This window comes from Klebsiella sp. JB_Kp004 (assembly GCF_040065795.1).
GTDB lineage: Bacteria > Pseudomonadota > Gammaproteobacteria > Enterobacterales > Enterobacteriaceae > Klebsiella > Klebsiella quasipneumoniae.
In genome coordinates, this window is the sequence record NZ_JBEAKW010000045.1 from 1 (window position 1) to 113,774 (window position 113,774).

The following is a 113,774-nucleotide window of genomic DNA, read 5'->3' on the forward strand; positions in this document are numbered from 1 at the left end:
TCTGATAAATTGTTAAAGAGCAGTTGCGACGCGCTTTAGCGCTCTGTCGCGAGGTCCCGTATAATACGTTTTCCTCATTCAGAGTCAAGCGCTTATTTTGCTTTTCTCTGTCGGTTTTCAACGTTGCTTTCGCTGTTGAATCCTGCTGTCCCGGCGGCTTGCTTGCCGTTGTTCCGTGTCAGTGGAGGCGCATTATAGGGGGTAATTCTGAAGTGACAAGGATAAATTCAAAAAAAGAATTCAACCGCTCACTTTTCAACCAAATCAGGTGTTGAGCTTTAATTCTTGCCTGGTTTTTAAACAAAAACGAGCCCGCTGGGCCCGTTTTTGTCGTTTTGTGACTTACTGCACTGCCACGATACGGTCGTCTTTCACTACCAGCTCGACGGTTTTACCCGGAATCAGCTCACCAGAAAGGATCTGCTGGGCTAACGGGTTCTCAATCTGCTGCTGAATAGCGCGTTTCAGTGGCCGCGCGCCGTATACCGGATCGTACCCGTTGGCGCTTAGCAGCTTCAGCGCCTCATCGGACATCCGCACTTCATATCCGCGCTCTTCCAGACGTTTATACAGACGCTGCAGCTGGATCTGGGCAATAGAAGCAATGTGTTTCTCACCCAGCGGATGGAAGACCACCACTTCATCGATACGGTTGATGAACTCCGGACGGAAGTTCTGGCTGACCACTCCCAGCACCAGGTCTTTCATATGTCCGTAATCCAGCTCGCCGAACCGTTCCTGAATCAGATCGGAACCGAGGTTCGAGGTCATGATGACCACCGTATTACGGAAGTCGACCGTTCTCCCCTGCCCATCGGTGAGGCGCCCGTCGTCGAGTACCTGCAGCAGAATGTTGAACACATCCGGGTGCGCTTTTTCCACTTCATCCAGCAGGATGACGGAATAAGGACGACGGCGCACCGCCTCGGTCAGGTAACCGCCCTCTTCATAACCGACGTATCCCGGAGGCGCACCGACCAGACGCGAGACGGAGTGTTTCTCCATAAACTCGGACATATCGATACGCACCATCGCGTCGTCGCTGTCGAACATAAAGTTAGCCAGCGTTTTACACAGCTCGGTTTTACCGACCCCAGTCGGACCGAGGAACAGGAATGAACCAATCGGTCGGTTCGGATCGGATAGCCCGGCACGGCTGCGGCGAATCGCGTTAGATACCGCTTCAACCGCCTCATCCTGGCCAATTACCCGATGATGCAGTTCCTGCTCCATACGCAGCAGTTTGTCACGCTCGCTTTCCATCATGCGGGAGACAGGGATACCGGTCCAGCGGGCCAGCACTTCGGCGATTTCAGCATCCGTCACTTTATTACGCAGCAGACGCATGGTTTTCCCTTCGGACTGAGTGGCTGCCGCCAGCTGTTTCTCCAGTTCCGGAATTTTGCCGTACTGCAGCTCAGACATCCGCGCCAGGTCACCGACGCGACGCGCCTGTTCGATGGCGATTTTCGCCTGCTCCAGCTCGGCTTTGATGGTCTGAGTGCCGGAGAGGGACGCTTTTTCCGCTTTCCACTCTTCTTCCAGCACCGAGTACTGCCGTTCTTTATCCGCCAGCTCCTCGTTGAGCATATCAAGGCGCTTCAGACTCGCCTCATCAGACTCTTTCTTCAGCGCCTGCTGCTCCAGTTTCAACTGGATGATACGGCGATCGAGACGGTCCAGCTCTTCCGGCTTCGAGTCGATCTGCATACGGATGCTGGACGCCGCCTCATCGATAAGGTCGATGGCTTTATCCGGCAGCTGACGGTCGGCAATGTAACGATGCGACAAGGTCGCCGCCGCCACGATTGCCGGGTCAGTGATCTGCACGTGGTGGTGCAGTTCATAACGTTCTTTCAGGCCGCGCAGAATAGCGATGGTATCTTCTACCGATGGCTCGGCGACGAACACTTTCTGGAAGCGGCGCTCCAGCGCAGCGTCTTTTTCAATGTACTGACGGTATTCGTCAAGCGTCGTCGCCCCGACGCAGTGCAGTTCACCACGCGCCAGCGCCGGCTTCAGCATGTTGCCTGCATCCATCGCGCCATCGGCTTTACCGGCGCCAACCATGGTATGCAGTTCATCGATAAACAGAATGACGTTGCCTTCCTGTTTCGACAGATCGGTCAGCACGCCTTTCAGACGCTCTTCAAACTCACCGCGGTATTTCGCCCCGGCCACCAGCGCGCCCATATCCAGCGCCAGCACCCGGCGGCCTTTCAGCCCTTCCGGCACTTCGCCGTTGACGATACGCTGCGCCAGGCCTTCGACGATAGCGGTTTTTCCCACCCCGGGTTCACCAATCAGCACCGGATTGTTTTTGGTACGGCGCTGCAGTACCTGAATGGTACGGCGGATCTCTTCATCACGGCCGATAACCGGGTCCAGCTTGCCCTGTTCGGCACGCTCGGTGAGATCGACGGTAAATTTCTTCAATGCCTGACGTTGGTCTTCGGCACCCTGATCGTTCACGCTTTCACCTCCGCGCATTTGTTCAATCGCCTGGGTCACGTTGGCGGTTGTTGCTCCGGCGGATTTTAAAAGGTCGGTCAGCGTACCGCGTGATTCAAGCGCCGCCAGAACAAACAGTTCTGACGAAATAAAATTGTCCTTTTTCTTTTGCGCCAGCTTGTCGCAAAGGTTCAGGATCCGCACTAAATCCTGAGAAGGTTGTACATCGCCGCCGGTGCCTTCCACCTGCGGTAAACGGCTCAGAGCCTGTTCGATGTCAGTGCGCAGTTTCCCGGCATTCACGCCCGCCGAGGTTAATAAAGGACGTACCGATCCCCCTTCCTGATTCAGCAAGGCGCTCATTAAATGAAGAGGTTCGATGAATTGGTTGTCGTGCCCGAGTGCGAGCGACTGGGCATCGGCAAGAGCAAGCTGGAATTTATTGGTAAGACGATCCAGACGCATAACTCCTCCCATAACAGGTCAAATTTGCTACTGGAGATTAAATGAGGTCATCCCTCAATTATTCAAGGTTAAAGACCTGAACTATGCGAAAAATAAGTTTGCCTTCTGGATCGTCTTGATTCTCTAGGTTATATCAGCCAAATGAAACTTGCCATACGACCGGTGGTCTTGTCGCGCCGGTAAGAGAAAAAATCATCCTTTTCGCTTAGCGTGCAGCGATCGCCGCCGAAAATCTGCTCAACGCCGACGTTTGCCAGACGCTGCCGAGCCAGTTGGTAGATATCAGCAAAATATTTTTCGCCTGCCGGACGAAAAGCACGGTGCGCATTCTCATCCTTCGCCATAAAAGCGTCGCGAACTTCTGGCCCCACCTCAAACGCCTGCGGACCGATGGCGGGCCCCAGCCACGCCATAATGTTTTCGGCTTTATCGGCGAAACGGGCGACCGTCTCTTCCAGAACCCCTTCGCATAAGCCGCGCCATCCCGCATGCGCCGCGGCGACCTCGGTACCGGCGCGGTTACAGAACAGGACCGGCAGGCAGTCAGCGGTCATCACCGCGCAGACAGTCCCTGGCGTACGGCTGTAAGAGGCATCCGCGCGTTTCGACGGATAGGGTCCGCCGTCCAGCGTGAGCACATCGGTACCATGAACCTGCTCCAGCCAAACCGGGTAAGACGGCAAGCCGCCGGCGGCAAACATCCGCCGCCGGTTTTCTTCGACATGCTGCAGATTGTCGCCGCAATGGGCGCCCAGATTGAGCGAGTCATAGGGCGGCAGACTCACGCCGCCGATGCGGGTAGAACTACAGGCCGCCACGCTGCCGGGCATTGGCCACTGCGGTACAATCAGTTTAGTCATAACCAGTCAATATCGTCCTTATGGGCTTCAAAATCGGCGCGCATCGCCTCGATGAGCTCGACCATATCTTGTGGGATGGGCGCATGCCACTCCATTTCAATACCGGTAACCGGATGGTACAGACGCAGCATGGTGGCGTGCAGCGCCTGGCGGTCGAATTTACGCAGCGCGGTGATGAATTCCTCCGACGCGCCCTTCGGCGGACGCGGGCGGCCGCCATACACCTGGTCGCCTACCAGCGGATGGGTAATATGCGACATATGCACGCGGATCTGATGCGTACGCCCGGTTTCCAGACGCAGGCGCAGACGGGTATGAATGCGGAAATGTTCCATAATGCGGTAGTGGGTCACCGCCGGCTTGCCCATAGGGTGCACCGCCATATGGGTACGCTTGGTCGGGTGACGGCTGATCGGCTCTTCCACCGTACCGCCGGCGGTCATATGACCGATCGCCACCGCTTCGTACTCACGGGTGATCTCGCGCAGCTGCAGCGACTCCACCAGCCGGGTTTGCGCTGGAATGGTTTTCGCCACCACCATCAGACCGGTGGTGTCTTTATCCAGACGGTGGACGATACCCGCACGCGGCACATCGGCAATAGGCGGATAGTAGTGCAGCAGCGCATTCAGCACAGTACCGTCGGGGTTGCCCGCGCCAGGATGTACAACCAGATCGCGCGGTTTGTTGATCACGAGGATGTCGTCATCTTCGTAAACGATATTGAGCGGAATATCCTGCGGCTGGAAGCGCGCCTCTTCTTCGATTTCCACATCGATAGCGATGCGTTCTCCCCCCAGCACTTTTTCTTTCGGTTTATCGCCAATGGCGCCATTGACTAATACGCGTTGGTCGAGGATCCATTCTTTTATCCGCGATCGCGAATAATCAGGGAACAATTCGGCCAAAGCCTGATCTAAGCGTTGACCGAGTTGATTTTCGGTCACCGTTGCGGTGAGTTGTACTCGTTGTGCCATATACAGCTTCTTCGTTTAACGTTGGGTTTTACGGCTTTGCCGTTTAATATAGTGTGCTATTGTAGCTGGTCTTAATCGGGAGCAGGAACAGAGATTCTCCCGCATAAACATTTTGAGGAAGTCAAAACGTCATGACGCGCATGAAATACCTGGTGGCAGCCGCCACACTGAGCCTGGCTTTGGTGGGTTGCTCCGGCTCTAAGGAAGAGGTGCCTGATAATCCGCCGAATGAAATCTACGCGACCGCCCAGCAAAAACTGCAGGACGGTAACTGGAAACAGGCGATAACGCAACTGGAAGCGTTGGATAACCGTTATCCATTCGGCCCTTATTCCCAACAGGTACAGCTGGATCTGATTTATGCGTATTACAAAAACGCCGATCTGCCGCTTGCTCAGGCCGCCATCGATCGCTTCATGCGCTTGAACCCCACCCATCCGAACATCGACTACGTCATCTATATGCGCGGCCTGACCAACATGGCTCTGGATGACAGCGCCCTGCAGGGCTTCTTCGGCGTCGATCGTTCCGACCGCGATCCGCAGCACGCGCGCGATGCCTTCAATGACTTCTCTAAACTGGTACGTGGCTACCCGAACAGCCAGTATGCCACTGACGCCTATAAGCGCATGGTGTTCCTGAAAGATCGCCTGGCGAAGTATGAGCTGTCGGTGGTGGATTACTACACCGACCGCGGCGCATGGGTTGCCGTCGTTAACCGCGTGGAAGGTATGATGCGTAACTATCCGGATACCCAGGCCACCCGCGATGCCCTGCCGAAGATGGAAAACGCCTATCGTCAAATGCAGATGAACGCTCAGGCGGACAAAGTCGCGAAGATTATCGCCGCGAACAGCAAGAACACCTGAGCCTGATTCATAGATCGCAAACGGCAGCCCCTGGCTGCCGTTTTTTTATCCATTATCCTGGCTAGCTGAAGCGGTTTAGCGCCGGGTTAACTCATCAAATATGGCCTGCTTTGTCGGGTTCGACAAGTAAAATCTCATCTCTTCCTGCCCTGTCTCACAAAATGAATTCGTTGACAAAAAGTGACAATAAAATGTGATTTAGATCACACATTTTGACATTGGGAAAGGTATGCTGGATTCACCAAGACGGGAAAGACAAGAGGTAAAATTTATGACAATGAACATTACCAGTAAACAAATGGAAATTACTCCGGCAATCCGCCAGCATGTCGCAGACCGTCTCGCCAAACTGGATAAGTGGCAAACTCATTTAATTAACCCGCACATCATTCTGTCTAAGGAGCCGCAGGGTTTTATCGCTGACGCAACCATCAACACGCCAAACGGCCATCTGGTTGCCAGTGCGCGTCATGAAGATATGTACGCCGCCATTAACGAATTGATCAACAAGCTGGAACGGCAGCTCAATAAAGTGCAACACAAAGGGGAAGCCCGCCGCGCCGCGACGTCGGTGAAAGAGGCAGGCTTTGTGGAAGAAGAAGAGTAATCCTTAACTTAAGTTGTGTCATGCCACGCGCCTTCGGGCGCGTTTTTTATTGACAGAGTGAAAACAGTACAGGTACTGTAATCCCCACTACTTAAAGGAATTCATCATGAAACTCGTCCCGTTCTTCTTCGCATTCTTTTTTACCTTCCCCTGACCGGGAGGCAATTCGTCGTATAAGAAAGAATGCGAAGACGAACAATAAGGCCTCCCACCCGGGGGGCCTTTTTTATTTGATAACAACAAAGGCAACATCTATGACCGAGGAAAACCCATTACTGGCGCTGCGCGACAAGATAAGCGCGCTGGATGAGAAACTGCTTGCTCTGCTGGCGGAGCGTCGCGGGCTGGCTGTTGAGGTTGGTAAAGCCAAACTGGCCTCCCATCGTCCGGTGCGTGATATTGACCGCGAACGCGATCTGCTGGAGCGTCTGATGACCCTCGGCAAGCGTCATAATCTGGATGCACACTACATCACCCGCCTGTTCCAGCTGATTATCGAAGACTCTGTTCTGACCCAGCAAACCCTGCTGCAGCAGCATTTGAATAAAATTAACCCGCATTCGGCTCGCGTGGCGTTCCTCGGTCCCAAAGGCTCTTATTCGCATCTGGCGGCGCGTCAGTACGCCGCTCGCCACTTTGAGCAGTTTATTGAAAGCGGCTGCGCGAAGTTCGCCGATATTTTTAATCAGGTGGAGACCGGTCAGGCCGATTACGCCGTAGTGCCGATTGAAAACACCAGCTCCGGCGGGATCAACGACGTCTACGATCTGCTGCAGCACACCAGCCTGTCGATCGTTGGCGAACTGACGATCCCTATCGATCATTGCGTACTGGTCAGCTCCTCGACGGATGCCGATAAAATCCAGACCGTCTACAGCCATCCACAGCCGTTCCAGCAGTGTAGCCAGTATCTGAGTCGCTACCCGCACTGGAAGATTGAATATACCGAGAGCACCTCAGCGGCGATGGAAAAAGTCGCGCAGGCGAACTCCCCGGCCGTCGCGGCACTGGGCAGCGAAGCGGGCGGCGCCCTGTACGGTCTGCAGGTGCTGGAGCACTGCCAGGCCAACCAGACGCAGAATATTACGCGCTTCCTCGTTCTGGCGCGCAAAGCGGTGAACGTCTCCGATCAGGTTCCGGCGAAGACCACGCTGTTAATGGCGACCGGTCAGCAGGCGGGCGCCCTGGTGGAGGCCTTACTGGTGCTGCGCAATCACAATCTGATCATGACCAAACTGGAGTCTCGCCCAATCCATGGCAATCCATGGGAAGAGATGTTTTATCTCGATATTCAGGCAAACCTGGACTCGCTGCCCATGCGCAAGGCGCTGAAGGAGCTGGCGGAGATCACCCGCTCCATGAAGGTTCTCGGTTGCTACCCCAGCGAAAACGTCGTGCCGGTGGATCCGGTTTAGCGTTCGCGGAACGGCAATTTCTTCATCCCTGCCACCGCCACCGGCAGGGTGAAGATAGCGCCGGACAGCGGATACTGCGCCAGCTCATCGTCCGCCATGTTTTCCCGGGTGGTGGTGATGTAGAGCGTTTTCATATCCGCCCCGCCAAAGCAGACCATCGTCGGGCAACGTACCGGCATCGGGTAGGACTCCAGCTCCTCACCCTGCGGAGAGAAACGAGCGATCCGCCAGCCGTCAAACACTGCGCTCCAGTAACATCCCTCCACGTCAATCGCCGCCCCGTCCGGGATCCCTTCGCCCGGCAGAAAACGGCGAAAGACTTCGCGCCGGCCAGGCTCACCCTGCTCATCCAGCGGCGTACGGTAAATCACGGCGTTAGGCGTATCGGAGGTATACATCCAGCGCCGGTCGGCGCTAAACGCCAGACCGTTGGCGCCATGGATGTCGCACTGGATCACCGTCGGCTTCAGGTCGTTATCGACCCGCATCAGCAGCGCGCCGTTGTAATCCCCCGGGCCCCAGAAGGTGCCGGCATAAAAGCGCCCGTCGCGATCGGTCCCGCCGTCGTTAAACCGCGCCAGTTCCGGGTTGCTCGGGTTATCGCAGACTTTCCGCCGCAGCAGACCGTGGGCGTCGGTCAGCCAGATACCGCTGCGCAATGCAACGATAAAACCGCCCTTCTCGCGCAGGGAAAAACAGCCGACCTCCTCCGGAAACTGCAGCACCTGGTGTTCGCCGCTGCGGGTATCGTAGCGGTGAATTTCACATTCCATGATATCGGCCCAGTAGAGGGCCTGCTCTGCCTCACTCCAGGTCGGGCATTCCGGCAGGTATCCGGTGTAGTCAAACAGCGGTTGTGGTTCAGCCATCGTTGTCATCCCTATAAAAAAAGCCAGCGGTCGCTGGCTTTATTGTATACATCTTTTTCGCTTTACTGCCGATTATCGTTCGCCTGACGCAGCAGCGTGCGGCTCTCGCTCTGGAAACGCTGGGCGTAATCGCCAAACCAGTGTTCGACTTTACGGAAGCTATCGATAAACGCCTGCTTATCGCCCTGCTCCAGCAGACCGATCGCCTCGCCAAACCGCTGGTAGTAGCGCTTAATCAGCGCCAGGTTGTTTTCCGAGGACATAATAATGTCGGCGTAGAGCTGCGGATCCTGGGCAAACAGACGGCCCACCATCGCCAGCTCCAGCCGGTAAATGGGTGACGAGAGCGCCAGCAACTGCTCAAGGCGCACATTCTCTTCCGCCAGATGCAGACCATAGGCGAAGGTGGCAAAGTGGCGCAGCGCCTGAATAAAGGCCATGTTCTGATCGTGCTCCACCGCGCTGATGCGATGCAGGCGCGCGCCCCAGACCTGAATTTGCTCGAGGAACCACTGATAGGCCTCCGGCTGGCGGCCATCGCAATAGACCACCACCTGCTTGGCAAGGCTGCCGCTGTCCGGACCGAACATCGGGTGCAGGCCGAGTACCGGGCCCTGATGCGCCGCCAGCATCGCCTGCAGCGGCTCTGCTTTAACCGAGGCAAGGTCGACCAGAATGCAATCCGCCGGCAGCGGCGGCAGCCTGGCGATCGTCTCCACGGTGGTGTGAATCGGCACGCTGACAATGACCATACCGGCATCGGCGACGATATCCGTCGCCCGCGCCCAGTCCTCTTTTTCCAGAATGCGCACCTGGTAGCCGGACAGCGTTAACATCTTCTCAAACAGACGCCCCATCTGCCCGCCGCCGCCGACGATCACCACCGGCCGCAGATTCGGGTAAAGGGTTTTGAAGCCTTTGTCGTTTTCGCTGGAATAGGATTCCCGCATCACGCGACGCAGAACGTCCTCGATCAGATCCGGCGGAACGCCGAGCGCAGCCGCCTCTTCACGCCGGGAGGCGAGCATCGCCGCCTCGCGTTCCGGGACGTAAATCGGCAGGCCATACTGGCTCTTCACCTCGCCGACTTCGGCCACCAGTTCCAGGCGCTTAGCCAGCAGGCTAAGCAACGCTTTATCCACTTCATCAATTTGATCGCGTAACGCGGTCAGTTCAGCAACCATACTTTCCTCTTACACCAAACGGGCCGCCAGGTGGCCGCGGAGATCCTTATCCAGTTCACGCAGCAGCGCATCGGTGGTTTCCCAGCTGATGCAGGCATCCGTTACCGAAACGCCATATTTCATCGCCTCACGCGGCTGTTCAGAGGACTGATTGCCCTCGTGGATATTACTCTCGATCATCAGGCCGATAATGGAGCGATTGCCATCTTTGATCTGCGCGACAACGGATTCAGCCACGGCCGGCTGGCGGCGGAAATCTTTATTGGAGTTCCCATGACTGCAATCTACCATCAGCGACGGCTTCAGTCCCGCCTGCGCCATCTCTTTTTCACATTTCTCCACATCTTCCGGACCGTAGTTCGGCGCCTTACCGCCGCGGAGGATCACATGGCCGTTCGGGTTACCCTGCGTTTGCAGCAGGCAGACCTGCCCGGCCTGGTTGATACCGACGAAGCGGTGCGGCATCGCCGCGGCGCGCATGGCGTTGATAGCCGTGGCCAGGCTACCGTCGGTGCCATTTTTAAAGCCTACCGGCATGGAAAGACCAGAGGCCATTTCGCGGTGCGTCTGAGATTCCGTGGTTCGCGCGCCGATGGCGGACCAGCTGAACAGATCCCCAAGGTACTGCGGGCTGTTGGGATCCAGCGCTTCCGTCGCCAGCGGCAGTCCCATATTCACAAGCTCGACCAGCAGACGACGCGCAATCTTCAGGCCGCCTTCAACATCAAACGAACCATCCATATGCGGATCGTTAATCAGCCCCTTCCAGCCGACGGTGGTACGGGGTTTTTCAAAATAGACGCGCATCACCAGGTAGAGGCTATCGCTGACCTCTGCGGCAAGGGCTTTAAACCGACGAGCATATTCGATCGCCGCTTCCGGATCGTGAATGGAGCAAGGACCGCAGACCACCAGCAGGCGCGGATCGCGACCGGCGATGATATTGGAGATGGTTTCACGGGCGTGCGCGATCTGCGCTTCCTGTTCAACGCTCAGGGGGAATTCCGCCTTCAGTTGCTCCGGGGTCATTAATACATGTTCGTCGGTAATATGTACGTTGTTCAGCGCGTCTTTTTGCATGATTGCGATCCTGTGTAGCTCGTTTGCGATAAGGGTTGCCTCAGCGGGCATGACGTAACGATACCATACGAAGTAAAGAATTCAATCCATATTCCGTAAATTTTACTTTACAGTGATAAATTAATTGGCCCTTACCACGGCATTAACCGTACAATAATATTTACAGATAATGAAATTGCGCCAAAATTGCTCGCCAGCGCCATCGGCATTACGAAAAATCCTGGTGAGATTTGTCCCAAAGCAAAGGGCGCATCTAATGACGGGTTTTGCTATCAGTGGTATTCTTCGCCGGGCATCGGCAGCGGCTATTCCCGCGCTATGGCGAATTTGACGGAAGCGTTAATGACAGTATTACACCGTCTTTTATTGACTGTATTTTTTCTCATCGCGGTATCTCCTGTTTTTGCTGCCGGACCTTCAGAACATGTTCGCGCTATTGTTTCCGGGATCGTGACCTACACCCGTTGGCCGTCATTAACAGGGGCGCCAAAGCTATGCATTTTTGCCTCATCACGCTTCACCCATAGCCTGGCTCATGAAGCGCCGGATGCATTGCCTTATCAACCGGTGATAGTACGTAATAGTGAAGAAGCGTTAAAAACGACCTGCGATGGTTTTTATTTTGGCAGCGAAACGCCGACCCAACAGTCGGAATTAACTCGCCGCTATGGCTCGAGGCCGCTGTTACTCATCGCAGAACAAAATACGGATTGCTCAATTGGTAGCGCGTTTTGCCTGATCATCAACGACGACAGGGTCCGCTTCTCCGTTAATCTGGACGTTCTGACGCACAGCGGGGTTCGGGTTAACCCGGACGTCCTGATGCTTGCCCGGAAGAAACCACATGAATAAGGACTTTTCACAGACATCGCGCCCGACGTTCAAACGCGCGCTGCGTCGCATTAGCGTGATAAGCGTGGTGATCTCCATGACGCTGGTCTGGCTGCTGCTGAGCACGGCCTCTATTTTCACGCTCAAGCAGTACGCGCAGAAAAATCTTGAGCTCACTGCCGCGACCATGGGCCGCAGCCTCGAAGCCGCCCTGGTGTTTGGCGACAGCGCGGCAGCAGAGGAGACCCTCGCTTCGCTGGGGAAGCAAGGGCAGATTTCCTAGGCGATCGTGCTCAACGGCCAGAAGCAGCACTTCGCCGCCTGGCGCCACGAACCGCTGGCCAACAAAGAACAAGTGAGCGGCCTTATCAGTAAATGGCTGTTTCCGGAGCCCACGGTGCAGCCCATCTGGCACCAGGGGAAACAAATCGGCGAGCTGCGACTGACCGCGCTTGACGAACTGATTAGCCACTTTCTCGGCATCTCGATTCTGGTACTGACCGGCAGCATTCTGCTCGCCTCCTTCATCGGCCTGCTGCTGACCCACTCCCTGCACCGGGGGATCGTCGCCGCCCTGCAGAGCATCACCGAGGTCGTGCATGATATTCGCGAAAACCGCCACTTCTCCCGGCGGGTGCCGGAGGAGCGTATCGAGGAGTTCCATCTGTTTGCCCAGGACTTTAACAGTCTGCTGGGGGAGATGGAGGACTGGCAGCGCCAGTTGCAGGCCAAAAATGCTCAGCTGTTGCGCAGCTCGTTACACGATCCGTTGACCGGCCTGGCTAACCGCGCCGCCTTTCGCAACGCGCTCGCCGAGCTGATGAAAAATGAAGTGGATCACCAGACCTCAGCGTTACTGTTTCTCGATGGCGATAACTTCAAATTGATCAATGACAACTGGGGACATGCGGCGGGCGATAAAGTGCTGATGGAAGTCGCCAGCCGCCTGATGACTTTCGCCGGTAAACGCCATCTGGCGTGGCGTCTTGGCGGCGACGAGTTTGCCGTTCTGCTGCGCGAGGTGCGCTCGGAAGCAGAAGTCCAGGCCCTGTGCCAGGCGCTGTCAGAACAATTTCTTCCGCCATTCAACCTGCACAATGGCCATAGCGCCACACTCTCGCTGAGCGTCGGTTATGCCCTGGCGTGGGAACACGCCACGGCGGAATCACTGCAAGAACTTGCCGATCAGAATATGTATCGGATGAAAAACCAACGTATCCAGCAGATGCTGAAATAATAAAGGACGCATTATGATCAGGAAATATTTCGCCCCCGCCCTGATGGCGGCGGCGCTTTTGACAGGTTGCCAGGCTCCTCAGGGAAAATTTACCCCCGAGCAGGTGGCGGCGATGAAATCTTATGGCTTCACTGAAAGCAATGGTGATTGGTCCCTGGGCTTATCCGATAGCATCCTGTTTGACAAGAATGACTACCGACTACGTCCCGACAGCCGCCAGCAGATCACCCAAATGGCCTCGCGGCTGGCGACAACCGGGATTACACATAGCCGCCTTGAAGGCCACACCGATAATTATGGTGAGGATAGTTATAACGAAGCCCTGTCGCTTAAGCGGGCCAACAGCGTAGCCGATGCCTGGGCGGAAGGCGCCCATATCCCGCGCAGTAATTTAGTCACCCGCGGCCTTGGCAAAAAATACCCGATCGCCAGCAACGATACCGCGGCCGGGCGCGCTGAAAACCGCCGGGTCACGGTAGTCATCAGCACGCCGTAGACGTCCGCTTAATCGCTGGACTTCGCTATCCTCATTGCCGTTGCCGCGCGCCAGCGCAGGTAGTCAACGGCAATGAACAGCACCAGGCTGATCCCCATCAACGGCATGGCCAGCCCCAGGGCTAACGCTATCCCCAGCACCAGCCCACGGGCAGGCCAGGCGAGCGACAGCCATGCCTGCAGCAGGGAATGCGCCGGATCCCAGACGGCCTGTGGCGGACGGCGTATCCACCACAGCCGGTACCCCACGCCGATGGTTACGCACAGCGCGCAGCCAAACCCCACCAGCAGCAGCTGATTCGCCAGACCAAAGAGGATCCCCATATGGAAATCGACGCCCCAGCGGGTAAGCTTCGCCATCAGCGGAAAGTCGGCAAAATGGGTGCGATCCACCACCTGCATCGTGGCGCCATCGATCGCCACCGCGTCCACCTGCGTCGGCCAGCGGCGGTCAATCTCATTCACCGTCCAGGCGCGTTCGTCTGACACCGGCGGACGGATCTCCAGCCGGCTGGCGTTCAGCCCCGCCTGACGGGCCACCGCCAGCGCCTGGTCAAACTGCGCTGGCTGATGCTGGGTCATGGCCATCGCCTCCCTATGATGCCCGGCATGGGGATCGTGCGCCATCGGCGCCTCACCGTGCAGCAGGGTATTGACCTGCGGCGTCCACCAGCCGAAAGCCGCCCGCATTTTATCCACGTTGCCGCCGGCCCATTGCGACCAGGTCAGGCCGGTGGCGGAGAAGAGCAGCATGCCCAGCAGTAAGCACCAGCCCAACGTCACGTGCAGCCGACGATGATTCTGCAGGGCGTTATTGAGCCGCCGTTTTGGACGCGTCATCGCCCACAGGGCAATGCCCCCCAGGGCGGCCACCCACATCCATGAGGCAGCCAGTTCGCTGTAGAGCCGCCCGCTGTCGCCCAGCAGCAGCGAACGATGCGCATAGTCAATCCACTGCCGCAGCGGCAGGATGCCGCTGGTGCCGTAGACCGTCATATCGCCCTTCACCCGCAGCGCGATCGGATCGACAAAAATGGCCCGGGATTCCGACTCCCCGAGACTCGGATCGGCAAACATAATGCGGGTGGTCTCGCCCACCGCGGGGGCCGGACGTACCGCCAGCAGCCGCAGATTACCCTGGGTCGCTTCTTCTGCCACCGCAATCTGGGCGCTGAGCGGCTGCGGGGTGCCTTCGGGAAGGCCATACAGCGCATCGTGATAGAGCCAGTTTTCCAGCTGCGGCGTCGCCACGTACAGCGTGCCGGTCAGGGCAGCGACAAAGATAAACGGTCCGATAAACAGCCCGATATAGAAATGGAGGCGACGCAGCAGGTTCAGCCATGCCGCGCGCGAGGTGCAGGTTGTCATACTTTTCCTTTTTCAAAGCAAAAAGAGGTCGTTGCGCAGTGCGCAGATTCATTTTTATTAAAGGGAAAAAGCAGACAGCCGCGGCGGGGCGCGGGTTTCGGGGTAAAGCCAGGGAAAGTAGCGCCAGTGTTTTAATACCGGCCGAGAAGCCGGCAGGCGAATGCGCCGCAGGAGCATGGCGACGAACAGCGCCAGCGCGAAAAGCAGACCCGGGACATGGGCTAACAGCACGCAATAGCCACATGCTTCAGCATGATCCAGCGGCAGTTCGTGTCCGGTATGCGTAGCGCCGTCTGCGCTATGCGTCATCGCCATCTCGTGGCCAGGCATCTGCGCCATACTCGCTGGCGAGCTGTCCATCATCATGGCGTGGTGCATGCCGGGCATGGCGCTCATGGGGTCTTTTTGCAGGGAGACGGAGATTAGGGGAGCCACGACGATCAGCAGGATCGCCAACAGCGCCAGCCAGGCGGCTCGCCGTTTAGGTGTCGTTTGCTGAAAACTGTTGCTGACCACCGCCCCTCCGAATAGAGGGCGTATTGTAAATGATTTACATCACGATGGTTACAACAAAGATAAAAAAAGGGCCGGCCCTGAGGCCAGCCCTTTTTGTCAGGATGTCGCGAAAGCGAATCTTAGTTAAGACGCTCTTTGATACGAGCAGACTTACCAGTGCGCTCACGCAGGTAGTACAGTTTAGCTTTACGTACAGCACCACGACGTTTAACAGCAATGCTGTCAACTACCGGAGAGTGAGTCTGGAAGACACGCTCAACGCCTTCGCCGTTGGAAATTTTGCGAACAGTGAATGCAGAGTGCAGACCGCGGTTACGAATAGCGATAACCACGCCCTCGAATGCCTGCAGACGTTTTTTGGAACCTTCAACAACCCATACTTTCACTTCCACGGTATCACCCGGACGGAAGGAAGGTACGTCCTGCTTCATCTGTTCTTGTTCAAGTTGCTTAATAATGTTGCTCATAATTTAATCTCTTATCCTGGGTAAACTGATATTGGGGGCTCACGCCTGCCCATCATGTTTATGCTGCTGTTGCGCGTGTTCAGTTTTGAACTCCGCCAGCAGCTTTGCTTGCTCTTCAGTCAGAGCCAGGTTTTCCAGAAGTTCAGGTCTTCTAAGCCAGGTTCGGCCCAGCGACTGCTTCAGACGCCAGCGACGTATCTCAGCATGGTTTCCCGACAGCAATACTGGCGGTACTTCCATCTCTTCTAACACTTCAGGACGGGTATAGTGGGGACAATCCAGCAACCCATCAGCAAAGGAATCTTCCGTTGCTGATGCTTCATGGCCCAGTACCCCCGGAATGAACCGGGAAACGGAGTCAATCAGCGTCATTGCCGGTAACTCACCACCGCTGAGAACGTAATCGCCGATTGACCATTCTTCGTCAATTTCGGTTTGGATTACGCGCTCGTCTATCCCTTCGTAGCGACCGCACACCAGAATCAGTTTCTGATTCGTTGCCAGTTCGCTGACGCCCGCTTGATCAAGCTTGCGTCCCTGAGGTGACAGATAAATCACCTTCGCGCCTTCACCTGCCGCGGCTTTTGCTGCATGAATGGCATCCCGTAAGGGTTGCACCATCATTAGCATCCCCGGTCCGCCGCCGTAAGGACGATCGTCCACGGTACGGTGCCGGTCATGCGTGAAGTCGCGAGGACTCCAGCTTTCGATGCTCAGCAGGCCATTTTTTACTGCCCGGCCAGTTACCCCGTAATCGGTAATTGCGCGGAACATTTCAGGAAACAGGCTAATTATGCCAATCCACATAGCGCCGTCTTTTACCGTTTATCCGGAGAATTTAAAAACCAGGATCCCAATCTACTTCGATAGTACGCGTAGTGAGATCGACTTTCTTGATAACCTGCCCATCGAGGAACGGAACCAACCGCTCCTTGATACCAAATGCATCTTTCAGGTTTGCCTTGATGACGAGCACGTCATTAGACCCGGTTTCCATCATATCGATGACTTTACCGAGGCTATAGCCTTCCGTTGTCACTACCTGGCAGCCCATCAGGTCTTTCCAGTAGTAGTCACCCTCTTCCAGCTCCGGCAACTGCGATGAATCCACGATAATTTCGCAATTAGTCAGTAGATTCGCGGCATCACGATCGTCAACGCCTTTCAGCTTGATGATGATGTCCTGATTGTGGTGGCGCCAGCTTTCCAGCTCAACGACCTGCCACTGACCCGCCTTCTGGATTAACCAGGGCTGATAGTCAAAAATGCTTTCGGCGTCTTCGGTGGAGGAAAACACTCTGAGCCAACCACGGATACCGTAGGAAGAACCCATTTTCCCCAATACGATCGGATCAACAGGTGCTTGTGCGGTGTGTTGCTTGCTCATCATGACCACCGTGACAGATTAAGCTGCTTTGTTAGCGGCTTTGATCAGCGCGGCAACGCGATCGGAAACAGTAGCGCCCTGGCCAACCCAGTGAGCGATACGATCCAGATCCAGGCGAGTCTCTTCTTCCGCACCGTTAGCGATCGGGTTGAAGAAACCAACGCGCTCGATGAAGCGACCGTTGCGTGCATTACGGCTGTCGGTGACAACAACCTGGTAGAACGGACGCTTTTTAGCGCCGTGACGTGCTAAACGAATAGTTACCATAACATCCTCTTGTGTGAATAAAACAACCGGGCCCCATCGAGGAACGGAGCCCGGTGTCATATTAAAAGCCCGAAAATTTTACTGATTTCTGGGGAAAATGCAATCAGCAGTTGATAAGTCTGCTGTAAAAGGCCGTCGGCGGTGCAGTCAGTTCGCTGCCGGCGTGCGCGCAGCCACCGGAACGTACACGTAGTACGCGAGGATGGCGAGCACACCCCGGTGGCGAAATGGCAAACAAGCCAGGCCGATTAGCGGCCCGGGAAGCCTGGCGGCATCATCCCTTTCATGCCACGCATCATCTTCATCATGCCGCCTTTCGACTTCATCTTCTTCATCATGCGCTGCATGTCGTCGAACTGCTTGAGCAGACGGTTCACATCCTGCACCTGCATCCCGCAGCCGGCGGCGATACGGCGCTTACGCGAACCTTTGATGATTTCCGGCTTAGCGCGCTCTTTCAGGGTCATCGAGTTGATGATCGCCTCCATACGCACCAGCACTTTGTCATCCATCTGCGCTTTCACGTTGTCCGGGATCTGGCCCATACCCGGCAGCTTGCCCATCAGGCTGGCCATGCCGCCCATGTTTTTCATCTGGCGCAGCTGCTCAAGGAAGTCGGTGAGATCGAAACCGTCGCCTTTCTTCAGCTTGGAAGCCAGCTTCTCGGCCTGCGCGCGGTCGACTTTGCTCTCGATATCTTCGATCAGCGACAGCACGTCGCCCATGCCGAGGATGCGGGAGGCGACGCGGTCCGGATGGAACGGTTCCAGCGCTTCGGTTTTCTCGCCGACGCCGAGGAATTTAATCGGCTTGCCGGTAATATGGCGAATCGACAGCGCCGCGCCGCCGCGGGCGTCGCCGTCCACTTTGGTCAGCACCACGCCGGTCAGCGGCAGCGCTTCGTTAAAGGCTTTGGCGGTATTCGCCGCATCCTGGCCGGTCATCGCATCGACGACGAACAGGGTTTCAACCGGATTAATGGCGGCGTGGACGTGCTTAATTTCGTCCATCATCGCTTCGTCAACGTGCAGACGACCGGCGGTATCCACCAGCAGCACGTCGTAGAATTTGAGCTTCGCTTCTTTCAGCGCCGCGTTGACGATATCAACCGGCTTCTGCCCGACGTCGGACGGGAAGAAGTCGACGCCGACCTGCTCGGCCAGGGTCTCCAGCTGTTTGATCGCCGCCGGGCGGTAAACGTCAGCGGAGACCACCAGCACTTTCTTCTTGTGCTTCTCGCGCAGGAATTTCCCCAGCTTACCGACGCTGGTGGTTTTACCGGCACCCTGCAGGCCCGCCATCAGCACCACCGCCGGCGGCTGCGCCGCCAGGTCGAGGGTCTGGTTCTCTTCGCCCATCGCCGCCACCAGCTCGTTGCGGACGATTTTGACGAACTCCTGACCCGGGGTCAGGCTTTTATTGACTTCATGGCCGACCGCGCTCTCTTTGACGCGGCTGATGAAATCACGTACCACCGGAAGCGCAACGTCCGCTTCCAGCAGCGCCATGCGCACTTCGCGCAGGGTGTCTTTAATATTGTCTTCTGTAAGGCGTCCGCGGCCGCTAATGTTGCGCAGCGTACGCGACAAACGATCGGTTAAATTATCAAACATTGTCTCTCGCCTGAGGTGGAAACGGTCGGTCGCCGCAGCGACACACAAAACGAATGTGGCGGAGTATAACACGACATCAATCTGAATGTGCTGCAACGGTTGGAGCAGAGGCCTGCTGACGTTATACTGCTTCTCTTTCTTATTTATCCAACAGCCGACACCTATGCCTGTTTTTGCTCTACTCGCCCTTGTCGCCTACTCTGTCAGCCTCGCGCTGATTATCCCCGGCTTGCTGCAAAAAAACAGCAGCTGGCGGCGAATGGCGATTTTATCAGCGACTATCGCGTTGATCTGCCATGCTTTTGCGCTGGAAGCACGGATATTTCCCGGCGGCGAGAGCGGGCAAAACCTCAGCTTACTGAACGTCGGGTCGCTGGTGAGCCTGATGATCTGTACGGTAATGACTATCGTGGCCTCGCGCAATCGCGGCTGGCTGCTGCTGCCTATCGTCTATGCCTTCGCGCTGATCAATCTGGCCTTCGCCACCTTCGTGCCTAACGAATATATCACCCACCTGGAAACCACCCCGGGGATGCTGGTGCATATCGGCCTGTCGCTCTTCTCCTACGCCACGCTGATCATTGCCGCGCTGTATGCGCTACAGCTGGCGTGGATCGACTACCAGTTAAAGAACAAAAAGCTGGCCTTCAGTAGCGAAATGCCGCCGCTGATGAGCATTGAGCGCAAAATGTTCCACATCACCCAGGTCGGCGTGGTGCTGCTGACCCTGACGCTGTGTAGCGGTCTGTTCTATATGCACAATCTGTTCAGCAGCGAAAACATTGATAAAGCGGTGCTGTCGATTATTGCGTGGTTCGTCTATATCGTCCTGCTGTGGGGCCACTATCATGAAGGGTGGCGCGGACGTCGTGTGGTCTGGTTCAGCGTCGCTGGCGCCGGTCTGCTGACGCTGGCCTATTTTGGTAGCCGCGTGCTGCAACAGTTCGTGAGCTAAGTCTTTTAAGGAATCCTACGTGGAACATATCTCCACCACCACGCTGATCATAACGCTGATCGTCATGGTGATTATCTCTGCCTATTTCTCCGGCTCCGAAACCGGCATGATGACGCTGAACCGCTACCGGCTGCGTCATATGGCGAAACAAGGCAACCGCCCCGCCAAGCGCGTGGAGAAGCTGCTGCGCAAGCCGGACCGCCTGATTAGCCTTGTGCTCATCGGCAATAACCTCGTCAACATTCTCGCCTCGGCGCTGGGCACCATCGTCGGCATGCGCCTCTATGGCGATGCCGGCGTCGCGATCGCCACCGGCGTGCTCACCTTTGTGGTGCTGGTGTTTGCCGAAGTCCTGCCGAAAACCATCGCCGCCCTTTATCCGGAAAAGGTCGCCTACCCCAGCAGCTTCCTGTTGGCGCCCCTGCAGGTGCTGATGATGCCCCTGGTGTGGCTGCTGAATACCATCACCCGCATGCTGATGCGCATGATGGGCATCCGCACCGATACCGTCATCAGCAGCGCCCTGAGTAAAGATGAACTGCGCACGATTGTGAATGAATCCCGTTCACAAATCTCACGACGCAATCAGGATATGCTGCTGTCGGTGCTGGACCTGGAGAAAGTCAGCGTTAACGACATCATGGTGCCGCGCAATGAGATTGTCGGCATCGACATCAATGACGACTGGAAATCTATCGTCCGCCAGCTGACCCACTCCCCACACGGCCGCATTGTGCTCTACCGCGATTCGCTGGACGATGCCATCAGCATGCTGCGCGTCCGCGAAGCCTACCGCCTGATGACGGAGAAGAAAGAGTTCACAAAAGAGATCATGCTGCGGGCGGCAGATGAGATCTACTTTGTTCCGGAAGGGACGCCGCTCAGCACCCAGCTGGTGAAATTTCAGCGCAATAAAAAGAAAGTCGGCCTGGTGGTTAATGAATACGGCGATATTCAGGGGCTGGTTACTGTAGAAGATATTCTTGAAGAGATTGTCGGCGACTTCACCACCTCCATGTCACCCACCCTGGCGGAGGAAGTGACCCCGCTCAACGACGGTACGGTGATAATCGACGGCAGCGCCAACGTTCGCGAGATCAACAAAGCGTTCAACTGGAACCTGCCGGAAGATGAAGCGCGCACCATCAACGGTATCATCCTTGAAGCGCTGGAAGAGATCCCGGTCCCGGGCACCCGCGTGCGCATTGAGCAGTATGATATTGATATCCTCGACGTGCAGGACAACATGATCAAACAGGTGAAAGTGATGCCGGTGAAATCATTACGCGAGAGCGTCGCGGAGTAGCGCGAGCGAAGGAATTAACATCACGGTGGGCTGCGGCCCGCCGTTTTTTTTCTCGCGCCGGGAGCGATGGCATAAAAAACGGCCGCCCGCGGGCAGCCGTTGAGCAAGGCAGCAAACGTTATTTCGCTTTTGCTACCGTCACCATCGCGGCGCGAATGGTGCGGCCGTTCAGGGTGTAACCTTTCTGCATCACGGCCAGCACGTTGCCCGCCGCCACGTCTTCAGACTCGACCATCGCAATGGCCTGGTGGACGTTCGGATCCAGCGGAACGTTGGTGTCGGCGATCACTTCCACGCCAAACTTACGCACTACGTCCAGCATAGATTTGAGGGTCAGTTCGATCCCTTCCACCATCGGCGCCAGCTCCGGGTTAGCCTTGTCGGCCACTTCCAGCGCGCGGTCCAGGCTGTCGATCACCGGCAGCAGTTCATTGACGAATTTTTCCAGCGCGAATTTGTGCGCTTTCTCGATATCCTGCTCGGTACGACGACGCAGGTTATCTTCGTCGGCTTTGGCACGCAGCATCACTTCACGTTCACGTTTCTGCGCTTCAGCCAGCTGGGCTTCCAGATTCGCAATTTTTTCATCGCGCGGATCCACCTGCTCAGCCGAAACTTCAGGCTCTACCGCCTCAACGTCGTCGTGCTGCTCCGTGATAATTTCTTCCGGGGCTTGCCCCTCAGGCGTTTTCTGTTCTTTACTACTCATGAATTTCTCCGCGTTTTTTTCGCATTCATCTCGCTAACTTCGCTTATTATGGGGATCAGTTTCCGGGTTTCAAGGGAAGCGGACAGATTGTCACTATTTCATTTAACGCAAGGACATCCAGATCATGAAGAACCATTTCAAGTGTATCGGCATTGTGGGACATCCTCGTCACCCCACCGCCCTGACCACACATGAAATGCTCTGGCGCTGGCTGTGCAGCAAAGGGTATGAAGTGCTGGTTGAACAGCAGATCGCCCATGAACTCCAGCTCAGCAACGTGAAAACCGGCACGCTGGCGGAGATTGGCCAACAGGCCGACCTCGCGGTGGTGGTAGGCGGTGACGGCAATATGCTCGGCGCGGCGCGAACTCTGGCCCGTTATGACATTAACGTCATCGGCATTAACCGCGGCAACCTCGGCTTTCTCACCGACCTGGACCCGGACAACGCCCTGCAGCAGCTCGCCGACGTGCTGGAAGGCCACTACATCGCGGAGAAGCGCTTTCTGCTGGAGGCCCAGGTGTGCCAGCAGGATTGCCAGAAACGCATCAGCACCGCCATCAACGAAGTGGTGCTGCACCCCGGCAAAGTGGCGCATATGATTGAGTTCGAAGTCTATATCGATGAAGTCTTTGCCTTCTCCCAGCGCTCCGACGGCCTGATTATCTCCACTCCGACCGGCTCCACGGCCTATTCGCTGTCGGCCGGCGGCCCGATCCTCACCCCGTCGCTGGACGCCATCACCCTGGTGCCGATGTTCCCGCACACCCTCTCGGCGCGACCGCTGGTGATCAACGGCGACAGCACCATCCGCCTGCGCTTCTCTCACCGCTGCAGCGATCTGGAGATCAGCTGCGACAGCCAGATTGCTCTGCCGATTCAGGATGGCGAAGACGTTCTCATTCGCCGCTGTGATTACCACCTCAATCTGATTCATCCTAAAGATTACAGCTATTTCAATACATTAAGCACCAAGCTCGGCTGGTCGAAAAAATTGTTCTGATTTACATCGCTGCCTCTTTACTGGATAAAAAACCAGTCTATACTGTACGAAAACACAGTATTGGTTTTTCATACAGGAAGGCAGCTATGTTGGCGCAACTCACCATCAGTAATTTTGCTATCGTTCGTGAACTGGAAATTGATTTCCACAGCGGTATGACCGCCATCACCGGGGAAACCGGCGCCGGGAAATCCATTGCCATCGACGCGCTGGGGCTGTGCCTCGGCGGCAGAGCGGAAGCCGACATGGTGCGTCGCGGCGCCACCCGTGCCGACCTGTGCGCGCGCTTCGCGCTGAAAGATACCCCGGCCGCCCAGCGCTGGCTGGAAGAGAACCAGCTGGAGAGCGGGCGTGAGTGTTTACTTCGCCGGGTGATCAGCGCCGACGGCCGCTCGCGCGGCTTCATCAACGGCACCGCCGTCCCGCTCTCGCAGCTGCGCGAGCTGGGCCAGCTGCTGATCCAGATCCACGGCCAGCATGCGCACCAGCTGTTGACCAAACCCGAACACCAGAAAACGCTGCTCGACGGCTATACCGGTGAGTATGCGCTCACTCAGCGCATGGCAGAGCACTATCGCCAGTGGCACCAGAGCTGCCGCGAGCTGGCTCAGCATCAGCAGCAGAGCCAGGAGCGCGCCGCCCGCGCCGATCTGCTGCAGTACCAGCTTAAAGAGCTGAACGAATTTAACCCGCTGGCGGGAGAGTTTGAGCAGATTGACGAAGAGTACAAACGCCTGGCCAACAGCGGTCAGCTGCTCAGCACCTGTCAGCACGCCCTGACGGTACTGGCAGACGGCGAAGAAGCCAACCTGCAGAGCCAGCTTTATACCGCGAAGCAGCTGGTCAGCGAGCTGGTGGGTATGGACAGCAAGCTTTCCGGCGTGCTGGATATGCTGGAAGAGGCGGCCATTCAGCTCAGCGAGGCCAGCGATGAGCTGCGCCACTATCACGACCGTCTGGACCTCGATCCTAATCGACTGTTCGAACTTGAGCAGCGGATTTCCCGGCAAATCGCGCTGGCGCGTAAACACCAGGTGATGCCGGAAGAGCTGCCGGCGGTTTATCAGGCGATGCTCGAAGAGCAGCGCCTGCTGGACGACAGCGCCGGCTCGCTGGAATCCCTCAGCCAGCAGGTGGTCGAACATCATCAGCTGGCGCTGGAGACCGCGCGCCAGCTGCACGCCCTGCGCCAGGCCAGCGCCGACGAGCTGACCCAGCTTATCACCGAGAGTATGCACTCACTTTCGATGCCACACGGGGTCTTCGCGATTGAGGTCGCTTTTGATGAACGCCATCTCACCGCCGACGGCGCCGATCATATTGAGTTCCGCGTCACCACTAACCCGGGGCAGCCGCTGCAGCCGATCGCGAAAGTGGCCTCTGGCGGTGAATTGTCGCGTATTGCGCTGGCGATTCAGGTGATCACCGCGCGTAAAATGGAAACCCCGGCGCTGATCTTCGACGAAGTGGACGTCGGCATCAGCGGCCCTACCGCGGCGGTGGTCGGCAAGCTGCTGCGCCAACTGGGCGAGTCCACGCAGGTGATGTGCGTTACCCACCTGCCGCAGGTCGCAGGCTGCGGCCACCATCATTTCTTTGTCTGCAAAGAGACCGATGGCGAGATGACCGAAACCCATATGCAGCCGCTGGATAAGCGTGCTCGTCTGCAGGAGCTGGCTCGCCTGCTGGGCGGCAGCGAGGTCACGCGCAACACCCTGGCGAACGCGAAAGAGTTGCTTGCGGCGTAAACTTTTTGATTTTCACAGGGTCATAGTGAACAGCAAATTGCCTGCTGACCGCAGCCGGAGGTTTCCATCGGCGCGAAGGTCTATTATTATCGGCATATTACAGATGAGCCACGTACTGCTCGGGCCCAAAAAGGAATCAAATCACTATGCGCTGTAAAACGCTGACTGCTGCCGCAGCGGTTCTTCTTATGTTGACCGCAGGCTGTTCCACTCTGGAACGAGTGGTTTACCGTCCTGACATCAACCAGGGTAACTATCTGGCACCTAACGATGTAGCAAAAATTCGTGTCGGTATGACGCAACAGCAGGTTGCTTATGCTCTCGGAACGCCAATGATGTCGGATCCGTTCGGCACCAACACCTGGTTCTATGTATTCCGTCAGGAGCCGGGCCACGAGAAAGTGACTCAGCAGACCCTGACCCTGACCTTCAACAATGGCGGCGTGTTAACCAACATTGATAACAAGCCCGCGCTGACCAGTCAGTAAGGCCCGGAAAAGCAAAAAGCGCTCAATGAGCGCTTTTTTTATGGCCGATAGCGGGTCTGCTGCTGCCGGTTACTTCGCGGCGTTTTTCTCCGCCCGCTGGCGACGCAGCTCTTTCGGATCTGCGATCAGCGGGCGATAGATTTCCACCCGGTCGCCGTCATGGACTTCGTCGTGCAGCTTAACCGGACGACTGTAAATACCCAGCTTGTTTTTCGCCAGATCGATGTCATCACGCAGCGCCAGCAGGCCGCTGGCGATAATCGCCTGCTCGACCGTCGCCCCCTCGTCCAGAGTGACCCGCTGCAGGTACTGCTTTTCAGGCAGTGCGTAAGCGACCTCAACACGAATATTAGCTGGCACTGTAGACCTCTTTGGCGCGCGAAGTGAACGCCTGCACCATGTTGGCGGCCAGTTCCTTAAAGACCCGGCCAAAGGCCATCTCAATCAGCTTATTGGTAAACTCAAAATCGAGATGGAACTCGATTTTGCACGCCTCCGGGCTCAGCGGAATAAACTTCCAGCCGCCAATCAGCTTCTTGAACGGGCCATCCACCAGGCTCATCAAAATACTCTGGTTGCTGGTCAGTGTATTCCGGGTCGTGAAGGTCTTACTGATGCCGGCTTTGGACACATCAACCGCCGCCGTCATTTGCGTCGGCCCGAATTCCAGCACGCGGCTACCGGTGCAGCCTGGCAGAAAATCAGGATAGGACTTCACATCGTTTACCAGTTGATACATCTGTTCCGCGCTGAAAGGCACCAGCGCAGTACGGCTAATCTGAGGCATAGCAGGTTCCACATTTAAACACAGTGCAAATAATATCATTTATCTGCTGCTAAAAAAAACGCTGTGCCGCAACTCGTGCTAAGATGCGCAGTACACCTCGCAGGATGCGATCGAGGTAACTGTGTATAAGACGATGACTTCAGGACATTATGACTAAGAAAAAAGCCCACAAACCTGGATCAGCCACCATTGCGCTGAATAAACGCGCCCGTCACGAATACTTTATCGAAGATGAATACGAGGCTGGTCTCGCCCTGCAGGGCTGGGAAGTCAAATCCCTGCGTGCAGGCAAAGCCAACATCGGCGATAGCTATGTCATCCTGAAGGATGGCGAAGCCTTCCTGTTCGGCGCCAACTTTACGCCCATGGCCGTGGCTTCCACCCACTATGTCTGCGACCCGACGCGTACCCGTAAGCTGCTGCTCAACCAGCGCGAACTCGACACGCTGTACGGCCGCATTAACCGCGAAGGTTACACCGTTGTCGCCCTGTCGCTGTACTGGAAGAATGCCTGGTGCAAAGTGAAAATCGGCGTCGCCAAAGGTAAGAAACAGCATGACAAGCGTACCGATCTGAAAGATCGTGAATGGGCGCTGGATAAGGCGCGTATTATGAAGCACGCCGGACGCTAACCCCCTCCCCTGAGGGCCAGCTCTCGCTGGCCCTTACGTTATATCCTTGTTGATGCTGCTTTTTCGTCCACCCCTGCTGAAAGAATCCTGCGTTATGGGGCTGGTAACGACATTCACAAATCTGTTATACTTGACCTACACATTGGGGCTGATTCTGGATTCGACGGGATTTGCGAAACCCAAGGTGCATGCCGAGGGGCGGTTGGCCTCGTAAAAAGCCGCAAAAAATAGTCGCAAACGACGAAAACTACGCTTTAGCAGCTTAATAACCTGCTCTGAGCCCTCTCTCCCTAGCTTCCGCTCTTAAGACGGGGATCAAAGAGAGGTCAAACCCAAAAGAGATCGCGTGGATGCCCTGCCTGGGGTTGAAGCGTTAAATCTAATCAGGCTAGTTTGTTAGTGGCGTGTCTGTCCGCAGCTGGCAAGCGAATGTAAAGACTGACTAAGCATGTAGTGCCGAGGATGTAGGAATTTCGGACGCGGGTTCAACTCCCGCCAGCTCCACCAAAATTCTCCATCGGTGATTACCAGAGTCATCCGATGAAGTCCTAAGAGCCCGCACGGTGCAAGCCCTGCGGGCTTTTTTGTGCCTGTTGTTGTTCGAGAACATCCGGCTAAATCCTGTGATTATTGGTATACGATTTCACAAAGGAGTGTCTGTCGATCACGGCTGCTTTCGGTATTTCAGGTGTTCAGGTCACGCATATTCTGGACAGCATCGCACTATTTCGGGGCTACCCGGCGACAATAAGAACCGATCAGGGCCCGGAATTTACCTGCAGCGAACTGGAACAATGGGACTTTGAACATAGTGTTGAGTTACGCTTAATCCAGCCGGGCAAGCCAACTCAGAACGGATTTATTAAGAGTTTCAACGGTCGCTTTCGGGATGAATACCTGAATGAGAGCTGGTTCAGCGAAGTTCTTCATGCCCGGAAAATTATTCATGGCTGGCGGCATGACTATAACGAGTCCAGTCCTCATTCATCGCTGAATTACCAGACGCCAGCTGAATTTGCAGCAGGCTGGCGAAACAGGAAACATGAAGAAAAATCAACCTGAAGGTTATATCTAATACTGGAGGCAGATCAATAAAACGAAACACCAGCAGGCAGATGATTTCCCAGATAAAAGCAACAGCCATTCAGGTTACAGCCTGGAATTGCGATTATTTATCCCCAGAGATATCTATAGATTTAATTTTTTCAATAGCAACAACATTTCCAGACATCGCTTCATTGAGAACTTGTACAGCAGAACTAGCATCGCGGTTCTTAATGGACATGTAGACCTTAATATGAGCCTCCACGCTCTCAAGAGTAATACCCAGTGCACGGTTGAGCTCTTCAAGATAATAGTAATAGATATCTTTAATTGAACTCATAACATTGTAAAAGACACTATTATGAGAGGCCTTGACAATTGCCAGATGGAACTCGTAATCCGCTTCTGAATACTTTTTATAGTCACCCTTGTTGATCAGCATATTGTTCAATGCTTCTTCGAGCTGACGAATATCGTCTTCGGTAGCGTTCAAGACCGCGAGTTCCACACATTTAAATTCCACGGTTTGGCGGAAAATCATCATATCGTGAAATTCTTCGCGACTCAGGTGCATGATTGGGCGGGGCTCGTTACTCAACATGTGTGGAGTGAAGTTTTCGCTCACGTAGCTGCCGCTACCCTGCCGTGTCACCACTATCCCAAGATCACGAAAACGCTGTACCGCACTACGTACACTGACACGGCTAACGTTAAATGAGGCAGTTAGCTCCGCTTCCGAAGGTAAACGACTACCTGGCGCCCAGCTGCCGTCCAGCAGCTTGCTGCAGATCTGATCATAAATTTCATTTACAACATTTTGTTTTTGAATGGATTTTATGCTCAAGATGGGTATCCGTTAAGATGTCGCTGAAGTAATTTATTGTATAACACTTCACTTTTAAGAACAAAGCGCCCGGCTGGGCGCTTTTCACCGTTAATCGAAACGAATGAGCACCTTAGCAGAGACATTTTTGTCTGTGGCGGTAATCAATGCGTCTTCAATTTGCTGGGGCGGGAACTCGGCGCTGATAAGCGGGCGAGGATCGACGCGACCATCCTCCAGCCAGCGTACCGCGGTGATGAACTCACCGATAAAACGGAATGACCCGACCCAATTGAGTTCTTTAACCAGCATCGGAGACACTGGCCAGCTTACCGGGCTGGCGCCCATCCCCACCTGAACGATGGTGCCTGCAGGGCGGGTGAAATCGACGGTGGATGTCACGGCAATCGGCGCGCCAGAGGCCTCAAACACGACATCAAAATAGCCTTTATGCTGCTGATAATAGACAACCTGTTCTTCAACCCGCGGATCCATCACCGCAGTGGCCCCCATCTGGCGAGCCAGTTCCAGGCAGCGTGGGCTGAGATCGGAAGCCACCACTTCAGATGCTCCTGCACTGCGCGCCGCCGCGACGATCAGACAACCAATGGGGCCTGCGCCAATCACCAGTACGCGTTTGCCGGTCAACTGGCCCGCCTTTTTTACTGCATGAATAGCGACCGCCAGCGGTTCCGAAAAGGCCATCACGTTTGCAGGCACGCGCCTATCGTAAGGAATACATTGCTCCGGTTTTACCACCACGTATTCAGAAAAACCGCCATTCACATGTGGATTGAACTGCGCGCTGCCCATAAAGCACATGGAGCCGCACAGATTTTGATGGCCGGAAAGGCACATCTCGCACTGATTGCAGGGGCTGGACGGGTTCACAGCAACCGTCTGGCCAACTTTCAGCTCGCTGCCTGCTGGCACTTTGCTGATCACGCCAACAAACTCATGGCCAATCACCATCGGATGCTTGAGGACAGACATCCCCGCGCGGCCATGCTGATAGTAGTGGATATCAGAGCCACAGATGCCGCCGCAAGCGACCTTCACGACGACATCATGTTCATCATGCTCGATTTCACGTGATTCAAAGCGTACGTCTTTTTCCGCATGGGCCAGACAAGCGTTACAGGTTATTTTTCCCATTTTGATGATGACCTCATTATTTGTTGGCAGTTGCCGGATTAATGGTATTCTTATCCACGGTGTCGGCATTCTTTTTTTCAGGCAGGATCACTTCAATCTTTCCCACCAAAAATATGTAGGCTAATAAGCCCAGTCCGGCGACGCCTGCGATATACCACATAGCGTACTGGAAGTTTTGCGTGCGCTGGAGAATAACCCCAATAACAATTGGACTAACGATCCCAGAAAGGTTCCCGCAAATATTTAAAAAGCCGCCCATCGTGCCGAGGAAATTACGAGGAATCACATCACTCCAGACCACCCAACCCAGGTTTGAAAAGGCGTTAGCAAAGAACGCAACAGACAGAATGATAATCGCAATAACCGGCTGGTTTTCAAAGAAATTGACCAGACCGATAATCATGGTGACGCATAGGCCAGCCATAACGGGTAATTTTCGTGCCAACGTTCGGGATTTTCCTTTTTTCAGCAGCATGTCGCTTAGCGTACCGCCACAAAGCACCCCCAGCATCGCCATAATATAGGGCAGCATAGCACCCACCCCGGCTTTTGAAATAGAGAGATGCAGCCCTTTTTCCAGGTAAACAATAAACCAGGTCAGGAAAAAATAGAGTGTAGACGAGCAGGCAAACTGGGTGATGAACAGGCCCCAAATCGTTTTTTTGCTGAGGAAGAACTTAATATCTTGCCAGCTAATTTTTGCACTCACGGAGGACTGGTTCGCCGAACCATAGCCGCCGCCTGCTTTAATATAATCCAGTTCTGCCTGGTTCACAGCGGTGCTGTGCTGTGGATCGCGGTAATACATAAGCCAGTAGATGCCAAACAGAATCCCGGCGCCCCCGGACAGATAAAACGACATTTCCCAACCGTAATTAGCCACAATAAAGGCGAGGGCAGGTGTCAGCAGCGCGAGACCAAGGTATTGTGCACTGGAATAAATCGCGGTCGCACGGGCTCGCTCATGGTCTGGGAACCAGGTTGCGATTATTTTCGTGTTAGACGGGAAGGACGGTGCTTCGGCAACACCAATTAATGCGCGGCAGGCCAGAAGCATGGCAAATGAAGCGGTTGCCGTCGCGAATAAATGGTGTGAGGCGAACCCCATCATAAAGGTAAAAATACTCCACAGAATAATTGCACCACCGTAAAGAATACGTGAGCCAATGCGATCAAGGACATAGCCGACAGGAATTTGACTGGCGGCGTAGGCCCAGGTAAACATGGAGAAAAGCAAACCCAGTTGTGTTGGCGTCAGACTGAAATCATTCTGGATATTCGAACCAGCAACGGCAAGATTGGCGCGATCCATATAATTAATTGCAGTCACAATAAACAGCAATGTGAGAATAAAGAGTCGTTGTCTTGAAGCCTTCATAATGATACCTGTGTTATATCGGCATGCATTGGGGTGAACACATGCCATCAGTTTTAAAGGCGAGTAGGTAGAGTACGGGCTGCTTATAACACGGCGAGCCAGCCACCATCGACGTAAATAATCTGCCCGTTGATATAATCGGATGCTCTGGATGATAAGAAGACGGCCGTGCCGATAAGCTCATCCGGACGACCCCAGCGCTGAGAGGGGTTGCTGCTTTTCACCCAGGCGTCGAACTGTTTGTCTTCGATAAGTGCAGTGTTCATATCCGTCAGAATGTAGCCCGGCCCAATGGCGTTGGTCTGGATATTAAACTGTGCCCATTCTGCGGCCATCGAGCAGGTGAGCATTTTGATACCGCCTTTTGCCGCCGTGTACGGGGCAACGGTCGGTCGTGCAGCCTGGCTGGTAAGCGAGCCAATATTAATGATTTTGCCGCCACTGTTACGGGCCATCATCCGTTTTGCCGCCGCGCGGGACACCAGAAATGCGCTGGTCAGGTTAGTGTCGATCACCTTCTGCCAGTTTTCCAGCTCCAGTTCGACCATCGGTTTACGGTACTGAATACCGGCGTTATTGATCAGGATATCCACACTGATCCCTTCTGCATCGAGTTTGCTAAAAGCCGCCTCAATCGCCTGTTCATCGGTGACGTCAAAAGCCACGCCTTGTGCGTCGTAACCCTTGCTTGTCAGTGTATCCACGGATTCGGCCAGCAGTGTGTCGCGAATATCATTCAGGATGACCCGTGCGCCTGCAGCGGCAAGGCCCTCTGCGTAGGCAAAGCCCAGTCCGCGTGCAGAACCCGTCACCAGCGCCGTTTTCCCGGTTAAATCAAATAAAGCGTTCATGTTGATTCCTCATTCGTTTAATTTGTATGACGACTGTCTTTTTTAAGGTTGAATTTTCGTCCTGACAAAATCAACAGTTCACCTATGAATTTGCAACAAGGATCACAAACAGCTCCACTTCGCGATCATGTTATTAACATTAAGTGATTGAATTATAAGTATTTGCTTAATTTTAATTGAACGCAATTTGATCGCTATCACAGAATGGCACTCTAAGCGATCCTTTGTAAAAGAAGCGTGATATAACAGCACTAAGTTGTAGGACAACTTACAAATATGCACCATGTCATCCACAACGGTATGACATGCGGTAAATTCGCTGAGTTGAGGAGAGAAAGTGAGTAACCTGAAAATCACTAACGTGAAAACGATTCTGACGGCGCCGGGCGGCATTGATTTGGCGGTCGTTAAGATAGAAACCAATGAGCCGGGGCTGTATGGGCTGGGATGCGCGACCTTTACGCAGCGTATCTTCGCGGTAAAAAACGCGATCGATGAGTACATGGCGCCTTTTCTGATTGGCAAAGATCCGACCCGTATTGAGGACATCTGGCAGTCAGGCGCGGTGAGCGGTTACTGGCGCAATGGCCCGATCATGAACAATGCATTGTCCGGCGTGGACATGGCGCTGTGGGATATCAAAGGTAAGCTGGCGGGGATGCCGGTTTATGATCTGCTGGGCGGCAAATGCCGTGATGGGATCCCATTGTACTGTCACACTGACGGTGGCGATGAAGTTGAAGTGGAAGATAACATCCGCGCCAGAATGGAAGAAGGCTACCAGTACGTTCGCTGCCAGATGGGAATGTATGGTGGTGCGGGGACCGATGACCTCAAACTGATCGCCACGCAGCTGGCACGTGCGAAGAACATTCAGCCGAAACGTTCACCGCGCAGCAAAACGCCTGGCATCTACTTTGACCCGGATGCCTACGCCAAAAGCGTTCCGCGTCTGTTCGACCACCTGCGTAACAAGCTCGGTTTTGGCATCGAATTTATTCATGATGTCCATGAGCGCGTCACCCCGGTGGCCGCCATTAACCTTGCAAAGACAGTGGAACAATATCAATTGTTTTATCTCGAAGACCCAGTCGCACCGGAAAATATCGACTGGTTGAAAATGCTGCGCCAGCAGTCTTCCACGCCAATATCCATGGGCGAACTGTTTGTCAATGTTAATGAGTGGAAGCCGCTCATCGACAACAAACTGATCGACTACATTCGTTGTCATGTGAGCACCATCGGCGGTATCACGCCGGCGAAGAAACTCGCTGTCTATAGCGAACTGAACGGCGTGCGTACCGCGTGGCACGGTCCTGGTGATATTTCACCAGTCGGGGTCTGCGCCAATATGCATCTGGATCTGAGTTCACCGAACTTCGGCATTCAGGAATACACGCCCATGAACGACGCGCTGCGTGATGTCTTCCCGGGTTGCCCGGAGATTGACCTCGGCTATGCCTACCTGAACGATAAGCCTGGCTTGGGTATCGACATTGATGAAGCCGAGGCGGCGAAATACCCGTGCGAGGGGGGGATCCCTTCCTGGACAATGGCGCGCACACCTGACGGCACGGCTTCAAGACCGTAAATAATAAAGACCCGGCTTAAATCTGCCGGGTCTTTATTAGAGCTAGCCACTCACAATAATGAGTCCGACGAATCACCATAAAAATCCAACGCATAAATACGCCTTTCCCTATCAATACCGTCACCACTCTTTTTGCGCCTTCCCTTCTAAGCAACCTATAAACATCCCCAACAGAATTGATCTACTCCTGCACTAATTACGCCGCTACCAGCCCATCGGTGATTACCAGAGTCATCCGATGAAGTCCTAAGAGCCCGCACGGCGCAAGCCCTGCGGGCTTTTTTGTTACCTGTGAGGTCATATTCTCGGTATAAATCTCGAGCATCATCTATGCTTGTTTTGCACTACGATGCCATAACGTAAAAAATCATGGTGCAAAAACATGTCTACCCCATTGAAATCACAAGCCAATGCCGAGTATCGACTACGCAATGGCGACGGTCTGGCGTTGTTGATTAAGCCATTCGGCAGATAGATCTGGTATTTCAGATACACTCCCCCGACGCTGAAAAAAGGGCCACCATCAGCATTGGCCCCTACCCCGCTTCGTGCCAAATGCCAACGCTGCAGCCATAATGTCACCATTGGGTGATGAAACAGATGACGACTGATGGTTATCTTCGTCAGGTACGTGATGGTTCTAAAGACAAAGAAAGGCGAATTATGGGCAGATTTCAAGGTAAACGCATCCTTATCACTGGCGGTACCAGCGGTATGGGATTTGCAGGCGCACTGCGCATTGTTAGTGAGGGCGGCAATGTTGCCATTACGGGCCTCAATGATGAAAGGCTGAAGCGCGCCCGTAGTCTACTGCCTGAATCATCTCTCATTCTGAAGAACGATGCAGCCAGCGAAGCCGATATAAGCGTTCTTCAGGCAGCGATAAGCGACTGGGGTTCACTCGACGGACTATGGCTTAATGCTGGCTTCGCAGAAGTAGGTGCTCCGGAATCGGTGACAGCGGATGCTTTTAACCGCATGATGAATGCTAACGTCCGCGGCCCGATGCTGCAGCTTGCCGCTCTTTCTGGATCCCTCAATTCAGGCGCATCTGTTCTTGTCACCTCATCTTCATCTGTATATGAAGGTGCGGCAATGACCAGCCTCTATGCAGCAACGAAAGGCGCAGTTGTCGCAATGGTTAAAAGCTGGGCCTCTGCCCTGGCTGTGCGGGGTATTCGCGCCAATACGCTGGTACCGGGTCCGATCGAAACGAACTTTAGACATTTCATGCCGGAAGAGTCGCGTCAGCAGTTTGAAGATTTTGTTGTCAGCCAGGTCCCCCTCGGCCGGGCAGGAACCGCGGAAGAAGCATCTGCTGTCGCACTTTTCCTGCTTTCTGATGATGCATCCTATGTCACCGGCAGTCAGTACGCGGTAGATGGCGGGCTGGTGCATTACTAGATATGGCAACACCGGCATCATTTCCTGATACAGATCCTCAAACCCCCACTGTAGAAGTGGGGAAAATAACGGCCCCTGCATACATCAATAAACAATCCGTTACTCCAGAATCGTCCATTTTTCGCTTAAAACAGCCCGGCAACATCCGAACGCAACGAACAGATTCAATGTGCAATATCTCCCGTTACCCAGACAGCCCATCAAACCGGGAAACACCAAAATGATTCATTTGAAAGGATAAACGTGGTATTCAGGCATGGCGGGCGCGTGAAGAATCACTGACTGTTGATGCAGCGATGACATATCAGGCCAGCGACAGCAGTGTTATGTCCCTACCGCAATCTCAACTGGGCGGGGCGTTTATTCGGATGAGAAGGACTCACTCGGGGAGGGAGGCAATAATGGCAGATTCAGAACGCGATAAACCAGCTGCGTTGTCATTAAACATCGGCAGTAAAATAAGACGACTACGGCAGTCCCGGGGGATTTCGTTAAACGATCTGTCTAAATTGTCAGGGGTTTCAAAGGGAGCGTTATCCAAACTGGAATCAGGATCTTCCAGTCCCCGAGTTGATACGCTGGACGCTATCGCCACCGCGTTACGTTTACCGGTCGGTGATTTGCTAAGCGGCAGCAGGATGTATCCCCGCTTTGAAAAATATCGCCCTGTGCCGGGCGAGTATTCGCAAATGATGAAATTCCGCATCGGCCCCGGCAATACCTCCGAGATATGGTTGCTGCAAATGGAACCGCTGGTCACCATACACAGCCCCGGACATTCAGAGGGGGCGCATGAACATATTCTGGTCCACAGCGGAACTCTGCGCCTGCGCTTGAGCCAGTATGAAGTCGTCACCCTGGAGCCCGGGGATTTTTATGCCTTCTCTGCGGAGATTGCGCATACGTACAGCGCAACGGAAACGGCGGTTAGTGCGACGGTGGTGATGACTCACCTCGAGCCCGGTTAACTCCGCCGCACCATTATCGGACCTGGAGACCTGAGATATGGCGCCGGCGTTTCGGGCATCTGTTCACTTAAAGAAACAAAAACGGTCCGCTGAATGCCTGAGGGAAAATTATTTTAAAAATAAAATTAATTAAATTCAGTCGATTGATTGCGAACTGATAAATATCTTCCCCCGTCATCGGGAAACCCGTTGTTCAGTTTGCCGGTTAACTGTATTGTTATTTCGAACAGCAGAACCGGCCTGCTTGCGCTGTATTTTCCCACAAAGCAAAGCAGGCGTAATAGCCGGAAAGCTGGCCATAATACGGTCACTTTCCTGATGATCCTGGCGTCTTTTTATTAGCGATCAATATCGCCTAACCCGGCTGTGCGCCGTGCGGCCCAATGCCTGCTCTTTTTTTATGGCGAAATCAACCCACCCGCATTAAATATGTGTGACGGAGAAGATGAATGCGTAAAGTTAATTTAAAAGACAGTTTTGCTCTGTTCAGCGATTACTGGAGCCCGAAAATTGTCGGCGAAATGAATAACGAATATGTCAAACTGGCTAAATTATCCGGAAAATTTGACTGGCATCATCATGAACAGGAGGACGAGCTTTTTCTTGTGGTCAGCGGCCGCTTGCGAATGGGCTTAAGAACAGGCGATATCAGTCTTGATGCCGGTGAGTTTATTATTGTGCCGAAAGGAACTGAGCATTGTCCTGAAGCGTTAACCGAAGAGTGCTGCGTCGTTTTACTGGAGCCAAAATCGACCCTGAATACGGGTAATATCGTCAATGAACGTACGGTGCGTGAACTGGATAAACTCTAATCGTCTGGCGGTGCGGAGCAAACCGGGCCAGGGGAAGTTTTAGCGTTACCGGTTACCCGCCCCCCCTCTCAGGATAAGCCCCCCACGACATCTCGCGCCCCCCTTACACACTCCGGCCGCGTCAGCGGCCGGAGGGATAGATTTACTCCTTGTCAGAATAGGCGTCCAGCATGGCAAGGAGCGCCCACCGCGCCGCATCGTCTGCAATATTCTCAGGCAGCGCATCAGCCCGCAGATTGACATAAGCGTCGGCAGCCCTTCGGATGGCAATCCCGACAGAGTGACGATCGTGCGTTGCCAGAGTGGAAGTCAGCAGGCCATCGGGATCAATGCCGAGGGCTTCTATTCGGCGAACCCCGCGTTGCGGTAGATTGGCGCGACGGAACAGCATCGGTCCCAGCACTTGTTCGCGGAAGAAGGACAGCATCCCCAGCGCTTCGAAGAGTTCGCCCCTGCCCAGTTTAACCCCGGCATAATGCAGCCAGATCCAGGCTCGGGACTCAAACCACTCCGGCGTCATGTTCGGCCAGTGCGCGCTAAATTTTGCCAGCTGGCGCTGGAGAGCATCGCTATCACGGGTAAATAGCACGGCAGGCTCCTCAACGCGCTGAGTGAGCATGTCCAGGGTGATAAATTTGAGATCGACATGCAGAAGTTGCGGGCCAAACAGACAGATCAGCAGCCGAGGCTCGCCGACGTGTTCCCCGGTGAAAGCATGTAGCAGATGGCCGAGGGTTCCGGCGAACGCCATACGCTGAGCCATGATTTCGTCATAATAGAGAGGGTCGACCACCACCACGAAATCGAGATCGGAGTATTGATCAAACCCGCCATGGATAAACGAGCCGCCGGCGAGAAGGGCGAGGATCCGCGGGTCAGACTGTAATTTAAGCTTCAGTTGCTCTGCAAAACTTCTGTGTAAATCGGGGAGCGTATTAAACATCCTTTTTCCTGTTCACAAAAAAGACAAAGCATTACAGAGTATCGAGTGATTGATCGGCAGACCAGATATTTCTGCAGGAGCCCTGCGCTCCCATGCGGGGCTCCCGAAACGATACTCCCCTCAAACCACCTCGCTCATCCACTCAGCAAACGCCCGCACGGCGGGAGAGAGAAAGCGCTGGTGCGGATAGAGCAACGTGACAGGTACCGGGGGCGGCTGCCAGTCCGCCAGCACTTCCACCAGCCTCCCCTCCCGCAGGTGGTCAGCCACGATATTCTCCGCCAGCTGCGCCAGCCCAAATCCTGCCAGGCACATTTTTATATAAAGCCCCGTTTCATTCACCGCGGCGGTGCCGCTGACGGGTACAGAAAAAGTCTCGCCGTGGCGAAGGAAGCGGAACTCATCGGCCCGCCTCGCCTGGCCGGAGAAATAATGCACGGCCCGATGCTGAGAGAGCGCCTCCGGTGATGGCGGCACGCCATATTCCCTGAGATAGTCCGGTGACCCGCAGGTGACCCAGCGAAAGCGGCCCAGAGGCCGGGCCACCAGGCTGGAGTTGTTCAGCTCTCCCGTGCGTATCACGCAGTCGACGCCTTCCTGAATGAGATCGACCTGCCGATCGCTGACCCCGATCATCAGGTAGATATCAGGGTAACGTCGGTAAAAGTCTTGCAGATGGGGCATGACGATGAAATGCGCGATGCCCGCGGGCATATCAACCCGCAGGCGCCCCTGAGGCCGCGCGACAGACTCGCTCAGGCTGGATTCGCTATGTTCGATGAGGGCGAGAATTTCCCGGCACTGCGCCAGATACTGCATCCCTTCCGGAGTCAGGCTCACCCGCCTTGTGGTCCGGTTCAGCAGTCGCACCTTCAGGTATTTCTCAAGGTTTTTAATGGTACTGGTGACAGTGGAGGCCGGCAGGGAAAGGGTTTCCGCGGCACGCACGAAGCTCCCTGCCTCCGCGACGCGCATAAACATCTGCATAGCCTGGATACGATCCACCTTCTTTCTCCCCTGTAGCGAGCAGCCTACCGACAGGCGGCATGATTATTCGTTGATTATGAATAATGAAAACAATTTACGCATCTTTTTGCGCTTAATCGCCTGGCGTATCGTTGCGCTGTGGATATCGCGTGAGGGGCCAAAAATGACCATGCCCTCAATAAATATCCATAGAATCAACACGTTAAATAACACGCATAAAGGAAAAATAATGTCCGTTCAGCCTGTCGAATTACGTAAGGCGTATCGTTTATTGCAGGTCGGGTCCACCACCATGATTTCCGCAAAATATGATGGCGTCGAAAATGTCATGTCAGCCGCCTGGGTTGGGCTGGCAGGCGAGCGAAAAGTGGTGGCCTATATCGGCCCCCAGGCTTTCACTCGTCAGCTGGTGGAAAAGAGCGGCTATTTCGTCGTGCAGATCCCCGTAGTCAGCCAGATGGCAACCGTCCTCTACGCTGGCGGGCGCAGCTATGCCGACGCGCCGGATAAAAATGACACTATCCCCTTCTTTTATCAGCCGGGGTTCGATCTCCCCCTTGTCGCCGGCTGCGCGGGCTGGCTGGTGTGCAAAGTGATGCCTTACCCGGACATCCAGCAACAGCACAATCTGTTTATGGGCGACATCGTCGCCGCCTGGAGCGATGACCGGGTATTCCGCAACGGACACTGGATCTTTGATGATGCGCCGGACGAGCTGCGGACCGTTCACTATGTCGCAGGCGGGCAGTTCTATGCCATCGGCAAAGGCAGCAAATTCGATCATGGACCGGGTAAGGACTGACCCTCCCCGGTCATGAGCATCACTGACGAGATGTCTGCGCGGCAGAGCGGCTGATACTCCGGCGCCAGACGCCGGGTGCCTGGCCATATTGGCGCTTGAAGCTGCGGTTGAAGGACTGCTGCGAGTCAAATCCGAGGGCGATCGCCACGTTGAGGATCGGCTCGTTGCTGTGGGCTAAGCGTTCGACCGATTTTTGCAGCTTTTGCGCCCGGATATACTCCCCGAGGGGGTGCCCGGTATGTTCTTTGAAGATCCGCTGCAGGTGCCACTTCGAATAGCCGGCTCGCCGGGCAACGGTATCAATATCCAGACGGCTATCAAGATGGTTGTCGATCCAGTCGATCAGATCCTGAATGATGGCGCCAGTGTTCATCATATTTCCCCCTCGCGGCCGGTTAAAAGCATCTTTAGCAGTTGCATTAAAAGGTGGCCTGGTTTTACACAAAATGCAAGTTTTATTGTTGCATTTAAAACCCTGCCAGGATCGCGCCTTTTTTCTCCGGTGAGGATCGCACATAAAGTGCAACAATTATTCTTGCACTTAGTTAAGCGCCTTCCTACAATCGCCGCGATAGTGTATTCGAAATTGTTACAATTTTGTGGCGATGATCGACACAAATGGCCTTAAGCCAGCCCGGACAAAGGAAGTGGCGCAGCCTCTCAGGCTGCGTCTTGCCCGGCGGCTACAATGACTGGAATAAAAATAATGAGCCTGCAAAAAACCTGGGGAAACATTCACCGGACCGCGCTCGGCGCGATGATGCTCTCCTTTCTGCTCGTCGGCTGCGACGACAGCGTCGCGCAAAACGCCGCGCCGCCCGCGCCTGCCGTCAGCGCCGCTAAGGTGTTGGTGAAGTCGATCAGTCAGTGGGATAGTTTCAACGGTCGCATAGAAGCGGTGGAGAGCGTTCAGCTCCGCCCCCGCGTCTCGGGATATATTGATAAAGTGAATTACACCGACGGCCAGGAGGTGAAAAAGGGCCAGGTGCTGTTCACGATAGACGACAGAACCTATCGCGCCGCGCTGGAGCAGGCGCAGGCGACGCTGGCGAGAGCCAAAACGCAGGCCAGCCTGGCGCAAAGCGAGGCGAACCGCACCGATAAATTAGTTCATACCAACCTCGTCTCCCGTGAAGAGTGGGAGCAGCGCCGGTCAGCCGCGGTACAGGCGCAGGCCGATATTCGCGCCGCGCAGGCGGCGGTGGATGCCGCGCAGCTTAACCTCGACTTCACCAAAGTGACCGCCCCTATCGACGGCCGCGCCAGCCGCGCGCTGATCACCAGCGGCAACCTGGTCACGGCGGGCGACACCGCCAGCGTGCTCACCACCCTGGTCTCGCAGAAGACGGTGTACGTCTACTTTGACGTCGACGAGTCAACCTACCTCCACTATCAAAATCTCGCCCGCCGCGGGCAAGGCGCGTCCAGCGATAATCAGGCGCTCCCGGTGGAGATTGGCCTGGTTGGCGAAGAGGGCTACCCCCATCAGGGCAAAGTGGATTTTCTCGATAATCAGTTAACACCGAGCACCGGCACCATCCGCATGCGCGCCCTGCTGGATAACTCGCAGCGGCTGTTCACGCCGGGTCTGTTTGCCCGCGTGCGTCTGCCGGGCAGCGCGGCGTTCCAGGCTACGCTTATCGACGACAAAGCGGTGCTCACCGATCAGGATCGTAAATATGTCTATATCGTTGATAAAGATGGCAAAGCGCAGCGACGTGATATCACGCCGGGGCGGCTGGCCGACGGTTTACGCGTCGTGAAGCAGGGTCTGAAGCCTGGGGATAGCGTCATCGTCGACGGCTTACAAAAAGTGTTTATGCCGGGTATGCCGGTTAACGCCAAAACCGTTGCCATGACCCCCAGCGCCGCCCTCAACTGATCCCTAATCAGAGAATCCAAGACATGGACTTTTCCCGCTTTTTTATCGACAGGCCAATTTTCGCCGCGGTGCTGTCGATTTTAATTTTTATCACCGGGTTAATCGCCATCCCGCTGCTGCCGGTGAGCGAATATCCTGACGTCGTGCCCCCCAGCGTGCAGGTGCGCGCGGAGTATCCCGGCGCCAACCCGAAAGTGATTGCCGAGACCGTGGCGACGCCGCTGGAGGAAGCGATCAACGGCGTTGAAAACATGATGTACATGAAATCGGTCGCCGGCTCCGACGGCGTGCTGGTGACCACCGTGACCTTCCGCCCGGGTACCGACCCGGATCAGGCGCAGGTTCAGGTGCAGAACCGGGTCGCGCAGGCGGAGGCGCGTCTGCCGGAGGATGTGCGCCGTCTGGGGATCACCACCCAGAAACAGTCCCCGACGCTGACCCTGGTGGTGCATCTGTTTTCGCCAAACGGTAAGTACGACTCGCTGTATATGCGCAACTACGCCACGCTGAAGGTGAAGGATGAGCTGGCGCGCCTGCCCGGCGTCGGCCAGATCCAGATATTTGGTTCCGGCGAATATGCGATGCGCGTCTGGTTGGATCCCAATAAGGTGGCGGCGCGCGGGCTGACCGCCTCGGACGTGGTCACGGCGATGCAGGAGCAAAACGTCCAGGTCTCCGCCGGGCAGCTTGGCGCCGAGCCGCTGCCGCAGGAGAGCGACTTCCTGATCTCGATTAACGCCCAGGGCCGTCTGCATACCGAAGAAGAGTTTGGCAATATCATTCTGAAAACAGCGCAGGACGGCTCGCTGGTCCGCCTGCGCGACGTGGCGCGCATCGAGATGGGTTCCGGTAGCTATGCGCTGCGCTCCCAGCTCAACAACAAGGACGCGGTCGGGATCGGTATCTTTCAGTCCCCGGGGGCTAACGCCATCGATTTGTCGAACGCCGTGCGTGCCAAAATGGCCGAGCTGGCCACTCGCTTCCCGGAAGATATGAAGTGGGCGGCGCCGTACGACCCAACGGTGTTCGTGCGCGACTCCATCCGCGCGGTGGTGCAGACGCTGCTGGAGGCGGTGGTGCTGGTGGTGCTGGTGGTGATCCTGTTCCTGCAGACCTGGCGCGCGTCGATTATCCCGCTGATCGCAGTGCCGGTATCGGTGGTCGGTACCTTCAGCATTCTCTATCTGCTGGGCTTCTCGCTGAATACCCTGAGCCTGTTCGGGCTGGTACTGGCGATTGGTATCGTGGTGGATGACGCCATCGTGGTGGTGGAAAACGTCGAGCGCAATATCGAAGAGGGGCTTGCGCCGCTCGCCGCGGCGCATCAGGCGATGCGAGAGGTCTCCGGGCCGATTATCGCTATTGCGCTGGTGCTGTGCGCGGTGTTCGTGCCGATGGCGTTTCTCTCGGGCGTGACCGGTCAGTTCTACAAGCAGTTTGCGGTGACCATCGCCATCTCCACGGTGATCTCGGCCATCAACTCGCTGACGCTCTCCCCGGCGCTGGCAGCCCTGCTGTTAAAGCCGCACGGCGCGAAAAAAGACCTCCCTACCCGGCTGATCGATCGTCTGTTCGGCTGGATTTTCCGTCCGTTTAACCGCTTTTTCCTGCGCAGTTCGAACGGCTATCAGGGGCTGGTGAGTAAAACCCTCGGCCGCCGTGGCGCGGTGTTTGTGGTGTACCTGCTGCTGCTCTGCGCCGCAGGGGTGATGTTTAAAGTCGTCCCCGGCGGGTTTATTCCCACCCAGGACAAACTGTACCTGATTGGCGGCGTGAAGATGCCGGAAGGTTCGTCGCTGGCGCGCACCGATGCAGTGATCCGCAAAATGAGCGAGATCGGGATGAATACCGAAGGGGTCGATTATGCGGTCGCCTTCCCCGGTCTTAACGCGCTGCAGTTCACCAACACGCCGAATACCGGGACGGTCTTTTTTGGCCTGAAACCGTTCGATCAGCGCAAACACTCGGCGGCGGAAATCAACGCGGAGATTAACGCCAAAATCGCGCAAATCCAGCAGGGATTTGGCTTCTCCATCCTGCCGCCGCCGATTTTAGGACTGGGTCAGGGATCCGGCTACTCCCTTTACATCCAGGATCGCGGTGGGCTGGGCTATGGCGCGCTGCAAAGCGCGGTGAATGCCATGTCCGGGACGATTATGCAGACGCCGGGGATGCACTTCCCGATCTCGACCTACCAGGCTAACGTGCCGCAGCTGGATGTCCAGGTCGATCGCGATAAGGCGAAAGCGCAGGGGGTATCGCTGACCGATCTGTTCGGCACGCTGCAGACCTATCTCGGCTCGTCCTATGTCAATGACTTTAACCAGTTCGGGCGTACCTGGCGCGTGATGGCCCAGGCTGACGGGCCGTACCGCGAGAGCGTGGAAGATATCGCCAATCTGCGCACCCGCAATAATCAGGGCGAAATGGTGCCGATCGGCAGTATGGTGAATATCAGTACCACCTACGGGCCGGATCCGGTGATCCGCTACAACGGTTATCCGGCGGCGGACCTGATTGGCGATGCCGATCCGCGCGTCCTCTCCTCCTCGCAGGCGATGACGCTGCTGGATGCCATGTCTAAACAGGTGCTGCCGAATGGAATGAATATTGAGTGGACGGATCTCAGCTTCCAGCAGGCCACCCAGGGCAATACGGCGCTGATCGTCTTCCCGGTGGCGGTGCTGCTGGCGTTCCTCGTGCTGGCGGCGCTGTATGAAAGCTGGACCCTGCCGCTGGCGGTGATCCTTATCGTGCCGATGACGATGCTCTCCGCGCTGTTTGGCGTCTGGCTGACCGGGGGCGATAACAACGTCTTCGTGCAGGTGGGGCTGGTGGTCCTGATGGGCCTGGCCTGTAAAAACGCCATTCTGATCGTCGAGTTTGCCCGCGAGCTGGAGATTCAGGGCAAAGGCATCATGGAAGCCGCGCTGGAGGCGTGCCGCCTGCGACTGCGCCCGATTGTCATGACCTCCATCGCCTTTATCGCCGGGACCATTCCGCTGATCCTCGGCCACGGCGCAGGGGCGGAAGTCCGCGGCGTCACCGGGATCACGGTGTTCTCCGGGATGCTGGGGGTGACGCTGTTCGGTCTGTTCCTGACGCCGGTGTTTTACGTGACGCTACGGAAACTGGTGACCCGCAGTAAGCCGGTCCAGGAAGATCTGCCCGCCTAGCCTGCGGCAAATAACAAAAAACCGCCTTCAGCTGAAGGCGGTTTTTTTTCGTCAGGACCAGGATTAATGCGCTTTTTTAAAGCGGGCGATCATTTCCGGTACCGGGTCGCAGCCGCTGGTATCGGCGTTTTTAAGCGCCTCCAGCGCGCTGGCCACGGTATGGCGAGCGAGGACGTTTAGCGAAGCCTGCTCCGCTTCGTCAGCGACCGATTTGAAGTACCAGCAGGCGTTGGCGCTGACCACGCAGCGGGCCGGGACGTCAGGGCGCGACGCCCACAGTTTTTTATCTTCGATAACGGAAAGATAGATATCACGCAGAGTGATTTTGTCCGCCGGGCGGCCAAGATGAATAGAGCCGTTGCGGCCAAGCGTGGAGACAATGATGCCGTCACGGGTGAGCGGAACCATTAATTTGCGGATAAAGCTCGGGTTGGCTTCCAGGCCGTAGGCCAGAATCGCACTCGTCGAACGTTCACCCATCTGCTCCGCCATTGCTACGCTGAGAACCATCTGCAAAGCTGTCGGGAAGCGGTAATCTAACATGGTATTGTCCTGGGTTGCGGTGAATCTTGTTCTTTTTGGCACCGCAGAGGTGAGTAATCAATGAACAACAATATAACAAATACGGGAATTTTTTTGAAGCAATCTGCGGTTAGCCTGCGAAGTAAATTTTCCTATTTCGTCTGCACAGTCGGGCTGGGAAACCGCGCTCTTCCGAAGCGGTTTGACTGGACGGCAATCTCCTCAGCGCTGCCCGGTGGCTGCCCGGTGGTATAGAAATCCGCTGCCATAACGGCAGCGGATCTGCGGGAGGTTACGCCGTTAACTCCAGCTCGGTTTCAAAGGTGGTCACCGGCACAAACGGCAGATAGGAGATCCGCAGCCTCTCGGCCACCTTCAGGCGATGCCAGCCGGCCGGCAGGCCGCCGGGTTTGAGCACCGTGATGGTCGCCTTTTCACCGAAGTTCCACCGGTCGTCGTAGACGCTCTCCAGCTCGTCGAGCGTCCACTCCCGGCCGCGCAGCGCCAGGCGGATCGCCTGCCGCGGGATGGCTTCGCCGTTGAGGGTCACGGCAATATCTTCCACCATCGACAGACCCAGACCGCGGTAGTAAGGCAGACGGGCCAAAAAGCGCACGCCGATAATTTCCCCGTCGCGGGTGACGTTGCCGAAACCTTCGCGGCAGATAATATGCTGATCAAACATGATAATGCTCCTTACTGACCCAGCAGCGCCGGGGGTGGGGTTTCATCTAACAGGCGACAGAACATCAGCTGCTGGCGGCGGACCTGCTCCAGGCTGTCCACCTCCTGCGCATCTTCCACCCAGCGGTTGCCTTCATACTCGGAGCACACATACCCCTCATAGCCGCCCTTCTGCAGCACGCGGAAGATCTCATCGTAGGGAATTGACCATTCGCTTATCTCGTCGGTCATTTCGTAGAATTTGGCATGAATGTTGTGGATCCGCGGCATAAAATCGAGCATCCGCTTCGGCTCGAACGCCGCGTTGTGGCGCAGCGTTTCCGCCATCGCCAGCTGCGGGCCCGGCCCCCATTTTTGCATCACATCCAGGATCACGTATTCGCTGAGCGTCCGCTCCTCATAGGCTTTCTCGATAAAATCCGCCGCCGCCTGCGGGCAACCGTTACGAATAAAGCGCTCTTTCCACACCCGCGGGAAGCGGGCTAAAAACATCCCCATATCCGGCAGGAAGCCCAGCGCCCGGGTGTTGGCTTTTTCATAGGCTTCGGCATGGCGAATAATCCACGGATGGTCGAAATGCAGCGGGGCGTGCACCTCCAGCAGAATGGTGATCCCTTTGTCTTCCGCATAAGGCGCCGCCGCCACCAGCACCTCCGGCGCCACGGAAACCAGAGAGCGGATAAAGCGCATGCCCAGCCGGGCGGCAAAATCGATGTCGTTTTGCACGCTGCGCACCTGCTCGTCAAACGGCATCGGCCGGTCTTTATAGCGTTTATAGTCGAGCATAAAGTCATGGCACACCGGCACCGTGTCATGGCGCTGCATCAGACGGTGCCAGTCGGCGATCGCCGCCTCCGGCATGCCGCACTCCGGCCAGCCGGCGAAGGTCTGTTCGCCGACGACTTCAATGCCGCGGGCGCCGAACGCCGCGCAGTGACCGATCGCCTGATCGAGGGACATCTTGCCGAGATAGGTCTCATTCTGAAAGCTGTACAGACTGACGCCGCGTTTTATTTTCTGAGTCATAAAAGTACCAGGTAAGTTGGTTAACAGGATAAGCCGGTCGCTTCGCGGGCGCGGGCCACCGAGGCCGCTGCGGGCAGCGACGGTTTATACTCCAGGCCAATGGCCCCGTTGTAGCCCAGGCGTTGCAGCCGGGCGATCACTTCTGGCCACTCGCCGCTGCGCGGATCCGGTTCGTTACGTTCCGGCGCCTGCGCTATCTGCACGTGTCCCACCCGGTGCATTCTGCCGCCGAGCACCTCCTCCATCTCCTCTTCCATCACCAGCGAGTGATAGACGTCAAACAGCAGCTGCAGCCGCGGGCTGTCGACCGCCTCGATAATGTCCAGCGCCAGCCGGGTGTCGTTTAAGAACATCCCCGGATGATCGATGCGGGTGTTGAGCGGCTCCAGCAGCAGAGTGACCCCGGCGGCTTCCGCCAGCGTCGCCGCCTGGCGCAGGATGTGGATCGCCTGCGCCTGCTGTTCGGCGATCGCCACCCCTTCGCGGCTGAAGCCGGAGGCCACCACCAGCGGCGGCGACCCCAGCTGGCGCGAGGCCGCCAGGCTGTCGCTCACCGCCGCCAGAAACTGCTCATGCTCCGCCGGATCCACCAGGCTGCGCCGGGGCTCCACCACGAAGCTCGACAGCCTCACGCCGGTCTCCTCCAGCGCCTGCGCCAGCGCCGCCAGCGGTTTATCACGCCAGAGATGAAACTCAACGTGGCTGAATCCCTGCGCTTTCGCCGCCCGGACCCGATCGCTGAAATCGGGATACTCTTCACGAAACAGCCATTCAATACATGCGGACAAATACATCCGACCCCCTTCTCTACTTGCCAGATCAAAACAAACAAAATTAGAATAAGAATTCTTATTCTGTTTCGGAGCGGCAGTGTGACGCCTTCCCTTCTGGCTTCGCGGTCAACAGCAGGATCTGACGCGGCATAACCAGAATGAGTGCTCTAATTCTAATCTCTGGTTGCTATAAATTGTCAACATTATTTAACAAGTTTTTAACCAAATCTGAAGGTACATCATGCTCAATAACGCTTCGGCGGCCGCGGTTCAGGCGCCTCCCTATACCAGCGAGCGGCAGCGCACGCTGGCCACGCTGGTGGTTTCGATAGCGCTGGTGCTGGAGATCATCGACGTCTCGATCATTAATGTCGCCATCCCGGTGGTACAGCGGGATCTGCTCGCCAGCCCGCGGCAAATTGAATGGGTGGTCACCGGCTACCTGTTCTTTTTCTCCATTCTGCTGCTCACCGGCGGTCGGCTCGGCGATCTGTATGGCTACCGGCGGCTGTTTATCAGCGGACTGCTGGCGTTTGGCGCTGCGTCGGCCGGCTGCGGGCTGGCCGCCAGCCCGGAGATGCTGGTGGCGATGCGTATTGCGCAGGGGGCCAGCGGGGCGATGATGGGCCCGCAAATCCTCTCCCTGATGCAGGTTCTGTATCGCCCGCACGAACGTTTCCGGGTGATGAGTATTTTCGGCCTGCTCGGCGGCGCCGCCGGGATCCTCGGCCCGGTGCTCGGCGGGATCATCATCGAAAGCAATCTGTTCGGCCTTAGCTGGCGGCCGATCTTTTTGATCAACGTGCCGGTGATCGTCGTCGCCGTGATACTGGCCTGGCGGGCGCTGCCGGCGGTGCGCAGCCCGGAGGCCAAAGGTATCGATCCGCTGGGTACCCTGCTGGCGGTGGTGGGCGGCGGCGCGCTGCTGCTCACCCTGATCGAAGGCCCCGCCCTGCGCTGGCCGCTATGGATGGCGCTGCCGCCGCTGCTGTCGCTCATCACGGTGGCCCTCCTCTGGCGTCATCTGCTGGGCCGTGAACGCCGGGGCGGCACGCTGTTGTTACCCCCCGCGGTGCTGCGCGACCGCTTCTTTCGCGCCGGGATCATCATCACCCTGCTCTATCAACTGACCACCGCCTCGCTGCTGCTGGCCACCGCGCTGGTGCTGCAGAGCGGGCTGGGCTTCAGCCCGTTCCATACCGCCCTGCTGCACATCCCCTTCGCCCTCGGGGCGATGTTTTCCATCGCCGTCGCCGGCCGCCGGCTATCGCCTCGTCTTGGGCGTAACGTGACGCTGGTCGGGGTGGCCGTGCAGATGAGCGGCCTGCTGCTGATGGGCTACGGGATCGCCGCGGCGCCGGGGACGCTACCGCTGACCGCGCTGGGTCTCGGGTTCGGCCTGTGCGGCTGTGGGATGGGGCTTATCTCCGCCCCGCTGCCGGCCTTTGCCATGGCGGCGATCCCGGTGGCCCACGCCGGCGCGGCGTCGGGATTATTTCGCACCGGCCAGCAGTTCGGCGCCACCCTCGGCATGGCGACCCTTGGCGGCTTCTATCTGGCGCAAAGCGCCTCCGCGCCGGACGCCTGGCGCGGGGCATTTATCACCCTGCTGACCCTTGGCGCCCTGATCCTGCTGGCGATTACCGCCCTCAGCCGCCTGCTGCCCGTCTCGGTGCTTCCCCCGCCAGGGAAGCCATGACCTATCGCGTCCGGCAATGGCTGCTATCATGAGGAACCATTTATCAGGACGCACAAAGCTGTAGTACCTATTTTCTGTACACCTGCAACGGGCATGCGCCCGGAGAACAACAAAGGCAAGGACTGATATGGATGAGAACATCGATGTACTGATTATTGGCAGCGGCCCGGTAGGCGCCGCTTTCGCGCGGCGGATTGCCGACCGCCGCGCCGCGCGGATCCTGGTGGTGGAAGCCGGCGAAGCGCTGACGCCCGCCACCGGGGTTAATATCCGCAACCTGGCGCCAGCGCAGCGGGAAACGGCCTACGACCGCGCCCGGGCGTTTCCGCTGGCCGCCCTGCCGGAAAACCTGCCGGCAGACGCCCTGCAGGCGCGGCCCGGCACCCATCTTCTCGACCCGACGGCGCCCCACAGCGGCATGCCAGCCGCCGCGCTCTCCACTAACCTCGGCGGCATGGGCGTCCACTGGACCTGCGCCTGTCCGCGACCGGGCGGCAGCGAAGTCATTCCCTTTCTCGATCCCCGGGAGATGGCCGACGCCTGGGAGTCGGCAGAGCATTATCTGCAGGTGACCCGCGAAGGATTTCCGGCCACCGCCATCGGCCGGCAAATCGTCGATGCCCTTAATCAGCACTTCGCCAGCGACCGTCCGCCGGCGCGGCTGGCGCAGCCCATGCCGCTGGCCTGCGCCGCGACGCCGGAGGGCAAGCCGCGCTGGTCCGGCGTCGACGCGGTGCTCGGCGAGCTGGCGGAGGAAGAGACCCGCCGCCAGCGCGGGGTGGAGATCCGCACCGCCACCCTGTGCACGCGGATCCTCAGCGAGGACGGCGTCGCCCGCGGGGCGGAGCTGCGCGATCTGCGTACCGGCGAACAGTATGTGGTGACGGCCAAAGCGGTAGTGGTCGCCGCCGATGCGCTGCGTACGCCGCAGCTGCTGTACGCCTCGGGCATCCGTCCGCGGGCGCTGGGGCGCTGGCTCAACGATCAGCCGCAGGTGATCGCTCTGATTGAAGTGGACGCCCCGCCGGCCGCCGTCGCGCCGACCTCCCCGGTGCGCGACGGACGGGACAATGTCTCCGGCGTCACCTGGCTGCCGTTCCATGAGCCCGATTTTCCGTTCCACGGTCAGCTGATGCAGATGGATACTTCGCCGATCGCCTTTGCCCAGCCGTCGGGTACCCCGGCGAAGCCGGTGGTGGGCCTGGGGCTGTTCCTCGCCAAGGAGCTGCGCGAAGAGGATCGGATCGTCTTCAGTGATGACACCGACGCCGTAGGGCTGCCGAAAATGCAGCTGAACTATCAGTTAACCGACGGCGATCGCCGCCGTTTACAGCAGGCGGTGGCAGTGACTGAACGCGTCGGCGCCGCGCTGGGCCGCGTGGCGCCCGGCGGGGAGGCCATGATCCTGCCGGCGGGCACCTCGCTGCATTACCAGGGAACCTGTCGCCTGGGAGAAGCGAACGACGGCAACAGCGTGGCCGACCGCCACTCGCGGGTCTGGGGTTTTCACAATCTGTACGTCGGCGGCAACGGCGCGATCCCCACCTCAACCGCCTGCAACCCGACGCTGACCAGCGTCGCGCTGGCGATCCTCGCCGCTGACGATATCGTGGCGCGGCTGCTGTAGCGCCTCTGGCTCACCGGGGCACAAGCGGCCCCGCTCCCCGCGAAAGGCGACACCGGTCGCCTTTTTATTGCCGCAAAAAACCACATAAAACCAATGGTATTTTTGTTTGTGATGGATCACATACGTAATCACAATTTTTCTCCGCGCCGTTCCTGCTCCTACTCTTAAATCCGCGGCTATTCCCGCCGCCACCTGTATCCCTGACCTGCATACTAAAAAACCGCGCCGCCGCCAACGACAGGCGACCCGCGCGATAAAAGGAGAACGTCGTGAGCCATAGTCTGAATCCGCCCCACGCGCCGCAAGCCGGCGCGATCCAGGGCATCATCATCGCCCTGACCGCCTTTCTGCCCATCCTGGCGATCGTTTCCCTGGCGCCGGCGGTCCCGACGCTGATCCAGCACTTTGCCGGCGTGCCTTATGTCGAAACCCTGGTGCCGCTGATGCTCACCGCGCCCGGTCTGGTGATCGCCATCGCCGGGCCCTGCACCGGCTGGCTGGCGGATAAATTTGGCCGCCGCAAACTGCTGCTCAGCGCCACGCTGCTGTATGGCATCTGCGGCACAATGCCGCTGTACATCACCTCCCTGACCGGCATCTTTTGCAGCCGCCTCGGCGTCGGGCTGGCGGAGGCGGTGGTATTGACCATCGCTAACACCATGCTGATCGATTACTTTGACGACAAACAGCGCCGCTTCTGGCTGACGGTGCAGGGGGTGATTGGCCCGGCGCTGGCGGTGCTGGTGCTGGCCAGCTCCGGCTATCTGACCGCCCTGCGCTGGAACGGCGCCTTTATGATCTACTTTGTCGCCATCCTGCTGTTTCTGGCGATGTACTTCTGGATGTTCGAACCCGCTCAGGCGGCCCGTCCGCAGCACGCCGCCCAGGCGGCGCAGCATAATCCGTTTCCGTGGCCGCGAGTGATCGCCCTCAGCGTGCTTACCTTTGTCTGCGCCATCATTTATTACGTGTACACCATCAACGGCGCCAACGCCTTTCATACCCTGCAAAACGCCAGCCCGCAGCGTATCGGCCTGATTATGTCGCTGGTCAGCCTCGCCGTGCCGGTCGGTTCGCTGCTGTTCGGTCTGGTCTCCCGCCGCTATACGCCGGAGCGCGTGCTCGCCATCATGCTCTGCCTGATGGGGATCGGAATGCTGGTGGTGGGCGAATCGCGGACGCTGATCGCCATGGGGATCGGCTCCGCCATCCAGCAGCTGGGTGCCGGCATGGCGATTAATGCGATGATTTACTGGGTAGGATCGTTGATTCCGCCCGCCTACTGCGGCCGGGCGATGGGCGCCTGGTCCGGGGCCTTCTTCGCGGGCATGTTCGTCAGCCCGATTATCGTCGGCGCGATCCGCCTGCGGGCCGGGAACGATGTGCTGAGCGCCTTCCTGACGCTCGGCATCGCAGCGCTGGTGCTGGCCGCCGCGATATTTCTTTATACCTTCTCCCGCCATAGCCAGCGCCTGCGTCAGCACAAGCAGGCCAGCGCCTGGCAGTTAGCGAAGTAAAATCCCGCGGCTTAGCCGGCCTCGACGGGGGTAACCAGATAGCTCAGAAACATCATGCCCAGATGGCGTTTGAGCTGTTCCCAGTCGCCCTCGCCGGCGGCTTCTGCCGCCGACCCCAGGCCGAGGAAGCGCGCCAGCGCGGCATACGAAACCGTAAAGCAGAAGCGGGCGGCCTGCTCTGGCTCCGGGTGGCGGATCTCCGCCGCGGCGTCGAGCAGCTGGTCGATGAAGGTCTGCTCATTTTTCTGGTAAGCGGCTTTACCAATCCCCGCCACGCGCTCATCATCCGCCCGCGCCATAAACGGCCGCAGGATCCCGGCATGGCGACGCAGATACTCCGCCTGGACATCCATCAGCGCCGGAAGCCGCTGGCGCAGCGGCAGATTGCGCGCGTGCAGCTGCTGGATCAGCTGCTGCCATTCGGCGTCCAGCTCCTGCATCACCTCCATCATGACGGCGATAAACAGATCTTCTTTGCCGCCGAAGCGGGCATAGATCGAGCCGACAGAAACGCCCGAGCGTTTACTGATTTCAGCAATGGTCAGCAGCTCAAAGGTGCCTTCATGCAGGATTTCACGGCTGGCGGCCATCAGCCGCTCCAGCGCCACCCGGCTCCGGTCCTGTTTCGGCTGGCGCATCGCGGGAAGATCGGTCATCGCAGTTCTCACCTCTTTATCCATAGAAAACCCCCGCAGTGTATTGCAGTTAGCGACCACGCTGCAAATTGCCCACCCGACTCCCCCGTCGGCGATGTGGCAAAAGTGTGATGGCGGTCATTTTCATTCTTTGATAAACAACTAGAATCATAATTCTAGTTCTATTTAATAATAACAACCACCACACAACCCAGGAGTTGCTATGCGTTTCTCTGTTTTCCTCGTCGGCCGTTCCACCGCCCCCGAGCAGGATCGTTTTGTCATGCAGTCGCTGATCGATCATGCGCGCCAGGCCGAAGATCGCGGCTTCGATGCGGTCTTTATGCCAGACCATCACTTCACCGGCTATGCGCCGATGTCCAGCGATCCGTTTGTCTTCGCCGCTTACCTGGCCGGCCAGCTGAAAAAGATCCACTTCGGCATGTCGGTGACCACCGTCCCGCTGCACCACCCGGTGCGCTTCGCCGAGCGCGTTAACCTGCTGGATCAACTCACCGAAGGCCGCCTGCTGGTGGGCATCGGCAGCGGCACCACGCCGGAAGAGATGATCGGCTTTGGCGTGAACTACAAGGACGCCTCCAGCCTGCTGCAGGAGAACCTCGATCTGGTCCAGCGGCTGTGGGAGAAAAATATTGAAGACGACCCGATCATTTTCGAAACCGGTCACTATAAGGGCGCGGTAGTCCAGCGCATCGTTCCTGCCCCCTGGCAAAAACCGTTCAACCGCATTATGCCGGTGGCGCTGCGTGAAACCAGCATGCAGCGCGCCGCCGATAACGGCTGGCCGGCCTTTATTCCCGCGTTTACTCCGCCGATCCCGGCCAGCAACGATCCGTTTGGCCAGCTGACCCACTATTTCACCCGCTACCGCGATGCCCTGCTCAACGCCGGCCATAGCGACGAGGTGGTGAACCACTGCCTCTCGTGGACCACCCACACCTGGCAGTGCGTCCATATTGCCCCCACCGACGAGCAGGCCCGCGAAGAGATGCTGCAGATCATGGGCTGGTACCAGCAGGCCATCGACCGGGAATATGAGTACAACAAGCGGGCGGAAGAGTTCAGCGGCGTGACGCTGCACCGCCATCCGGACTGTTTCAGCGAAGAGTGGATCAAAACCTGGTGCCTGTACGGCAGCCCGGAGACCGTCGCCGAGGAGCTGGAACGCCATCAGCAGCTGGGCATCGGCAACGTGCTGCTCGGCTTCACCAACGGCCCGCTGACCGAGGAACGCCTGCGCCTGAGCCAGCAGTCGATCTCGTTGTTTGCGGACCAGATCCTGCCGCGCTTTCGCTAATCCGACCGGGAGATCCTGCTATGAATAAACCTGCTTTCTCACGCCCGCCGCTGCTGATCGGCATCGGCGGCACCACCCGCCCGGGCTCCAGCACCGAGCGCGCCCTCGCCGCCGCGCTGGCCCACGCCCGCACGCTCGGCGCGCAGACCCAGCTGTTCGGCGGCGCTGAACTGGCGGCCCTGCCGCCGTTTAACCCGGAAGTCACCACCCGCACGCCGCAGGAGACGGCGTTTGTCGACGCCGTGCGCCAGGCCGACGGCATTCTGCTGGCCTCGCCGGGCTACCACGGCGGGGTGTCTGGCCTGGTGAAGAACGCCATCGACCTGCTGGAAGATTTGCGCGGCGACAGCCGGGTCTATCTTGATGGCCGGGCGGTGGGCTGCATCGTCACCGCCGCCGGCTGGCAGGGTTGCAACACCACCCTCGGCGCCATGCGCGGGATCGTTCACGCCCTGCGCGGCTGGCCGACTCCGCTGGGGGTGACCCTCAACACCGCCGGCGTGTCGCTGTTCGACAGCGAGGGCCGCTGCACCGACGACGCGGTCCAGCGCGCGCTGGCCACCGTAGCCGAACAAGCGCTGGCCTTCGCCCCCGCTGCCCCCTTACGGAGACATGCCGATGCCTGCGCTCAGTCTGTCGCTTAGCGTTGCCGAAAAAGCGCGGCTCACCGCCGGGATGGGGATGTGGTCCACCCACCCTATCCCCCACTCCACGCTGGGTTCAGTCACCCTGTCCGACGGCCCGATGGGGATCACCGGCGGCCGGGTTGACGAGCGGGATATTGCCCTGCTCAGCCCCTGCGGGCTGGCGCTTGGCGCCAGCTGGGACCGCCAGCTGGTCAGCCGGGTTGGCGGCGTCATCGGCGAGGAGGCGCTGCGCACCGGAACGCAGGCGCTGCTGGCGCCTAACCTGAACCTGTTGCGCAGCCCCCTTGCCGGCCGCGCGTTTGAGCTTTTCGGCGAAGACCCGCGGCATATCGCCGAGCTCGGCGCGGCGTGGATCGACGGCGTCCAGCGCCAGGGGGTGGGCTGCATCGTCAAGCATATGGTCTGCAACGATTCGGAAACCGATCGGCGGACCATGAACGTGGTCGTCGATGAAGCCACCCTGCGCGAAGTCTATTTCTGGCCGTTCGAAGTGGCGGCCAGCCGCGGCGTCTGGGGCATGCTGACCGCCTATAACCGGGTAAACGGGATCTATTGCGCCGAGCAGCATCAGGCCATCAGCCAGTGGCTGAAGCGCGATCTCGGCTGGGACGGGCTGGTGATGTCCGACTGGTTCGGCACCCAGAACGGCCCGGCCAGCTTCCGCGCCGGGCTGGATCTGGAGATGCCGGGCCCGGCCCGCCATATGGGCGAGCGCCTGCTGCCCGCGCTGATGGACACCGACAGCGACGCCCGGCGGCTGGACGATGCCGCCGTCCGGCTGGCGCGGCTGGCCGAACGGGTCAGCCATCCCCTGCCCTGGGATGGCTCTGCCGCCGCCGAGGCGCAGCGGCGTCACACCCTCGAAGAGGCGGCGGCGGCGGGGTTTGTCCTGCTGCACAATCGCCAGCGACTGCTGCCCCTCGCCGCGCAGGCGGGACAGCGGCTGGCGGTGATTGGCCCCAACGCCACGACGCCCTGCTTCCAGGGCGGGACCTTTGCCAGAGTGGCGCTGATGCCGGGGCTGATCTCTCCTCTGGAGGCCATTCGCCAGCGCTTTTCCGCCGCCGGGGTCGAAGTAAGCTATGCCCAGGGGGGGGAGAGCGATTACCGCATCCCGCCTCTGCATCATCTGCCGCTGCGCACCGCCGCCGGCGAGCGCGGCCTGGACGTTGCCTACGCCACCGCCGACGGGGGCGTGGTTCATCAGGAGGTGCGCGACGCCTCCTCGCTGATCTGGTTCCGCGATATGCCGGGCGTCGGCGACATGCTGCGCCTGACCGAACGCGCCACCGTGACGGTAAGCTGCCAGTTCACCGCGCCGGTGAGCGGCCGCTACGGCTTCTGGATCGGCGGCACCGGGGAGATCGCCCTGCAGCTGAACGGCGAGCGCATGGCGACCTTTAACGGCGAGGCGCTGGATGGAGATATCATGGGCAAGCTGATGCAAGCCCCGCATACCCGTCTCGACTTCCCGCTGCAGGCGGGGGAAACCCTGACCTTCCGGGCCGAGATGGCGCTGGGCAGCAGTATCGCCCACGGCATCTGGTTCGGCTGCCAGCCCCCGCAAACCATCGACCTGCTGCAGCAGGCGGTCGACCATGCCCGGGCGGCCGACAGCGTGGTGCTGGTGATAGGCGAAACGGCCGATGCCGGTCTGGAGAGTATCGACCGGGACGCTACCGCGCTGCCGGCGCATCAGGTCGCTCTGATCCGCGCCGTCTGCGCGGCGAATCCGCGGACGGTGGTGGTGCTCAACGTCGCCCATCCGGTGGATACCGGGTGTCTCGCCGACGCGGCGGCGGTCATGGTCGTCTGGTATCCGGGCCAGGAGTTTGGCCCGGCGCTGGCCTCGGTGCTGGCCGGGGATCGTGAGCCTGGCGGTCGCCTGCCGGTGACCTTCGCCCAGCGTCTGGACGACTATCCGGTGCGCAGCCTGACGCCGGACGCCGCAGGGGATCTCTGGTACCACGAGCGCCAGCAGGTGGGCTATCGCTGGTTTAACGCCCGCGAACGCCCCGCCGCCTGGGCCTTTGGTCACGGTCTGGGGTATGCCGATATCACCCTGAGCGCCGCCGCGCTGACAGGCGACGAGGTGGACGCTCTGCAACTGCGCTGCCGGCTGGAAAACCGCGCCGCCCGCGCTGGAAAAGCAGTGGTCCAGCTCTACCTGCGGGGGCCGGAGACGGCCTGGTCGGCGCTGGCGGAGTTTGCGGCGGTCAGCGTCCCGGCGCACGAGGAAGCCGCCCTGACCCTTGCCCTGCCGCGTCACGCGCTGCAGCGCTGGCAGGTGCCAGCCCAGGAATGGCGCCTGGCCAGCGGCCCCTGGCAGCTGGCGGTGGGTTTCGCCAGCGACGATATCCGGGCAACCTTCGATTTCGTGCTGACTCCCGACGGGAAAATCAGCCACCGGGGCTAAGCCCGGATCGATGTCAAAGAGGGTCGGCAACACGCCGGCCCTCTTTTTTTATTCCTGCGCCAGCCGATTCGCGAAAAAAAAACCGCCCGGCGGCAGCGTACCGGCGGGCGGGGTTAAAATCCTCAGGTGGTCTGTGGTCAGAAGTTCCAGTACATCGAGGACTGCCAGAGGACCGCCGACTCATGCTTCGGCACCAGCGTCGGGTTATCCTGCCAGGTGATACCGTTGATCCAGTAAATCCCTTTCGTCACACGCAGGGCGTGCGACAGGGAGATGGCGTTGATGCTCTGCGGCGCTTCCATCCCCGCCTCGCCGACATAATCGCGGAACTTCTTACTGATAAAGGAGCGGGTGTAGCCCAGCGAGGTCATATCCTGCTCGCGGCCGGGAAACAGGCCGATGTCAAAGAAGGTCACCTGGAAGTCGCTGGTGTAAGCATTGCGATCGTCCGGCGCGTAGTCCGCTTTCACATCGAGATACAGCCCCAGCGGAAGCCCTTTTTTCGGCTGGGTCAGCTGCATGGTGTTGGCGACGTAGAACGCATAGTTACTACTGCTGTCGCCGGGCTGGTCAAAATACTGGTAGTGCGAGGTGTTATAGATAGCCCCGGCGCGGAACCACAGCGATCGCTGCGACTCGCCCGCCGCCTGCTTAAAGCCAAACTCATTCACCAGGATCGGGTTGGCGCCATCGACGTGCCATTTCAGCCCCGAGGGGTTCTGCTCCACGTCGTCGAGATGTCCGGCAGGCGACATACTGCGGCTGACGGCAAAGTTGTTATAGAACTTCTTATCGCTGTCGCGGACGATGGCGGTGAAGGTCGGCGTCGGCGCGTTGAGGCTGATCCCCACCTGCACCGGGATCACGCTGGTCGGCCCCAGCGCGGCGGAGGAGGAGTTCCCCCCCAGCACCATGCCGTAAAACTGACGAATTAACGGATAAAAACCATACTGCAGTTCCAGCTGGCCGTTTAATAAGGGCTGGTTCACCGCCAGCACCGCAATATTATGCAGTTCCGGATAGCTATCATGATAATTCGAGGTCGCCCACTGGGGAGAAAAGGTAAATTGCGCGTCTTTGCTAAAACCAATTCGGCTTAAATCGTAGGTGACGTTCAGCGACATATTTTGCGACCAGGTAAAATTCTGCCCGGCATATTGTTGCGGGTCAGCGGACTGGCCTTTCAGATCGTACATCACCATCGGGTTCCAGCTTAACTGGACGCCCCACCCGCGGTCGGCCAGCGCGCTGCGAAAGCCGCCAATATCACCGATGAGCGATTCGCAGGTCGACGGAGGGCTGACGACCTGCGCGGAGCGGGTATTCAGTTTATCCAGTTGCTCACAGGTCCAGGTATCGGCCAGCGCGGTGCTGGAGAATATCGCCAGCGTCAGCGCCGAAAGTGGAAACACTATTTTCTTACTTACGTCGGTACAGCAGAGACTCATAATAAACCCTCATTTTTATTTTTTGCAGGTAAGATGCGCCATATCGTGAAAAATAAATTAGTCACAATACGTTTATTTACAGGGATTAATTAGGCTGAAAGTTAACGCTAAATAAGGTGTACGCTTTTTCTAAATAATGGCCTCCCCTTCCCGCCGGGAGACCGGCGGGCGTGTGGTAATCATGTCGTCAGGTGAAATTAACGAGCCAGCGCGCGGCGGCCCCCCATCCGGGCGCTGGCGATACCCGTCGCGCCGGCGATAGCCAGCGTCAGCAGCGCAAACAGCAGCAGGCTGTCCTGCATGCTGCCGGTCATGCCGTTCAGCAAGGTCATCAGAACCGGGCTGATGAACATGCCGAGGAAAAAGAAGGTGTGCCAGATGCCGATCCCCGTCGCCCGGTGCGGCGCCGGCAGGGCTTCCAACATCCAGGCCAGCATCAGGGGGATCAGCATTCCGTTACCAACCTGCGCGACGAACGCTGCCGCCACGCCGGCCAGCGGATTGCGGGCCACGGCGATAAACAGCAGACCGAGGCCAAAAATGGCGTAAAAAAGGAAAAACTGCCTGTCGACACGCTGCCTGGCGCTGCGGCCATACAGCCAGGCGCCCAGCGGCACGCCAATGCCCGCAACGGCGGTGGCGATGCCGATCTGGCTGCTGGAGGTCAGCCCGAGCTGACTGAACACCTGGCTTATCTGCAGCGGCTCGAGAAAGTAGAGGATCGCGCTGGCGAGGGTAATCAGGCCGATCGTCGCCATTTTGCGCCGTGGAAAAGCGACAGGCTCCTCGTCAGCGACGCTGTCCGCGCGACGGCGGGTCGCCGGCTCAGCGGTGAACAGGCACAGGCCGATAAAGACCGGGATCGCCAGCGCATACAGGTAGATCGGGCCATACCAGCCCAGGGTGCCCAGCAGGCCAGCGACCAGCACGATCAGCGTCGACAGTATCGAACCGATGCCGCTCTGCACCGCCAGCCATTTGCTGCGCGCCTCGCCGGCAAAGTAGTCGCCAATCAGCGCATTGGCGGTGGTAAGAATAAAGGCGTCGGCGATGCTCATCACCAGCCGCGCCAGCAGAATGGCATACAGATCGTCGAGCATCACCGGCAGCAGGCCAAACCCCGCGTACAGAGCGGTGGCGGCAATCAGCAGGCGACGACGGCTCAGGCGATCGCCCACCCGCCCCGCCAGCGGAGCCAGCAGCGCCATGCTCACCGCCGGTATGGTGATGATCATCGGCACCAGCAGCTGGGCGTGCGGCTGCGCGGCAAAATGGCCGAACAGGAGCGGCATCACCGGCAGCATGGTCAAGGTCCCCATGATCGGCAACAGGGCCGCCAACATCAGTAAAATCGCCTGTACGGCCCCCGCCTCGCGCGGGGTTGCTGAAACCTTGTGCATCACCATCTTCCGCTCTCCGTCACTGCTTTTTATTTAGAATATGAATTACAGTTCTATTTTTTATCGATAAAGAAAGGCGCTCTGTCGCCCCGGTATCCTGGCTGAACACGCCGCAGCGAACTCAGCACACATACCGTTCTACCCTACCGGATGCAGGTGGCATGGACTGCGATTGCTATCACAATTAATACAATGCATTCACATTAAATTAACATAACCATCAACTCCCTCAGGCGTCGACAATCGCCACCGCGCGGATAAAACCGGCCGAGCCGCGGCGGATCTTGTAGGGAAAACAGCTCACCCAGAAGCCGTGGTCGGGAAGCTGCTCCAGATTGCTCAACTTCTCCATTTGCCCATAGGCGATCTCCCTGCCGGCTTTATGTCCTTCCCAGATCAGCCCGGCGTCGCCGCTGGCCTGAAAGCGTTCGCGGGTAAAGTGGAAGGGCGCATCCCAGCTCCAGGCGTCGGTGCCGACCACCCGTACCCCCTGCTCCAGCAGCCACAGCGTTGCCGCCCGGCCAATGCCGCAGCCGCGCTGCAGATAATCCGGCTGGCCGTAGCGGGCGCCGGCGGCGGTATTGATTAACACGATATCCAGCGGCGACAGGCGATAATCGATCCGCGCCAGCTCGCGCTGCAGATCCTCCGGCTGCAGGATCGCCCCGTCGGCGACATGGCGAAAATCCAGCCGGACGCCGGGGCGCAGGCACCACTCCAGCGGCAGCTCATCGATGCCAAACGCCGGTTCGCCGCCGTTGGTGGTTGAGCTGTAGTGCCAGGGAGCATCCATATGGGTGCCATTGTGCGGCGTCACGGTCAGGCGCTCCGAGGCCCAGGCCTCCTCTCCCGGCATCTGCGTTTTTTCCAGTCCCGGAAACATCGCCGCCATTTCCGGCCATCCCTGCTGATGATCCTGATACTCAATGTTCGGCAGCAGCGGCGGCGGGTCGGTCCAGGGATTGTTATCCAGGGTGACGGAGAGGTCGATCAGCCGACGCCCCTGTAAAAGATTGATCATGGTTTACTCCGTTAACATCACAACATGTTGATCCAGCACGCCAAACAGCGGCCGGCCATCGGGGGCGTGGGCTTCCATCGTCACCCGCTCCCCCGGGGACAAAAACGGCGTGCGCGGCTCGCCGAAGGCCAGCATCTCTATGGCCCGCACCTCGGCGATACAGCTGGCGCCGCGGCTGGCGTCCGGCCCGGACACCGTACCGGAACCCACCACCGTCCCGGCGCGCAGGCGGCGGGTCTGCGCCGCATGGGCAATCAGTTCGCCAAAATGGAAATGCATCTCGCTGCCCGACTGGCAGCCAAACGGCTCGCCATTGCGGGTCACCTGCAGCGTCAGCGCCGCCCGCCCGTGCTGCCAGGCCTCGCCCAGTTCATCCGGGGTAAGGGCCACCGGCGCAAAGGCCGAGGCGGGTTTGGCGTGAATAAAACCAAACCCGGTCTGCATCTCGCGCGGCGCCAGCGCCCGCAGACTGATATCGTTGAGCAAGACGATCAGGCGGATACAGCTCAGCGCCTGCTGCGGCGAGCACCCCTGGGGTACCTCGCCCACCACCACCGCGAACTCGCCCTCAAAGTCGAGACCGTCCTCGACCCGGCGGCAGACTATCCCGGCGTGGGGGGCAAGAAAGTCGTCCCCGCTGCCCTGATACATCAGCGGCGTCTGGTCGGCGCCGGCAATCGGCGGCAGATGAAAGGCCCGCTGCATGCGCTCGCCATGGCTGAGGAAGGCCGAACCGTCCAGCCACTGCCAGGCGCGGGGCAGCGGCGCCAGCAGGCGCCGGGGATCATAGGGCTGCGCCGCCGGGTAGCGGCGCGCATTGAGCGCCTGATAGCGCGCCTGCAGCGCAGGCCAGACCCGCGCGGCCTGCTCCAGCGCCTGCTGAAGCGTCGGAGCGATATCCGCCGCATCGGCCATCAGCGTCAAATCGCCCGAGACCACCACCAGGCAGCCGTCGCGTTCACCGTTATCTCGTGTTGCCAGTTTCATAACCTGCCTCCTCCAGCAGACAGAGCCAGCCGTCGGCGTCCACCTCGCCAGCCAGCGGACTCAGACGTTGGCCTACGCAGGCGCCCTGCACGCAGAGGCCGCTGTCCGGCATAAAAATCGCCCCGTGGGCGAAGCAGACCAGCCGGTCGCCCCGGGCGTTGAAAAAAGCGTCCTGCCGCCAGTTCATCGGGGTATCCAGATGCGGACAGCGGTTACGCCACAGATAGAGCATTCCCTGATAGCGGCAGGCAATCACCGTCGCCTGCCCGCTGCCCGTAGGGTCAAATCCCCGTGCCTGGCCCTCGGCCAGGCTGTCGGCACGGCACAGGCGAACCATCAGCGGGCGTTATCCGGACCGGGGGCCCACTTCTCGCGATACCCCAGCAGGAAATATTGCGAGTTATCGGCTCCCGGCAGCGCTTCGCGCGGCTGCCAGTGGTCATCGTGCTGATCCATATCGGCGTCGTATTCGATGTGACACCCGAGCGGGCTGTTGAAGTACCAGAACCAGTTCGATCCCAGCTGATGGCGCCCCGGCCCCCAGAAGGTCTGATACCCCTTCTGCTGAAAGCGGCTGCCGGCCATCATCAGCTCGGTGGGGCCGCCGAGATGAAAGGTAAAGTGTTCAATACCGGTCATAAACGGCGGGGCCTGGATCAGAAACAGGGTATGGTGATCCTGGGTGCCGGCGGGCCGCAGGAAGGGGCCGACGTGGGTGAAGCGATCGGTACAGACAAAGCCCAGCCGTTGATAGAAGGCTTCCGCGCGCTCGGCGTCCGGCACAAAATAGACCACATGGGAGAGCGAGCGCGGCTCTGCCGCCATGTCAGCGCTGGCCCCGGTCTGGTTGACCGGCCGCCCGGCGCGATCCCCCGGGGCGTTGATTTTCTCCCCTTCCCGCTGCAGCGGCTGGCGCTGGCTGACGCGAAACCCGAGGGCAAAGCCGGCATCATCGACGCAGCGCAGCACGCCGTCGGCGCCGAGCTTCACCTCGCGATCGCGGCGCAGCGTCTCGGCGATCGCCTCAAGGGTGGCGCTATCCGCCACGCCATAGACGGTTTCCCGCAGCTGGCTGCCGCTGGGCAGCGCCGCGGGCAGCGACGGATCGTCACGCTCCCGCAGCAGCACCCCGGTGCCATCCAGCGCGCTAAAGAAACCGTTCTCCTGCTCGCGTAAACCGTAGTCGAGAAGAAACTGTCGGCAGCCCGCCAGGTCATCGACGCCAAATACCAGATAATCCGGACCAAGAATATTCATCGCGGTTGTTCCTTATGCGTGTTCAGGCCACCCGGCCGCCGAGGGCTTCCGCCACCCAGTCAGCGATGTAGTGCCCGGCGTTAATCGAGTTGTCGAAGCTGGAGTGCTGCACACCGCCCTCGCGGTCAGTAAAAATTTTCAGCTCGCGGCGCGGGCTGTTCACCAGCTGGTCGTAGGTGCGCTGCGCCCATTTCACCGGGATCTGCGAGTCCTTTTCACCATGGGTGACGAGGAAAGGCACCCGTATGCGGTCGAGAATGCCGTCGAGATGGACGTTCTCCGCGATGCGCATAAAAGCGTCGATATCCTCGCCCCCCCACACCCAGCGCACATGCTGCCAGTAGTGCGGTACCGGAAAATCGCCTTCGCGTTCGCGGCGGCGCTGCTGTACCTCCCGCCAGTCGTGATTGGCGCCCCACACCACGCCGCAGGCGAAGCGCGGCTCAAACGCCACCGCCCGCGGGCAGTAATAGCCGCCCAGCGAGACCCCTTCCATGCCGATACGCCCGGCATCCACCTCCGGGTGCTGTTCCAGCCAGTCAACGATCCGGCTGGCCCAGTGCTCGCTGTCATAGCGGGCCTGCATGCCGTGAAGACGCAGCGCTTCGCCGGTTCCCGGCTGGTCGACCACCAGCGAGGAGACCCCGCGCCGCGCCAGCCACTGCGGCAGCCCCACCAGATATTTCATCTCTTTGGTGGAGTCGAGACCGTTGACCTGCACCAGCAGCGGCGCGCGGCCGGTCGCCCCTTCGGCGCGGACGTAAAGCGCCGACAGGGTTTTGCCCTCGTAGGGGATAGTCACCCGCTGACAGTTGGCATGGGTATGGTGCAGCCCGGCGGCAAAGACATCGAGAAAGCGGCAGTACAGCGCATCGCGGTCCGGCGCGCCATGCGCCTGCAGGCGCTCGCAGGTCAGGTAATAGTTGGCCGCCCGAAGATATTTCTCTCCTGCCGACAGCCGCCGTCCACGCGCCTCATCTTCGCCGGCCAGCGCGCATAATTTATCGGCCATGCGGGACCAGGTTTCCCGGAACACGCGGGTGCCTTCGGCGTCGGGATGCTCGGACGCGGCCAATAGCGGCGCGCACATCTCTTCGATCTCACCGATGCGGGCGCCCATCTCGATGGAGAGATCCACCGACAGGTTCCAGACATAGTTTTTAGGGAAATAGCGAAACATAGGGTCATCCTTCAACATTCAGTCGCAATCGCTGTAGCGCAGGCACTGTCACATAAAGCACCTGCGGGCGACCAATCATGTCTCAGGATGTCAGGTATCGACGGGAGCAATACCAGTGGGTTAGCGTGCGCTGGCGACGATTTTCGCTTTCAGCCAGCCGAAGATAGGATCGTTATCCAGCGAGCGGTGCCAGCCGATAAATTCGCGCATGACCGGCAGCGTCACCGGGACCGGGAAAAGACGCAGCGGCAGCATCGCCGCGTACTGCTCCGCCAGCCGCCGGTGCAGCGTGGCGATCCGCGAGGTGCCGATCAGCAGCTGCGGAACGCAGTGGTAGCTGTGGGTCACCACCTCGATACGGCGGCTCAGCCCCGACTCGGCAAACAGATTGCCCTCCAGCCCCGGCTGCCGCTCGCGGCCAAAGACCACCGACACGTGCCCCAGCTGTTGCCAGGCTTCAAGGGTCAGCGCCTCGCCGGTGTGGGGATTGTCCGCCCAGGCCAGGCAGACAAACTCTTCGTCAAACAGCGCTTCGGCGGGATGGTCGGCGGCCATAAAACGCTCCGGCGCCACGATGATATCCAGCTCGCCGCGGTTGAGCATGCCGGTGGACTGGGCGTCCGGCGAGTAAAACTCAAAGGTCATATTCGGCGCCTGCAGGTGTACTGCCTGCAGCGCATCCTTCAGCATCACGTTGATAACGTAATCCGAGGCCATAATGCGGAAATGGCGCTTACTGGTTGCCGGCTCATCCACCGGCCGGCGGGCAATGGAGGTCTGAATTTTCATCAGCACGTCGCGGACCGGCTCCCGCAGCTCTTCCGCCAGCGGCGTGGGCCGCATCTTTCTGCCCACCTGGGTGAGCAGATCGTCCTCAAAGTAGGTGCGTAGCCGGTTGAGCACCCCGCTGGTGGCAGACTGGGTCATATGCAACCGGCCCGCGGCGCGGGTGATGTTCTGTTCATCGAGTAACACATCCAGTGCCACCAGTAAGTTCAGATCAAGATGTTGGTAACGCATGGGTCCCCCGGCGAGAAATGGCGTGCTTATCCTGTGGCTTAATTTAACTTTTCTGCAACTTTTTGTTTTCAATTTCCACGGCGATATCGTTTTTTGCGATAGCGATCATTCTTTATCGCGATTAGTCAGCGCGCCGCTGGCCTGGTTAACGTCCTCTACTCTGTACCCTGGAGAAAACAGCTACGATGAACATCCATAACGTATTAATCGTTGGCGGCGGCATCGGCGGTCTGTGTACCGCCATCGCCCTCCGCCAGGCCGGCGTCGCCGTCGACGTGGTGGAGATCCAGCCGCAGTGGCGGGTCTACGGCGTCGGTATCATTCAGCAGAACAATGTCGTGCGGGAAATGCAGCGGCTTGGGGTGCTGGAACGCTATCTGGACGCCGCCTGGCCGTTTGACAGCGTCTCAGTGCACACCCTGAGCGGCCACCAGCTGGCCAGCTTTCCCGGCCAGCGGCTGGCGGGTGAACAGTTCCCGGCCAACGTCGGCATCTCCCGCCTGGCCCTGCACAACGTCCTCTGTTCCACCGCCCGGGAGCTGGGGGTCCGACTGACCACTGGCGAGAGTATTGACGCCATCCGTCAGGTTGACGATGCCGTGGAGGTGAGCTTCAGCCGCGGCGGCCAGGGGCGCTACGATCTGCTGGTAGGCGCCGACGGGATCTACTCCCGGGTGCGCGGCATGCTGTATGGCGAGCGCTATCGTCCCCGCTTTACCGGTCAGGGCGTTTGGCGCTACAACTTTCCGCGTCCGCCGGAGGTGGACCATCTGATGTGCTTTATGGGCGAGAGCTGCAACTGCGGGCTGGTGCCGCTGGGGGAAGATCTGATGTATCTGTTTATCACCTCCCACGAAGCGGATAACCCCCGCTACGCCCGCGACCAGCTGGCGGCGGAGATGCGCCGCCGTCTGCCGCCCGGCGCGGGGTTACCGGGGAGCCTGCGGGAGCATATCGTTAACAACGACGAGGTCGTCTATAAGCCGCTGGAGGAGCTGTTCGTCGACGATCCCTGGTATCAGGGACGAGTCGTACTGGTGGGCGACGCGGTTCACGCTACCACCCCGCACCTCGGTCAGGGGGCGGGCATGGCGATTGAGGATGCCATCGTGCTGCGCGAAGCGCTGCAGCAGACCGACAGCGTCGCAGCCGCGCTGGCGCATTTTGACGCCCGCCGTCGGCCGCGCTGTCAGCAGATCTGGGCCGCCTCGCTGCAGGTGGGCGAGAGCGAGATCCACCGCGATCGCCATTTTGACCGTCAGCGGGCGATCGGCGATATGATGACCCTGACGGCGAGACCGATATAAACGACGCCCCCTCCGCCGGCCAGGCCGGCGGAGTATTCTCTTGTTCATTAGTCGACACGACCGCCCTCTCCCCTCTTTCACCAGACGCTCACCTTTCGCCATGGAAAATATACCGGCGTGCCTCGTGATATTTGACACCCCTCCATCATGATGGCTAAGGTATATTTCAGCCCGCCTTTATCATGGATAAGGAAAATACGGAGATGAATATTATTCCGACTGAGATCTTAAAATATGCTATCGCTATTATCCCGCTGATTATTCAAATTTTTGCCGTGCGTTCTGGCTGGGTATTCCCTAAAGATAAAATATTCACCTCGCGCAAAAACATCAGTGAGTTCGCCGCGGCGCTGCATAAAAACAGCGACGCCCCCGATCTGCAACGGATAGCGTACGAATATGGTATCGCCGCGCTGACCAAAGATAAAAACCTGACCATGGAACAACGAAAAATACTGTTGAAATGCAAAAATCCGGTCAGCGATATTGATAACTACAGTAAATGCCAGCATCTGATTTCGGTCAATGATGAGAAACGCATATTCAAATGGAAAAAGCGGGGCTATCGCTTCTGGCTCTATCGCAAATGCGTCGAAGTCATCAGTCTGGCGCTCTATTTTATTGGCGGCTTCTTAACGGCTCTGCCTTTCCTGTATGAAGGCCTGGCCAGCCCGGCGGTGATTGAGCGGATTAATCATTTATCCCGTCTGCAAAAATTCTGTATGGCAAGTTATCTGTTCGCCTGCGGGGTTTGTCTGGCGCTGATCTGCCTGCATAAACTCTCCACCCTCTCGATCGCGGAAAAAACCATCAAAGCGAATCGCTAACCCGCCCACCGCCCGGCGACCTGTCCACATCAGCGGCCCCTAACCCTGTGGATAACCTGGAGGCAGTTGCCCGGCAGCCCCAGCACAAGCGGGCTACCGGCCGCCGTTCGTTTTTTGAACAGGTAAACCGCCCCCGCCGGACCGCGCGCTGAGCGCGAACCCGCCACCACGGCGGAGGGAAGCGCCCGCCCCGCTTAATAATTCCACTTCGGCCGCGCCACCGTGTTTTTCTTCAGCAGATCGCGGAACGCTTTCAGATAGGGTTCATTACTGCGCCCGCGCTTACAGATGGCCGAGAACGGCGACTGAAAGCCAAACTCGTTGGGCAACAGCACCCGCAGGCGGTTCTCTTTGATCCACGGCCAGGCGTAATGCTCCGGCAAATAGCCAATATATTTCCCCGAAAGAATCAGCAGCAGCTGGGCGTCGACGGTCTCAACGGTGGCGCTGCCTTTGCTGAAGCCCCGACGGCGGAGATCGCTGGTGTTCCAGTAGCTGCGGGTCACCAGCGGACACTGGCTGATCTGCTCTTTATCGAGCTGGCGGCTGAAGAACATCGGGTGCAGATCGCTGCAATAGAGCCAGTGCTGCTCGCGATACAGTGGCTCGCTGATGATGTTATGCACCTGCGAGTTGTAGCTGCCGATGGCCAGGTCGATATGGTTGTTCAGCACCCCGTTCAGTTGCTCCGCCGGGGTGCGAATAATCAGTTTGATATGCACATGGGGAAATTTGTCGCTGAAGCTGCGCAAGACCACCGGCAGCGAGAGCGCCGTTTCGGTCTCGATGGAGTCGAGCGTCGAAATGCACAGGGTGCCGCTGTGCTCCCCTTTGAGCAGGGCCGACTGCCGCTCCAGCTCATTGAGTTCGCTCAGCACGCGGATCGCCTGCTGTAAAAACTGCTGTCCTTTTTCCGTTAAGGAAAAGCCGCCGCGCCCACGCTGACAGAGGGTGAAGCCGAGCTGCCCCTCCAGTTGCGACATCGCATTGCTAATGGCGGAGACCGAAATGCCCAGCTCCTGCTGGGCCCGGCTGTAGCTCTCCAGGCGGGCCACCGCCTCGAAAACCTGCAGCTGGCGAATATTGAGGCTGGCGTCGTGATGCATCGTATTTAGTTCACCAATAAATGAACTGAGTATTTACGCCAGACGATGTAAAGTCCAGCGCGGGTTGCGCACTATCTCTCCTGTTACGTTTCATCCGTCAGATTCAGGAGCAGACATGGATAACCTCTTTCACCAACCGCAGGGTGGCAATGAGATGCCACGCTTCGCCGGCCGCGCCACGATGATGCGCCTGCCGTTTATCGAAGATTTACAGGGACTTGATGCGGCATTTGTCGGCATTCCGCTGGATATCGGCACCTCGCAGCGCTCAGGCACGCGCTACGGACCGCGCTATATTCGCGCCGAATCGGTGATGATCCGTCCGTACAATATGGCGACCGGCGCCGCGCCGTTCGACTCGCTGTCGGTAGCCGACATCGGCGATGTGCCGATCAATACCTACAGTTTGCTCAAATCGGTGCAAATTATTGAAGATTACTACACCGGTTTGAATAGTTATCCGCTGATCCCCCTCACCCTCGGCGGGGACCACACCATTACCCTGCCCATCCTGCGGGCGCTGACCAAAAAACATGGGCCTGTGGGGCTCATCCACGTCGACGCCCATACCGACACCAATGATGAGATGTTCGGTGAGAAAATCGCCCACGGCACCACCTTCCGCCGCGCCGTTGAGGAGGGATTGCTCGACCTCAAACGGGTGGTGCAGATTGGCCAGCGCGCCCAGGGCTATGCCGCCGGGGACTTTCAGTGGGGCGTCGACCAGGGCTTTCGCCTGGTGCAGGCGGAGCAGTGCTGGCATACCTCCCTGGCGCCGCTGATGGCCGAAGTCCGCCAGCAGATGGGCGACGGGCCGGTGTATCTCAGCTTTGATATCGACAGCCTCGATCCTATCTGGGCCCCGGGAACCGGGACGCCGGAAGTCGGCGGCCTGACCTCCATTCAGGCGCTGGAGATCGTCCGCGGCTGCCGCGGCCTGAACCTGATTGGCGCCGATCTGGTTGAAGTCTCGCCCCCCTATGACGTGAGCGGTAATACCTCCCAGCTGGCGGCCAACCTGCTGTACGAGATGCTCTGCGTCCTGCCCGGCGTGAAGTACGCCTGAGGAAGCCGCCATGGAGCTGAAATGCTTTCGCACCCTCTGGGGAGTGACGACCCCCTGGCCGCAAACGCTGGATGAACTGCAGCGCGTCGGCTGCTGCGGTATCGAAGCCCGCGTCCCGTTAACGGCGGAGGAGCGGCGGCAGCTCGCCGACCGCCTGCAGGCGTCGGGGCTGGAGTATATCGCCATTCTCTTCAGCGGCGGCGGGGTGCTCCCCGCTCAGCATGAAACGCCGGAGCAGCATCTGGCGCGCCTGCGGATCCGCTTCGCCGAGGCCAGCGGCCTCAACCCGCGCTTTGTCAATCTGCTGGCGGGCAACGATCGCTGGCCGCTGGCGCAGCAGGTCGATTTTCTCGGCAAGGCGCACGAGCTGGCCGCCGGGTTTGGGTTGACCTGCAGCTTTGAAACCCATCGCGCCACCTCGCTGTACAGCCCGTGGCTCACCCTGGAGATCATTCAGCAGCTCCCCCAGCTGCGCTTTACCGCCGACATCAGCCACTGGGTGGTGGTCAGCGAGCGCCTGCTGGATGACCCCTGCGATGACTTCAGCGCCTTTATCGACCGCGTGCATCACGTGCAGGCCCGGGTGGGCTACGACCAGGGGCCGCAGGTGCCGCACCCGGCGGCGCCGGAGTATCAGCCGGCGCTGGCCTTTGCCGAGCGCTTGTGGGAGCAAATCTGGCATTCGCAGCGCCGGCGCGGCTACCCGCAGACCACCCTGACGCCGGAGTTTGGCGCCGACGGCTATCTGCACCATCTGCCGTTCACCAACGTTCCGGTGGCCGACCTATGGTCGCTCAACGCCTGGATGGCCGCGCGCCAGCAGGCCCACTTTCAGCAGTTTTTAACGCTCACTGAACAGGAACCGCAGCCATGACCGCCGTGAAGCACGCTTTTACTGAACTCCCGACCATCGATATCCGCGATCTGGCCGGCGACGATCTCGCCAGGCGCCAGGCGGTGGCCGACGCCATCGGCCGCGCGGCGCGCGAGGTGGGCTTTTTCTACATCACCGGCCACGGCATCGACCCGGCGCTGATCGCCGGCGTCCGCGAGGCGGCGAAGCAGATCTTCGCCCTGCCGATGGCGGAGAAGATGAACTATTACATCGGCCGCTCCAAAAGCCATAAGGGCTACGTCCCGGAAGGAGAAGAGATCTACGGCGCCGGCAAGCCGGACCATAAAGAGGCCTTCGATATTGGCTTCCAGGCGGCAGACGACCATCCGCTGGTGCTCGCCGGTACGCCGCTGATCGGCGCCAACGAGTGGCCCGACCTGCCGGATTTCCGCGCGCGGGTGCTGGCCTACTACGACGCGGTCTTCGCCCTCGGCCACCGCCTGTTCGACGCTTTCGCCCTCGCGCTCGGTCTGCCGGAAGGGTATTTCAAACCGATGGTGACCTGCCCGCCGGCCAAGCTACGGCTCATCCATTACCCGTTCGACGCCAGCGTCGAAGATGTTCCCGGAATTGGTGCACACACCGACTATGAGTGCTTCACCCTGCTGCTCGCCGACCAGCCCGGGCTTGAAGTCCTCAATGAAGAAAGCGTGTGGATCGACGCGCCTCCCGTCACGAACGCCGCCGGAGAAGAGGCGTTCGTGATCAATATCGGCGACATGCTGGAAGTGCTCAGCGCTGGCACATTTGTTGCTACAGCCCACCGGGTGCGCAAAGTGCCGCAGGAGCGGTACTCCTTCCCGCTGTTTTTCGCCTGCGATTACCACACGCTGATCCGCCCGCTGCCGACCTTTCTCGCCGCCGGCGAAGCCAGCGAATATCAGGAGCTGAGCATCGGCGAGCATATGTGGAGCCAGGCGCTGCAAACCTATCGCTATCTGCGCGAGAAGGTCAATCGCGGCGAGCTCCAGCTGCCGGCGCGCGCGCGCGGCACCCATACCTTTGGCCATCTGAAAAAACAGGCACAGCAAAAAAAACCCTAACCACCCGTGAGGATCCATGATGACTAGCACCCTGAAAAAAATCTCGCGCCGCGTCGCGCTTACCCTCGCCGTCAGCGCCTGTTTCTCCTCTGTCACCCAGGCGGCGGAACTGCTGACCGAGGGCGTCTTTAAGGTGGGGATGGAGGTCACCTACCCGCCGTTTGAGTCCTATGACAGCAATAACAATATCGTCGGTCTCGACCCGGAGTTCGCGACGCTGATTGCCGAGCATCTGCAGGCCAAACCGCAGCTGATCGACACCAAGTTCACCAGTCTGATCCTCGGCATCGGCAAGAAATATGATGCGGTGATCTCCGGGATGTACGTGACGCCGGAGCGCCAGAAGCAGGCCGACGCCATCCCTTACGCCCTCTCCGGCGCGTCGATCATTGCCCTGAAGGGCGGCGCGGTGCAGCCGAAAACCGAAGATGAGCTGTGCGGCGTGAAGGTCGGCCTGCAGGCAGGCACCACCTGGGTGACCAGCCTGAAAAAACACTCCGATGAGTGGTGCCTGAAAAACAGCAAACCGGCCATCACTATTCAGGAGTTCCCGACGGCGCCGGAAGCCTCCCAGGCGCTGCTGTCGAAGAACATCGACGCCCAGCTTGAGATAGCCCCGGCGGCGCAGATTATCGTCGATAAGAGCCGCGGTCGCCTGGGGATAAGCTCGACGCGCCTCGTCTACCCGCTGCCGCTGGGGATCTATGTCGCCAAAGGCAACACCGAGCTGGCGGAGGCGATCAAGGCCACCCTCGCCACGCTCAAAGCCAACGGCAAATATGCCGCGCTGATCAAAAAATACAACTTAGAAAGCATCGATTAAGACAATAAGCACTGCGCAACAGGAGTCAGTATGGCGTTCGATTGGGGATACTTTTTTTCATTATTTAGCATTGGGGCATTCTGGCAGGCGTGCGTGACGGTTATCGTAATCAGCACCTTGTCCTGGGGGATCGGCCTGGTGGTCGGTTTTCTGCTAGCCTGCGCGAAGCTCTCGGCGCCGCGCTGGATCAAGATCCCCGTCGAACTCTATATCTGGTTTTTCCGCAGCGTGCCGCTGATGGTGCTGCTGGTGTTTGTCTACAACCTGCCGCAGCTGTTTCCGCTGACCCAGCCGCTGCTCGGGGTGCCGTTTATCGCCGGGCTGGTGTCGATGACCGTCACCGAAGCGGCCTATATGGCGGAGATCCACCGCGGCGGGCTGTTGTCGGTGGCCAAAGGGCAAAGCGAGGCGGGCCATGCGCTGAGCTTCAGCTTTATCGGCATCCAGCGGCTGATTGTTATTCCTCAGGCGTTTCGCATCTCGTTGCCGACGCTGATCAATGAATACATCACCATCATTAAGCTGAGCTCGATTTTATCGGTGGTCTCCTTACCCGAGCTGCTGCTCACCGGCCAGCGCTTGTATGCGCAAAATTTCCTTGTGATGGAGACGCTGCTGGCGGTGGCGGTGTACTACGTCATGGTGGTTACCGTCTTCACCTGGCTGTTCCGGGCGCTGGAGAATAGCCTCGATATTCAGCGCAAGCGTCCGCAAACGCTCAGCGAGGCGGAATGCCAGGCGCTGCGCCAGAGCCTGCCGGCGCTGACGGAAGCGATCAACACCCCGGCCGTCAACGGCGCGCCGCCGGCGCTGGATCTGCGGGGCATCCGCAAATCCTGGGGCCAGCATGAGGTGCTGAAAGGCATCGACCTGCAGGTAGATAACGGGGAGGTGATCAGCATCATCGGCCCGTCCGGCTCCGGCAAAACAACCCTGATCCGCACCATCAACGCCCTCGAAAGCATTGATGGCGGGGAGATCATTCTCTACGGCGAGGACTATCTGAAAGGCGGAGCCATCGTCGATAAGCGCCAGATGCGCGCCGGGGTGCGGCGCATCGGCATGGTCTTCCAGAGCTTCAACCTGTTCCCCCACCGCACGGTGCTCGACAACGTGATGCTGGCCCCGCGCTACCACCAGCTGCTGGATCAACCGGTCGCCCGCGAGCAGGCCCTGGCGCTGCTCGATCGCGTCGGTCTGCTGGCCCATGCCCACAAGTACCCCGGACAGCTCTCCGGCGGCCAGCAGCAGCGCGTGGCGATCGCCCGGGCGCTGGCGCTGAAGCCGGACATCATGCTGTTTGACGAACCGACCTCGGCGCTGGATCCCGAGCTGGTGGGCGAGGTGCTGAAGGTTATTCAGTCGCTGGCCCGCGAAGGTATGACCATGCTGATTGTCACCCACGAGATGGACTTCGCCCTGTCGATTTCCGACCGCGTGGTGCTGATGGAGAACGGCGTGGTGCAGGCCGACATCGCCCCGCAGGTGATCCGCAGCCCGCTGGAGGCCCCTTCTCTGCAACGAATCCGTGAATTTATGGGAGTGCACTAAATGGCAACTGAGCAACACCTGCGCCAGCAGCTGGCCGCCGCCTACCGTCTGGCGGCGCTGTTCGGCTGGGAGGATACCCTCTACACCCACTTCTCCGTGCGCCTGCCCGGCGACGGCGAGCCGCGCTTTTTAATTAATCCCTTCGGCATGATGTTTGATGAGGTCACCGCCAGCAATCTGATCGTGGTGGATATGCAGGGCAAGGTCGTAGAGGGCGAGGCGCCGGCTAACTCGGCGGGCTTCACCATCCACAGCGCGGTGCATATGGCCCGGGAAGACGCCCACTGCGTGATCCACACCCACACCCTGCCGGGGATGGCGGTGGCCGCCTGCGAGGACGGCCTGCTGCAGCTCAACCAGATCAGCACTGAGTTTTACCAGCGCGTCGGCTACCACCCCTATGAAGGGGTGGCCTTTGACCTCGACGAACGGGCGCGCATTCAGCGCTCGCTGGGGAATAATATCGCCATGATCCTGCAGAGCCACGGCCTGCTGTCGGTGGGCCGTACCGTGGCTGACGCCTTTTACATCATGTTCTACCTCAATCGTGCCTGCGAGATCCAGATGGCCGCCGCCCAGCTGGCGGCCCTCAGCCCGATCCACACCATCGCCCCGCACCTCAGCCAGCACGCCTGCGAGCAGCTGATGGGCGTGGAGCATGAACGTCAACAGGTCTGGCAGGCGTGGTTGCGCCGTCTTGACCGTCTCGATACTTCTTACAAAGACTAACGCCTATGTCCGATATCACTATCGTGGTGGATTGTAACGACGCGGATTTCGCCCGCGATATCTGCGCCGCCCTGCAGCAGTTTCCCGACGTCACCGCGCTCCTGCCCCATCACCAGGCGGCGCGCGACGCGCAGTACGCCAGCTGCTGGTTCCCTAGCCCGCAGCTGTTGACCCGCTCGCCGGGGCTGAAGCTGATCCAGGCCGCGTCCGCCGGGGTCGATCATCTGCCGCCCGCGCTGTTCGCCAGCGATATCCCGCTGTGCCGGGTGATCGATGAGGACTTTCGTCACGGCATGTTCGAATATGCCCTGTGGGGCGTGCTGTGGTTCCAGCGTTATTTTGACCGGGCGCTGGCCCACCAGCGGACCCAAACCTGGAAGCTCTATCCCCAGCGCGCCGCCGCCGACTTCCATATCGGCATTATGGGCCTCGGCGAAATTGGCGGCTATATCGCCGACCAGCTGGCCCGCCTTGGCTATCGGGTCTCCGGCTGGTCGCGCAGTGAGAAGCAGCTGGCTGGCGTCACCTGCTACCGCGGCGAGGAGGCGCTCGACAGCTTCCTCGGGTCGCTTGACGGGCTGATTAACCTCCTGCCGCTCACCGCGCAGACCCGGGGTATTCTCGCCGCGCCGCTCTTCAGCCGGCTTCCCGCCGGGGCGGTGTTAATCAACTGCGGGCGTGGAGAGCATATGGTCAATGAGGATGTGCTGGCGGCGCTGGAGAGCGGCCAGCTCGCCGGAGCGGTGCTCGACGTCTTCCCGCAGGAGCCATTGCCGGCGGACGATCCGCTGTGGCGCCATCCGCAGGTGGTGATCACCCCGCATATGGCCTCTGCGGCCCCCGCCGAGGTCATCGCCCGCCAGCTGCTGGAGAACATTCAGCGCCAGCGTCGCGGGCTGCCGCTCAAAAACCTGGTCAATAAGCACGCCGGTTACTGATCCTCACCGATACCGCCGCTGCTACGCTTAATGGGAGATCCACAACCAGAAGGCAGGAACATGAAGATTGATTTATCGGGGAAAGTCGCGCTGGTCACCGCCTCCACGGCGGGTATTGGCTTTGCTATCGCCAAAGGCCTGGCGGAGAGCGGCGCAGAGATCATCCTTAACGGGCGCAGCGAGCAGAGTGTGAACGCCGCGATCGCCCGCTTGCAAAATGAGGTGCCGGGGGCGAAAGCGCGCCCCGCCGTCGCCGACCTCAGCGGCGCTGACGGCGCGGCACAGCTGCTGCAGGCCGTGACCGGCGTCGATATTCTGGTCAATAACGCCGGGATCTACGGCCCGCAGGATTTTTACGCCACCGATGACGCGACCTGGGAAAACTACTGGCAGACCAACGTCATGTCCGGCGTGCGCCTGTCGCGAGGGCTGCTGCCGGCGATGGTCAGTAAAGGCTGGGGGCGGGTGGTGTTTATCTCCTCGGAATCGGCGCGCAATATCCCGGCGGACATGATCCACTATGGCGTCACCAAGACCGCCCAGCTGTCGCTGGCCCGCGGCCTGGCGAAATATGTCGCCGGCAGCGGAGTGACCGTTAACAGCGTGCTGCCGGGGCCGACGATTTCCGACGGCTTTGCCGAAATGCTGAAAGACGAAGTGGCGAAAACCGGCCAGTCGCTGGAGGAACTGGCGAAAGCGTTTGTCATGACCCATCGTCCGAGTTCGGTGATCCAGCGGGCGGCCTCGGTGGAAGAGGTCGCCAATATGGTGGTTTACGTCTGCTCGCCGCAGGCGTCGGCCACCTCCGGCGCCGCGCTGCGCGTTGACGGCGGCGTGGTGGATGATATTCTCTGACGTCCTCTCATTCAGGGGAGTCCCCCTCCCCTGTCGTCTTTCCCGGCGCTAAAAAGCGCAAAACGTTAAAAAACAGCCGCAAAGTCGCACAAAGTGAACAGGAACATGTATTCCCAAAACTTATGATATTTGTTTTAAAAATAAGTTGTGGTGTTAATGTCTCTGTTACGAAGCTTGCTTTTCTTTCTCGGCGCGGCGGTCGCGGCCGCCATCGCGGTACTCTGCCTGTGGGTGGATATTCGGGTATTTGGCAACGACATCCCGGAGGTGTCGCTCACCGAAGTGGTTCAGGAGAGCGTGCTGGCCGTCATCGTGCTGGTTCATCTTCTGCTGGCGCGCAAATATGCCCACCTGCGCTATAGCAATATCCTCATCGGCGGCTTCTTCCTCGCCATGCTGATCCGCGAACTGGATGGCCTGTTTGATTTACTCTCCCATGGCAGCTGGGTGTGGTTTGCCCTGCTGGCTACCGCAGGGTCCCTGCTGATGCCGCTGCGCCATTTGCGCCAGACCCTGTCGCAGCTGGCGGATTATACCCGCACCCCGTATTACGGGATGATGATCAGCGGCCTGCTGGCGATTCTGGTCTTCTCGCGGCTGTTCGGTATGCACGGCCTGTGGTACGCCGTGCTGGATGAGAACTACGCACGGGTGGTGAAAAATACGGTGGAGGAAGGCAGCGAGTCGTTTGGCTATATGCTGTGCCTGACCGCCACCCTCGGCTACGCCTGCTACTTCCGCGACCTGGCGCGACAGACGCTGTCGCCGCAGCGCTGACCGCGGCCGACAACCACCGCCGGACGCGCCCGTCGGCGGTGGGTGCATCAGCGCTTAACCGCGAATTTTCCACTTCCGTTTGAGAACCTCTTTATCCTGGCTATCCAGCCACTGGTTCACTTTCTCCAGCAGCGCCGGATTATCTTTACTCATCATATACACCTTGTCGCTGGCGGTGCCGGCGAACGGCGTCTCGTTGGCGACGCAGAACACGCCGGGCTCTTTGCTCTGGTAATAGTCGCCTTCGATCAGATCGGTCACCATCATATCGGCCGTTTTCTGCCGCAGCGCCTCCAGGTTATCGACGTTGTTCTTCACGCGAATGATCTGCGCCTGCTTAATATGCTCATCGACAAAGCTCTGGTTGGTGCCGCCAGGGTTGACGACCACCTTCACCTCCGGACGGTCTATCTTCGCCAGCGATCCAAGCCGGGGGGCGGCCTGACAGTTGGCTAAGGCGATTTTACCGTTCGCCACCACCGGGTGGCTGAGGGCGAAGTCCTTCGCCCGCGCCGGGGTCTGCGTCACGCCGCCCATCGCAATATCAAACTTGTCCGCCTGCAGATCGGCGGCGAGCGCCGGCCAGCTGGTGTAGACGAAGCTCACCTTCAGCCCCAGCGTGCGCCCGAGATCGCGGGCCATGTCCACGTCATAGCCCTGCAGCTCGCCGGCGGTATTGCGAAACGCCAGCGGGGCGTAGTCGCCCGGCACGCCGACCTTCAGTTCACCGCTGCGCTCAATGGTTTGCATATCGCGCGCCTGGGCGCCGCAGGTCATTATCGCCAGCGTCAGCGCCAGCCCCACCGTCAGTTTCATCTCGCCATCCTTATTGTTATCGGGTTTTCGCGCCGGGGTGGCCGGCCGCTTCTCAGTCAACATCATCCGCAGCGCGTAACAGGGAATTCATCCTATTTTTAAACATCGGGACATACAACCCGACGATCGGGTTGCCGATCGCAAATCTGACAACGAAACAGGGCTATCGCCCGGTGAATGATTTCTCATCCGCCGGGCGTAGCTTTACGCCAGCGATCGTATTTTCCAGACTGACATCGTGCCGAATTAAGCACAAAAAACAGCAGCAAGAGAGAAGTAACCAATTGAATTAATGGATAATTTATTTAAATGCACGATATTTCGCGTTCAGACACCGATAACTACCGTCTTATTTACTCCAGCATTCCTCCACAGTACTATCCCGGAAAACGCAGGTAATAAATAACAAGCATATATTAATTCCAGGCGACAATATATTTGCCAAATAAATGAATTAATAAAAAACATGCCCGATTAAAATCATTTTGTGCCGTATCTGACCCGTAAAATAATGACCCTGGCGCCAGGTTTACCGGCACGACAGGAGGAATGAAAATGAAAATAACCATGCTGGGTCTGGCGATGCTCTTCGTCGGACTGGCCGTCGGCCCGGTTTACGCGGCAGACGGTACGCTAAATTTCATCGGCAGGGTCGTGAACGGCGCCTGCAAACTCGAAGGGGCGGGCAATAACGGAGCCATCGACATCAGCATGGGCAATATTCCGCTGTCGAGACTGAAAAATAGCCAGTCGGGTACCGGGCCAGCGGTCGGCGTCGATATTCGCGTCAAAGATTGCGAGAAAGGCACCTACTACATTGTGGTGGATGGCCCCTCTCCCACCGCCACGCCTGAAAATCATGTGCTGGCCCTCAACGATAGCGGTAAGCCGGCCGGTAGCGTGGGTATTCTGCTCACCGACCGTACGGGGACGCCGCTCGGCCTTGATGCACACCTCGACCCGCAGCACGATCCCCGCATCGAGATCCCGGTGGACGGCGGCTCCGGCACCTTCAGGCTGAAAGCCTTCTATTATACCTGGGATAAAGCCCACGTACTCCCCGGCGATGGCAACGCAACGGCCCGGTTCACCATTATGCAAGAATAGCTTCCCGGTCAGGGATGAGACGCAAAGGGAGCGAAGATGAAAATACAGCTGGCTGTTCTGTTTAGCGCCATGACCTTTCAGGCCTGCGCCGGGATCTCCATCGATGCCACGCGGGTGGTCTACTCAGGAAAAGACAAAGCCGCCACCCTGAACATTCATAACCGCAGCCGCACACCTTATAAAGTGCAGATCTGGCTGGACGCCGGGCTCAACAGGTCGCGCGTCGACCTGCCGATGGTGGCGACCCCGCCGCTGGTCTATTTATCCCCCCAGCAAAGCGCCCAGCTGCGCTTTATCTATCACGGCGGCGGGCTCCCCGCCGATCGGGAAAGCCTGTACTGGGTCAATATTCAGGAGAATCCGCCGCCGTCAGACGGTAACCATACGCTGCAGTTTATCGTCCGCACCCGCCTGAAGCTGTTTTATCGTCCTCCTGCCATCGCCACCACCCTCGCCAGAGAGGTGCAAAAGCTGCAGTGGCAGCAGAGCGGCAATAACCTGCGCTTGACTAACTCAGGCCCACTGCATATCACCCTGGTCAACGGGGCGCTGATCGATAATAAAGGCCACATTTCGCCAATGAGAAACGTGATGCTCCGGCCGTACAGCAGCTATACCGTGTCAACGACCGACAGCGCTCGCCTGTACAAGCTGAACTATATCGACGATGACGGCGCGGTGGTGGCGATCCCCCTTCAGGCGGCCTATGCTCCGGCCCCACGCTAGTTATACTCGAGGGCGAAGGTCACCATGCTGTCGGCTGTGCCCGCCGTCACCGTGGCGTCAGTTTGCACATACTGGGCGTTAAAATTAATGGCCTCAGCCGTGCCGGCGTTACTGCCGGTTACCCTTTTCAGGATCGGCAAGTTGCTGGCCTCATTGATTTTAACGCTGGTGCCATCGGACACTGCCGCGCCGGGGTTATTGCCGTAGGTCAGCTTCACGCCGACGCCGCTGGCGCTGTTGCTGGCCTTGCTTAGCGCCAGGGTATCACTCTCCACGCTGACGCCGAAAAAGCCGATGCGCACATCGGTCGGCGTCGGACAGAACACCGGGATCGAAAAGCGCTTCGCCTGGCCGCCGGTGCTCCCTTTACCGTGAAACTCCGCCCGGTTTACCGTGCCCAGACTGACCTGGATCGTTGAGGTCGCCACCTGGCAGCTGCCGCTGCTGCCAATGTCCACGTTCAGGGCGGCGATATCAATGCTGACCGGCGCGCTGGCGACAAAGCCGGCGTTCCCGTTGGCCTGCTGTTCAATGGTCACCTCCCCCACCTGCGGCAGCGGCGGCGAGTTGGTATGCGTCCCGTCAGCCAGCTGTACCGTACCGGTCTTATAGAAGGTTACCGCGATCCTGACCGTCGTCTGCTGCTGCGTCATGAGCGCCGGGAGCATCGTGCTGTCGCAGACCACCACCGACTCGCCGCCAGCGGAGTGGCTGCCGTCGATAGCGCGCATCGGGCCGCCGGCGCACTGGAAGCTAAGCGAGTAGCCGATGCCGTCGATGGCGCTGGGGTAGACGTGCTGTCCGTTAATCACCACAGGCGAGCCGCCGGTTTTCAGTTGTTTGTAGACAATGCGTTTGGCGCTCGCCGTCGGCAGCTGCAGGTCGCAGGAAAAGGGGATCCCGCTGCCGTTATCCGCCATCGCGCTGGTCATCTGGGTATTGACCGGCAGCGTGGGCAAATACTTGATATTGGGAATATTGACGGTGGTCTGGCCGATATTCGCGCGGCAGTTTTCAGCCCGCGCGCCGGGAAGATAGCCGCTCAGCGCCAGCAAAAAGAGAAAAGGAAGTAGACGAAAAACAGATTTCATAGCCGCCTCAGCGTGACTGGCACAGCCCGGAGACGGTTTTCACCGTATTCAGACTCTGCTGTGGGTTATCCGCAAGATGAAAATGCATCGTGCAACTCTGCGACTGGTTATTGACGACCCAGCTCACCGCCAGGGTTCCCTCCTGCGGCACGCCGCTGAGGTACACCTGACCGCCGTCGGCTACCATGCCGCCCGGCGCATTGCCGCTCTCCTCCGTCCCGACCAACCGTGCGCTGGCGCCAAAGGGTAACGGCCCCTGCGCGTTGCGCAGGGTAAATAGCACCCGGTTGCCTATGCGGGTCCGGTAGTTGGCCATCACCACCGCGCCGCCGCCGGGGATCACCGTCTGACCCTGCTGGTCGACGTCGGTATCATCCGCCATCGACTCCGTGTCGAGGGTAATGACATTTTTCCGGTAGGTGGTCAGAGACGGCACCACGGCATAACCGCGCCAGTCGGTGTGCACATTGTTGCCGTTTTGCACCGCCACGCCGGCAGCCCCCGGCGCGCGGACGATGGCGAAGCTCTCGCCCACCGTCTGACCGAAGGTCACGCCGTGCGGATGCGCGACCACCGAGCCGGCGCCTCCCCAGGTCAGCTGATTACTGGCGGCGTCATGGCGATAGCCGAGCTGCGCGTTGCCGAAGCCGCCGTGGTAGTCCAGGGCGACGCTGCTGTTGGTCCCCCGCCCCTGGTTGCCGTAGCCCTGCTGAACCGAGTAGAACAGATTCGGCCGCGTCGGCACCGCGCCATACAGCGACACCTGCTGCGAGGTATAGCCATTGCTGTCCGAGGTAGTGTTGTAGCTCACCGCGCTGTCGGACAGCGGACCGCCCAGCGGAATATTGATATTGAAAGACCAGGAGCGGTCATTTTTTTGCTGGCCGCTGGCGCGAGTGTAGTAATAGCCCACGCCCCAGGAGATCCCTTTCCAGGCGCTGTAGAACCCGAGATGCACCGTCTCATCCCGACTCTGCCGGTGCCAGTATTCCTGCGACCAGGCGGAAACCGCCAGACTGCCCAGACCGCCGAGGCGTTGTGACACTGACACTTCCTCCCGGCGGCGCCGGTTGTCCACCTGCCCCTGCGCGCTTTCGAGGGCGCTGGCTTCGGCAAAATCGTAATAGCCGCTGGAGGAGTAGCGATAGCTGGCGAGGCTGAACGTGGTGCCCGAGCTGACGAAATCTTTCTGATACTGAGCGCGCAGCGAATGGCCCGCATAGCGCTTGCCCGACGGGGTACGGGTGACGGCCTGGGTGACGTCGCCTCCCAGCGAACCGAACTCGCCAAAGCCGCGGCCCAGACCCAGCGCCCACGACTGATAGTCCTGGGCCAGCTGCGTGCCGCCGTAGAGGGTAAATCCCGCCGACAGACCATAGAACAGGGTGCCCTGCAGGAATTCCGGCGAGCGCACCGAATCCGCCCCGGAGTGGTAGCGACCGGCGCTGAGGCTGAATTTGCCGCGCCCTTCGCGCAGCATGTACGGCACGGCGGAATAGGGCTGGGTAAAGGTACGCACCGAACCATTGCTTTCGGTCACCTTCACCTCCAGATCGCCGCTCTGCGAGGTGGGATAAAGATCGCTGATGGCGAACGCCCCCGGCGACACGAAGGTTTCGTAGATCACATACCCGTGCTGGGAGACGGTCACTTTGGCATTGCTGTGCGCCACGCCGCGGATGGTAGGGGCAAAGCCGCGCTGGCTGTCCGGGAGCATCTCATCGTCAGACATCAGCTGGACGCCGCGAAACGGGATGCTGTCAAACACATCGCCGGTGGTGTAAGTATCGCCGATCCGCAGCAGGCTCTTCAGCGAGCGGACGTCGCGCTGCAGCCAGGTGCTTTGTGAATCCCAGTGCCGGCGCTGCTGGTCGTACTGCATTGAGGAGATATTGCGCAGCCGCCAGGCGCCCAGGTTCACGCCGCTGCGTAAATTGAGATAGTTTGAGCGGCTGCTCTCCCCTTCATCGGCATTCTTTATCTGCGCGCCGGAAAAATAGTAATCGACAAACGCGGCCGGCACGCCATCGTCCCAGCGCGAGGGATCGACATAGCCGCGGCTTTGCACGTTCATCGCCGCCTGGGGAATGCTCAGCGTCAGGCGCTGGTTAGCGAAGGTGAAGCGGCTGCTGGCGTCGGGAATAAATTTCTCGATCCGGGTGAAGGTCTCACCTTCATGCAGCGTTTGAAAAGCCGGAAACGCGCTGACGTTGACCCCATAATCCGCCAGCTGCCCGGGCGTCAGCACCGGCTGCAGCTGCCCGCCATCGTCAACAAAGGTGATATTGGCCTGGCCCAGCTCCTGGTCGTTAACCACCACGGTGACAGGATAAGTCCCCGGCTGCTGCCCGCCGGGTTTGGCGAAGTAGTGCAGATCGGAGGTTTGCTGCTGCGGGTCGGCAAACTCCAGCGCCGCCGGATCAAAATAGTCGTCGGCCAGCGCCCGGCTCAGCGGGCTGAGACAGCACATCATCGTCGGCAGCGTCGCCAGCGCCAGCGCCCGTCCGGCGGTGACGGGCAACGCGGCATACTCCCGCACCCTGGCTGTTGTTATTCTTTTCATGCTGGCGCCGTCCGGTAAGCTCATCACAAAGGGGAATTACTGCTGGGCGTAATCGCTGACGCCGCCGTAGTCGTTAATCGCCCGCCATTTGACGGTGCCGTGCCCGCTCACCGGCCACGTTTTCTCGCCAAAGGGGGCCACCATGCCAGGCTCGTCGATTGCCTGCCCGCCCACCTCGACGGCGTAAAAAGAGACAAAATAGGGAGTGGGGTTTGCCACCGTCAGATGGCCGCCGGACTGGCTAAACTTCAGCTGCTGCCAGGCTTTAGCCGGGTCGCCCGCCAGGCCGTTGGGGCGATAAAAGATTTTGAATTTCGACTTAATATTGACCTGCAGCTTGTTCACCTCGCCCTTGGGCGTCGGGGCGATACTTTTGACGTTCAGCCAGTAGACCGATTCACGGTCGCTGGGCAGCGAGGCGCCAATAAAGTTAATGCGCAGGACGTTATTTTGCTCCGGATCGAGACGGAATAAGGGCGGCGTAACAATAAAGGGCACCTTGGCCTTATCGTTTTCCGCGTAATTTTCCACCCACGACTGCACCAGATAGGGCGTATGGGTATCGGCATTAGTGACTGAAATAGCGGCTTCACGCTTCCCTTCCTGATAAATCACACGGGTTCCACCCATGACAATACCGGCCTGCGCTGCCGTGGAGCACAGCAGAAAGGCCGCAACGGCAATTATTTTCTTCATCATGACTTACCATCAGGTAAAGGTTGAACAAACAGTAAAATAAAGCAGGGATTATCAGAGCCAGTACCCGTCGGGATAATTAGCAAAAACAACTATACCGTCACGAATATATTTCGTGACTTTATGACAGTTATCACTTTAGCTATCTGCAATTAATCAGGACGCAGTGGACTGACTCTGAATAGCGCGCAATATGATTAGTTATAAATCATATTGAAATTAGCCGTACCGTTGGCATTGCCAGCCTTCACCGCACCGGTGGAGATATAGTTGGCGAAAAACTCGAGGTCGGCAGTGCCGGTGCCGGCAGTCGCGCCCGCAACGACATTTTTGGCTTTCGACACGCTGCCGAGGCTGACCGCCGTAGACTTGTCATCTTCATACAGCTTGATCGCCACGCCAGCGGCGCCGCCGGTGGTCGCCAACAGCGTGTTATCAGACTGATCGCGCGCGCCGTCAAACAGCACCGCGACATTTGTCACGCTGGCAGGGCAATCTTTTACTTTGATATGGAAAGGCGTTTTGGTGGTTTCAAAACCTGTGCTGGTAAAATAGGTGCTGGCCCATTTGCCCAGATCCACCGTCTGGCTGGTGGATGCGCTGTCGATATTGCAGGAGCTGTCGGTGATTGATCCATTGAAGATAACCTGTCCGCCGGTACCCTGGGTACCCGCGCTGGAGCCAGGGTTAACGTTAATGGTTGGCGTAGTAACAGAAATTGCAGCGCCAGAAACCAGCGCTCCCATGAGAATTGCCATAATACGAAGTTGCGTTTTCATTATTTATCTCATCGTTAACGAATATATTTTCCCGTCATCGACAATAGCCCCATGGCTATCGCGAAACGGCTCGTCCGTTCCTCCCTGTAAATGTTCATTGCGTTCCTTCCGCAGGATAATCGGCACACGTCCTTTGACTCCGCTTTATTTCGCCGAAAGGTGGCCATGAATAACAAGCAGAAGAAAAAGAGTTATTTTGATGTGCGAAATAAATATATTACCCGATGTAAAAAAAGGCAACCTGATGAAATGTTACATACAGGTTAACGATTATACTCGGCATAAAGTTATTTTTTGAAATGGCATTTCAATGTTAATTTACATATCTATACAAAAGAAAATTAAATACCTCTCAACAACAACACGTCCATTTTATTAACAAATTTAAAGGTAATTGCTCAAAAAAGCGTCTTGTTTTATTGTGCCCAAACCCGTTGCCACTAAAAAATTAGGAATTTTCCTGGTATTAATCTTCATCATTTCTACACAAATTAAGGCAAAGCGCTCCTGACCCGCGCTGTAATTTCTTGTTCTGGAAGTGTTTTTGTTTTCAAATGAAAGCCATTACTTCATTAACCCAAATGTATTGCCGTTATCCGCCACCGTAACCGCTCGCTTTCACAGGGTTATTTTGACGCAAAAAAAATCCGCAACCCGAACGGATTGCGGACTGAGGATCAATCAGTAATGAGATGGGCTTCAGAACAGGCCCAGCGGCGCGGTGCCGTAGCTCACCAGCAGGTTTTTGGTTTGCTGATAGGCATCCAGCGCCATCTTATGCGTTTCCCGCCCGACGCCGGACTGTTTATAGCCGCCGAACGCCGCATGTGCCGGGTAGACATGATAACAGTTGGTCCATACGCGACCGGCCTGAATACCGCGCCCCATGCGATAGGCGAGATTGGTATCGCGCGTCCACACCCCAGCGCCGAGGCCAAACTGGGTCTCATTGGCGATAGCCAGCGCTTCCGCTTCGTCCTTAAAGGTGGTCACCCCGATCACCGGCCCAAAGATCTCCTCCTGGAAGGAGCGCATATCGTTGCGACCTTTAATCAGCGTGGGCTGAATATAAAAACCATTATCCAGCGCCGGCGCGATCGCCGCCCGCTCGCCGCCGGTGAGGATTTGTCCGCCCTCTTCCCGGGCAATCTGAATATAGGAGAGGATCTTGTCGAACTGCTGGCGGGAAGCCTGGGCGCCGATCATGGTGTCGGTATCTAACGGATCGCCGCGACGGATCTGCGCCACCTTCTCCATGACCCGCGCCATAAAGGGCTCATAGATGGATTCATGGATCAGCGCCCGCGACGGGCAAGTACAGACCTCACCCTGGTTGAAGAAACCGAGCACCAACCCCTCCACCGCCTTCTCAATAAACTCCTCTTCACCCTCCATCACGTCGGCGAAGTAAATATTGGGCGATTTGCCCCCCAGCTCGACGGTGCAGGGGATAATATTCTCCGCCGCGCAGGCGAGAATATGTCGCCCGACCGGCGTGGAGCCGGTAAACGCCAGCTTGGCGATACGCTTGCTGGTGGCCAGCGCCTCGCCCGCCTCTTTGCCGAAGCCCTGCACCACGTTCAGCACCCCCGCCGGGAACAGATCGCCGATCAGCTCCAGCAGCAGGGTAATACTCAGCGGCGTCTGTTCCGCCGGCTTGAGCACCACGCAGTTACCCGCCGCCAGGGCCGGAGCCAGCTTCCACGCGGCCATCAGCAGCGGGAAGTTCCACGGGATAATCTGACCAACCACCCCCAGCGGTTCATGGAAATGGTAGGCCACCGTAGTTTCGTCAATTTCGGCAGTGCTTCCCTCCTGGGCGCGCAGGCAGCCGGCGAAGTAGCGAAAATGATCCACCGCCAGCGGCAGGTCGGCATTCAGCGTTTCGCGGATCGGTTTGCCGTTGTCCCAGCTCTCCGCCACCGCCAGATATTCCAGATGCTGTTCAATACGGTCGGCGACCTGCAGCAGCAGCCTGGAGCGCTGTTGCACTGAGGTTTTGCCCCACGCCGGCGCCGCACGGTGGGCGGCGTCGAGGGCGAAGTCAATGTCTCTGGCATCCGACCGGGGAAACTGCGCAATGTTGCTGCCGTCTACCGGGGAGGTATTCATAAAGAATTCACCGCTCAGCGGCTCGACAAATTTACCGTCAATAAAGTTGCCGTAAGCGGATTTCAATGAAACCAGGGCGCCGGGCTGGCCAGGGTGTGCATAACGCATCGCAAATCTCCTTCTGTAGGGTTGAGACGCAGCGGCATATTGATTTTTTAAACTTGCCGCCGAACGCTTCTCACTTTGCAGGGGTTATGCCAGTTTTTCATTTTCTCTAAATAGGTTTATTTATTAACAGGTTGTATTCACTGGCTGGGCAGATGGTCAGCCACTGTCGCACGGGTTTCCACTTATGTGTTGCAAATCGCAACACCAAATAAACCAAATAGCTACAATATTGCAACACAGCAACATCGACCCAGAGGTGCCCTGTGCCAGGCAATCCCTTTCTTCTCGCCCCAGAGGTTAACGCCAATCCCCTGCTGAGCGATTCATGGTCTCGCTGCCAACGCTACGGTCTGGATCCCGCCACCGAGGATTTTCCCCGCCTCGACGCCGGCGAGCTGGCGGACCGGCTCGCCAGCCACCGCAGCCTGCAGCAGCTGGCGCAGCCGGTGGTGGAAGCCCTGTCGCGCCAGGTGGCGGACCTGCAGTCGGTGGTGATCCTCTCCGACCCCGGCGGCCTGGTGCTCCATACCGTCGGCGATACCCAGGCGATGCAGAAGGCTCAGCGCGTCGCGCTGGCGCCGGGCAATCTGTGGAGCGAAAGCGGACGCGGGACCAACGCCATCGGCACCGCGCTGGCGATTGACGACGGCTGCGAAATCGATGGCCGTCAGCACTTTCTCACCCGCAACCAGAATTTGTACTGCGCGGCGATGCCGCTCCAGCGGCCGGACGGAAGCATCGCCGGCGTGCTGGATATCTCCGGCCCGGCGGATTTTCCCCACCAGCACACCTTTGGCTGGGTGAAAGCGGCGGCAAAGCAGATTGAGTATCTGTGGGTGAAGCAGAGCCTGCATCCTGAGCAGTGGCTGATGAGCCTCCACCGGCAGGTGGACAAACTCGACAGCGTGGAGGAACTGTTGCTGGTCTTTTCCGACAACGTCCTTACCGCTGGCAACCGGCTGGCGATGCGCGAGTTCGGCCTGAGCGCGGCGCAGTTTGGCCAGCTCACCTTTGCGTCGCTTTTTCCGACGCTGACGCAAACGGCGGTCAGCGTTCCCCTGCCCCTGACCACCCCGCAGGGCCGCTATCACTATCGCCTGCGCGAGCCCACCCGCCGCCGGGTGGCGGTGAGTGCCCCGCCGGCCATGCAGCTCCCCTTCACCAGCCCGCGGGAAGGCGAAAAGCTGCTCCGGCTGCTTAACGCCGGCATCGCGCTCTGTATTGAGGGGGAAACCGGCAGCGGCAAAGAGTATGTCAGCCGCACGCTGCACCAGCACAGCCGCTGGCGCAGCGGTAAATTCGTCGCCATTAACTGCGCCGCCATTCCGGAATCGCTGATCGAGTCCGAGCTTTTCGGCTACCAGCCAGGGGCGTTTACCGGCGCCAGCAAAAACGGCTATATCGGCAAAATCCGCGAGGCCGAGGGCGGGGTGCTGTTTCTTGATGAGATCGGCGATATGCCGCTGGCGCTGCAGACCCGCCTTCTGCGAGTATTGCAGGAGAAAGAGGTCGCCCCGCTCGGCGCCAGCCGCAGCGTGCCGGTGAACTTCGCCCTGATCTGCGCCACGCACCGCAACCTGACCCAGCGGGTCAGCGCCGGCGAATTCCGCGAAGATCTGCTGTGGCGCCTGCGGGAGTACGCCCTGGCGCTGCCTCCGCTACGCGAGTGGCCGGCGCTGGAAACCTTTATCGCCACCCTGTGGCGCGACCTGGGCGGCGCTTCGCGCCGGGTGACGCTGTCCACCGCGCTGCTGACCCACCTCAGCCAGCTGCCGTGGCCGGGAAACGTGCGCCAGCTGCAGAGCGTCCTGAAGGTGATGCTGGCTCTGGCCGATGAGGGCGACACGCTGACGCCCGATGCGCTGCCGGACGCATACCGCGCTGCGCCTGCGCCGCTGCCGCGCGGGGGGTTACAGGCCCATGACGAGCAGTTGATTGTCGATACCCTCGCCAGGGTCAACGGCAACGTCAGCCGGGCGGCGCAGATGCTGGGCATCGCCCGCAGCACGCTATACCGCCGCGCCGCCCGTGCCGGACGGCCACGCCGCTGAGGCGATGACCTAAAGCGCGCCGGCCGAGGACGCTACGCCAGACCCAGCCCCGCCCGCAGGGCATCGATCGTCACCCGCGTTTTTTGCGGCAGCCACGGCCCTTCCGGCCACACCGCGTGGATGGCGAAACGCACACGGTCGCTGGGCGCCAGAACCTGCTGCAGCGTCCCGTCGGCGAGCGCCTGCGCCACCAGCCAGTCCGGCAGCCAGGCGATGCCCATTCCCTGCTGCGCCGCCGCGGCGATGGCGGCAAAGTCATCCTGCACCAGCCACGCCTCCGGGGTGAAGCGCACTTCGCCCTGCTGCGGGTCGTAAAGTTGCCATTTTTGCAGCTGACCGTTATGCAGATAGCCGAGGGTGCGGTGCTCGCTCAGCCCGGCGATGGTCCCCGGCGCCGGCTGGCGACGCAGGTACTCCGCCGCCGCGCACAGCACCATGCCATGCTCCCCCAGCGCCCGCGCCCGTAGCGACCCGGTGTCGGCCAGGCTCCCGATACGCACCGCGAGATCAAACCCCTCTTCCAGCAGATTGACCTGCCGGTCGCTGTAGTGGAGCTCGAGCTTCAGCAATGGATAGCGCTGGCTCAGGCGGAACAGCAGCGGCGCCACGCAGCGCTGGCCAAACAGCACCGGCAGCGAAATCCGCAGCCGTCCCTGCACCTCGCCTTTGCCGCGCTGCAGCGCTTCTTCGGCCTCGCGAATGCGTCCCAGCGCCTCCCGACACTGGTGATAAAATTGCTCTCCCTCTTCCGTCAGCAGTTGCCTGCGGGTGGTGCGCTGGAATAACGCCACGCCGAGACGCGCTTCCAGCCGGGCAATGGTTTTTCCCACCGCCGATCGCGTCACGTGGAGGATCGTCGCCGCGCTGGCAAAGTTACCGCTCTCGACCACAGTGACAAACACCGGGATCGCGTTCAGATCGTCGCGCACAGATTGGTTCCTTACGGGATACAATAGAGGAAAATAATGTCACTCCAGAGAGAAAAAAGACAGTGTTAGTCTCTGCTTCTATCCTTAACTTGAGGCACTCATCATGGCTAACGTTCTGGTATTAAAGTCCAGCATTAATGGCGAAACTTCCCTGACCAATCAGCTGATTAACGAATTTCTCGCGGCGCGCCAGGCGGCGGGCCGCCACGATCGGATCCGCGAACACGATCTCAGCGCTATGGCGCTGCCGACGCTGGATGGCGCGCTGTTTGCCGCCCTGCGCGGGGCGGCGGATCCGCGGCCGGCCATCCGCGCGGCGGTAGCGCTCTCCGACCAGTTTATTGCCGAGTTAAAAGCCAGCGACCTGCTGGTGATCGGCGCCCCGATGTATAACCTCAACGTCCCGACCGATCTGAAGAAATGGTTCGACCTCGTGGCGCGGGCGCGGGAAACCTTTCGCTACACCGACAGCTGGCCGCAGGGGCTGGTCGAGGGCGTCCGGGCGGTGGTCGTCAGCAGCCGCGGCGGTGTTCACCAGGGAGAAACCACCGACGCCGTCACCCCCTATCTGCGCGCGGTGCTGGGGCTGATGGGGATCCATGAGGTGGAATTTATCTATGCCGAAGGGCTGGATAACCGCCCGCACGGTCGCGACGCCGGGATCGCCAGCGCCCGGGCGCAGATAGCCGATCTCGCCGTTCCGGCCTGAGTCGCGGGGAAAAAGGGCTGGCGCTGGCGGCTTTTTTATTTTAGAGTTATCTAAATTTAGAAAAAGCTAAAATACATGACCACACCCGAAGACCTGCAGGCCCGCGCCGGCGAAGCCGCCGCGCTGATGAAAGCGATGAGCAATCCTCACCGTTTGCTGATCCTGTGCATGCTATGCGACGCGCCGCGGGCCAGCGCCGGTGAACTGGCCCGCGCTACCGGCCTGAGCCCTTCCGCCACCTCGCAGCACCTCGCGCGGATGCGTGACGAGGGGCTGATCGACAGCGAACGCGACGCTCAGCGCATCCACTATTTCATCACCCATCCTGCGGTACAGCAGGTGATCAACACGCTGAAAACGCTCTATTGCCCGTGAGGATCCTATGACCATCGCCACCTTAACCCCTGCCGAAGCCCGGGTGCAGATTGCCCAGGGTGCCAGACTGATAGATATCCGCGATGCGGATGAATACGCGCGCGAACATATTCCCGATGCCGAGCTGGTGCCGCTCGCCACCCTGAACGGCGGCGCGACCCTAAACGCCCGGGCCGGCGAGCGCGTGATCTTCCACTGCCAGGCCGGCTCCCGGACGCAGAATAACGCCATTCGTCTGGCCGCCGCCGCCGCGCCGGCGCAGGTTAGCCTGCTGGCGGGGGGGATTCAGGCATGGAAAGCCGCGGGGCTCCCGATTGAGGAAGATAAATCGCAACCGCTGCCGCTGATGCGCCAGGTGCAAATCGCCGCTGGCGTTCTGATTTTACTGGGGGTGCTGCTGGGCTATACCGTGAACGGCGGCTTTTTCCTGCTCAGCGGCGCGGTCGGCGCCGGGCTCACTTTCGCCGGGATGACCGGCTTTTGCGGCATGGCGCGCCTGCTGGCGATCATGCCGTGGAACCGGCGCCAGGGGAGTTAAAACGCACTCCAGATAAGCCAGGCAATGCCGCCGAAAAGCAGCCATTTGACGACGTAATAGACCGTCTTATTCCATTTTTTCAGCCGCTTGCCGACAATGCGGATCTGGTAGATATAGCGAAACGCCCGGTTAATTCCGCCGGTGCGATCGCTGGCGTCGTTGGGCGCCGAGGCGGCGCTCATCAGATAGCGCCCCAGCCAGTGGTTGACCTTCTGCGCCCAGCGGTAGCGCATCGGCCGTTCAATATCACAGAACAGAATCAGCCGATTCTCACCGCTGGTATTTTCCGCATAGTGGATATAGGTCTCGTCAAACAGCACCCCTTCCCCGTCGCGCCAGCTGTAGCGCTGACCATCCACCTCGATAAAGCAGCGGTCATCGTTCGGCGTCGCCAGGCCAAGATGAAAGCGCAGGGAACCGGCGTAGGGGTCGCGATGGCGCGGCAGACGGCTGCCGTCCGGCAGGGTGGCGAACATGGCCGCTTTCACCGACGGAATATCCCGCAGCAGCGCGGTAGTTTGTGGGCAAAGCTGGCTGGCGGAGGGATGGGCATCCTCATACCATTTCAGATAAAAGCGTTTCCAGCCGGTTTTAAAAAATGAGTTAAATCCGGCATCGTTATATTTATCGGCCGCTTTAATCTGCTCCAGCTGCTGGAGGCGGATGCCTTCTTCGCGAATAACCAGCCAGTTTTGTTGCAATATCGCCAGCTCGGGAAACATCTCCGGGCGCAGATAAGGCGTATTCGGCACGCGGGAAAATAAATACATAAATCCATTCAACGGCGCGGTAAATGTGGAATGGTCGGAGAGCTGTCGCCAGAAACGATAGCGCACCCGTCCGCGGTAATGGACATACAGCACAGCAATAACAATGATCAACAGAATGATATACTTCATGGTGTCTTTCCTGACCTGATTGATGGTAACCCTACCCTCGCCGTCCCCCTTGTCAGCAGCGGTATGGCGCCAGCAAAACATTAACAACATTAATACATATACCTCCAAATTGTTTTAACAAAAAAGAGCACACCCGGTGTTCAGTGCGCGGGCGTTGAGCTATGGTTTAGGTTCATCCGTGGTATTAACAGTGAGGAGTGAATGATGTTTTCTGTCGGCGATCTGGTACAACCGCGTGCGGGCGGGCCAAAACTGAAAGTGGTCGAAGTGCAGGGCGAGGCTCTGGTGGTGGTTCAGGCCGCGCAGGAGCAGGGAGAACGCTATACGCTGAAGTCAGACGAGGTGACGTCCTATCAGGAAGAGGGGGACTTCGGCGTCTGCTGAAGCCCCTCGCTGCAGGTCATAAGGCCAGGCCGGGCGGTGGGTCTCCCCGCCGTCGTGGTGCTGGCCGCATCGGTTTTAAATCAAAAAGCTGTCCAGCGATTTCCCCTCGGCGACCGCCTGGGCAATCGGCTTCGGCATTCTTCCCTGGCCGGTCCAGGTTTTCTCGGCGCCGGTATGATCGGTATAACGATATTTCGCCGGGCGCGGTTTCCGCTTTTTACCGCCCGCCATCGGCGGCTGAATATCGGCCACCAGCTCGTCAGGAGAAATACCGTCGGCGCGCATCAGCTCAAGCCAGGTATTCACTTTTTCCTGATATTCCGCCTGCTGCTGCGCCGTCAGCTGCTGTTGCGTACGTATTTCTTCAGTGACGATCCTGAGCTTTTCCAGCATCTCTTCAAGCACGTCAATGGAGAATTCACGGGACAGCGCGCGCAGTGAACGGATATTATTCAGTTTGTGTAACATTGAAGACATAAAATTAAAAATTTCCAAATAGCAAATTAAAAGACACAACGCGGCAAGTGTAATAGAAACGTTTATTTATTTCCAGCCTTCGGTTATCCAGATAAATATATTATGCAGAGAGTAAACCTTTTCCACTTACTTTATATCGGGAAATCCCCGGTTCTTTTTCGCCAGCACAGGCCAATAAGACCCTGAATAAATAAAAGCGGCGGATGGTGAGATAGGAAAATATATCAAGAAGGCGATATTACCTTTATAGTCAGCGGGTTATCCTCTTATCGTCGGTGAAGGCGCAGGCCCTCTCCGCGTGGCCGAATGAATAGTTACTCAGTCATTAAGAATAAAACGCCACATACCATTTTAGAATTTTTCACCACAAAAACCGGCATAATGGCATAAAAACATCTAAACATGACACTAATCACAGACTAACGCGATTTTGCGCCACAGCGGGCGGTCAGATGCCGACCCCCTGGTCAGATACCATGGCGAAAAAACAACACAACTATTTGAAATTAAAGGAATTTAACAAAGCCAGCAATAAATGTAGCGTAACGGGCAAAAAACCGACCTTCGCAGAGTATTTTATCGACAAAAAGGCAATAAATAAAAATTTATAGCTAGTTGCCACTTTTAATGCAGAGATATACTCTACGCACATCAAAACAGGCAGCCCAAAAACGCTATACCAACGCGCATTTTTCGGCGTTATTGACTTCATTTTCGAGGAGCACTCCGATGTTCTCTGCGCACTCCCGCTTGCGGCATGCGGTTGCAGACACCTTTGCGATGGTGGTTTACTGCACCGTCGTCAACATGATGATCGAAATTTTTCTCTCTGGTATGACGTTTGAGCAGTCGTTATCGTCGCGCCTGGTGGCGATCCCGGTCAACATTATTATCGCTGTCCCTTACGGGATTTATCGCGACTTCGCGATGCGTCAGGCCCGGCGCATCACTCCGGCCGGCTGGATGAAAAATATGGCCGACGTACTGGCCTACGTGACCTTTCAGTCGCCGGTTTATGTCGCCATTCTGTGGAGCGTGGGTGCGGACTGGCACCAGATTGTCGCTGCGGTGAGCTCGAACCTGGCGGTTTCAATGATGATGGGCGCCGCTTACGGCTACTTCCTCGACTATTGCCGCCGCCTGTTCCGCGTGGCGCCCTACCAGCAGGCAAAAGCCTGACCGACACGGTAACAGCGACTGGCTCTGCCAGTCGCTTCCTCCCGCCAGCCAGCTTCGCCCGGGTCTTTATCCAGCGAATTAATTCGTCGACATGGCCGGCTGGGCTTCGCCAAACAGTCCATTAAGAAAACGCTCAAGCGCCATGCGTGAGCTAAAGCCGTGCGGAATACCATAATGCTGCTGCGCATCCCCGGCTAAATACAGCGGAAACTGTTCATAATGGTCGCAGGTTTTGATATCTGAAGCCGGTTCAGCCAGCATATTGCTGCGCTCTTTTAACGCTGGATGAATAACTAACGCTGTTCGCCCCATGCGCGCTTCGCGGTTCACATAAACATAATTATCGCCGCGGCGATAGCCGTACGCTTTTTGCGTCACAACATCCATGGTGAAGCCGGCTTTTTCAAGAACACGCGCCACCTCATCGGGTCTTAAATACATACTGATTCCTCGTTATCTTTTACCGCACATTGACCTTACCTTATTCATTAAGGGCAGTGCTTTCGGAATATTCCAGAAACCACAGCAGTAAGCATAATTCAAAATCTTGTCCTACACTTACTCACTCGATGGAATTAAGGGAGATAACGATGGCTAACCATGTGAACCGCAACAATTTTGACGAGAACGCCGAAGATATTCATAACGATGTCAGCCAATTAGCGGACACGCTGGAAGAGGTGCTGAAATCGTGGGGCAGTGACGCGAAAGAGGAAGCGGAAGCGGCGCGTGCCAAAGCGCAGTCGCTGTTAAAAGAGACCCGCGCCCGCCTTAATGGCCACAACCGGGTGCAGCAGGCGGCGCTGGATGCGCGCCAGGCAGCGTGCGATGCGCTGGGCTGCGCCGACACCTACGTGCGCAATAAACCGTGGCACAGCGTGGGCGCCGCCGCCGCCGTCGGGGTATTTATTGGCGTATTGCTCAATTTACGTCGATAATAGCTATAGCGTTTGCTGCCGCCGCGCGATAAGCGCGCGGAAGCCCGCCAGCTTCACGGAAAGCAATGAAGATAACAAATACGCGTCAGCCCCTGCGCGCCTCTGGCCGCAGGGGTTTTTTATGCGCCAGCGGGCGTGACGCCGCCGACGCCGATCGCCTCCCTCAGCCGCCGGGCCAGCGCGCCAGCCATTGCCGGCGAGCGAATATTGGTAAAACTCATCAGTAATCCCCCCTCGCCGGTATGGCGCATCCGCCAGTCGCTCAACGCCTGTACCGCCAGCCCGGCCGCCACCGCCCGTTGGGCCAGCAGGCGATCGTCGCCGTTGACCGGCATGACCAGCTGAATCCCCCCCTGCTGCGGCGTGACCTGAAAGCCCTGCGCCTGCAGAGCCGACTCCAGCCACTCCCTGCGCTGGCTGTAGCTGGCGCGCATTTTTTTCAGATGACGCCAGAAATGGCCCTGCTGGATAAAATCCGCCAGCGTCTGCTGCCACAGGGTGGGAACGGTGCAGGGCTGGCGCTCCACGGTCTGGTGAAAGCGCGCCGCCAGCGCGGTCGGCACCACCAGCCAGGCGGTGCGCAGCGCAGGAAACATCGACTTACTGAAGGTGCCCGCGTAGATGACCCGCTGTGGCGCATCAAGGCTTTTCAGCGGCGGCAGCGGTTTGCCGCGATAGCGAAACTCGCTATCGTAATCATCCTCAATGATCCAGGCGTCACGCTCCGCGGCCCATGCCAACAGCTGGCGACGCCGGGGCAGCGAGAGCGCCACTCCCAGCGGACTCTGATGCGCCGGGGTGAGCAGGGCAAACCGCGCCTGCGGGTGATGGCGCTGGCCCCAGGCGATATCCATCCCTTCGTCGTCCACCGGGATCGCATCCACCACCAGCTGCCCGGCCTCGACCACCGGGCGGATAAAGGGATATCCCGGATCCTCCATCCACATATGCTGCCCCGGCTGCGCCAGGGTACGCAGGATCAGGTTCATGGCGGTGGCATAGTTGCCGGCGATCAGGACCTGCTCCGGCTGGCAGTCGATACTGCGCGACAGGCGCAGATAGTCGACGATCGCCTGACGCAGAAGCGGGTCGCCGCCGGGATCGCCGGGCGCCAGATCGAACCGCGACTGCGTCCGCAGCCGGCGCCCCATCACCCGCGCCCACAGCCCGCGCGGAAAGAGATCCAGCGCCGGGAGCCCCATCTGAAACGGCAACGGCTCCGCCGGCGCGGCAGGTTGCGCGGGCGGCACTGGCGCCAGCTGGCGCGGACTGAGCCGCTCGCTGACAAAGGTTCCCGCCTGCCCGCGTCGCTCGAGCCAGCCCTGGGCGACCAGTTCGCCCCAGGCGTTTTCGATGGTCGCCCGGGAGACGCCCTGCTCCTGGGCAAACACCCGACTGGCGGGCAGACGGCTGCCCGGAGCCAGTTCGCCACGTTCAATGGCGGATTTCAGCTGGCGGGCGATGCGTTGATAAAGAGGGAGGTGGCTGGCTTCCATTATGGTCTGCTTTTTTCATCACAATATGGCTATCTTTTGCAGTCCATTATAGTGCTATTTTGGCTGCCGTCTTAGAGAGGAGAACACCATGAGCCAATTACGTCAGCCATTCAGTGAACTGAGCCCGGAAGTCTATAAAGGGCTGGTGCAGGCCAGCCTCGCGCTGGAGAAAAGCGAACTGGGCAGCGCCCTGGTGGAGCTGGTCTATTTACGCGTGTCGCAGATCAACGGCTGCGCCTTCTGCCTTGAGAAGCACAGCCAGGCGCTACGCAAAGGCGGCATGGCGCAGAGCAAGCTGGATGCCCTGGCCGGCTGGCGGGTGAGCGACCATTTTACCCCTGGCGAACGCGCGGCGCTTGCCTGGGCCGAGTCGGTCACCGACATCGCCGCCAGCCATGCGGAAGATGAGGTTTACCTGCCGCTGCGCGAACATTTTACCCCACGTCAGATAAGCGATCTCACCTTCGCCATCAGCCTGATGAACGCCTTTAACCGCCTCGCCGTCGCCATGCGTCTGTAGTTTCGCGCAGCCTTCCCCCTCCTCCGCCTGGCCACCCCGGCGGGGGAATACTTTGCTAAAGACGCTATATATTGAGTGGTTGAAGTTTTAAATTACTACATCTAGTATTTCCTTATCGAATGGCCCACAACGTTCGACGCTACGTTTAGCGCCGTGTTGTTATCTTAAATGGAAATACGAATCATGCGCATTATTATTTACACTCGAAATGACTGCGTGCAGTGCCATGCCACCCGACGAGCCATGGAGAGCCGGGGAGTGGCCTTTGAAATGGTCAACGTCGACCAGCAGCCGGATGCCGCCGACACCCTGCGCGAGCAGGGGTTTCGCCAGCTGCCGGTGGTGATCGCCGGCGACCTGCGCTGGAGCGGCTTCCGCCCGGATATGATCAATCGCCTGCGCCCCTCCGTCGCGGCGGCCAGCGCATGAGCCTCATCGTCTACTTCTCCAGCCGTTCGGAGAACACCCATCGCTTTGTGCAGCGCCTGGGGCTGCCGGCGGTGCGCATCCCGCTGAACGAGCGTGAACCTCTGCAGGTAGACGAGCCCTATATTCTCATCGTTCCCAGCTATGGCGGCGGCGGTACCGCCGGCGCCGTGCCGCGTCAGGCGATCCGCTTTTTAAACGACGTACATAACCGTCGGCTGATCCGCGGGGTGATTGCCGCCGGCAATCGCAACTTTGGCGACGCCTGGGGGCGCGCCGGGGATGTCATCGCGCAGAAATGCGCCGTGCCCTATCTCTACCGCTTCGAGCTGATGGGAACCCCCGACGATATCGATAACGTGCGTAAAGGAGTCAGCGAATTTTGGCAACGACAACCGCAGAACGTATAACCGCCGCCGTGGATTTTCACGCCCTCAATGCGATGCTGAATTTGTACGACAGCGAGGGCCGCATCCCGTTTGAGAAAGATCGCCAGGCGGTTGAGGCTTTTATGGCGACCCAGGTTCAGCCCAACACCCTCGCCTTTGCCAGCCAGGAGGATAAACTCAGCTGGCTCGTCCGCGAGGGCTATTACGATCCCCAGCTGCTGGCCGGCTATGATCGCGGGTTTGTGCTGGCGTTGTTCGCCCATGCCAGGCGCGCCGCGTTTCGCTTCCAGACCTTCCTCGGCGCCTGGAAGTTCTATACCAGCTACGCGCTGAAGAGCTTTGACGGCAAGCACTACCTCGAGGATTTCGCGGAACGCAGCGTAATGGTGGCCCTGACGCTGGCCCGGGGCGATGAACAGCAGGCGCGGCAGCTGACGGAGGAGATACTCAGTGGCCGCTTCCAGCCGGCCACGCCCACCTTCCTTAACGCCGGCAAACAGCAGCGCGGGGAGTTGATCTCCTGCTTCCTGCTGCGCATTGAAGATAATATGGAGTCCATCGGCCGGGCGGTGAACTCGGCGCTGCAGTTGTCGAAGCGCGGCGGCGGCGTGGCCTTTTTACTCTCCAATCTGCGCGAGGCCGGGGCGCCGATCAAGCGCATCGAAAATCAGTCCTCCGGCGTGGTGCCGGTGATGAAGATGCTGGAGGACGCCTTCTCCTATGCCAACCAGCTCGGCGCCCGCCAGGGGGCGGGGGCGGTCTGGCTGCACGCTCACCATCCCGATATTTTGCGCTTCCTTGATACCCGGCGTGAAAATGCCGATGAGAAAATCCGCATCAAAACCCTGTCGCTGGGGGTGGTGATCCCTGACATCACCTTCCAGCTGGCGAAAGAAGACGCGCAGATGGCGCTCTTCTCGCCGTATGATGTCGAACGGCTGTACGGCAAACCCTTCGCCGACTGCGCCATCGGCGACCTCTATCCACAGCTGGTAGCCGACGATCGGGTTCGCAAACGCTGGATCCGCGCCCGCGATCTGTTCCAGCGCCTGGCGGAGATCCAGTTTGAATCCGGCTACCCGTACATCATGTTTGAAGACACGGTGAACCGCGCCAGTCCGGTGGCCGGGCGGGTCACCATGAGCAATCTGTGTTCCGAGATCCTGCAGGTCAGTACGCCGTCCGCCTATAATGAAGATCTCAGCTATGCCCGTATCGGGGAAGATATCTCCTGCAACCTCGGCTCGCTGAACATCGCCCACACCATGGACTCGCCGGATTTCGGCCTCACTATCGCCACCGCGGTGCGCGCCCTGACCGCCGTGTCCGACATGAGCCACATTCAGTCGGTCCCCTCCGTGGCGGCTGGCAACGCCGCCTCCCACGCCATCGGTCTGGGGCAGATGAATCTTCACGGCTATCTGGCGCGGGAAGGCATTGCCTACGGCAGCCCGGAGGGGCTGGACTTCACCAATATCTACTTCTACACCGTGACCTGGCACGCGCTGCACACCTCGATGCTGTTGGCCCGCGAGCGCGGCCAGCGCTTCGCCGGCTTCGGGCAGTCGCGCTACGCCAGCGGGGAATACTTCGACAAATATCTGCAGGAGTCGTGGCAGCCGAAAACCGAACGGGTCCGCGCGCTTTTCGCCCGCGCCGGCATCTCCCTGCCCGACCGGGAAAGCTGGCGCCAGCTGCGCGACGACGTCATGCGCTATGGCATTTACAACCGCTATCTGCAGGCGGTGCCGCCCACCGGCTCGATCTCGTACATCAACCATGCTACCTCCAGCATTCACCCGATCGTCTCGAAGATTGAGATCCGCAAAGAGGGGAAAACCGGACGGGTGTACTACCCCGCGCCGTTTATGAATAACGATAATCTGGCCCTCTACCAGGATGCGTACGAGATAGGCCCCCGGAAGATCATCGACACCTACGCCGAGGCGACGCGCCACGTCGATCAGGGGCTGTCGCTGACCCTGTTCTTCCCGGATACCGCCACCACCCGCGATATCAACAAGGCGCAAATCTACGCATGGAAGAAAGGCATTAAGACGCTGTACTACATCCGACTGCGCCAGCTGGCGCTGGAAGGCACTGAAATTGAAGGCTGCGTGTCCTGCGCGCTGTAAGGAGAACAGGATGACCCATTTAACGCGCGTCAGCGCGATCAACTGGAACCGCATCGATGACGATAAAGATCTGGAGGTGTGGAATCGTCTCACCAGCAACTTCTGGCTGCCGGAGAAAGTGCCGCTGTCGAACGATATTCCCGCCTGGCAAACCCTCAGCGCGGCGGAGCAGCAGTTGACCATTCGCGTTTTTACCGGGCTGACCCTGCTCGACACCATTCAGAACACCATCGGCGCGCCGGCGCTGATGACGGACGCTCTGACCCCGCATGAGGAGGCGGTGCTGTCGAACATCAGCTTTATGGAAGCGGTTCATGCCCGCTCTTACAGCTCCATCTTTTCCACGCTGTGCCATAGCAAAGAGGTGGATGCCGCCTTCGCCTGGAGCGAAAGCTGCGAACCTCTGCAGCGCAAAGCGCAGCTGATGCTGGGCTACTATCAGGCCGACGAGCCGCTGAAGAAAAAAATCGCCAGCGTGTTCCTCGAATCCTTTCTCTTCTATTCCGGCTTCTGGCTGCCGATGCACTTCTCCAGTCGGGGAAAACTGACCAATACCGCGGATCTGATCCGCCTGATCATTCGCGATGAAGCGGTGCATGGCTATTACATCGGCTACAAGTATCAGAAAGGACTGGAGATCGTCAGCCCCGGTAAGCGCGAAGAATTGAAAAACTTCGCCCTCGATCTGCTGATGGATCTGTACGACAACGAGCTGGCCTACAGCCGGGAACTGTACGGCGAGAGCGGCTGGTTCGACGACGTCAGCGCCTTTCTGTGCTACAACGCCAACAAAGCGCTGATGAACCTCGGCTACGAGGCGCTGTTCCCGGCGGAGATGGCGGCGGTTAACCCGGCAATCCTCGCGGCGCTGTCACCCAACGCCGATGAAAACCACGACTTTTTCTCCGGCTCCGGCTCCTCCTACGTGATAGGAAAAATGGAAGAGACCGCCGACGACGACTGGGACTTTTAACCGTACTTTCATCAGGAATATCGCCCGCATATTCCTGGTGATCAATTTCACAGAATCGCGATTAATCCACCAAATATTCTCTCCATGGTCTAACCGTCATCACTTCGTCATATTTAGCAGAAAACCGGTCCATTTCAGTCGAATTATCCAAAGATAATCAAAAAATATTACCCACAACAAATTACCGCTCAGCCCTTATATCACGGGGGCTGTGCCGCCATGTCCCTCACTCCATTTTGCCGAGAGTTCGCCATTGAGGGTTGTCACAGAATCTGAGTATGTTAGGGTGTAAAAAGATCATTATCACCATTGGGTACCATATCGCAATAAACAAATAACAGGAACTTCTCTATTGCATGGCAATTAAATTAGAAATCAAAAATCTTTATAAGATATTTGGCGAGCACCCTCATCGTGCTTTCAAATATATTGAGAAAGGACTCAACAAAGCGCAAATACTGGAAAAAACGGGGCTGTCGCTTGGCGTCAAAGACGCCAGTCTGGCCATTGAAGAAGGCGAGATATTCGTCATCATGGGGCTCTCCGGCTCGGGGAAATCCACCATGGTTCGCCTTCTCAATCGCCTGATTGAACCCACCCGCGGCCAGGTGCTGATTGACGGGGTCGATATCGCCAAAATGTCGGACGCCGAGCTGCGCGAGGTGCGTCGTAAAAAAATTGCGATGGTTTTTCAGTCCTTTGCGCTAATGCCGCACATGAGCGTGCTCGACAATACGGCGTTTGGCATGGCGCTTGCCGGCGTCCCGGCCGCTGAGCGAGAGCAAAAAGCGCGGGAAGCGCTGCGTCAGGTGGGGCTGGAGAATTATGCCCACGCCTGGCCGGATGAACTCTCCGGCGGGATGCGTCAGCGCGTCGGTTTAGCCCGCGCCCTGGCGATTAATCCCGATATTCTGTTAATGGATGAAGCCTTCTCCGCGCTCGATCCGCTCATTCGCACCGAAATGCAGGATGAGCTGATCAAATTACAGGCTAAGCATCAGCGTACCATTGTCTTTATTTCCCATGACCTTGATGAAGCCATGCGAATTGGCGATCGCATCGCCATTATGCAAAATGGCGAAGTGGTTCAGGTCGGTACTCCGGATGAAATATTGAATAATCCGGCCAATGATTATGTCCGCACCTTCTTCCGCGGCGTCGATATTAGCCAGGTCTTCAGCGCAAAAGATATTGCCCGTCGTAGCCCGGTCGGCCTGATTCGTAAAACGCCAGGTTTTGGCCCCCGCTCTGCGCTGAAATTATTACAGGATGAAGACCGGGAATATGGTTATGTCATTGAGCGCGGTAATCGCTTTGTCGGGATTGTCTCGATCGATTCTCTGAAAACCGCGCTCAGCGCCGGCCAGGGGATCGAGGCGGCGCTGATCGACGCCCCGCTGGCGGTGGAGGCGCAAACGCCGCTCAGCGATCTGCTCTCCCACGTCGGCCACGCCCCGTGCGCCGTCCCGGTGGTGGATGAAGAACAACAATATATTGGCATCATTTCCAAACGAATGTTGCTCCAGGCTTTAGATCGCGAGGGGGTGAATCATGGCTGATCAAACCAATCCGTGGGACAGCGCCCCGGCAACCGACAGCGCCGCTCAGGCTGCAGACGCCTGGGGTGGCGCCTCAACTGCCGCGCCGACTAATGGCGGCGGCGCCGACTGGCTGCACAGCGCCCCGGCGCCGCAGCCGGAACAGTTCAATATCATGGATCCGTTCCATAAGACCCTGATCCCGCTCGACAGCTGGGTGACCCACGCCATCGACTGGATCGTGCTGCACTTCCGCCCGCTGTTCCAGGGGATCCGCGTGCCGATCGACTACATCCTCAGCGCCTTCCAGCAGCTGCTGTTGGGGATGCCGGCGCCGGTGGCGATTATCGTCTTCGCGCTGATCGCCTGGCAGATCTCCAGCCTCGGCATGGGGGTCGCCACCCTGGTCTCGCTGATTGCCATCGGCGCCATCGGCGCGTGGTCGCAGGCGATGGTCACCCTGGCGCTGGTCCTCACCGCCCTGCTGTTCTGCATGATCATCGGCCTGCCGCTGGGGATCTGGCTGGCGCGCAGTCCGCGAGCGGCGAAAATTATCCGCCCGCTGCTGGATGCCATGCAGACCACGCCGGCCTTCGTCTACCTGGTGCCGATCGTGATGCTGTTCGGCATCGGCAACGTGCCCGGCGTGGTGGTGACGATTATCTTCGCCCTGCCGCCGATCGTCCGTCTGACCATCCTCGGGATAAACCAGGTGCCTGCGGATCTGATCGAAGCGTCGCGCTCGTTTGGCGCCAGCCCGCGCCAGCTGCTGTTTAAAGTTCAGCTGCCGCTGGCGATGCCCACCATTATGGCCGGGGTTAACCAGACGCTAATGCTGGCCCTGTCGATGGTGGTGATCGCCTCGATGATCGCCGTCGGCGGTCTTGGCCAGATGGTGCTGCGCGGCATTGGCCGCCTGGATATGGGCCTGGCCACCGTCGGCGGCGTGGGGATCGTGATCCTGGCGATTATTCTTGACCGCCTCACCCAGGCCGTCGGCCGCGACGCCCGCAGTCGCGGCAACCGCCGCTGGTACACCACCGGCCCGCTGGGGCTTCTTACTCGCCCTTTCTGTCGATAAGTCGATAACAGCGCCGCACCCCGGCACCAGCCGATGCCGGGGTGCCGCCTTCCCGTTAAACAATAAGAGGAACCACCATGCGACATAGCACGATGATGGCCACCGCCGCCTTTGCCACCCTGATCGCCACCAGCGCCTTCGCCGCCGACCTGCCGGGCAAAGGAATTACCGTCAAGCCGGCGCAGAGCACTATCTCCGAAGAGAGCTTCCAGACCCTGCTGGTCAGCCGCGCGCTGGAGAAGCTTGGCTACACCGTCGAAAAACCGAGCGAAGTGGACTATAACGTCGCCTATACCTCGATTGCCGCCGGGGATACGACCTTTATCGCCACCAACTGGCAGCCGCTGCACGATGACATGTACGCCGCGGCGGGCGGTGATAACAAATTTTACCGCAAGGGGGTGTACGTCTCAGGCGCCGCCCAGGGCTATCTGATCGATAAAAAAACCGCCGAGCAGTACCACATCACCTCTATCGATCAGCTCAAAGATCCGCAGATCGCCAAACTGTTTGATACTAACAACGACGGTAAAGCGGACCTCACCGGCTGCACCCCGGGCTGGGGCTGCGAAGCGGTGATTAACCACCAGATTGACGCCTATGGCCTGAGCAAAACCGTCACCCATAACCAGGGCAACTACGCGGCGATGATGGCCGACACCATCGCCCGCTATAAAGAGGGTAAACCGGTGCTCTACTACACCTGGACGCCGTACTGGGTTAGCGACGTGCTGAAGCCTGGCAAAGACGTCGTCTGGCTGCAGGTGCCGTTCTCCTCCCTGCCGGGCGAGCAGAAAAACATCGATACCAAACTGGCCAACGGCGCCAACTATGGCTTCCCGGTCAACACCATGCACATTGTCGCCAACAAAGCTTGGGCGGAGAAAAATCCGGCCGCCGCCACTCTGTTTAGCGTCATGAAGCTGCCGATCGCCGACATCAACGCCGAGAATGCGATGATGCACGAAGGCCATGCTTCCGAAGCCGACATTAACGGTCATGTTGATGGTTGGATCAAAGCCCACCAGCCGCTGTTCGACAGCTGGGTGAAAGCCGCACTCGCCGCGCAGCAGTAACCCGCCCCCGGATAAGGCCCGGCGCCTTATCCGGGCCCCTTCCCCGCCTTTCATCCCGTCAGGGTCATGGAAAAGCGGATTGCGGGCATTTTCATAGTGTTAAGGCGCGTCGCGCTCTGTTAAGGTGGGGACATCGGTCAATTTGCCACCTTCACATGGATCCAGCGATAAGTTATTCATATGGAAAACCCCGCGCCCTTAACCTGTGCCTTATCTGAACGTGTCGCTACCGTCGGCGAAGGCATTAAAGACAGTCTCCCCATCGTCATCAGCTACCTTCCGGTGGCATTCGCCTTCGGACTGAACGCCACCCGGCTGGGTTTCACCCCGCTGGAAAGCCTGTTTTTCTCCTGCATTATTTACGCCGGCGCCAGCCAGTTTGTGATCACCGCCATGCTGGCCGCCGGCAGTTCGCTGTGGGTCGCCGCCCTGACGGTGATGGCGATGGACGTCCGCCACGTGCTGTATGGCCCCTCGCTGCGCAGCCGCATTCATACCGCGCTGGACAAAAAGAAGACCGCCCTCTGGGCCTTCGGCCTGACCGATGAGGTTTTCGCCGCCGCCACCGCCAGGCTGGTACGCGACAACCGACGCTGGAGCGAAAACTGGATGCTCGGTCTCGCGTTTACCTCGTGGGCATCGTGGGTGTGCGGCACGCTGGCCGGCGCCTGGTCCGGCAACGGCCTGCTGGTGGATTATCCGGCGGTGGAAGCCGCGCTCGGCTTTATGCTGCCGGCGCTGTTTATGAGCTTCCTGCTGGCCTCTTTCCAGCGCCAGCAATCGCTGTGCGTCACGGCGGCGCTGGCGGGCGCGCTGGGCGGCATTCTGTTATTTTCCATTCCGGCGGCGATCCTCGCCGGGATTGTCTGCGGGTGTCTGACGGCGCTGGTCCAGGCCATGCTGAAGGGGATGCCGGATGAACAGTGAGGTCCTTCTGCTCGGAGTGATTGTCGGCGGCGTGAACTATCTGTTTCGTTATCTTCCCCTGCGTCTGCGCGCGGGCCATGCCCAGCCTGCCCGTCGTGGCCCGGTCAGCGTGCTGCTGGATACCATCGGCATCGCCTCGATTTGCGCGCTGCTGATGGTCTCCAGCGTGCCGGAGATCCTCGCCGATGCCCATCGCCTGGCGCCGACGCTGATCGGCTTCCTGGTGCTGGGGGGCGCCTTCTGGAAAACCCGCAGCATTATTATCCCGACCCTGCTGTCGGCGTTGGCCTACGGTCTGGCCTGGAAAATCACCAGCGGGCTCTAAGCTTTGCGTATCAATTTTGGTCAATAATTCATTTGATTTATTTGTCACAATAGTTATTATATCGACTGTAATTAATGAGGTCATACCCAAATGGATAGTTCGTTTACTCCCATTGAGCAAATGCTCAAGTTCCGCGCCAGCCGCCATGAAGATTTCCCGTTCCAGGAGATTCTGTTAACTCGTCTTTGCATGCATATGCAAGGTAAACTGCTGGAAAATCGCAATAAAATGCTCAAAGCGCAGGGAATTAACGAGACATTATTTATGGCGCTGATTACGCTGGAGTCGCAGGAAAACCACAGCATTCAGCCGTCCGAGCTGAGCTGTGCGCTGGGCTCGTCGCGTACCAACGCCACCCGTATCGCTGATGAACTGGAAAAACGCGGCTGGATTGAACGCCGCGAGAGCGATAACGATCGTCGCTGTCTGCATCTGCAGCTGACCGAAAAGGGCCATCAGTTTTTGCGTGAAGTCCTGCCGCCGCAGCATAACTGCCTGCACCAGCTGTGGTCTTCACTCAGCACCAGCGAAAAAGATCAGCTCGAACACATTACCCGCAAACTCCTGAGCCGCCTTGACCAGATGGAAGAAGAAGGCGTGCTGGCGGACTCTCTACGCTAAGGGCGGCGTCGCTCAGCCCATTTTTACGTTGCAAGGAAAACAGCCAGGCCAGCAGATCTCTGCTGGCCTTTCTGATAAACAGGTCGGCTCAGCCGATGTGAAATAATAAGATCGTGGAGAATAACATGAGCGCAAATGCGGAGAGCCAAACCCCGCAGCAACCAGGCAGCAAAAAAGGGAAGCGTAAAGGCGCCCTTCTGTTGCTGACATTGCTCTTCATTATTATTGCCGTGGCATATGGGATTTACTGGTTTCTGGTACTGCGTCACTACGAAGAGACCGACGATGCCTACGTGGCAGGGAACCAGGTACAAATTATGGCCCAGGTCTCGGGCAGCGTGACCAAAGTCTGGGCAGACAACACGGACTATGTGCAGAAAGGCGATCCGCTGGTCACTCTCGATCAGACCGATGCCCAACAGGCGTTTGAGAAAGCCAAAACGCAGCTGGCCGCCAGCGTGCGTCAAACCCGTCAGCAGATGATCAACAGCAAGCAGCTGCAGGCGAATATTGACGTCAAAAAGACCGCCCTCGCCCAGGCGCAGGCTGACCTGAACCGCCGCATCCCGCTGGGCGCTGCGAACCTCATCGGCCGCGAAGAGCTGCAGCACGCCCGCGACACCGTCGCCAGCGCGCAGGCCGAGCTTGACGTGGCGATCCAGCAGTACAACGCCAACCAGGCGATCGTGCTGGGTACCAAACTGGAACAGCAGCCGGCGGTGCTGCAGGCGGCGACCGAAGTGCGTAACGCCTGGCTGGCCCTGCAGCGTACGCAGATCGTCAGCCCGATTAGCGGCTACGTTTCCCGCCGCTCGGTACAGCCTGGGGCGCAGATCGGCACCACCACGCCGCTGATGGCGGTGGTTCCGGCGACCAACCTGTGGATCGACGCTAACTTTAAAGAGACCCAGCTGGCGCATATGCGCATCGGCCAGCCGGCCACCGTAATCAGCGACATCTATGGCGATGACGTGAAATACACCGGCAAGGTGGTTGGTCTGGATATGGGAACCGGGAGCGCCTTCTCCCTGCTGCCGGCGCAGAACGCCACCGGCAACTGGATCAAAGTGGTACAGCGCTTGCCGGTCCGCATCGAGCTGGATGAAAAACAGCTGGCGGAACACCCGCTGCGCATCGGCCTCTCGACGCTGGTGGAAGTTAACACCACCGATCGCGATGGCGAAATGCTGGCAAGCCAGGTGCGGAGCTCCCCGGTCTACGAGAGCAATGCCCGCGAAATCGCTCTCGATCCGGTCAATAAACTGATAGACGAGATCATTCAGGCCAACGCCGGATAATTCGGGGTGAGTGTAATGCAACAGCAAAAACCGCTGGAAGGCGCGCAACTGGTCATCATGACCATTGCGCTGTCGCTCGCGACGTTCATGCAGGTGCTGGATTCCACTATCGCCAACGTGGCGATCCCGACCATCGCCGGTAACCTTGGCTCATCGCTGAGCCAGGGGACCTGGGTCATCACCTCGTTCGGGGTCGCTAACGCCATCTCCATTCCGATCACCGGGTGGCTGGCCAAGCGCGTGGGCGAGGTGAAGCTGTTCCTGTGGTCCACCACCGCTTTCGCCATCGCCTCCTGGGCCTGCGGCGTCTCCAACAGCCTGACGATGCTGATCTTCTTCCGCGTCATTCAGGGGATTGTTGCCGGGCCGCTGATCCCGTTGTCGCAAAGTCTGTTGCTCAGCAACTATCCGCCGGCGAAACGCTCTATCGCCCTGGCGCTGTGGTCGATGACGGTGATCGTCGCCCCCATCTGCGGCCCGATCCTCGGCGGCTATATCAGCGATAACTACCACTGGGGATGGATCTTCTTTATCAACGTGCCCATTGGCGTGGCGGTGGTGCTGATGACCCTGCAGACCCTGCGCAACCGGGAAACCAAAACCGAACAGCGGCGTATCGACGGCGTCGGCCTGGCGCTGCTGATCATCGGTATCGGTAGCCTGCAGGTGATGCTGGACCGGGGTAAAGAGCTGGACTGGTTCTCCTCCAATGAAATTATCATTCTGACCATCGTGGCGGTGGTGGCGATAAGCTTCCTGATCGTCTGGGAGCTGACCGACGATAACCCGATTGTCGATCTGTCGCTGTTTAAGTCGCGCAACTTCACCATCGGCTGCCTCTGTATCAGCCTGGCCTACATGCTCTACTTCGGGGCCATCGTGCTGCTGCCGCAGCTGTTGCAGGAGGTCTACGGCTACACCGCGACCTGGGCCGGCCTGGCGTCAGCGCCGGTGGGGGTGATCCCGGTCATTCTGTCGCCGATTATCGGCCGCTTTGCGCATAAGCTCGATATGCGACGGCTGGTCACCTTCAGCTTTATCATGTACGCCGTCTGCTTCTACTGGCGCGCCTGGACCTTCGAACCGGGGATGGACTTTGGCGCCTCGGCGTGGCCGCAGTTTATCCAGGGCTTCGCGGTAGCCTGCTTCTTCATGCCGTTGACCACCATCACCCTCTCCGGCCTGCCGCCGGAACGGCTGGCGGCGGCGTCGAGCTTGTCGAACTTCACCCGTACCCTTGCCGGCTCCATCGGGACCTCGATCACCACCACCCTGTGGACCAACCGCGAGGCGCTGCACCATGCGCAGCTCACCGAATCGGTGACGCCGTTCAACCCCAACGCGCAGCAGATGTACGATCAGCTGCAGGGGATGGGAATGACGCAGCAGCAGGCGTCCGGCTGGATAGCGCAGCAGATAACCAACCAGGGGCTGATTATCTCCGCCAACGAAATCTTCTGGATCTCAGCGGCCATTTTCATCCTGCTGTTGGGACTGGTGTGGTTCGCCAGACCCCCGTTCAGCGCCGGCGGCGGCGGCGGCGGCGCGCACTAAGCCTCACATTAAGGGACCTGCGGGTCCCTTTTTTACGGCGTCAGGTTGTCCAGTTCTCGCTAGTTTCTGTCTTGTTTGCGAAAGCCCGCCAGCCGGCGCTCGGGCAGGATAGAGGCTGACTATTAAGGAGAACACTATGCTGAGCCATCCTGCTGAAAAGTACCGTCCCTATCCGCCGATTACCCTGCCCGACCGCCGCTGGCCGGACCGGCAAATCAGCCACGCCCCGCGCTGGCTGTCGACCGACCTGCGCGACGGCAACCAGGCGCTGGCGGAGCCCATGGACAGCGCCCGCAAACTGCAGTTCTGGGATCTGCTGCTGGAGTGCGGCTTTAAAGAGATTGAGGTCGCCTTCCCTTCCGCCTCGCAAACCGATTTCAACTTTGTCCGCCAGCTGATTGACGAACAGCGCATCCCGGAGGAGGTCACCATCCAGGTGCTGACCCAGGCACGGGACCCGCTGATCCTGCGTACCTTTGAAGCGCTGCGCGGCGCCCGCCGGGCCACCGTCCACCTCTACAACGCCACCGCGCCGCTGTTCCGCGAACTGGTTTTCGGCATGGACAAGGCCGAGGTGATCGCCCTCGCGACCCGCGCCACCCGGCTTATCCGCCAGCAGTGCGAACAACAGCCGGAGACCCGCTGGCAATATGAATATTCGCCTGAAACCTTCTGCTTCACCGAACCGGAGTTTGCGCTCGAGATTTGCGAAGCGGTGGCGGACGTCTGGCAGCCCTGCGCCGAGCGACCGATGATCGTCAATCTGCCGGCGACGGTGGAGGTCAACACCCCCAACGTCTATGCCGATCAGATCGAGTACTTTTGCCGCCACTTCTCCCGCCGCGGCGAGGTCTGCATCAGCGTGCATCCTCACAATGACCGCGGTACCGGCGTCGCCAGCGCCGAGCTGGCGGTGATGGCCGGCGCCGACCGGGTGGAAGGCTGCCTGTTCGGCAACGGCGAACGCACCGGCAACGTCTGCCTGGTGACGCTGGCGATGAACCTCTACAGCCAGGGCGTCGACCCTGAGCTTCGCTTCGAGCAGATGAACCGGGTGGTGGAAGTGGTGGAAAACTGCAATCAGATCCCCGTGCACCCGCGCCACCCGTGGGCGGGAAGTCTGGCCTACACCGCCTTCTCCGGTTCCCATCAGGATGCGATCAAAAAAGGGTTTGATGCCCGTCAGCCTGGCGACCCATGGCGAATGCCCTACCTGCCCATTGACCCGCAGGATATTGGCTGCAGCTATGAGGCGGTGATCCGCGTCAACAGCCAGTCGGGGAAAAGCGGCAGCGCCTGGCTTATCGAACAAAATCATGGTCTGAAGCTGCCCCGCGGGCTGCAGCAGGACTTCAGCCAGCACGTTCAGCAGGCCACCGATAGCGACGGCAAAGAGATGACCCACCATGCGCTGTGGCAGCTGTTCCGCACGCGCTACGGGCTGCAGGCGCAGCCTGCGCTGACGCTGGTCGATTATCAGAGCGCCAGCCAGCAGGATGGCCAGCTGTCCCTGCAGGCGACGCTGCGTCACCACGGCGAAACCCGACGCCTGCAGGGCCAGGGCAACGGCCTGCTCTCCGCCGCCGCCAGCGGCCTCAGCGCGCTGTTTCGGCAGCCGTTTATGATCAAGGACTATCATGAGCATACCCTCGGCGCGCGCAGCGACAGCCGGTCGGTGGCCTATATCCGCTGCGTTTTTCCGCAAGGAGAAAGCTACTGGGGCGTGGGTATCGATAATGACGTGGCGCGCGCCTCGCTGCAGGCGCTGTGCAATGCGCTCAGCGCCGCCGATCAGGCCGGCGGACGAAAATAGTCGCTGGGGGCGACGCCCATTACCCGACGAAACATGGCGCTGAAGGCGCTGTGGCTGCCGTAGCCCAGCTCCAGCGCCACCCGCAGGACGGAGTGGCCCTGCGCCAGGCGAATCAGCGCTTCCATTAGCTTCGCCCGTCGCACCCACTCGCGCCACGTCAGGCTAGTCTGCTGCTGAAAATGGCGGTTCAGGGTTCGCTCGCTCATGCTGCACGCCTTCGCCGCCTGGCTGCTGCTCCAGACGTCGCCCGGCGCCTCGCGCACCTGCTGACACAGCCGGCGCAGCGTTTCGCTTTGCGGCTCCGGCAGGCCAAACGGCAGGATCGCCATCCCGCGGATCTCATCGAGGATCAGCTCATAAATCCGTTCGTCGCGGCTGGCGGGGGCATAGCGCTCGGCCAGCGCCAGGGAAGAGACGATCAGTTCCCGCAGCAGCGGCGTGATCTGTACGATCTGGCTGCCCGCCGGAAGATCGGCGCGCGCCAGCGGATCGATAAACAACGTGCGCGCCGCGACGTTGCCGGTCATGCGCAGCGCGTGGGGCGTTCCCGCCGGCAGCCAGACGCCGCGCCCGGGCGGCACCACCCAGTAGCCTGCCGGCGTCGCCACCCGCACCACGCCGCTTAAAATATGCAGCAGCTGGGCGCAGTCATGCTGATGCCAGTCTTCCTGGTCACCGTGAGCGTAATCATGGGCAAAGGGCACCAGCGGGCGGTGCTGAAAGGAGAAGGTGGTGGTGGTCGTCATGGCGGCGTCGGGAGAGCGGCCCGGCGACAGGCGTCGGGCCGCGGCGGAAGCACTAGATGTGCAGTTCCTGCAGTTTTTCTTTCGGCAACGCCAGTTCGTCGTTGCTGTTGATGCGCACATCGCGCTCAATGATATGACGAGCGATCTCCTGCGCCTCTTCCAGCGAGTGCATGGTATAGGTCCCGCACTGGTAGACGTTCAGCTCCGGGATCTGGTTCTGATCTTGCACCTTCAGCACGTCGGCCATCGCCGCTTTCCAGGCGTCGGCGACGCGCTGCTCGTCCGGCGTACCAATCAGGCTCATATAGAACCCGGTGCGGCAGCCCATCGGCGAAATGTCGATAATTTCCACGCCATTCCCGTTCAGGTGATCACGCATAAAGCCGGCGAACAGGTGCTCCAGGGTGTGGATACCGCGCTCCGGCATCACTTCCTGGTTCGGCACGCAGAAGCGCAGATCGAATACGGTGATTTCATCGCCATGCGGCGTGTTCATTTTCTTCGCGACACGCACCGCTGGGGCTTCCATTCGGGTATGGTCGACTGTGAAACTATCTAACAACGGCATTCGTCACCTCCGGGAGTGAATTTTTTTAAAATAAAATGAACTCTTTGTTCAGCCGCGAGTCTCAGTATATGAAAGACGCGCATTTATTATCATCATCATCCCTGAATCAGAGATGAAAGTTTGGCCACAGTGATGTGGCCTTTTTCTTTTCCAGCGCTACGCGTGCCGCGCCAACAGCGCCTCAAACGGCTCGCTGTCTTCCGCTTCTACTTTCTTCTGTCGCGCCACCGACGCGTCGCGCTCGGCGATGAAATCTTCTTCGCTCAGGATCTCCAGCGGCTCTTCACGCAGCTGGGTGCGGTAACGATCGGCCAG

General features: G+C 58.8%; 108 protein-coding genes, 1 other RNA gene, 4 pseudogenes and 1 other annotated feature (1 of these 114 running past the window's edge). Of the genes and pseudogenes, 62 read left to right on the top strand and 51 right to left on the bottom strand.

Annotated features, from left to right (window positions below; translation table 11 throughout):
• Positions 1–342: 342 nt before the first annotated feature.
• From clpB to rluD, 3 genes are all read right to left on the bottom strand, one after another.
• Positions 343–2,916 (bottom strand): ATP-dependent chaperone ClpB, encoded by a 2,574-nt coding sequence (gene clpB, locus ABLX76_RS19685; protein ID WP_004206837.1) that lies wholly within the window; start codon positions 2,914–2,916, stop codon positions 343–345.
• A gap of 128 nt (positions 2,917–3,044) precedes the next feature.
• Entirely contained in the window at positions 3,045–3,776 is a 732-nt protein-coding gene (yfiH, locus tag ABLX76_RS19690) for a purine nucleoside phosphorylase YfiH (protein WP_023290680.1), read from the bottom strand.
• A complete protein-coding gene (gene rluD, locus ABLX76_RS19695) occupies positions 3,773–4,753 on the bottom strand; it encodes a 23S rRNA pseudouridine(1911/1915/1917) synthase RluD (RefSeq protein WP_348875126.1) in 981 nt (326 codons plus the stop codon). Before rluD ends, yfiH begins: the two co-directional genes overlap by 4 nt.
• A 131-nt stretch (positions 4,754–4,884) precedes the next feature.
• Here rluD and bamD point away from each other — a divergent pair, with 131 nt between their 5' ends.
• The 4 genes from bamD (at position 4,885) to pheA (ending at position 7,644) form a co-directional block, all read left to right on the top strand.
• The gene (bamD, locus tag ABLX76_RS19700; protein ID WP_004145664.1) at positions 4,885–5,622 is read left to right on the top strand and encodes an outer membrane protein assembly factor BamD; all 738 of its coding nucleotides are present in this window, start codon (positions 4,885–4,887) and stop codon (positions 5,620–5,622) included.
• 271 nt (positions 5,623–5,893) lie between these two features.
• Positions 5,894–6,229 (top strand): ribosome-associated translation inhibitor RaiA, encoded by a 336-nt coding sequence (gene raiA / locus ABLX76_RS19705; protein ID WP_002914111.1) that lies wholly within the window; start codon positions 5,894–5,896, stop codon positions 6,227–6,229.
• A 105-nt stretch (positions 6,230–6,334) separates the two neighbouring features.
• Positions 6,335–6,459: a sequence feature (Phe leader region), on the top strand.
• Positions 6,336–6,383, top strand: coding sequence for a pheA operon leader peptide PheL (pheL, locus tag ABLX76_RS19710; protein WP_100250063.1), 48 nt, complete (start codon positions 6,336–6,338; stop codon positions 6,381–6,383). It overlaps the preceding feature by 48 nt.
• A gap of 24 nt (positions 6,460–6,483) precedes the next feature.
• Positions 6,484–7,644: a bifunctional chorismate mutase/prephenate dehydratase gene (gene pheA / locus ABLX76_RS19715; protein WP_243806252.1), complete on the top strand. Its 1,161-nt coding sequence runs from the start codon at positions 6,484–6,486 to the stop codon at positions 7,642–7,644.
• On the opposite strand, the gene ABLX76_RS19720 is transcribed toward pheA, so the two are convergent.
• The 3 genes from ABLX76_RS19720 to aroF form a co-directional block, all read right to left on the bottom strand.
• Positions 7,641–8,513: an SMP-30/gluconolactonase/LRE family protein gene (locus ABLX76_RS19720; protein ID WP_348875129.1), complete on the bottom strand. Its 873-nt coding sequence runs from the start codon at positions 8,511–8,513 to the stop codon at positions 7,641–7,643. The genes pheA and ABLX76_RS19720 overlap by 4 nt on opposite strands.
• A 62-nt stretch (positions 8,514–8,575) precedes the next feature.
• Positions 8,576–9,697, bottom strand: a complete 1,122-nt coding sequence (gene tyrA, locus ABLX76_RS19725; protein WP_004206843.1) for a bifunctional chorismate mutase/prephenate dehydrogenase — start codon at positions 9,695–9,697, stop codon at positions 8,576–8,578.
• A 9-nt stretch (positions 9,698–9,706) separates the two neighbouring features.
• Complete coding sequence (aroF, locus tag ABLX76_RS19730; protein ID WP_023290684.1) at positions 9,707–10,777, bottom strand: 3-deoxy-7-phosphoheptulonate synthase AroF; 1,071 nt, start codon at positions 10,775–10,777, stop codon at positions 9,707–9,709.
• Positions 10,778–11,119: 342 nt separating this feature from the next.
• On the opposite strand from aroF, the gene ABLX76_RS19735 reads away from it, so the two are divergent.
• The 3 genes and pseudogenes from ABLX76_RS19735 (at position 11,120) to ABLX76_RS19745 (ending at position 13,341) form a co-directional block, all read left to right on the top strand.
• Positions 11,120–11,629 carry a YfiR family protein gene (locus ABLX76_RS19735; RefSeq protein WP_023290685.1) on the top strand — a complete coding sequence of 170 codons (510 nt, stop codon included), beginning with the start codon at positions 11,120–11,122 and terminating at the stop codon, positions 11,627–11,629.
• Positions 11,622–12,845: pseudogene (gene dgcN, locus ABLX76_RS19740) on the top strand (diguanylate cyclase DgcN). The gene ABLX76_RS19735 and the pseudogene dgcN overlap by 8 nt, the downstream one beginning before the upstream one ends.
• Before the next feature lie 13 nt (positions 12,846–12,858).
• Positions 12,859–13,341 (top strand): OmpA family protein, encoded by a 483-nt coding sequence (locus ABLX76_RS19745; protein ID WP_023290687.1) that lies wholly within the window; start codon positions 12,859–12,861, stop codon positions 13,339–13,341.
• An 8-nt stretch (positions 13,342–13,349) separates the two neighbouring features.
• Here the strand turns inward: ABLX76_RS19745 and ABLX76_RS19750 are convergent, their stop codons facing one another.
• The 7 genes from ABLX76_RS19750 to ffh all read right to left on the bottom strand — a co-directional run bounded on the left by ABLX76_RS19750 (position 13,350) and on the right by ffh (position 18,958).
• Entirely contained in the window at positions 13,350–14,708 is a 1,359-nt protein-coding gene (locus tag ABLX76_RS19750) for a PepSY-associated TM helix domain-containing protein (protein ID WP_080901353.1), read from the bottom strand.
• A 57-nt stretch (positions 14,709–14,765) separates the two neighbouring features.
• Positions 14,766–15,224 carry a DUF2946 domain-containing protein gene (locus ABLX76_RS19755; RefSeq protein WP_032453748.1) on the bottom strand — a complete coding sequence of 153 codons (459 nt, stop codon included), beginning with the start codon at positions 15,222–15,224 and terminating at the stop codon, positions 14,766–14,768.
• 119 nt (positions 15,225–15,343) lie between these two features.
• A complete protein-coding gene (rplS, locus tag ABLX76_RS19760) occupies positions 15,344–15,691 on the bottom strand; it encodes a 50S ribosomal protein L19 (protein WP_002914145.1) in 348 nt (115 codons plus the stop codon).
• A gap of 39 nt (positions 15,692–15,730) precedes the next feature.
• The gene (gene trmD, locus ABLX76_RS19765) at positions 15,731–16,498 is read right to left on the bottom strand and encodes a tRNA (guanosine(37)-N1)-methyltransferase TrmD (RefSeq protein ID WP_002914147.1); all 768 of its coding nucleotides are present in this window, start codon (positions 16,496–16,498) and stop codon (positions 15,731–15,733) included.
• A gap of 31 nt (positions 16,499–16,529) precedes the next feature.
• Complete coding sequence (gene rimM / locus ABLX76_RS19770; RefSeq protein WP_004150977.1) at positions 16,530–17,078, bottom strand: ribosome maturation factor RimM; 549 nt, start codon at positions 17,076–17,078, stop codon at positions 16,530–16,532.
• 18 nt (positions 17,079–17,096) lie between these two features.
• Entirely contained in the window at positions 17,097–17,345 is a 249-nt protein-coding gene (rpsP, locus tag ABLX76_RS19775; protein WP_002914149.1) for a 30S ribosomal protein S16, read from the bottom strand.
• Between the two features lie 248 nt (positions 17,346–17,593).
• The gene (gene ffh / locus ABLX76_RS19780) at positions 17,594–18,958 is read right to left on the bottom strand and encodes a signal recognition particle protein (protein WP_002914152.1); all 1,365 of its coding nucleotides are present in this window, start codon (positions 18,956–18,958) and stop codon (positions 17,594–17,596) included.
• 163 nt (positions 18,959–19,121) lie between these two features.
• Between ffh and ABLX76_RS19785 the strand changes: the two genes are divergently transcribed.
• Positions 19,122–19,913 carry an inner membrane protein YpjD gene (locus ABLX76_RS19785; protein WP_002914153.1) on the top strand — a complete coding sequence of 264 codons (792 nt, stop codon included), beginning with the start codon at positions 19,122–19,124 and terminating at the stop codon, positions 19,911–19,913.
• 19 nt (positions 19,914–19,932) lie between these two features.
• A complete protein-coding gene (locus ABLX76_RS19790) occupies positions 19,933–21,219 on the top strand; it encodes an HlyC/CorC family transporter (protein ID WP_023290690.1) in 1,287 nt (428 codons plus the stop codon).
• 118 nt (positions 21,220–21,337) lie between these two features.
• On the opposite strand, the gene grpE is transcribed toward ABLX76_RS19790, so the two are convergent.
• Positions 21,338–21,928, bottom strand: coding sequence for a nucleotide exchange factor GrpE (grpE, locus tag ABLX76_RS19795; protein WP_004174800.1), 591 nt, complete (start codon positions 21,926–21,928; stop codon positions 21,338–21,340).
• 124 nt (positions 21,929–22,052) lie between these two features.
• On the opposite strand from grpE, the gene nadK reads away from it, so the two are divergent.
• The 3 genes from nadK (at position 22,053) to bamE (ending at position 25,167) form a co-directional block, all read left to right on the top strand.
• The gene (nadK, locus tag ABLX76_RS19800; RefSeq protein ID WP_002914158.1) at positions 22,053–22,931 is read left to right on the top strand and encodes an NAD(+) kinase; all 879 of its coding nucleotides are present in this window, start codon (positions 22,053–22,055) and stop codon (positions 22,929–22,931) included.
• Between the two features lie 86 nt (positions 22,932–23,017).
• Entirely contained in the window at positions 23,018–24,679 is a 1,662-nt protein-coding gene (recN, locus tag ABLX76_RS19805; protein ID WP_004206849.1) for a DNA repair protein RecN, read from the top strand.
• A 146-nt stretch (positions 24,680–24,825) separates the two neighbouring features.
• Positions 24,826–25,167, top strand: coding sequence for an outer membrane protein assembly factor BamE (gene bamE / locus ABLX76_RS19810; protein ID WP_004206850.1), 342 nt, complete (start codon positions 24,826–24,828; stop codon positions 25,165–25,167).
• A gap of 69 nt (positions 25,168–25,236) precedes the next feature.
• On the opposite strand, the gene ABLX76_RS19815 is transcribed toward bamE, so the two are convergent.
• Together ABLX76_RS19815 and ABLX76_RS19820 are read right to left on the bottom strand one after the other, a co-directional pair.
• Entirely contained in the window at positions 25,237–25,527 is a 291-nt protein-coding gene (locus tag ABLX76_RS19815) for an RnfH family protein (protein WP_004206851.1), read from the bottom strand.
• On the bottom strand, positions 25,517–25,954 hold the full coding sequence (locus ABLX76_RS19820) for a type II toxin-antitoxin system RatA family toxin (protein ID WP_008806099.1): 438 nt from the start codon (positions 25,952–25,954) through the stop codon (positions 25,517–25,519). Before ABLX76_RS19820 ends, ABLX76_RS19815 begins: the two co-directional genes overlap by 11 nt.
• 149 nt (positions 25,955–26,103) lie before the next feature.
• Between ABLX76_RS19820 and smpB the strand changes: the two genes are divergently transcribed.
• The 3 genes and pseudogenes from smpB to ABLX76_RS19835 all read left to right on the top strand — a co-directional run.
• Positions 26,104–26,586, top strand: a complete 483-nt coding sequence (gene smpB / locus ABLX76_RS19825; protein ID WP_002914164.1) for an SsrA-binding protein SmpB — start codon at positions 26,104–26,106, stop codon at positions 26,584–26,586.
• 144 nt (positions 26,587–26,730) lie between these two features.
• Positions 26,731–27,093: a transfer-messenger RNA gene (ssrA, locus tag ABLX76_RS19830) on the top strand.
• Between the two features lie 132 nt (positions 27,094–27,225).
• A pseudogene (locus ABLX76_RS19835) lies at positions 27,226–27,648 on the top strand (integrase core domain-containing protein); the annotation flags it as partial.
• Positions 27,649–27,754: 106 nt separating this feature from the next.
• Here the strand turns inward: ABLX76_RS19835 and ABLX76_RS19840 are convergent.
• From ABLX76_RS19840 to ABLX76_RS19855, 4 genes are all read right to left on the bottom strand, one after another.
• Positions 27,755–28,474 carry a FadR/GntR family transcriptional regulator gene (locus ABLX76_RS19840; protein WP_048325388.1) on the bottom strand — a complete coding sequence of 240 codons (720 nt, stop codon included), beginning with the start codon at positions 28,472–28,474 and terminating at the stop codon, positions 27,755–27,757.
• A gap of 90 nt (positions 28,475–28,564) precedes the next feature.
• Positions 28,565–29,608 (bottom strand): L-idonate 5-dehydrogenase, encoded by a 1,044-nt coding sequence (gene idnD, locus ABLX76_RS19845; protein ID WP_064839457.1) that lies wholly within the window; start codon positions 29,606–29,608, stop codon positions 28,565–28,567.
• Between the two features lie 16 nt (positions 29,609–29,624).
• Positions 29,625–30,986 (bottom strand): MFS transporter, encoded by a 1,362-nt coding sequence (locus ABLX76_RS19850; protein WP_064157700.1) that lies wholly within the window; start codon positions 30,984–30,986, stop codon positions 29,625–29,627.
• Positions 30,987–31,069: 83 nt separating this feature from the next.
• A complete protein-coding gene (locus ABLX76_RS19855; RefSeq protein ID WP_048325394.1) occupies positions 31,070–31,837 on the bottom strand; it encodes an SDR family oxidoreductase in 768 nt (255 codons plus the stop codon).
• Positions 31,838–32,174: 337 nt separating this feature from the next.
• Between ABLX76_RS19855 and ABLX76_RS19860 the strand changes: the two genes are divergently transcribed.
• The 4 genes from ABLX76_RS19860 to ABLX76_RS19875 all read left to right on the top strand — a co-directional run bounded on the left by ABLX76_RS19860 (position 32,175) and on the right by ABLX76_RS19875 (position 36,612).
• Positions 32,175–33,428 (top strand): enolase C-terminal domain-like protein, encoded by a 1,254-nt coding sequence (locus ABLX76_RS19860; protein WP_065883347.1) that lies wholly within the window; start codon positions 32,175–32,177, stop codon positions 33,426–33,428.
• A gap of 663 nt (positions 33,429–34,091) precedes the next feature.
• Positions 34,092–34,832, top strand: a complete 741-nt coding sequence (locus ABLX76_RS19865; protein ID WP_023290695.1) for an SDR family oxidoreductase — start codon at positions 34,092–34,094, stop codon at positions 34,830–34,832.
• A 401-nt stretch (positions 34,833–35,233) separates the two neighbouring features.
• Positions 35,234–35,800 (top strand): XRE family transcriptional regulator, encoded by a 567-nt coding sequence (locus ABLX76_RS19870; RefSeq protein ID WP_241515784.1) that lies wholly within the window; start codon positions 35,234–35,236, stop codon positions 35,798–35,800.
• A 449-nt stretch (positions 35,801–36,249) separates the two neighbouring features.
• Positions 36,250–36,612, top strand: coding sequence for a cupin domain-containing protein (locus ABLX76_RS19875; RefSeq protein WP_241515783.1), 363 nt, complete (start codon positions 36,250–36,252; stop codon positions 36,610–36,612).
• A 142-nt stretch (positions 36,613–36,754) separates the two neighbouring features.
• Here ABLX76_RS19875 and ABLX76_RS19880 read toward each other — a convergent pair whose 3' ends face one another.
• The gene (locus ABLX76_RS19880) at positions 36,755–37,555 is read right to left on the bottom strand and encodes a nucleotidyltransferase domain-containing protein (protein WP_241515782.1); all 801 of its coding nucleotides are present in this window, start codon (positions 37,553–37,555) and stop codon (positions 36,755–36,757) included.
• Positions 37,556–37,675: 120 nt separating this feature from the next.
• Complete coding sequence (locus tag ABLX76_RS19885; protein ID WP_023290699.1) at positions 37,676–38,560, bottom strand: LysR family transcriptional regulator; 885 nt, start codon at positions 38,558–38,560, stop codon at positions 37,676–37,678.
• Between the two features lie 211 nt (positions 38,561–38,771).
• Here ABLX76_RS19885 and ABLX76_RS19890 point away from each other — a divergent pair, with 211 nt between their 5' ends.
• Positions 38,772–39,344, top strand: coding sequence for a flavin reductase (locus tag ABLX76_RS19890; RefSeq protein WP_044524415.1), 573 nt, complete (start codon positions 38,772–38,774; stop codon positions 39,342–39,344).
• A gap of 19 nt (positions 39,345–39,363) precedes the next feature.
• On the opposite strand, the gene ABLX76_RS19895 is transcribed toward ABLX76_RS19890, so the two are convergent.
• Entirely contained in the window at positions 39,364–39,717 is a 354-nt protein-coding gene (locus ABLX76_RS19895; protein ID WP_004205765.1) for a helix-turn-helix domain-containing protein, read from the bottom strand.
• Between the two features lie 333 nt (positions 39,718–40,050).
• On the opposite strand from ABLX76_RS19895, the gene oqxA reads away from it, so the two are divergent.
• Both oqxA and oqxB read left to right on the top strand, forming a co-directional pair.
• Positions 40,051–41,226: a multidrug efflux RND transporter periplasmic adaptor subunit OqxA gene (gene oqxA, locus ABLX76_RS19900; protein ID WP_087849583.1), complete on the top strand. Its 1,176-nt coding sequence runs from the start codon at positions 40,051–40,053 to the stop codon at positions 41,224–41,226.
• A 23-nt stretch (positions 41,227–41,249) separates the two neighbouring features.
• On the top strand, positions 41,250–44,402 hold the full coding sequence (gene oqxB, locus ABLX76_RS19905; protein ID WP_004205762.1) for a multidrug efflux RND transporter permease subunit OqxB: 3,153 nt from the start codon (positions 41,250–41,252) through the stop codon (positions 44,400–44,402).
• Positions 44,403–44,465: 63 nt separating this feature from the next.
• Here the strand turns inward: oqxB and ABLX76_RS19910 are convergent, their stop codons facing one another.
• The 4 genes from ABLX76_RS19910 to ABLX76_RS19925 all read right to left on the bottom strand — a co-directional run bounded on the left by ABLX76_RS19910 (position 44,466) and on the right by ABLX76_RS19925 (position 47,428).
• Positions 44,466–44,945 carry an Rrf2 family transcriptional regulator gene (locus ABLX76_RS19910; protein WP_023290703.1) on the bottom strand — a complete coding sequence of 160 codons (480 nt, stop codon included), beginning with the start codon at positions 44,943–44,945 and terminating at the stop codon, positions 44,466–44,468.
• A gap of 271 nt (positions 44,946–45,216) precedes the next feature.
• Complete coding sequence (locus ABLX76_RS19915; RefSeq protein WP_050533619.1) at positions 45,217–45,609, bottom strand: DUF6379 domain-containing protein; 393 nt, start codon at positions 45,607–45,609, stop codon at positions 45,217–45,219.
• A gap of 11 nt (positions 45,610–45,620) precedes the next feature.
• Complete coding sequence (locus ABLX76_RS19920) at positions 45,621–46,634, bottom strand: TIM barrel protein (protein ID WP_023290705.1); 1,014 nt, start codon at positions 46,632–46,634, stop codon at positions 45,621–45,623.
• Positions 46,635–46,654: 20 nt separating this feature from the next.
• Entirely contained in the window at positions 46,655–47,428 is a 774-nt protein-coding gene (locus tag ABLX76_RS19925) for a TIM barrel protein (RefSeq protein ID WP_050533618.1), read from the bottom strand.
• A gap of 220 nt (positions 47,429–47,648) precedes the next feature.
• Between ABLX76_RS19925 and ABLX76_RS19930 the strand changes: the two genes are divergently transcribed.
• From ABLX76_RS19930 to ABLX76_RS19940, 3 genes are all read left to right on the top strand, one after another.
• Positions 47,649–49,106, top strand: a complete 1,458-nt coding sequence (locus ABLX76_RS19930) for an MFS transporter (protein ID WP_243806283.1) — start codon at positions 47,649–47,651, stop codon at positions 49,104–49,106.
• A gap of 127 nt (positions 49,107–49,233) precedes the next feature.
• Positions 49,234–50,733 (top strand): GMC oxidoreductase, encoded by a 1,500-nt coding sequence (locus ABLX76_RS19935; protein WP_087775177.1) that lies wholly within the window; start codon positions 49,234–49,236, stop codon positions 50,731–50,733.
• Positions 50,734–51,002: 269 nt separating this feature from the next.
• On the top strand, positions 51,003–52,250 hold the full coding sequence (locus ABLX76_RS19940; RefSeq protein ID WP_023290709.1) for an MFS transporter: 1,248 nt from the start codon (positions 51,003–51,005) through the stop codon (positions 52,248–52,250).
• Between the two features lie 11 nt (positions 52,251–52,261).
• Here the strand turns inward: ABLX76_RS19940 and ABLX76_RS19945 are convergent, their stop codons facing one another.
• Positions 52,262–52,906, bottom strand: a complete 645-nt coding sequence (locus ABLX76_RS19945) for a TetR/AcrR family transcriptional regulator (RefSeq protein ID WP_348875134.1) — start codon at positions 52,904–52,906, stop codon at positions 52,262–52,264.
• Between the two features lie 202 nt (positions 52,907–53,108).
• Here ABLX76_RS19945 and ABLX76_RS19950 point away from each other — a divergent pair, with 202 nt between their 5' ends.
• From ABLX76_RS19950 to ABLX76_RS19960, 3 genes are read left to right on the top strand one after another with little or no spacing between them, the layout of a single operon-like run.
• Complete coding sequence (locus ABLX76_RS19950; protein WP_014907086.1) at positions 53,109–54,203, top strand: LLM class flavin-dependent oxidoreductase; 1,095 nt, start codon at positions 53,109–53,111, stop codon at positions 54,201–54,203.
• A gap of 20 nt (positions 54,204–54,223) precedes the next feature.
• Positions 54,224–54,847 (top strand): NADPH-dependent FMN reductase, encoded by a 624-nt coding sequence (locus ABLX76_RS19955; protein WP_048298064.1) that lies wholly within the window; start codon positions 54,224–54,226, stop codon positions 54,845–54,847.
• Positions 54,822–57,266, top strand: coding sequence for a glycoside hydrolase family 3 C-terminal domain-containing protein (locus tag ABLX76_RS19960; protein ID WP_348875136.1), 2,445 nt, complete (start codon positions 54,822–54,824; stop codon positions 57,264–57,266). The genes ABLX76_RS19955 and ABLX76_RS19960 overlap by 26 nt, the downstream gene beginning before the upstream one ends.
• Positions 57,267–57,403: 137 nt before the next feature.
• On the opposite strand, the gene ABLX76_RS19965 is transcribed toward ABLX76_RS19960, so the two are convergent.
• From ABLX76_RS19965 to ABLX76_RS20000, 8 genes are all read right to left on the bottom strand, one after another.
• Complete coding sequence (locus ABLX76_RS19965; RefSeq protein WP_043521376.1) at positions 57,404–58,714, bottom strand: carbohydrate porin; 1,311 nt, start codon at positions 58,712–58,714, stop codon at positions 57,404–57,406.
• A 197-nt stretch (positions 58,715–58,911) separates the two neighbouring features.
• Positions 58,912–60,114: an MFS transporter gene (locus tag ABLX76_RS19970; protein ID WP_348875138.1), complete on the bottom strand. Its 1,203-nt coding sequence runs from the start codon at positions 60,112–60,114 to the stop codon at positions 58,912–58,914.
• 229 nt (positions 60,115–60,343) lie between these two features.
• Positions 60,344–61,135 carry a cyclase family protein gene (locus ABLX76_RS19975; RefSeq protein WP_023290715.1) on the bottom strand — a complete coding sequence of 264 codons (792 nt, stop codon included), beginning with the start codon at positions 61,133–61,135 and terminating at the stop codon, positions 60,344–60,346.
• Between the two features lie 3 nt (positions 61,136–61,138).
• Complete coding sequence (locus ABLX76_RS19980) at positions 61,139–62,122, bottom strand: fumarylacetoacetate hydrolase family protein (protein WP_241515776.1); 984 nt, start codon at positions 62,120–62,122, stop codon at positions 61,139–61,141.
• On the bottom strand, positions 62,100–62,459 hold the full coding sequence (locus tag ABLX76_RS19985) for a Rieske 2Fe-2S domain-containing protein (RefSeq protein ID WP_049013840.1): 360 nt from the start codon (positions 62,457–62,459) through the stop codon (positions 62,100–62,102). Before ABLX76_RS19985 ends, ABLX76_RS19980 begins: the two co-directional genes overlap by 23 nt.
• Complete coding sequence (locus ABLX76_RS19990) at positions 62,459–63,379, bottom strand: VOC family protein (RefSeq protein ID WP_348875140.1); 921 nt, start codon at positions 63,377–63,379, stop codon at positions 62,459–62,461. Before ABLX76_RS19990 ends, ABLX76_RS19985 begins: the two co-directional genes overlap by 1 nt.
• 22 nt (positions 63,380–63,401) lie before the next feature.
• Positions 63,402–64,559 (bottom strand): prolyl oligopeptidase family serine peptidase, encoded by a 1,158-nt coding sequence (locus ABLX76_RS19995; protein ID WP_065883377.1) that lies wholly within the window; start codon positions 64,557–64,559, stop codon positions 63,402–63,404.
• A 120-nt stretch (positions 64,560–64,679) separates the two neighbouring features.
• Positions 64,680–65,579 carry a LysR family transcriptional regulator gene (locus ABLX76_RS20000; RefSeq protein WP_348875142.1) on the bottom strand — a complete coding sequence of 300 codons (900 nt, stop codon included), beginning with the start codon at positions 65,577–65,579 and terminating at the stop codon, positions 64,680–64,682.
• Positions 65,580–65,764: 185 nt separating this feature from the next.
• On the opposite strand from ABLX76_RS20000, the gene ABLX76_RS20005 reads away from it, so the two are divergent.
• Positions 65,765–66,886 (top strand): FAD-dependent oxidoreductase, encoded by a 1,122-nt coding sequence (locus tag ABLX76_RS20005; RefSeq protein WP_241515775.1) that lies wholly within the window; start codon positions 65,765–65,767, stop codon positions 66,884–66,886.
• Positions 66,887–67,089: 203 nt separating this feature from the next.
• Positions 67,090–67,713 (top strand): hypothetical protein, encoded by a 624-nt coding sequence (locus ABLX76_RS20010; RefSeq protein ID WP_348875144.1) that lies wholly within the window; start codon positions 67,090–67,092, stop codon positions 67,711–67,713.
• A 194-nt stretch (positions 67,714–67,907) separates the two neighbouring features.
• On the opposite strand, the gene ABLX76_RS20015 is transcribed toward ABLX76_RS20010, so the two are convergent.
• Positions 67,908–68,819 (bottom strand): LysR family transcriptional regulator, encoded by a 912-nt coding sequence (locus ABLX76_RS20015; RefSeq protein WP_002914199.1) that lies wholly within the window; start codon positions 68,817–68,819, stop codon positions 67,908–67,910.
• Positions 68,820–68,934: 115 nt separating this feature from the next.
• Between ABLX76_RS20015 and speB the strand changes: the two genes are divergently transcribed.
• From speB to ABLX76_RS20060, 9 genes are all read left to right on the top strand, one after another.
• Positions 68,935–69,885: an agmatinase gene (gene speB / locus ABLX76_RS20020; protein WP_004145693.1), complete on the top strand. Its 951-nt coding sequence runs from the start codon at positions 68,935–68,937 to the stop codon at positions 69,883–69,885.
• A gap of 10 nt (positions 69,886–69,895) precedes the next feature.
• Positions 69,896–70,759 (top strand): TIM barrel protein, encoded by an 864-nt coding sequence (locus ABLX76_RS20025; protein WP_023290724.1) that lies wholly within the window; start codon positions 69,896–69,898, stop codon positions 70,757–70,759.
• Positions 70,756–71,823: a 2-oxoglutarate and iron-dependent oxygenase domain-containing protein gene (locus ABLX76_RS20030; RefSeq protein WP_023290725.1), complete on the top strand. Its 1,068-nt coding sequence runs from the start codon at positions 70,756–70,758 to the stop codon at positions 71,821–71,823. The genes ABLX76_RS20025 and ABLX76_RS20030 overlap by 4 nt, the downstream gene beginning before the upstream one ends.
• 19 nt (positions 71,824–71,842) lie before the next feature.
• Positions 71,843–72,646, top strand: a complete 804-nt coding sequence (locus ABLX76_RS20035) for an ABC transporter substrate-binding protein (RefSeq protein WP_348875159.1) — start codon at positions 71,843–71,845, stop codon at positions 72,644–72,646.
• A 30-nt stretch (positions 72,647–72,676) separates the two neighbouring features.
• Positions 72,677–74,197: an amino acid ABC transporter permease/ATP-binding protein gene (locus tag ABLX76_RS20040; protein WP_048335055.1), complete on the top strand. Its 1,521-nt coding sequence runs from the start codon at positions 72,677–72,679 to the stop codon at positions 74,195–74,197.
• The gene (locus ABLX76_RS20045) at positions 74,198–74,926 is read left to right on the top strand and encodes a class II aldolase/adducin family protein (protein WP_032453783.1); all 729 of its coding nucleotides are present in this window, start codon (positions 74,198–74,200) and stop codon (positions 74,924–74,926) included.
• Positions 74,927–74,931: 5 nt separating this feature from the next.
• Entirely contained in the window at positions 74,932–75,864 is a 933-nt protein-coding gene (locus tag ABLX76_RS20050) for a glyoxylate/hydroxypyruvate reductase A (RefSeq protein ID WP_044524446.1), read from the top strand.
• 60 nt (positions 75,865–75,924) lie between these two features.
• A complete protein-coding gene (locus ABLX76_RS20055; protein ID WP_048335058.1) occupies positions 75,925–76,719 on the top strand; it encodes an SDR family NAD(P)-dependent oxidoreductase in 795 nt (264 codons plus the stop codon).
• A 156-nt stretch (positions 76,720–76,875) separates the two neighbouring features.
• Complete coding sequence (locus ABLX76_RS20060) at positions 76,876–77,496, top strand: hypothetical protein (protein ID WP_023290731.1); 621 nt, start codon at positions 76,876–76,878, stop codon at positions 77,494–77,496.
• A gap of 54 nt (positions 77,497–77,550) precedes the next feature.
• Here ABLX76_RS20060 and ABLX76_RS20065 read toward each other — a convergent pair.
• Positions 77,551–78,403, bottom strand: a pseudogene (locus ABLX76_RS20065) (transporter substrate-binding domain-containing protein).
• A gap of 464 nt (positions 78,404–78,867) precedes the next feature.
• Here ABLX76_RS20065 and ABLX76_RS20070 point away from each other — a divergent pair.
• Complete coding sequence (locus tag ABLX76_RS20070; protein ID WP_065883392.1) at positions 78,868–79,419, top strand: fimbrial protein; 552 nt, start codon at positions 78,868–78,870, stop codon at positions 79,417–79,419.
• 36 nt (positions 79,420–79,455) lie between these two features.
• Positions 79,456–80,145, top strand: a complete 690-nt coding sequence (locus tag ABLX76_RS20075) for a molecular chaperone (protein ID WP_065883394.1) — start codon at positions 79,456–79,458, stop codon at positions 80,143–80,145.
• Here the strand turns inward: ABLX76_RS20075 and ABLX76_RS20080 are convergent.
• From ABLX76_RS20080 to ABLX76_RS20100, 5 genes are all read right to left on the bottom strand, one after another.
• Complete coding sequence (locus ABLX76_RS20080) at positions 80,142–81,236, bottom strand: fimbrial protein (protein ID WP_065883397.1); 1,095 nt, start codon at positions 81,234–81,236, stop codon at positions 80,142–80,144. The two genes, ABLX76_RS20075 and ABLX76_RS20080, sit on opposite strands and share 4 nt — an antisense overlap.
• Before the next feature lie 7 nt (positions 81,237–81,243).
• A complete protein-coding gene (locus ABLX76_RS20085) occupies positions 81,244–83,799 on the bottom strand; it encodes a fimbria/pilus outer membrane usher protein (RefSeq protein ID WP_049013863.1) in 2,556 nt (851 codons plus the stop codon).
• A 36-nt stretch (positions 83,800–83,835) separates the two neighbouring features.
• On the bottom strand, positions 83,836–84,498 hold the full coding sequence (locus ABLX76_RS20090; RefSeq protein ID WP_023290737.1) for a molecular chaperone: 663 nt from the start codon (positions 84,496–84,498) through the stop codon (positions 83,836–83,838).
• 194 nt (positions 84,499–84,692) lie between these two features.
• Positions 84,693–85,274 (bottom strand): fimbrial protein, encoded by a 582-nt coding sequence (locus ABLX76_RS20095; RefSeq protein WP_065883399.1) that lies wholly within the window; start codon positions 85,272–85,274, stop codon positions 84,693–84,695.
• Between the two features lie 699 nt (positions 85,275–85,973).
• Positions 85,974–87,494: an aldehyde dehydrogenase family protein gene (locus ABLX76_RS20100; protein ID WP_032453792.1), complete on the bottom strand. Its 1,521-nt coding sequence runs from the start codon at positions 87,492–87,494 to the stop codon at positions 85,974–85,976.
• Positions 87,495–87,757: 263 nt separating this feature from the next.
• On the opposite strand from ABLX76_RS20100, the gene ABLX76_RS20105 reads away from it, so the two are divergent.
• Positions 87,758–89,545, top strand: a complete 1,788-nt coding sequence (locus tag ABLX76_RS20105) for a sigma-54-dependent Fis family transcriptional regulator (RefSeq protein ID WP_023290740.1) — start codon at positions 87,758–87,760, stop codon at positions 89,543–89,545.
• A gap of 32 nt (positions 89,546–89,577) precedes the next feature.
• Here ABLX76_RS20105 and ABLX76_RS20110 read toward each other — a convergent pair whose 3' ends face one another.
• Positions 89,578–90,474 (bottom strand): LysR family transcriptional regulator, encoded by an 897-nt coding sequence (locus tag ABLX76_RS20110; protein WP_086076418.1) that lies wholly within the window; start codon positions 90,472–90,474, stop codon positions 89,578–89,580.
• Positions 90,475–90,577: 103 nt separating this feature from the next.
• Here ABLX76_RS20110 and ABLX76_RS20115 point away from each other — a divergent pair, with 103 nt between their 5' ends.
• The 3 genes and pseudogenes from ABLX76_RS20115 (at position 90,578) to ABLX76_RS20125 (ending at position 92,112) form a co-directional block, all read left to right on the top strand.
• On the top strand, positions 90,578–91,183 hold the full coding sequence (locus tag ABLX76_RS20115) for an NAD(P)H-dependent oxidoreductase (protein WP_048298082.1): 606 nt from the start codon (positions 90,578–90,580) through the stop codon (positions 91,181–91,183).
• A 75-nt stretch (positions 91,184–91,258) separates the two neighbouring features.
• Entirely contained in the window at positions 91,259–91,558 is a 300-nt protein-coding gene (locus tag ABLX76_RS20120) for a metalloregulator ArsR/SmtB family transcription factor (RefSeq protein ID WP_002914277.1), read from the top strand.
• A gap of 7 nt (positions 91,559–91,565) precedes the next feature.
• Positions 91,566–92,112, top strand: a pseudogene (locus ABLX76_RS20125) (rhodanese family protein).
• On the opposite strand, the gene lpxO reads toward ABLX76_RS20125, so the two are convergent.
• Positions 92,093–92,995 (bottom strand): lipid A hydroxylase LpxO, encoded by a 903-nt coding sequence (gene lpxO, locus ABLX76_RS20130; protein ID WP_065812313.1) that lies wholly within the window; start codon positions 92,993–92,995, stop codon positions 92,093–92,095. The pseudogene ABLX76_RS20125 and the gene lpxO sit on opposite strands and share 20 nt — an antisense overlap.
• Before the next feature lie 204 nt (positions 92,996–93,199).
• Between lpxO and ABLX76_RS20135 the strand changes: the two genes are divergently transcribed.
• Entirely contained in the window at positions 93,200–93,379 is a 180-nt protein-coding gene (locus ABLX76_RS20135) for a hypothetical protein (RefSeq protein ID WP_065883406.1), read from the top strand.
• A 75-nt stretch (positions 93,380–93,454) separates the two neighbouring features.
• Here the strand turns inward: ABLX76_RS20135 and stpA are convergent, their stop codons facing one another.
• Positions 93,455–93,856 (bottom strand): DNA-binding protein StpA, encoded by a 402-nt coding sequence (gene stpA / locus ABLX76_RS20140; protein WP_086076428.1) that lies wholly within the window; start codon positions 93,854–93,856, stop codon positions 93,455–93,457.
• A 729-nt stretch (positions 93,857–94,585) separates the two neighbouring features.
• Between stpA and alaE the strand changes: the two genes are divergently transcribed.
• Positions 94,586–95,035: an L-alanine exporter AlaE gene (gene alaE / locus ABLX76_RS20145; protein ID WP_004205719.1), complete on the top strand. Its 450-nt coding sequence runs from the start codon at positions 94,586–94,588 to the stop codon at positions 95,033–95,035.
• 78 nt (positions 95,036–95,113) lie between these two features.
• Here alaE and ABLX76_RS20150 read toward each other — a convergent pair whose 3' ends face one another.
• Positions 95,114–95,476, bottom strand: a complete 363-nt coding sequence (locus ABLX76_RS20150) for a DUF2002 family protein (RefSeq protein WP_002914291.1) — start codon at positions 95,474–95,476, stop codon at positions 95,114–95,116.
• A gap of 149 nt (positions 95,477–95,625) precedes the next feature.
• Here ABLX76_RS20150 and ABLX76_RS20155 point away from each other — a divergent pair, with 149 nt between their 5' ends.
• A complete protein-coding gene (locus tag ABLX76_RS20155; protein ID WP_032432206.1) occupies positions 95,626–95,973 on the top strand; it encodes a DUF883 family protein in 348 nt (115 codons plus the stop codon).
• 119 nt (positions 95,974–96,092) lie between these two features.
• Here the strand turns inward: ABLX76_RS20155 and ABLX76_RS20160 are convergent, their stop codons facing one another.
• Positions 96,093–97,469: a PLP-dependent aminotransferase family protein gene (locus tag ABLX76_RS20160; protein WP_048335065.1), complete on the bottom strand. Its 1,377-nt coding sequence runs from the start codon at positions 97,467–97,469 to the stop codon at positions 96,093–96,095.
• A gap of 88 nt (positions 97,470–97,557) precedes the next feature.
• Between ABLX76_RS20160 and ABLX76_RS20165 the strand changes: the two genes are divergently transcribed.
• The 14 genes from ABLX76_RS20165 (at position 97,558) to leuA (ending at position 112,145) form a co-directional block, all read left to right on the top strand.
• The gene (locus ABLX76_RS20165) at positions 97,558–97,989 is read left to right on the top strand and encodes a carboxymuconolactone decarboxylase family protein (RefSeq protein WP_023290749.1); all 432 of its coding nucleotides are present in this window, start codon (positions 97,558–97,560) and stop codon (positions 97,987–97,989) included.
• 183 nt (positions 97,990–98,172) lie between these two features.
• On the top strand, positions 98,173–98,418 hold the full coding sequence (gene nrdH / locus ABLX76_RS20170; protein WP_348875151.1) for a glutaredoxin-like protein NrdH: 246 nt from the start codon (positions 98,173–98,175) through the stop codon (positions 98,416–98,418).
• Entirely contained in the window at positions 98,415–98,825 is a 411-nt protein-coding gene (nrdI, locus tag ABLX76_RS20175) for a class Ib ribonucleoside-diphosphate reductase assembly flavoprotein NrdI (protein ID WP_023290751.1), read from the top strand. The genes nrdH and nrdI overlap by 4 nt, the downstream gene beginning before the upstream one ends.
• Positions 98,798–100,939 (top strand): class 1b ribonucleoside-diphosphate reductase subunit alpha, encoded by a 2,142-nt coding sequence (gene nrdE, locus ABLX76_RS20180; protein ID WP_253230920.1) that lies wholly within the window; start codon positions 98,798–98,800, stop codon positions 100,937–100,939. The genes nrdI and nrdE overlap by 28 nt, the downstream gene beginning before the upstream one ends.
• A gap of 10 nt (positions 100,940–100,949) precedes the next feature.
• Positions 100,950–101,912 carry a class 1b ribonucleoside-diphosphate reductase subunit beta gene (nrdF, locus tag ABLX76_RS20185; protein ID WP_244337353.1) on the top strand — a complete coding sequence of 321 codons (963 nt, stop codon included), beginning with the start codon at positions 100,950–100,952 and terminating at the stop codon, positions 101,910–101,912.
• Positions 101,913–102,268: 356 nt separating this feature from the next.
• On the top strand, positions 102,269–103,471 hold the full coding sequence (proV, locus tag ABLX76_RS20190) for a glycine betaine/L-proline ABC transporter ATP-binding protein ProV (protein WP_002914328.1): 1,203 nt from the start codon (positions 102,269–102,271) through the stop codon (positions 103,469–103,471).
• The gene (gene proW, locus ABLX76_RS20195) at positions 103,464–104,531 is read left to right on the top strand and encodes a glycine betaine/L-proline ABC transporter permease ProW (protein ID WP_023290754.1); all 1,068 of its coding nucleotides are present in this window, start codon (positions 103,464–103,466) and stop codon (positions 104,529–104,531) included. Before proV ends, proW begins: the two co-directional genes overlap by 8 nt.
• A 77-nt stretch (positions 104,532–104,608) precedes the next feature.
• Positions 104,609–105,607 (top strand): glycine betaine/L-proline ABC transporter substrate-binding protein ProX, encoded by a 999-nt coding sequence (gene proX / locus ABLX76_RS20200; protein ID WP_023290755.1) that lies wholly within the window; start codon positions 104,609–104,611, stop codon positions 105,605–105,607.
• A 180-nt stretch (positions 105,608–105,787) separates the two neighbouring features.
• Entirely contained in the window at positions 105,788–106,534 is a 747-nt protein-coding gene (locus ABLX76_RS20205; RefSeq protein WP_023290756.1) for an AzlC family ABC transporter permease, read from the top strand.
• A complete protein-coding gene (gene ygaH / locus ABLX76_RS20210) occupies positions 106,524–106,859 on the top strand; it encodes an L-valine transporter subunit YgaH (protein WP_348875154.1) in 336 nt (111 codons plus the stop codon). The genes ABLX76_RS20205 and ygaH overlap by 11 nt, the downstream gene beginning before the upstream one ends.
• Before the next feature lie 90 nt (positions 106,860–106,949).
• Positions 106,950–107,480 (top strand): transcriptional repressor MprA, encoded by a 531-nt coding sequence (gene mprA / locus ABLX76_RS20215; protein ID WP_002914337.1) that lies wholly within the window; start codon positions 106,950–106,952, stop codon positions 107,478–107,480.
• 125 nt (positions 107,481–107,605) lie between these two features.
• Positions 107,606–108,778, top strand: coding sequence for a multidrug efflux MFS transporter periplasmic adaptor subunit EmrA (gene emrA, locus ABLX76_RS20220; RefSeq protein ID WP_004205697.1), 1,173 nt, complete (start codon positions 107,606–107,608; stop codon positions 108,776–108,778).
• A gap of 15 nt (positions 108,779–108,793) precedes the next feature.
• Positions 108,794–110,332: a multidrug efflux MFS transporter permease subunit EmrB gene (emrB, locus tag ABLX76_RS20225; protein ID WP_065883421.1), complete on the top strand. Its 1,539-nt coding sequence runs from the start codon at positions 108,794–108,796 to the stop codon at positions 110,330–110,332.
• 136 nt (positions 110,333–110,468) lie between these two features.
• Positions 110,469–112,145, top strand: coding sequence for a 2-isopropylmalate synthase (gene leuA / locus ABLX76_RS20230; RefSeq protein WP_023290757.1), 1,677 nt, complete (start codon positions 110,469–110,471; stop codon positions 112,143–112,145).
• Here the strand turns inward: leuA and ABLX76_RS20235 are convergent.
• From ABLX76_RS20235 to gshA, 3 genes are all read right to left on the bottom strand, one after another.
• Entirely contained in the window at positions 112,124–112,891 is a 768-nt protein-coding gene (locus tag ABLX76_RS20235) for a helix-turn-helix transcriptional regulator (RefSeq protein ID WP_087827190.1), read from the bottom strand. The genes leuA and ABLX76_RS20235 overlap by 22 nt on opposite strands.
• Before the next feature lie 52 nt (positions 112,892–112,943).
• Complete coding sequence (luxS, locus tag ABLX76_RS20240) at positions 112,944–113,459, bottom strand: S-ribosylhomocysteine lyase (RefSeq protein WP_023290759.1); 516 nt, start codon at positions 113,457–113,459, stop codon at positions 112,944–112,946.
• Between the two features lie 156 nt (positions 113,460–113,615).
• Positions 113,616–113,774, bottom strand: partial view of a glutamate--cysteine ligase gene (gene gshA / locus ABLX76_RS20245; protein ID WP_065883424.1) — the end only. The gene runs 1,398 nt beyond the window's last position; only the last 159 of its 1,557 coding nucleotides appear in the window; the start codon falls outside the window, past its right edge — the gene reads right to left on this strand; its stop codon occupies positions 113,616–113,618.

Bases quoted from the DNA above. Each gene is read 5' to 3' on its own strand.
- clpB (WP_004206837.1), bottom strand. From the start codon at position 2,916: ATGCGTCTGGATCGTCTTACCAATAAATTCCAGCTTGCTCTTGCCGAT.
- yfiH (WP_023290680.1), bottom strand. From the start codon at position 3,776: ATGACTAAACTGATTGTACCGCAGTGGCCAATGCCCGGCAGCGTGGCG.
- rluD (WP_348875126.1), bottom strand. From the start codon at position 4,753: ATGGCACAACGAGTACAACTCACCGCAACGGTGACCGAAAATCAACTC.
- bamD (WP_004145664.1), top strand. From the start codon at position 4,885: ATGACGCGCATGAAATACCTGGTGGCAGCCGCCACACTGAGCCTGGCT.
- raiA (WP_002914111.1), top strand. From the start codon at position 5,894: ATGACAATGAACATTACCAGTAAACAAATGGAAATTACTCCGGCAATC.
- pheA (WP_243806252.1), top strand. From the start codon at position 6,484: ATGACCGAGGAAAACCCATTACTGGCGCTGCGCGACAAGATAAGCGCG.
- ABLX76_RS19720 (WP_348875129.1), bottom strand. From the start codon at position 8,513: ATGGCTGAACCACAACCGCTGTTTGACTACACCGGATACCTGCCGGAA.
- tyrA (WP_004206843.1), bottom strand. From the start codon at position 9,697: ATGGTTGCTGAACTGACCGCGTTACGCGATCAAATTGATGAAGTGGAT.
- aroF (WP_023290684.1), bottom strand. From the start codon at position 10,777: ATGCAAAAAGACGCGCTGAACAACGTACATATTACCGACGAACATGTA.
- ABLX76_RS19735 (WP_023290685.1), top strand. From the start codon at position 11,120: ATGACAGTATTACACCGTCTTTTATTGACTGTATTTTTTCTCATCGCG.
- ABLX76_RS19745 (WP_023290687.1), top strand. From the start codon at position 12,859: ATGATCAGGAAATATTTCGCCCCCGCCCTGATGGCGGCGGCGCTTTTG.
- ABLX76_RS19750 (WP_080901353.1), bottom strand. From the start codon at position 14,708: ATGACAACCTGCACCTCGCGCGCGGCATGGCTGAACCTGCTGCGTCGC.
- rplS (WP_002914145.1), bottom strand. From the start codon at position 15,691: ATGAGCAACATTATTAAGCAACTTGAACAAGAACAGATGAAGCAGGAC.
- trmD (WP_002914147.1), bottom strand. From the start codon at position 16,498: ATGTGGATTGGCATAATTAGCCTGTTTCCTGAAATGTTCCGCGCAATT.
- rimM (WP_004150977.1), bottom strand. From the start codon at position 17,078: ATGAGCAAGCAACACACCGCACAAGCACCTGTTGATCCGATCGTATTG.
- rpsP (WP_002914149.1), bottom strand. From the start codon at position 17,345: ATGGTAACTATTCGTTTAGCACGTCACGGCGCTAAAAAGCGTCCGTTC.
- ffh (WP_002914152.1), bottom strand. From the start codon at position 18,958: ATGTTTGATAATTTAACCGATCGTTTGTCGCGTACGCTGCGCAACATT.
- ABLX76_RS19785 (WP_002914153.1), top strand. From the start codon at position 19,122: ATGCCTGTTTTTGCTCTACTCGCCCTTGTCGCCTACTCTGTCAGCCTC.
- grpE (WP_004174800.1), bottom strand. From the start codon at position 21,928: ATGAGTAGTAAAGAACAGAAAACGCCTGAGGGGCAAGCCCCGGAAGAA.
- nadK (WP_002914158.1), top strand. From the start codon at position 22,053: ATGAAGAACCATTTCAAGTGTATCGGCATTGTGGGACATCCTCGTCAC.
- recN (WP_004206849.1), top strand. From the start codon at position 23,018: ATGTTGGCGCAACTCACCATCAGTAATTTTGCTATCGTTCGTGAACTG.
- bamE (WP_004206850.1), top strand. From the start codon at position 24,826: ATGCGCTGTAAAACGCTGACTGCTGCCGCAGCGGTTCTTCTTATGTTG.
- ABLX76_RS19820 (WP_008806099.1), bottom strand. From the start codon at position 25,954: ATGCCTCAGATTAGCCGTACTGCGCTGGTGCCTTTCAGCGCGGAACAG.
- smpB (WP_002914164.1), top strand. From the start codon at position 26,104: ATGACTAAGAAAAAAGCCCACAAACCTGGATCAGCCACCATTGCGCTG.
- idnD (WP_064839457.1), bottom strand. From the start codon at position 29,608: ATGGGAAAAATAACCTGTAACGCTTGTCTGGCCCATGCGGAAAAAGAC.
- ABLX76_RS19850 (WP_064157700.1), bottom strand. From the start codon at position 30,986: ATGAAGGCTTCAAGACAACGACTCTTTATTCTCACATTGCTGTTTATT.
- ABLX76_RS19855 (WP_048325394.1), bottom strand. From the start codon at position 31,837: ATGAACGCTTTATTTGATTTAACCGGGAAAACGGCGCTGGTGACGGGT.
- ABLX76_RS19865 (WP_023290695.1), top strand. From the start codon at position 34,092: ATGGGCAGATTTCAAGGTAAACGCATCCTTATCACTGGCGGTACCAGC.
- ABLX76_RS19870 (WP_241515784.1), top strand. From the start codon at position 35,234: ATGGCAGATTCAGAACGCGATAAACCAGCTGCGTTGTCATTAAACATC.
- ABLX76_RS19875 (WP_241515783.1), top strand. From the start codon at position 36,250: ATGCGTAAAGTTAATTTAAAAGACAGTTTTGCTCTGTTCAGCGATTAC.
- ABLX76_RS19880 (WP_241515782.1), bottom strand. From the start codon at position 37,555: ATGTTTAATACGCTCCCCGATTTACACAGAAGTTTTGCAGAGCAACTG.
- ABLX76_RS19890 (WP_044524415.1), top strand. From the start codon at position 38,772: ATGTCCGTTCAGCCTGTCGAATTACGTAAGGCGTATCGTTTATTGCAG.
- ABLX76_RS19895 (WP_004205765.1), bottom strand. From the start codon at position 39,717: ATGAACACTGGCGCCATCATTCAGGATCTGATCGACTGGATCGACAAC.
- oqxA (WP_087849583.1), top strand. From the start codon at position 40,051: ATGAGCCTGCAAAAAACCTGGGGAAACATTCACCGGACCGCGCTCGGC.
- oqxB (WP_004205762.1), top strand. From the start codon at position 41,250: ATGGACTTTTCCCGCTTTTTTATCGACAGGCCAATTTTCGCCGCGGTG.
- ABLX76_RS19910 (WP_023290703.1), bottom strand. From the start codon at position 44,945: ATGTTAGATTACCGCTTCCCGACAGCTTTGCAGATGGTTCTCAGCGTA.
- ABLX76_RS19915 (WP_050533619.1), bottom strand. From the start codon at position 45,609: ATGTTTGATCAGCATATTATCTGCCGCGAAGGTTTCGGCAACGTCACC.
- ABLX76_RS19920 (WP_023290705.1), bottom strand. From the start codon at position 46,634: ATGACTCAGAAAATAAAACGCGGCGTCAGTCTGTACAGCTTTCAGAAT.
- ABLX76_RS19925 (WP_050533618.1), bottom strand. From the start codon at position 47,428: ATGTATTTGTCCGCATGTATTGAATGGCTGTTTCGTGAAGAGTATCCC.
- ABLX76_RS19930 (WP_243806283.1), top strand. From the start codon at position 47,649: ATGCTCAATAACGCTTCGGCGGCCGCGGTTCAGGCGCCTCCCTATACC.
- ABLX76_RS19935 (WP_087775177.1), top strand. From the start codon at position 49,234: ATGGATGAGAACATCGATGTACTGATTATTGGCAGCGGCCCGGTAGGC.
- ABLX76_RS19945 (WP_348875134.1), bottom strand. From the start codon at position 52,906: ATGACCGATCTTCCCGCGATGCGCCAGCCGAAACAGGACCGGAGCCGG.
- ABLX76_RS19950 (WP_014907086.1), top strand. From the start codon at position 53,109: ATGCGTTTCTCTGTTTTCCTCGTCGGCCGTTCCACCGCCCCCGAGCAG.
- ABLX76_RS19955 (WP_048298064.1), top strand. From the start codon at position 54,224: ATGAATAAACCTGCTTTCTCACGCCCGCCGCTGCTGATCGGCATCGGC.
- ABLX76_RS19960 (WP_348875136.1), top strand. From the start codon at position 54,822: ATGCCTGCGCTCAGTCTGTCGCTTAGCGTTGCCGAAAAAGCGCGGCTC.
- ABLX76_RS19965 (WP_043521376.1), bottom strand. From the start codon at position 58,714: ATGAGTCTCTGCTGTACCGACGTAAGTAAGAAAATAGTGTTTCCACTT.
- ABLX76_RS19970 (WP_348875138.1), bottom strand. From the start codon at position 60,114: ATGCACAAGGTTTCAGCAACCCCGCGCGAGGCGGGGGCCGTACAGGCG.
- ABLX76_RS19975 (WP_023290715.1), bottom strand. From the start codon at position 61,135: ATGATCAATCTTTTACAGGGGCGTCGGCTGATCGACCTCTCCGTCACC.
- ABLX76_RS19980 (WP_241515776.1), bottom strand. From the start codon at position 62,122: ATGAAACTGGCAACACGAGATAACGGTGAACGCGACGGCTGCCTGGTG.
- ABLX76_RS19985 (WP_049013840.1), bottom strand. From the start codon at position 62,459: ATGGTTCGCCTGTGCCGTGCCGACAGCCTGGCCGAGGGCCAGGCACGG.
- ABLX76_RS19990 (WP_348875140.1), bottom strand. From the start codon at position 63,379: ATGAATATTCTTGGTCCGGATTATCTGGTATTTGGCGTCGATGACCTG.
- ABLX76_RS19995 (WP_065883377.1), bottom strand. From the start codon at position 64,559: ATGTTTCGCTATTTCCCTAAAAACTATGTCTGGAACCTGTCGGTGGAT.
- ABLX76_RS20000 (WP_348875142.1), bottom strand. From the start codon at position 65,579: ATGCGTTACCAACATCTTGATCTGAACTTACTGGTGGCACTGGATGTG.
- ABLX76_RS20005 (WP_241515775.1), top strand. From the start codon at position 65,765: ATGAACATCCATAACGTATTAATCGTTGGCGGCGGCATCGGCGGTCTG.
- ABLX76_RS20010 (WP_348875144.1), top strand. From the start codon at position 67,090: ATGAATATTATTCCGACTGAGATCTTAAAATATGCTATCGCTATTATC.
- ABLX76_RS20015 (WP_002914199.1), bottom strand. From the start codon at position 68,819: ATGCATCACGACGCCAGCCTCAATATTCGCCAGCTGCAGGTTTTCGAG.
- speB (WP_004145693.1), top strand. From the start codon at position 68,935: ATGGATAACCTCTTTCACCAACCGCAGGGTGGCAATGAGATGCCACGC.
- ABLX76_RS20025 (WP_023290724.1), top strand. From the start codon at position 69,896: ATGGAGCTGAAATGCTTTCGCACCCTCTGGGGAGTGACGACCCCCTGG.
- ABLX76_RS20030 (WP_023290725.1), top strand. From the start codon at position 70,756: ATGACCGCCGTGAAGCACGCTTTTACTGAACTCCCGACCATCGATATC.
- ABLX76_RS20035 (WP_348875159.1), top strand. From the start codon at position 71,843: ATGACTAGCACCCTGAAAAAAATCTCGCGCCGCGTCGCGCTTACCCTC.
- ABLX76_RS20040 (WP_048335055.1), top strand. From the start codon at position 72,677: ATGGCGTTCGATTGGGGATACTTTTTTTCATTATTTAGCATTGGGGCA.
- ABLX76_RS20045 (WP_032453783.1), top strand. From the start codon at position 74,198: ATGGCAACTGAGCAACACCTGCGCCAGCAGCTGGCCGCCGCCTACCGT.
- ABLX76_RS20050 (WP_044524446.1), top strand. From the start codon at position 74,932: ATGTCCGATATCACTATCGTGGTGGATTGTAACGACGCGGATTTCGCC.
- ABLX76_RS20055 (WP_048335058.1), top strand. From the start codon at position 75,925: ATGAAGATTGATTTATCGGGGAAAGTCGCGCTGGTCACCGCCTCCACG.
- ABLX76_RS20060 (WP_023290731.1), top strand. From the start codon at position 76,876: ATGTCTCTGTTACGAAGCTTGCTTTTCTTTCTCGGCGCGGCGGTCGCG.
- ABLX76_RS20070 (WP_065883392.1), top strand. From the start codon at position 78,868: ATGAAAATAACCATGCTGGGTCTGGCGATGCTCTTCGTCGGACTGGCC.
- ABLX76_RS20075 (WP_065883394.1), top strand. From the start codon at position 79,456: ATGAAAATACAGCTGGCTGTTCTGTTTAGCGCCATGACCTTTCAGGCC.
- ABLX76_RS20080 (WP_065883397.1), bottom strand. From the start codon at position 81,236: ATGAAATCTGTTTTTCGTCTACTTCCTTTTCTCTTTTTGCTGGCGCTG.
- ABLX76_RS20085 (WP_049013863.1), bottom strand. From the start codon at position 83,799: ATGAAAAGAATAACAACAGCCAGGGTGCGGGAGTATGCCGCGTTGCCC.
- ABLX76_RS20090 (WP_023290737.1), bottom strand. From the start codon at position 84,498: ATGATGAAGAAAATAATTGCCGTTGCGGCCTTTCTGCTGTGCTCCACG.
- ABLX76_RS20095 (WP_065883399.1), bottom strand. From the start codon at position 85,274: ATGAAAACGCAACTTCGTATTATGGCAATTCTCATGGGAGCGCTGGTT.
- ABLX76_RS20100 (WP_032453792.1), bottom strand. From the start codon at position 87,494: ATGCGTTATGCACACCCTGGCCAGCCCGGCGCCCTGGTTTCATTGAAA.
- ABLX76_RS20115 (WP_048298082.1), top strand. From the start codon at position 90,578: ATGGCTAACGTTCTGGTATTAAAGTCCAGCATTAATGGCGAAACTTCC.
- ABLX76_RS20120 (WP_002914277.1), top strand. From the start codon at position 91,259: ATGACCACACCCGAAGACCTGCAGGCCCGCGCCGGCGAAGCCGCCGCG.
- lpxO (WP_065812313.1), bottom strand. From the start codon at position 92,995: ATGAAGTATATCATTCTGTTGATCATTGTTATTGCTGTGCTGTATGTC.
- ABLX76_RS20135 (WP_065883406.1), top strand. From the start codon at position 93,200: ATGTTTTCTGTCGGCGATCTGGTACAACCGCGTGCGGGCGGGCCAAAA.
- stpA (WP_086076428.1), bottom strand. From the start codon at position 93,856: ATGTCTTCAATGTTACACAAACTGAATAATATCCGTTCACTGCGCGCG.
- alaE (WP_004205719.1), top strand. From the start codon at position 94,586: ATGTTCTCTGCGCACTCCCGCTTGCGGCATGCGGTTGCAGACACCTTT.
- ABLX76_RS20150 (WP_002914291.1), bottom strand. From the start codon at position 95,476: ATGTATTTAAGACCCGATGAGGTGGCGCGTGTTCTTGAAAAAGCCGGC.
- ABLX76_RS20155 (WP_032432206.1), top strand. From the start codon at position 95,626: ATGGCTAACCATGTGAACCGCAACAATTTTGACGAGAACGCCGAAGAT.
- ABLX76_RS20160 (WP_048335065.1), bottom strand. From the start codon at position 97,469: ATGGAAGCCAGCCACCTCCCTCTTTATCAACGCATCGCCCGCCAGCTG.
- ABLX76_RS20165 (WP_023290749.1), top strand. From the start codon at position 97,558: ATGAGCCAATTACGTCAGCCATTCAGTGAACTGAGCCCGGAAGTCTAT.
- nrdH (WP_348875151.1), top strand. From the start codon at position 98,173: ATGCGCATTATTATTTACACTCGAAATGACTGCGTGCAGTGCCATGCC.
- nrdI (WP_023290751.1), top strand. From the start codon at position 98,415: ATGAGCCTCATCGTCTACTTCTCCAGCCGTTCGGAGAACACCCATCGC.
- nrdF (WP_244337353.1), top strand. From the start codon at position 100,950: ATGACCCATTTAACGCGCGTCAGCGCGATCAACTGGAACCGCATCGAT.
- proV (WP_002914328.1), top strand. From the start codon at position 102,269: ATGGCAATTAAATTAGAAATCAAAAATCTTTATAAGATATTTGGCGAG.
- proW (WP_023290754.1), top strand. From the start codon at position 103,464: ATGGCTGATCAAACCAATCCGTGGGACAGCGCCCCGGCAACCGACAGC.
- proX (WP_023290755.1), top strand. From the start codon at position 104,609: ATGCGACATAGCACGATGATGGCCACCGCCGCCTTTGCCACCCTGATC.
- ABLX76_RS20205 (WP_023290756.1), top strand. From the start codon at position 105,788: ATGGAAAACCCCGCGCCCTTAACCTGTGCCTTATCTGAACGTGTCGCT.
- ygaH (WP_348875154.1), top strand. From the start codon at position 106,524: ATGAACAGTGAGGTCCTTCTGCTCGGAGTGATTGTCGGCGGCGTGAAC.
- mprA (WP_002914337.1), top strand. From the start codon at position 106,950: ATGGATAGTTCGTTTACTCCCATTGAGCAAATGCTCAAGTTCCGCGCC.
- emrA (WP_004205697.1), top strand. From the start codon at position 107,606: ATGAGCGCAAATGCGGAGAGCCAAACCCCGCAGCAACCAGGCAGCAAA.
- emrB (WP_065883421.1), top strand. From the start codon at position 108,794: ATGCAACAGCAAAAACCGCTGGAAGGCGCGCAACTGGTCATCATGACC.
- leuA (WP_023290757.1), top strand. From the start codon at position 110,469: ATGCTGAGCCATCCTGCTGAAAAGTACCGTCCCTATCCGCCGATTACC.
- ABLX76_RS20235 (WP_087827190.1), bottom strand. From the start codon at position 112,891: ATGACGACCACCACCACCTTCTCCTTTCAGCACCGCCCGCTGGTGCCC.
- luxS (WP_023290759.1), bottom strand. From the start codon at position 113,459: ATGCCGTTGTTAGATAGTTTCACAGTCGACCATACCCGAATGGAAGCC.